This is a genomic window from Caballeronia sp. LjRoot31 (genome assembly GCF_964253885.1).
In the GTDB taxonomy this organism is placed as follows: domain Bacteria; phylum Pseudomonadota; class Gammaproteobacteria; order Burkholderiales; family Burkholderiaceae; genus Caballeronia.
The window spans coordinates 1,493,718-1,609,060 of the sequence record NZ_CAXURX020000003.1 but is presented as its reverse complement, the minus strand read 5'-3'; the positions used below and the strand labels follow the sequence as shown (position 1 = coordinate 1,609,060).

97 protein-coding genes and 3 pseudogenes (1 of these 100 only partly in view) are annotated in these 115,343 nt (G+C 60.1%); 51 read left to right on the top strand and 49 right to left on the bottom strand.

What is annotated here, in order from left to right; all coding sequences use genetic code 11:
* Window positions 1–29: 29 nt before the first annotated feature.
* The 3 genes from ACSQ8V_RS35885 to ACSQ8V_RS35875 all read left to right on the top strand — a co-directional run bounded on the left by ACSQ8V_RS35885 (window position 30) and on the right by ACSQ8V_RS35875 (window position 4,737).
* A complete protein-coding gene (locus tag ACSQ8V_RS35885; protein WP_436208985.1) occupies window positions 30–2,327 on the top strand; it encodes an alkaline phosphatase family protein in 2,298 nt (765 codons plus the stop codon).
* A 174-nt stretch (window positions 2,328–2,501) separates the two neighbouring features.
* Complete coding sequence (locus tag ACSQ8V_RS35880) at window positions 2,502–3,968, top strand: cytochrome-c peroxidase (RefSeq protein ID WP_436208984.1); 1,467 nt, start codon at window positions 2,502–2,504, stop codon at window positions 3,966–3,968.
* A gap of 97 nt (window positions 3,969–4,065) precedes the next feature.
* Window positions 4,066–4,737, top strand: coding sequence for a hypothetical protein (locus ACSQ8V_RS35875; protein ID WP_436208983.1), 672 nt, complete (start codon window positions 4,066–4,068; stop codon window positions 4,735–4,737).
* 39 nt (window positions 4,738–4,776) lie between these two features.
* On the opposite strand, the gene ACSQ8V_RS35870 is transcribed toward ACSQ8V_RS35875, so the two are convergent.
* The 6 genes from ACSQ8V_RS35870 to ACSQ8V_RS35845 form a co-directional block, all read right to left on the bottom strand.
* Window positions 4,777–5,673 (bottom strand): 2OG-Fe(II) oxygenase, encoded by an 897-nt coding sequence (locus ACSQ8V_RS35870; protein WP_436208982.1) that lies wholly within the window; start codon window positions 5,671–5,673, stop codon window positions 4,777–4,779.
* Window positions 5,674–5,874: 201 nt separating this feature from the next.
* The gene (locus ACSQ8V_RS35865) at window positions 5,875–8,271 is read right to left on the bottom strand and encodes a PAS domain S-box protein (RefSeq protein ID WP_436208981.1); all 2,397 of its coding nucleotides are present in this window, start codon (window positions 8,269–8,271) and stop codon (window positions 5,875–5,877) included.
* A gap of 455 nt (window positions 8,272–8,726) precedes the next feature.
* Entirely contained in the window at window positions 8,727–9,896 is a 1,170-nt protein-coding gene (locus tag ACSQ8V_RS35860) for a zinc-dependent alcohol dehydrogenase (RefSeq protein ID WP_436209257.1), read from the bottom strand.
* Between the two features lie 365 nt (window positions 9,897–10,261).
* Complete coding sequence (locus tag ACSQ8V_RS35855) at window positions 10,262–10,648, bottom strand: hypothetical protein (protein WP_436208980.1); 387 nt, start codon at window positions 10,646–10,648, stop codon at window positions 10,262–10,264.
* Between the two features lie 76 nt (window positions 10,649–10,724).
* Window positions 10,725–11,132, bottom strand: coding sequence for an Hsp20/alpha crystallin family protein (locus tag ACSQ8V_RS35850; protein ID WP_213767780.1), 408 nt, complete (start codon window positions 11,130–11,132; stop codon window positions 10,725–10,727).
* Between the two features lie 31 nt (window positions 11,133–11,163).
* On the bottom strand, window positions 11,164–11,598 hold the full coding sequence (locus ACSQ8V_RS35845) for an Hsp20/alpha crystallin family protein (protein ID WP_436208979.1): 435 nt from the start codon (window positions 11,596–11,598) through the stop codon (window positions 11,164–11,166).
* Between the two features lie 294 nt (window positions 11,599–11,892).
* Here ACSQ8V_RS35845 and ACSQ8V_RS35840 point away from each other — a divergent pair.
* Window positions 11,893–12,000, top strand: a pseudogene (locus ACSQ8V_RS35840) (DUF892 family protein); the annotation flags it as partial.
* 108 nt (window positions 12,001–12,108) lie between these two features.
* On the opposite strand, the gene ACSQ8V_RS35835 reads toward ACSQ8V_RS35840, so the two are convergent.
* Together ACSQ8V_RS35835 and ACSQ8V_RS35830 are read right to left on the bottom strand one after the other, a co-directional pair.
* Window positions 12,109–12,555 (bottom strand): DUF421 domain-containing protein, encoded by a 447-nt coding sequence (locus tag ACSQ8V_RS35835; protein ID WP_213767778.1) that lies wholly within the window; start codon window positions 12,553–12,555, stop codon window positions 12,109–12,111.
* A gap of 2 nt (window positions 12,556–12,557) precedes the next feature.
* Entirely contained in the window at window positions 12,558–13,067 is a 510-nt protein-coding gene (locus tag ACSQ8V_RS35830) for a hypothetical protein (RefSeq protein WP_436208978.1), read from the bottom strand.
* Window positions 13,068–13,616: 549 nt separating this feature from the next.
* Here ACSQ8V_RS35830 and ACSQ8V_RS35825 point away from each other — a divergent pair.
* The 11 genes from ACSQ8V_RS35825 to ACSQ8V_RS35775 all read left to right on the top strand — a co-directional run bounded on the left by ACSQ8V_RS35825 (window position 13,617) and on the right by ACSQ8V_RS35775 (window position 25,000).
* Window positions 13,617–14,072, top strand: a complete 456-nt coding sequence (locus ACSQ8V_RS35825; RefSeq protein WP_436208977.1) for a hypothetical protein — start codon at window positions 13,617–13,619, stop codon at window positions 14,070–14,072.
* Window positions 14,073–14,188: 116 nt separating this feature from the next.
* A complete protein-coding gene (locus tag ACSQ8V_RS35820) occupies window positions 14,189–14,890 on the top strand; it encodes a PIG-L deacetylase family protein (RefSeq protein WP_436208976.1) in 702 nt (233 codons plus the stop codon).
* Complete coding sequence (locus ACSQ8V_RS35815; RefSeq protein WP_436208975.1) at window positions 14,887–15,852, top strand: glycosyltransferase family 2 protein; 966 nt, start codon at window positions 14,887–14,889, stop codon at window positions 15,850–15,852. The genes ACSQ8V_RS35820 and ACSQ8V_RS35815 overlap by 4 nt, the downstream gene beginning before the upstream one ends.
* A 191-nt stretch (window positions 15,853–16,043) precedes the next feature.
* The gene (locus ACSQ8V_RS35810) at window positions 16,044–17,348 is read left to right on the top strand and encodes a glycosyltransferase family 4 protein (protein WP_436208974.1); all 1,305 of its coding nucleotides are present in this window, start codon (window positions 16,044–16,046) and stop codon (window positions 17,346–17,348) included.
* Window positions 17,349–17,377: 29 nt separating this feature from the next.
* The gene (locus tag ACSQ8V_RS35805) at window positions 17,378–17,956 is read left to right on the top strand and encodes a D-glycero-alpha-D-manno-heptose-1,7-bisphosphate 7-phosphatase (protein WP_436209256.1); all 579 of its coding nucleotides are present in this window, start codon (window positions 17,378–17,380) and stop codon (window positions 17,954–17,956) included.
* Complete coding sequence (waaF, locus tag ACSQ8V_RS35800) at window positions 17,953–19,122, top strand: lipopolysaccharide heptosyltransferase II (protein ID WP_436208973.1); 1,170 nt, start codon at window positions 17,953–17,955, stop codon at window positions 19,120–19,122. The genes ACSQ8V_RS35805 and waaF overlap by 4 nt, the downstream gene beginning before the upstream one ends.
* A 28-nt stretch (window positions 19,123–19,150) precedes the next feature.
* Window positions 19,151–20,896: a carbamoyltransferase family protein gene (locus ACSQ8V_RS35795; RefSeq protein ID WP_436208972.1), complete on the top strand. Its 1,746-nt coding sequence runs from the start codon at window positions 19,151–19,153 to the stop codon at window positions 20,894–20,896.
* The gene (locus ACSQ8V_RS35790) at window positions 20,893–21,960 is read left to right on the top strand and encodes a glycosyltransferase (RefSeq protein ID WP_436208971.1); all 1,068 of its coding nucleotides are present in this window, start codon (window positions 20,893–20,895) and stop codon (window positions 21,958–21,960) included. Before ACSQ8V_RS35795 ends, ACSQ8V_RS35790 begins: the two co-directional genes overlap by 4 nt.
* Window positions 21,957–23,039: a glycosyltransferase family 9 protein gene (locus tag ACSQ8V_RS35785; protein ID WP_436208970.1), complete on the top strand. Its 1,083-nt coding sequence runs from the start codon at window positions 21,957–21,959 to the stop codon at window positions 23,037–23,039. Before ACSQ8V_RS35790 ends, ACSQ8V_RS35785 begins: the two co-directional genes overlap by 4 nt.
* Complete coding sequence (locus ACSQ8V_RS35780; RefSeq protein WP_436208969.1) at window positions 23,029–23,988, top strand: glycosyltransferase; 960 nt, start codon at window positions 23,029–23,031, stop codon at window positions 23,986–23,988. Before ACSQ8V_RS35785 ends, ACSQ8V_RS35780 begins: the two co-directional genes overlap by 11 nt.
* Window positions 23,989–24,013: 25 nt before the next feature.
* A complete protein-coding gene (locus ACSQ8V_RS35775) occupies window positions 24,014–25,000 on the top strand; it encodes a UDP-glucuronic acid decarboxylase family protein (protein ID WP_436186367.1) in 987 nt (328 codons plus the stop codon).
* A 503-nt stretch (window positions 25,001–25,503) separates the two neighbouring features.
* Here ACSQ8V_RS35775 and ACSQ8V_RS35770 read toward each other — a convergent pair.
* Window positions 25,504–26,712, bottom strand: a complete 1,209-nt coding sequence (locus tag ACSQ8V_RS35770) for an alcohol dehydrogenase catalytic domain-containing protein (RefSeq protein ID WP_436208968.1) — start codon at window positions 26,710–26,712, stop codon at window positions 25,504–25,506.
* Between the two features lie 163 nt (window positions 26,713–26,875).
* Here ACSQ8V_RS35770 and ACSQ8V_RS35765 point away from each other — a divergent pair.
* Window positions 26,876–27,367, top strand: a pseudogene (locus tag ACSQ8V_RS35765) (IS6 family transposase); the annotation flags it as partial.
* Between the two features lie 90 nt (window positions 27,368–27,457).
* Window positions 27,458–27,886: a hypothetical protein gene (locus tag ACSQ8V_RS35760; protein ID WP_436208967.1), complete on the top strand. Its 429-nt coding sequence runs from the start codon at window positions 27,458–27,460 to the stop codon at window positions 27,884–27,886.
* Between the two features lie 233 nt (window positions 27,887–28,119).
* Here ACSQ8V_RS35760 and ACSQ8V_RS35755 read toward each other — a convergent pair whose 3' ends face one another.
* Together ACSQ8V_RS35755 and ACSQ8V_RS35750 are read right to left on the bottom strand one after the other, a co-directional pair.
* Entirely contained in the window at window positions 28,120–30,252 is a 2,133-nt protein-coding gene (locus tag ACSQ8V_RS35755; protein ID WP_436208966.1) for a LamG-like jellyroll fold domain-containing protein, read from the bottom strand.
* Between the two features lie 379 nt (window positions 30,253–30,631).
* The gene (locus ACSQ8V_RS35750) at window positions 30,632–32,833 is read right to left on the bottom strand and encodes a TonB-dependent receptor (protein ID WP_436208965.1); all 2,202 of its coding nucleotides are present in this window, start codon (window positions 32,831–32,833) and stop codon (window positions 30,632–30,634) included.
* Between the two features lie 136 nt (window positions 32,834–32,969).
* Here ACSQ8V_RS35750 and ACSQ8V_RS35745 point away from each other — a divergent pair, with 136 nt between their 5' ends.
* From ACSQ8V_RS35745 to cysC, 3 genes are all read left to right on the top strand, one after another.
* Window positions 32,970–33,317 carry a hypothetical protein gene (locus ACSQ8V_RS35745; protein ID WP_436208964.1) on the top strand — a complete coding sequence of 116 codons (348 nt, stop codon included), beginning with the start codon at window positions 32,970–32,972 and terminating at the stop codon, window positions 33,315–33,317.
* Between the two features lie 309 nt (window positions 33,318–33,626).
* Window positions 33,627–34,766: a hypothetical protein gene (locus ACSQ8V_RS35740; RefSeq protein WP_436208963.1), complete on the top strand. Its 1,140-nt coding sequence runs from the start codon at window positions 33,627–33,629 to the stop codon at window positions 34,764–34,766.
* 42 nt (window positions 34,767–34,808) lie between these two features.
* Window positions 34,809–35,411: an adenylyl-sulfate kinase gene (gene cysC / locus ACSQ8V_RS35735; RefSeq protein ID WP_436186361.1), complete on the top strand. Its 603-nt coding sequence runs from the start codon at window positions 34,809–34,811 to the stop codon at window positions 35,409–35,411.
* A 117-nt stretch (window positions 35,412–35,528) separates the two neighbouring features.
* Here cysC and ACSQ8V_RS35730 read toward each other — a convergent pair whose 3' ends face one another.
* From ACSQ8V_RS35730 to ACSQ8V_RS35720, 3 genes are all read right to left on the bottom strand, one after another.
* Window positions 35,529–37,706 (bottom strand): hypothetical protein, encoded by a 2,178-nt coding sequence (locus tag ACSQ8V_RS35730; RefSeq protein WP_436208962.1) that lies wholly within the window; start codon window positions 37,704–37,706, stop codon window positions 35,529–35,531.
* A 252-nt stretch (window positions 37,707–37,958) separates the two neighbouring features.
* The gene (locus ACSQ8V_RS35725; protein ID WP_436186488.1) at window positions 37,959–38,123 is read right to left on the bottom strand and encodes a DUF4087 domain-containing protein; all 165 of its coding nucleotides are present in this window, start codon (window positions 38,121–38,123) and stop codon (window positions 37,959–37,961) included.
* Window positions 38,124–38,399: 276 nt separating this feature from the next.
* Window positions 38,400–39,548: a porin gene (locus ACSQ8V_RS35720; protein WP_436186359.1), complete on the bottom strand. Its 1,149-nt coding sequence runs from the start codon at window positions 39,546–39,548 to the stop codon at window positions 38,400–38,402.
* Window positions 39,549–40,443: 895 nt separating this feature from the next.
* Between ACSQ8V_RS35720 and ACSQ8V_RS35715 the strand changes: the two are divergent.
* A pseudogene (locus ACSQ8V_RS35715) lies at window positions 40,444–40,539 on the top strand (transposase); the annotation flags it as partial.
* A gap of 68 nt (window positions 40,540–40,607) precedes the next feature.
* Here the strand turns inward: ACSQ8V_RS35715 and ACSQ8V_RS35710 are convergent.
* The gene (locus tag ACSQ8V_RS35710; RefSeq protein ID WP_436208961.1) at window positions 40,608–41,945 is read right to left on the bottom strand and encodes an MFS transporter; all 1,338 of its coding nucleotides are present in this window, start codon (window positions 41,943–41,945) and stop codon (window positions 40,608–40,610) included.
* Between the two features lie 367 nt (window positions 41,946–42,312).
* Here ACSQ8V_RS35710 and ACSQ8V_RS35705 point away from each other — a divergent pair, with 367 nt between their 5' ends.
* The 4 genes from ACSQ8V_RS35705 to ACSQ8V_RS35690 all read left to right on the top strand — a co-directional run bounded on the left by ACSQ8V_RS35705 (window position 42,313) and on the right by ACSQ8V_RS35690 (window position 46,396).
* Complete coding sequence (locus ACSQ8V_RS35705; protein WP_436208960.1) at window positions 42,313–43,869, top strand: AMP-binding protein; 1,557 nt, start codon at window positions 42,313–42,315, stop codon at window positions 43,867–43,869.
* Window positions 43,870–43,909: 40 nt separating this feature from the next.
* On the top strand, window positions 43,910–44,755 hold the full coding sequence (locus ACSQ8V_RS35700) for an enoyl-CoA hydratase/isomerase family protein (RefSeq protein WP_436208959.1): 846 nt from the start codon (window positions 43,910–43,912) through the stop codon (window positions 44,753–44,755).
* Between the two features lie 88 nt (window positions 44,756–44,843).
* Complete coding sequence (locus ACSQ8V_RS35695; RefSeq protein ID WP_436208958.1) at window positions 44,844–45,974, top strand: CaiB/BaiF CoA transferase family protein; 1,131 nt, start codon at window positions 44,844–44,846, stop codon at window positions 45,972–45,974.
* Window positions 45,975–46,123: 149 nt separating this feature from the next.
* Window positions 46,124–46,396 carry a DUF4148 domain-containing protein gene (locus ACSQ8V_RS35690; RefSeq protein ID WP_213762667.1) on the top strand — a complete coding sequence of 91 codons (273 nt, stop codon included), beginning with the start codon at window positions 46,124–46,126 and terminating at the stop codon, window positions 46,394–46,396.
* A gap of 62 nt (window positions 46,397–46,458) precedes the next feature.
* Here the strand turns inward: ACSQ8V_RS35690 and leuD are convergent, their stop codons facing one another.
* The 4 genes from leuD to ACSQ8V_RS35670 form a co-directional block, all read right to left on the bottom strand.
* Window positions 46,459–47,091 (bottom strand): 3-isopropylmalate dehydratase small subunit, encoded by a 633-nt coding sequence (gene leuD, locus ACSQ8V_RS35685; RefSeq protein ID WP_436209255.1) that lies wholly within the window; start codon window positions 47,089–47,091, stop codon window positions 46,459–46,461.
* Window positions 47,091–48,518 carry a 3-isopropylmalate dehydratase large subunit gene (gene leuC, locus ACSQ8V_RS35680; protein WP_436208957.1) on the bottom strand — a complete coding sequence of 476 codons (1,428 nt, stop codon included), beginning with the start codon at window positions 48,516–48,518 and terminating at the stop codon, window positions 47,091–47,093. The genes leuD and leuC overlap by 1 nt, the downstream gene beginning before the upstream one ends.
* Before the next feature lie 47 nt (window positions 48,519–48,565).
* The gene (locus tag ACSQ8V_RS35675) at window positions 48,566–49,954 is read right to left on the bottom strand and encodes an MFS transporter (RefSeq protein ID WP_436186486.1); all 1,389 of its coding nucleotides are present in this window, start codon (window positions 49,952–49,954) and stop codon (window positions 48,566–48,568) included.
* Window positions 49,955–50,172: 218 nt separating this feature from the next.
* Window positions 50,173–51,261, bottom strand: a complete 1,089-nt coding sequence (locus ACSQ8V_RS35670; RefSeq protein ID WP_213762670.1) for a porin — start codon at window positions 51,259–51,261, stop codon at window positions 50,173–50,175.
* Window positions 51,262–51,566: 305 nt separating this feature from the next.
* Between ACSQ8V_RS35670 and ACSQ8V_RS35665 the strand changes: the two genes are divergently transcribed.
* The 12 genes from ACSQ8V_RS35665 to ACSQ8V_RS35610 all read left to right on the top strand — a co-directional run bounded on the left by ACSQ8V_RS35665 (window position 51,567) and on the right by ACSQ8V_RS35610 (window position 63,938).
* Complete coding sequence (locus ACSQ8V_RS35665) at window positions 51,567–52,145, top strand: UbiX family flavin prenyltransferase (protein ID WP_436208956.1); 579 nt, start codon at window positions 51,567–51,569, stop codon at window positions 52,143–52,145.
* Between the two features lie 293 nt (window positions 52,146–52,438).
* A complete protein-coding gene (locus tag ACSQ8V_RS35660) occupies window positions 52,439–53,632 on the top strand; it encodes an FAD-dependent monooxygenase (RefSeq protein ID WP_213762672.1) in 1,194 nt (397 codons plus the stop codon).
* A gap of 31 nt (window positions 53,633–53,663) precedes the next feature.
* On the top strand, window positions 53,664–54,188 hold the full coding sequence (locus ACSQ8V_RS35655) for a VOC family protein (protein ID WP_213762673.1): 525 nt from the start codon (window positions 53,664–53,666) through the stop codon (window positions 54,186–54,188).
* Window positions 54,185–55,528, top strand: coding sequence for a fumarylacetoacetase (gene fahA / locus ACSQ8V_RS35650; protein ID WP_436208955.1), 1,344 nt, complete (start codon window positions 54,185–54,187; stop codon window positions 55,526–55,528). Before ACSQ8V_RS35655 ends, fahA begins: the two co-directional genes overlap by 4 nt.
* 8 nt (window positions 55,529–55,536) lie before the next feature.
* Window positions 55,537–56,301 (top strand): alpha/beta fold hydrolase, encoded by a 765-nt coding sequence (locus ACSQ8V_RS35645; RefSeq protein ID WP_436208954.1) that lies wholly within the window; start codon window positions 55,537–55,539, stop codon window positions 56,299–56,301.
* 50 nt (window positions 56,302–56,351) lie between these two features.
* Complete coding sequence (locus ACSQ8V_RS35640; RefSeq protein ID WP_436208953.1) at window positions 56,352–57,170, top strand: FAD binding domain-containing protein; 819 nt, start codon at window positions 56,352–56,354, stop codon at window positions 57,168–57,170.
* A 13-nt stretch (window positions 57,171–57,183) separates the two neighbouring features.
* Window positions 57,184–57,636 (top strand): CoxG family protein, encoded by a 453-nt coding sequence (locus tag ACSQ8V_RS35635; protein ID WP_213762677.1) that lies wholly within the window; start codon window positions 57,184–57,186, stop codon window positions 57,634–57,636.
* Window positions 57,637–57,705: 69 nt separating this feature from the next.
* Window positions 57,706–58,209: a (2Fe-2S)-binding protein gene (locus ACSQ8V_RS35630; protein WP_213762678.1), complete on the top strand. Its 504-nt coding sequence runs from the start codon at window positions 57,706–57,708 to the stop codon at window positions 58,207–58,209.
* Entirely contained in the window at window positions 58,206–60,557 is a 2,352-nt protein-coding gene (locus ACSQ8V_RS35625; protein ID WP_436208952.1) for a xanthine dehydrogenase family protein molybdopterin-binding subunit, read from the top strand. The genes ACSQ8V_RS35630 and ACSQ8V_RS35625 overlap by 4 nt, the downstream gene beginning before the upstream one ends.
* The gene (locus tag ACSQ8V_RS35620; protein WP_213762680.1) at window positions 60,547–61,272 is read left to right on the top strand and encodes an enoyl-CoA hydratase/isomerase family protein; all 726 of its coding nucleotides are present in this window, start codon (window positions 60,547–60,549) and stop codon (window positions 61,270–61,272) included. Before ACSQ8V_RS35625 ends, ACSQ8V_RS35620 begins: the two co-directional genes overlap by 11 nt.
* Before the next feature lie 65 nt (window positions 61,273–61,337).
* A complete protein-coding gene (locus ACSQ8V_RS35615; RefSeq protein WP_436208951.1) occupies window positions 61,338–62,903 on the top strand; it encodes a UbiD family decarboxylase in 1,566 nt (521 codons plus the stop codon).
* Between the two features lie 126 nt (window positions 62,904–63,029).
* Window positions 63,030–63,938, top strand: a complete 909-nt coding sequence (locus ACSQ8V_RS35610; RefSeq protein ID WP_213762682.1) for a LysR family transcriptional regulator — start codon at window positions 63,030–63,032, stop codon at window positions 63,936–63,938.
* 345 nt (window positions 63,939–64,283) lie between these two features.
* Here the strand turns inward: ACSQ8V_RS35610 and ACSQ8V_RS35605 are convergent, their stop codons facing one another.
* From ACSQ8V_RS35605 to ACSQ8V_RS35525, 17 genes are all read right to left on the bottom strand, one after another.
* Complete coding sequence (locus tag ACSQ8V_RS35605; protein ID WP_436208950.1) at window positions 64,284–65,459, bottom strand: porin; 1,176 nt, start codon at window positions 65,457–65,459, stop codon at window positions 64,284–64,286.
* A 335-nt stretch (window positions 65,460–65,794) separates the two neighbouring features.
* A complete protein-coding gene (locus ACSQ8V_RS35600; protein WP_436208949.1) occupies window positions 65,795–66,838 on the bottom strand; it encodes a LacI family DNA-binding transcriptional regulator in 1,044 nt (347 codons plus the stop codon).
* 205 nt (window positions 66,839–67,043) lie between these two features.
* The gene (locus ACSQ8V_RS35595; RefSeq protein ID WP_436208948.1) at window positions 67,044–67,994 is read right to left on the bottom strand and encodes an SMP-30/gluconolactonase/LRE family protein; all 951 of its coding nucleotides are present in this window, start codon (window positions 67,992–67,994) and stop codon (window positions 67,044–67,046) included.
* The gene (locus ACSQ8V_RS35590) at window positions 67,991–68,833 is read right to left on the bottom strand and encodes an NAD-dependent epimerase/dehydratase family protein (protein ID WP_436208947.1); all 843 of its coding nucleotides are present in this window, start codon (window positions 68,831–68,833) and stop codon (window positions 67,991–67,993) included. The genes ACSQ8V_RS35595 and ACSQ8V_RS35590 overlap by 4 nt, the downstream gene beginning before the upstream one ends.
* Window positions 68,834–68,899: 66 nt before the next feature.
* Window positions 68,900–70,207, bottom strand: a complete 1,308-nt coding sequence (locus ACSQ8V_RS35585) for an MFS transporter (protein WP_436208946.1) — start codon at window positions 70,205–70,207, stop codon at window positions 68,900–68,902.
* 292 nt (window positions 70,208–70,499) lie between these two features.
* A complete protein-coding gene (locus ACSQ8V_RS35580; protein ID WP_436208945.1) occupies window positions 70,500–71,624 on the bottom strand; it encodes a zinc-dependent alcohol dehydrogenase family protein in 1,125 nt (374 codons plus the stop codon).
* A gap of 154 nt (window positions 71,625–71,778) precedes the next feature.
* Complete coding sequence (locus ACSQ8V_RS35575; RefSeq protein WP_213762688.1) at window positions 71,779–73,449, bottom strand: MFS transporter; 1,671 nt, start codon at window positions 73,447–73,449, stop codon at window positions 71,779–71,781.
* Between the two features lie 95 nt (window positions 73,450–73,544).
* On the bottom strand, window positions 73,545–74,330 hold the full coding sequence (locus ACSQ8V_RS35570) for a 2-keto-4-pentenoate hydratase (RefSeq protein WP_436208944.1): 786 nt from the start codon (window positions 74,328–74,330) through the stop codon (window positions 73,545–73,547).
* A gap of 59 nt (window positions 74,331–74,389) precedes the next feature.
* Window positions 74,390–75,112 carry an ABC transporter ATP-binding protein gene (locus ACSQ8V_RS35565; RefSeq protein ID WP_436208943.1) on the bottom strand — a complete coding sequence of 241 codons (723 nt, stop codon included), beginning with the start codon at window positions 75,110–75,112 and terminating at the stop codon, window positions 74,390–74,392.
* A gap of 13 nt (window positions 75,113–75,125) precedes the next feature.
* Entirely contained in the window at window positions 75,126–77,111 is a 1,986-nt protein-coding gene (locus ACSQ8V_RS35560; RefSeq protein ID WP_436208942.1) for a branched-chain amino acid ABC transporter ATP-binding protein/permease, read from the bottom strand.
* Window positions 77,112–77,113: 2 nt separating this feature from the next.
* Window positions 77,114–77,986: a branched-chain amino acid ABC transporter permease gene (locus tag ACSQ8V_RS35555; RefSeq protein ID WP_436208941.1), complete on the bottom strand. Its 873-nt coding sequence runs from the start codon at window positions 77,984–77,986 to the stop codon at window positions 77,114–77,116.
* A 119-nt stretch (window positions 77,987–78,105) separates the two neighbouring features.
* Window positions 78,106–79,287, bottom strand: a complete 1,182-nt coding sequence (locus ACSQ8V_RS35550) for an ABC transporter substrate-binding protein (protein WP_436209254.1) — start codon at window positions 79,285–79,287, stop codon at window positions 78,106–78,108.
* Window positions 79,288–79,590: 303 nt separating this feature from the next.
* Window positions 79,591–80,340, bottom strand: coding sequence for an SDR family NAD(P)-dependent oxidoreductase (locus tag ACSQ8V_RS35545; protein WP_213762694.1), 750 nt, complete (start codon window positions 80,338–80,340; stop codon window positions 79,591–79,593).
* 34 nt (window positions 80,341–80,374) lie between these two features.
* Complete coding sequence (locus ACSQ8V_RS35540; RefSeq protein WP_213762695.1) at window positions 80,375–81,361, bottom strand: quinone oxidoreductase family protein; 987 nt, start codon at window positions 81,359–81,361, stop codon at window positions 80,375–80,377.
* Window positions 81,362–81,402: 41 nt separating this feature from the next.
* Window positions 81,403–82,194 (bottom strand): SDR family NAD(P)-dependent oxidoreductase, encoded by a 792-nt coding sequence (locus ACSQ8V_RS35535; protein ID WP_255631208.1) that lies wholly within the window; start codon window positions 82,192–82,194, stop codon window positions 81,403–81,405.
* 34 nt (window positions 82,195–82,228) lie between these two features.
* Window positions 82,229–83,737, bottom strand: coding sequence for an aldehyde dehydrogenase (locus ACSQ8V_RS35530; RefSeq protein ID WP_436208940.1), 1,509 nt, complete (start codon window positions 83,735–83,737; stop codon window positions 82,229–82,231).
* A gap of 29 nt (window positions 83,738–83,766) precedes the next feature.
* Window positions 83,767–85,008, bottom strand: a complete 1,242-nt coding sequence (locus ACSQ8V_RS35525) for a CaiB/BaiF CoA transferase family protein (protein WP_213762696.1) — start codon at window positions 85,006–85,008, stop codon at window positions 83,767–83,769.
* 326 nt (window positions 85,009–85,334) lie between these two features.
* On the opposite strand from ACSQ8V_RS35525, the gene ACSQ8V_RS35520 reads away from it, so the two are divergent.
* Together ACSQ8V_RS35520 and ACSQ8V_RS35515 are read left to right on the top strand one after the other, a co-directional pair.
* Window positions 85,335–86,312: a LysR family transcriptional regulator gene (locus tag ACSQ8V_RS35520; RefSeq protein WP_436208939.1), complete on the top strand. Its 978-nt coding sequence runs from the start codon at window positions 85,335–85,337 to the stop codon at window positions 86,310–86,312.
* Window positions 86,313–86,455: 143 nt separating this feature from the next.
* Complete coding sequence (locus tag ACSQ8V_RS35515; protein WP_436208938.1) at window positions 86,456–87,616, top strand: MaoC family dehydratase; 1,161 nt, start codon at window positions 86,456–86,458, stop codon at window positions 87,614–87,616.
* 41 nt (window positions 87,617–87,657) lie between these two features.
* On the opposite strand, the gene ACSQ8V_RS35510 is transcribed toward ACSQ8V_RS35515, so the two are convergent.
* From ACSQ8V_RS35510 to ACSQ8V_RS35450, 13 genes are all read right to left on the bottom strand, one after another.
* Window positions 87,658–88,446, bottom strand: coding sequence for a 3-hydroxybutyrate dehydrogenase (locus ACSQ8V_RS35510; protein WP_436208937.1), 789 nt, complete (start codon window positions 88,444–88,446; stop codon window positions 87,658–87,660).
* Between the two features lie 47 nt (window positions 88,447–88,493).
* Window positions 88,494–88,859 (bottom strand): NIPSNAP family protein, encoded by a 366-nt coding sequence (locus ACSQ8V_RS35505; protein WP_436208936.1) that lies wholly within the window; start codon window positions 88,857–88,859, stop codon window positions 88,494–88,496.
* A gap of 90 nt (window positions 88,860–88,949) precedes the next feature.
* Complete coding sequence (locus ACSQ8V_RS35500; protein ID WP_436208935.1) at window positions 88,950–90,602, bottom strand: GMC family oxidoreductase; 1,653 nt, start codon at window positions 90,600–90,602, stop codon at window positions 88,950–88,952.
* 140 nt (window positions 90,603–90,742) lie between these two features.
* Window positions 90,743–91,507, bottom strand: a complete 765-nt coding sequence (locus ACSQ8V_RS35495; protein ID WP_436208934.1) for an SDR family NAD(P)-dependent oxidoreductase — start codon at window positions 91,505–91,507, stop codon at window positions 90,743–90,745.
* Between the two features lie 30 nt (window positions 91,508–91,537).
* Window positions 91,538–92,335, bottom strand: coding sequence for an HpcH/HpaI aldolase/citrate lyase family protein (locus tag ACSQ8V_RS35490; protein ID WP_436208933.1), 798 nt, complete (start codon window positions 92,333–92,335; stop codon window positions 91,538–91,540).
* A gap of 54 nt (window positions 92,336–92,389) precedes the next feature.
* Window positions 92,390–93,646 (bottom strand): CoA transferase, encoded by a 1,257-nt coding sequence (locus tag ACSQ8V_RS35485; RefSeq protein WP_213762704.1) that lies wholly within the window; start codon window positions 93,644–93,646, stop codon window positions 92,390–92,392.
* Window positions 93,643–94,506, bottom strand: a complete 864-nt coding sequence (locus tag ACSQ8V_RS35480; RefSeq protein ID WP_436208932.1) for an FAS1-like dehydratase domain-containing protein — start codon at window positions 94,504–94,506, stop codon at window positions 93,643–93,645. Before ACSQ8V_RS35480 ends, ACSQ8V_RS35485 begins: the two co-directional genes overlap by 4 nt.
* A gap of 221 nt (window positions 94,507–94,727) precedes the next feature.
* Window positions 94,728–95,783: a methyl-accepting chemotaxis protein gene (locus tag ACSQ8V_RS35475; protein ID WP_436208931.1), complete on the bottom strand. Its 1,056-nt coding sequence runs from the start codon at window positions 95,781–95,783 to the stop codon at window positions 94,728–94,730.
* A gap of 652 nt (window positions 95,784–96,435) precedes the next feature.
* The gene (locus tag ACSQ8V_RS35470; RefSeq protein WP_436208930.1) at window positions 96,436–97,425 is read right to left on the bottom strand and encodes a zinc-dependent alcohol dehydrogenase family protein; all 990 of its coding nucleotides are present in this window, start codon (window positions 97,423–97,425) and stop codon (window positions 96,436–96,438) included.
* 17 nt (window positions 97,426–97,442) lie between these two features.
* The gene (locus ACSQ8V_RS35465; protein WP_213762708.1) at window positions 97,443–98,195 is read right to left on the bottom strand and encodes an SDR family NAD(P)-dependent oxidoreductase; all 753 of its coding nucleotides are present in this window, start codon (window positions 98,193–98,195) and stop codon (window positions 97,443–97,445) included.
* A 167-nt stretch (window positions 98,196–98,362) separates the two neighbouring features.
* Window positions 98,363–99,265 carry a LysR substrate-binding domain-containing protein gene (locus ACSQ8V_RS35460; RefSeq protein WP_436208929.1) on the bottom strand — a complete coding sequence of 301 codons (903 nt, stop codon included), beginning with the start codon at window positions 99,263–99,265 and terminating at the stop codon, window positions 98,363–98,365.
* Between the two features lie 66 nt (window positions 99,266–99,331).
* Window positions 99,332–101,710, bottom strand: a complete 2,379-nt coding sequence (locus tag ACSQ8V_RS35455) for an ATP-binding protein (RefSeq protein ID WP_436208928.1) — start codon at window positions 101,708–101,710, stop codon at window positions 99,332–99,334.
* Window positions 101,711–101,830: 120 nt separating this feature from the next.
* On the bottom strand, window positions 101,831–102,535 hold the full coding sequence (locus tag ACSQ8V_RS35450) for a response regulator transcription factor (RefSeq protein ID WP_213762711.1): 705 nt from the start codon (window positions 102,533–102,535) through the stop codon (window positions 101,831–101,833).
* Between the two features lie 660 nt (window positions 102,536–103,195).
* Between ACSQ8V_RS35450 and ACSQ8V_RS35445 the strand changes: the two genes are divergently transcribed.
* The 12 genes from ACSQ8V_RS35445 to ACSQ8V_RS35390 form a co-directional block, all read left to right on the top strand.
* Entirely contained in the window at window positions 103,196–104,053 is an 858-nt protein-coding gene (locus ACSQ8V_RS35445; protein WP_436208927.1) for a flagellin, read from the top strand.
* 183 nt (window positions 104,054–104,236) lie between these two features.
* On the top strand, window positions 104,237–105,097 hold the full coding sequence (locus ACSQ8V_RS35440) for a FliM/FliN family flagellar motor C-terminal domain-containing protein (protein ID WP_436208926.1): 861 nt from the start codon (window positions 104,237–104,239) through the stop codon (window positions 105,095–105,097).
* A 1-nt stretch (window position 105,098) separates the two neighbouring features.
* Entirely contained in the window at window positions 105,099–105,455 is a 357-nt protein-coding gene (fliN, locus tag ACSQ8V_RS35435) for a flagellar motor switch protein FliN (protein WP_436186331.1), read from the top strand.
* A complete protein-coding gene (gene fliP / locus ACSQ8V_RS35430; RefSeq protein ID WP_213762714.1) occupies window positions 105,452–106,207 on the top strand; it encodes a flagellar type III secretion system pore protein FliP in 756 nt (251 codons plus the stop codon). Before fliN ends, fliP begins: the two co-directional genes overlap by 4 nt.
* A complete protein-coding gene (locus tag ACSQ8V_RS35425; protein WP_436186330.1) occupies window positions 106,207–106,479 on the top strand; it encodes a flagellar biosynthetic protein FliQ in 273 nt (90 codons plus the stop codon). The genes fliP and ACSQ8V_RS35425 overlap by 1 nt, the downstream gene beginning before the upstream one ends.
* Before the next feature lies 1 nt (window position 106,480).
* A complete protein-coding gene (fliR, locus tag ACSQ8V_RS35420; RefSeq protein ID WP_436208925.1) occupies window positions 106,481–107,272 on the top strand; it encodes a flagellar biosynthetic protein FliR in 792 nt (263 codons plus the stop codon).
* Window positions 107,269–108,408, top strand: coding sequence for a flagellar type III secretion system protein FlhB (flhB, locus tag ACSQ8V_RS35415; protein ID WP_436208924.1), 1,140 nt, complete (start codon window positions 107,269–107,271; stop codon window positions 108,406–108,408). Before fliR ends, flhB begins: the two co-directional genes overlap by 4 nt.
* Window positions 108,405–110,498, top strand: a complete 2,094-nt coding sequence (locus tag ACSQ8V_RS35410; protein WP_436208923.1) for a flagellar biosynthesis protein FlhA — start codon at window positions 108,405–108,407, stop codon at window positions 110,496–110,498. Before flhB ends, ACSQ8V_RS35410 begins: the two co-directional genes overlap by 4 nt.
* A 914-nt stretch (window positions 110,499–111,412) precedes the next feature.
* The gene (locus tag ACSQ8V_RS35405) at window positions 111,413–112,483 is read left to right on the top strand and encodes a ComEC/Rec2 family competence protein (protein ID WP_436208922.1); all 1,071 of its coding nucleotides are present in this window, start codon (window positions 111,413–111,415) and stop codon (window positions 112,481–112,483) included.
* The gene (locus tag ACSQ8V_RS35400; RefSeq protein ID WP_436208921.1) at window positions 112,480–113,808 is read left to right on the top strand and encodes an ABC-three component system protein; all 1,329 of its coding nucleotides are present in this window, start codon (window positions 112,480–112,482) and stop codon (window positions 113,806–113,808) included. Before ACSQ8V_RS35405 ends, ACSQ8V_RS35400 begins: the two co-directional genes overlap by 4 nt.
* Window positions 113,789–114,346 carry an ABC-three component system middle component 1 gene (locus tag ACSQ8V_RS35395; RefSeq protein WP_436208920.1) on the top strand — a complete coding sequence of 186 codons (558 nt, stop codon included), beginning with the start codon at window positions 113,789–113,791 and terminating at the stop codon, window positions 114,344–114,346. The genes ACSQ8V_RS35400 and ACSQ8V_RS35395 overlap by 20 nt, the downstream gene beginning before the upstream one ends.
* On the top strand, window positions 114,343–115,343 hold the 5' end (the start) of the coding sequence (locus ACSQ8V_RS35390) for an AAA family ATPase (protein ID WP_436208919.1). It continues 2,176 nt past the right edge of the window; 1,001 of the gene's 3,177 nt are visible here — the first part of the coding sequence; the start codon lies at window positions 114,343–114,345; its stop codon lies off the right edge, out of view. The genes ACSQ8V_RS35395 and ACSQ8V_RS35390 overlap by 4 nt, the downstream gene beginning before the upstream one ends.

Here is a 115,343-nt window from a genome sequence, read left to right as displayed (position 1 = left end):
TACACCCATCCAACCGGGGACCCCCACATATGTCGGTCATTTCAACAAGTCGCACTGGTTTTCTTCTAACCTCAATCGCGGCAGCCTGCGTGCTGACCGCCTGCGGAGGCAACGACAACAATTCGCCGGCATCGGTCAGCAATAGCGGTGTGGTAGCCGCGGCCGGCTTCATGCCTGGCAGCACGACCGGCAATCCAACCCTCAAGGCAGGCTACTATGCCGGCGCCACCGTGTGCGTCGACGTGAACGGCAACGGCAAGTGCGATACATCGGAAGTCAGCACGACAACCGACAGCACCGGCCACTTCACGCTGCAGTCCACCGCCAGCGGCCCGTTGATCGCCGACGTGAGCACCAAGGCCACCAACACGGCAACCGGTGCAGCCGCCCCAAGCCATCTGATCCTGCGCGCCTCGGCTGCGCAGATCGCCGACCAGGGTGCGACGAACGTCGTGATCAGCCCGATGTCGAGCGAAGTCCAGCGTCTCGTCGAAGCGAACGGCACAGTCTACGCGACCGAGAAGAGCAACCTGGTCAACCGCCTGAGCGCACCGGTCCTGGGTGCAGCGTCGGTGTCGGTGCCGGCTGCGGACGTACTCAGCGATGTGAACAAGCTTACGGGTCCTGAGCAGCAGGCTGTGCTGTTCGAAGACAACCAGCTCGCGAACCGCTACACCTACGCCACGACCAAGCTCGACCGCGGCGACCTGTACCCCGATAACCTCGCCGTGCCCGGCGGCGACCCGTCGCTGGTCGGTGTCGCGGGCGTAAGCGCCGCAACGATCGTGAAGCCGACGCAGACGCAGGCGCCCATCACGTTCGCGCAAGCCCAGCAGGCCGCGTTCAACGTCGAAGGCATCCCGCGCTACGACAACGTCTTCATCATCATGCTCGAGAACCACAGCGTGGCCCCGGTTACGGGCACCCCGGGGATTCTCGGTGCGACGCAGGCTCCGAACATCAACGCGTTCCTGAGCGCCAACAACCAGTTCACGACCTATTACTCGACGGGTAACCCGAGCGAGCCGAACTACACGGCACTCGGCGGCGGGGACGACTGGGGCATCGTGGACGACAACTGGTGGGGCTGTGCCGCCTCGGCCGCGCCGACGGACGTGGCGTTCACCGGTGGCAAGGCCTCGGACGGCCAGCCGCTCGTCGCGACTACGGCGTTGCCGCCGCAAGACTCCAGTCACCTGTCGGGCTTTGGGAGTTCGTCCTGCAACGTCACCGCCAGCGCCAACCACAACATCACGGCGCCGTCGATTTTCAACCTGATTTCGCAAGCGGGCCTGACGTGGCGCTCGTATAGCGAATCGATGAACCCGGGCCAGGATCCGCGCGCCGACAGTATTGCCGATAACGCAATATCGGACACCTACACGGGTCCGGGTTCCGCCGGTGGGCCTTTCAAGGTTCCGGGTGCGCTGTACAAGACCAAGCACCATCCTGGCATGGCCTATCAGCAGACGCGCAGCCTGCCTGAGTTCTTCGCCGACAACCGCACCATCTTCGGCACGCAATACTCCGCCGCCGACTGGTCGAAAGCGACGGCGTACCCTGTCCCGGCCGGCTACAACACCGACCAGTTCAGCACCGACCTCGCGAGCGGTGACGTGGGCAACCTGAACTTCATCATGCCCGACCAGTGCGACGACATGCACGGCACTGGCTCCGATCCTTCGTGCCTCAGCGGCAGCGAGAATATCGTCCAGCGTGGCGATGACTACGTACGTCAGGTGGTCGCGAAGATCCAGGCATCGCCGATCTGGTCCAACAAGCAACGCAAGGTGGCCATCGTCGTGATGTTCGACGAAGGCGAAGGCAGCTCCACCTCGTGCTGTGGCTGGAACCCGGTGACGTCGAACGTCGGTCAGCAACCCCTCACGTTCGCGAACGGCAAGTTCACGCAGACGACAACGACGGATTACAGCGCGGGCAACCACGGTCACGGCAACTCGATCTTCGGTGTGGCGACGAACCAGGCCAACCCGAAGGTGATCGACAGCGACGAGTACAGCCACTTCGCGCTGGTGCGTACGCTGCAGGACATGTTCCAGGTCGCTGACCCGGCCCAGCCGCAGACGTACCTCGCTCGCGCGAAGTACACCGAGTCGTTCATCGCGAGCAACATCGTGAACCTCCCGGAACTCGCGGCCAGCGCGGATACGCACTTCGACTCCGTGCGTCCGATGAACCATGCCTACATCACGCCGGCAGGCTACACGCAGAAGCTGAACCCGGTCGATGTGACGGGTACGTCGCTGGCATCGCGCGCTCCGGGCCCGGACCCAACCCAGACCAACGTCTGGGCACTCGCCCAGTAAGCACGCGGCTCGCGGGAGGCGGCTCACTGCCTCCCGCTGCGGCAAGTGTGATCTCCCTGCCGGGCCGCGTTTTTTGTGGCCTGGCAGTTTCCGTTCTATCCGTCCCATCGCCAAGCGGCCTTCGGCCCTGTCAGGACCGCCCGGCGATTGGAGTCAGGGTTCCAAAGACTCGATATGCGAAAACTCTCCCTCGGCGCGATCTGCGCGCTCTCACTAATTTTGGCCGCCTGTGGCGGCGGTGGCAGCGGCGACTCGACCCAGACGTCGTCGGGCAGCCCATCGGGCGTCGTCGCGCCCCCGGCGCCGGTCACGCTTAGCGTCGCTGCACAAGTCGGCCAGCAGTTGTTCTTCGACCAGAATCTGTCAGGCGGCAAGAACATGGCCTGCGCCACCTGCCACAACCCTCAGTTCGCGTACGGGCCGCCCAACAGCCTGTCCGTGCAGCTCGGCTCCGATCCGTCGCAGGCGGGCCAGCGCGCCGTGCCTTCATTGCGCTATAAATCCATGACGCCGCCCTACAACGACATCGCCGAGAACCCGGACGGCATCACCCAGAACGCGCCTGGCGGCGGTTTCATGCTGGATGGTCGCGCCGCGACGCTTGCCACCCAACCGGCCCTGCCGCTGCTCAATCCGATCGAAATGAACAACCCGTCGCCAGCCTCCGTGGTGCAGGCCGTACAGAAAGCGTCCTACGCGGCGCTGTTCCAGCAGGCATTCGGCTCAGGCGTGTTCTCTGACGCCAACGCCACGTTCAACGATATCGGTCTCGCCCTCCAGGCCTATCAGCAGGAAGACCCGAGCTTCGCGCCCTACGCGAGCAAGTTCGACCTGTATGTCTCCAACAAGATCGGTGGCACGTTGACAGCGGCGGAAATGCGCGGCCTCCAACTCTTCAATGACACGGGTACTGGCGCCGGATGCGTAGCCTGCCACTATGCCGGAGCGAACTTCAACGGCTCGGTCGCGCTCATGACCGACTTCACCTATCAGGCGATCGGCGCGCCGCGCAACGACACGCAGATCCCGGGCAACCCCGACCCGATCCCGAGCAACGCCGCTGCGTCGTACGTCGACATGGGTCTGTGCGGCCCGCTCAACAACCTCCATCCGCCGGGCACAGCCAGCAGCGGCGCGGGCCCGGATTCGATCACCGGTGTCAATGTCCCCGATCCATATTGCGGCCGCTTCAAAGTGCCGACGCTGCGCAATGTCGCGACGCGCTCCGTGTTCTTTCACAACGGCGTGTTCCACTCGCTCGTGCAGGTGCTGAATTTCTATAACACACGCGACACGAACCCGGAGTACTGGTACCCAAGCACGGGCGGCAACCCCGGCCAGCCTGTGCAGAACCCGTCCTACGCGCTGTTCCCGACATCCGCCTCGGGTGCGACGGCCCAGTCGTTCAACGATCTGCCAGTGGCGTACCAGGGCAATATCGACGAGGAATTGCCGATGGGCCAGGGCCAGACTGCGGCTGGCGGCACGACAGCGGCCGACGGTGCGCAGGCGCGCGTGGTCCACTCGGCGCCACAGTTGACGCAGCAAAACATCGCGGACCTGGTCTGCTTCCTGAACACGCTGACCGACGGCTATCAAGTGCCCGCCACGCCGCCCGCCAGCGGCAACTGCGTGAACTGACAAAGCCAAGGTCCAGGCGGGCGGCCTGCCCTTTCGGGGGCCGTGCGTCGAAAAAATTCACTCGTACTTTAGCAATCCAACCTGAGCAACAAACACCATGACGCGACGTTCCACCGCCGGCCGCATTGCTTGTGGCGCATTCGCCCTGAGCGCCCTGACCCTGATCGCCGGCTGCCATGACAAAAGCCAAGACGTCAGCCGGGAGAATTTCACGGCCACCATCAACACCTTTCTCGCCCAGCGTGGCCACCTGTGCCTCGCTAAATACGACTGGCCGATCTACGTGACAACGGACGATATGGCCGCCGGTACCCGCGACGCGTTACAGATGCCGGTACTCGAGAAACTCGGCCTGGTCGCAGGCAAGGACGTGGTGGTCGAACGCACCGATGAGAACAGCAAGAAGATCCGCGCGAACGCGCGCCAGTACCAGTTGACGGCCGACGGTCAGAAGTACTATCTGCATATTCCGGAAGTGGTGGCGACCGCCACCTCGCGCGTCACGCATCCGGCCGATTTCTGCGCGGCCACGCTTTCGCTCGACAAGGTAGTGGGCTGGGAGCGGCCGGCGCAGGTGAACGGCCAGACCGCCACCTCGGTCATCTACACCTACAAGATCGATCCTGCGCCATGGGCCAGGAGTGCCGACGCGCAACGCGTGTTCCCGATGGTCAAGCGCGTGATCGAAGGCGAAGGCACGATGCAGTTGCGCGAGGGCGTGTATTTGACGTCGAAGGGCTGGATCGCCGACGAGGTCTTCGTGCGCTGAAACCCAGCGGGCCGGAGGGGTGCTCAGCCGCCCCCCGGGTCACTCCACGCCGGACACGCGAGGCGCAAAGCGGCGCGTGCGGATCCATTTGGTGGCCACCCACTTCTCGCCCGTCCGCAAGGGCGTGCTTGCGTGCAGGGAGCTCGGGTCGGCGAGCCCGGAACGGTTGCCGTATTCGAAATAGAGTGCCTGGCCGCGCCGCGGCACCACCGACCATCCGATCTGGGGGAACACGGTTTCACCTCCGCCTTCCACATCGTTCAGATACATCAGCAGTGTGCCCACACGCTGTCCGCTGCGCGCGATCGACTCTCGATTCGCAGGGTTGCCCGGGACCAGATAGTCGACATGCGGCGTCGATTCGGCGCCCGCTTCGTAGTGCAGAAGTTGCAGGCCTTCGCCGTTCTCGGCCGGCAGGCCGGTGAGTTCGGCGATACGCGTTTCAAGGCGCGCGATCAGCGGGGTTTCGCCCAAGCGAAAAAACATGCCATGGCTACTGCGATGCCCTGCCACCACATTCCGCCCGGTCACGGGATCGACCACGGTCGAACGGTCTAGACGCGGCCGCGCGAGCGAGATCAACTGCTCGCATTCGTTCGCGCTGAGAAAATTGTCGAGCAGTACTGCGGCGGGCCGGTGCATACGCGAAATCACGCGCACCTTGCGCTCATCGAGCCGGATCAGCGGATCGTTCGGCACGCGCAAGGGCTCCGCTTCATAGGTGAGCGGCGCACCGCCGATTTCGAGCGTCTCGCCTGGCAACGCCGTGCCGTACAAAAAAGCGGAGGAGACCGCATCGACCATTGCCGACGCGAGTTCGACTGCGTTATTTCGATCGACGAGCTCGCGCACAATCGCCGGTGGCGCAACGCCGCGGGTGAGATTGTGGGTGATCCAATCGCGCACTTCGACGGGGAAGCTAACTGTTATGGACATCGGAATGGCAAGCGATAAGCTGGAAGGGTTGTGTTGTCGTGAGGCCTGAAATCACTGCCATGATAACGGTTCTCTACACCTCTACACCGTCAGTGAATAGAACAAAGTGACGGTGCCTCGTGCGGTTTTGATGTGATGGACGACTCCATCCCTTCGGGGTAGGCATAGGCCAAAGTGGAGACTCGCACGTCTGCGGCGCGATTAACGACTGGCAGAGCGCGAGGTGCCTCGAATCGCCCCAAGGGCGTCATTGAGTTCGTCTATCGCGTAGGGCTTGCGCAGCGTCTTGGACGGAAATTCAAACAACAGATCGTCGGGCAATTCATCCCCCGACGCAAATACAACGTGAAGATCGGGATCCGCAGCGACAGCCTGTCGTGCCAGCTCGAGTCCAGAAGTCCCGGGCAGATTCAAGTCAGTCAACAGCACATCGAACCGCTCAGAACGCAGGTGCTCCATCGCGCGGGCCGCATCCGCCGCCTTCACCGCTTCGTGACCCAGCATCTGCAGGATTTCACAGACCGCATCCAGGGAAGCCGCGTCGTCCTCGACCACAAGGACATGCAACGGCGTGGCTGGCAGCGAGCCCGCATTGGCTGGTGCGGTATCCGGGCTGTCAGCGGTTGCCGGGAGCGTCTCTCCCGGCGTGCCAAGAATGTAACGCAGCTTGTGTGCCAATTCTTCCTGGCTATAGGGCTTGCTGAGAAGTTCGACTCCCGGATCCAGTCTTCCTCCATGCACGATCGCATTCTGCGTGTACCCGGAGGTAAACAAAATCTTCAGGTGCGGTAGCAGCAAGGCTGCTTGCCGGGCCATTTCGGGGCTCCGCAGCGTGCCGGGCATGACGACATCGGTGAAGAGGACGTCAATGTGAACGCCGCTGCGGATCACGGTCAGCGCCTGCTCCGCATTGTCGGCCTTGAGAACGGAATAACCCAGTCCCACCAGCATGTCGATCACCGTCGACTGAACCTTCGCATCGTCCTCCACGACCAGTATGGTCTCTTTGCCGCCCATCAGCACCGTGTGCTCGTTCCTTGATTGTGGATCAACGGCAGCCTCCATCGACCTCGGCAGATAAATCCTGACCGTCGTGCCATGTCTCACTTCGCTGTAGATCCTGATGTGTCCGCCACTCTGCTTCACGAAGCCATAAGCCATGCTCAGGCCGAGACCCGTGCCTTGTCCCTCCGGCTTGGTCGTAAAGAACGGGTCGAAGGCGCGCTCGACGACATCCGGGGGCATGCCTGCGCCCGTGTCCGTCACTCCCAGCATCACGTACTGGCCCGGAGGAACATCCGTGAGGGGTCGCACATAACGATCGTCCAGCATCGCGTTGGCCAGTTCAATGGTGAGACGTCCACCCGCGGGCATTGCGTCGCGCGCATTGATCGCCAGGTTCAGCACCACATTCTCGAGCTGGTGGGTATCGACCAGCGTATTCCACAGGCCGGCAGCAACGACTGTCTCCACGTTGATCGTCTCGCCCAGCGCACGAGCCAGCATGCTGTCGATCCCGCGAACCATCGCGGCCAGGTTCACCACGACAGGGCGTAACGCCTGTCGCCGACCGAACGCCAGCAGTTGTGAGGCGAGCTTCGCGCCACGCTCGACAGCATCGATTGCGTGGGCAAGTCGCACGCCACTCCAGGCATCCCGGCGATGCCGGTTCTCCAGTAATTCGAGATTTCCCCTCAGCACCTGCAGTACGTTGTTGAAGTCGTGGGCAACGCCGCCCGTCAGCTTGCCAATTGCTTCCATTTTCTGTGCCTGGAACAGCGCCGCCCGCGTTTGTTCCAGCAGCTCATTGGCCTCGCGCCGCTCGGTGATGTCCTGCGTGATCTTTGCAAAGCCGACGAGCGCTCCGTCGTGTTCGCGGATTGCGTCAATGATCACGTGGGCCCAGAAGGTCGTCCCGTCGCGACGTACTCGCCAGCCTTCTGCCTCGAAGCGGCCATCGCGCGTGGCTGTCTCCAGACCACGCTGCGGTACCCCGGCAGCGGCGTCTTCTGGCGTATAGAATCTCGAGAAATGCGAACCGACGATCTCCTCCTCGCTATATCCCTTGATGCGCCGTGCGCCGTTATTCCAGTTCGTCACATAACCGTCGGGCGAGAGCATGAAAATGGCGTAGTCCGTCACTCCCTGAACCAGTAGCCGGAAACGCCGTTCACTTTCGACCACGGCCTCGTGTGCCTTGCGTTTCTCGCTGACGTCGCGCACCACCTGCACGGCACCCCGGAACTCGCCCTGCGCGTCACTCAGCGCGGTCGTCACCACGCTCGCCCAAAAGGTGCTGCCATCCATCCGCCGACGCCACCCCTCCGAATCATGGCGTCCCATTCGGCGGACATTGTCCATAAGCGCATCGGGAACTCCATTGTGGCGATCGTCATCGGTATAGAGAACGGAAAAATGCCGGCCGATGATTTCTTCGGGTCGATATCCCTCGATCCTGGCGCCGCCTGGATTCCAACTGGTGACTTTGCCTTCGGGCGTGATCAGGAAAATCGAGTAGTCCGCTGTCGAAGCAACCCATTGCCGAGTCCAGTCGTCGTTGGCTTCGAATTGCGTGTTTTGCGGTTCTTGCGTCGTCATCGGTGCCTTAGCCATCCGTGAGTTTCTGTTTTCGGGCCGTAAGCGCAGGCATGGCCACGACACAGGCTTGATCTGGTCAACCGCATCCCGATCGATTTTAGCAGCGGTCGGGAGAACCCGAAAACGATCATGCAGCCATTCCAAACCAGGATTGCGATTGGCCGAACTGGTCCGATGCCGAAGCTATCGCGGTCAATTCGTTGCCGCCCGCGACCCTTAGCAATGGACGCCATCCACTAGCGTCGAACAATCAGAGGGCCATGGTGTCGATCCGCTCCCGACGTCGTTGAGCATCGGTTGAGAAAGTGCGCCCACGCCGAAAATGGCAAAGACGGAGTTAAATATTGACTCATTTTTAATAACTCCGCTACGCTGGCCTGACAGCTTGTAGTCCCACCCCGTATAACGACACGACTTCCGGCCGACCGCGACCGTGAGCCACCGGTGCGCGTCCGCTATGGCTTGAGGACCACCTTGATACAGCCGTCCTCCTTGTCGCGGAATGTCTTGTACATGCCGGGTCCGTCTTCCAGCGGGACCGTGTGCGTAATCACAAACGAAGGATCGATCTGGCCTTCCTGAATTCGATGCAGTAAATCGTCTGTCCATCGGTTCACGTGCGTCTGGCCCATTTTCCATGTGAGCCCTTTGTTCATAGAGGCGCCAAACGGAATCTTGTCGATCAAGCCGCCATACACACCCGGCACGGACAGGATGCCCGCAGGACGGCAGACGTAAATCATTTCCCTCAAGACGTGCGGCCGGTCGCTCTCCAGCATGACGGCCTGTTTGACGCGGTCATACATGGCATCAAACGATCGAGTGGCATAAGACTCCATGCCCACCGCATCGATACATTTCTCCGGCCCCTTACCATTGGTCAACTCTTTCAACCTGTCAAGCACGCTTTCCTCATCGAAGTTAATCGTAATTGCACCGCCCTCCTTTGCCATCGCAAGCCGCTCCGGTACCCGGTCGATTACGACAACCTGCTTCGCCCCGAGTAGTACGGCACTGCGGATCGCCATCTGGCCAACAGGCCCCGCGCCCCAGATTGCGACCGTATCGTCGGGCTGGATATCGCAATTGACCGCCGCCTGCCAGCCAGTCGGAAAAATATCGCCCAAGAACAAGACCTGCTCGTCAGTCAGACCATCAGGTATTTTCACGTGGGTCGTGTCGGCCATTGGTACCCGGACGTATTCGGCCTGGCCTCCGGCGTATCCACCGGTCAAATGGGAATATCCGAAAAGCCCGGCAGTTGAGTGGCCGAAGACTTTGTCAGCCTTCTCCTTGTTACGATTGCTTCGCTCGCATACGGAGAAGTTGCCGCGCTTGCACTGGTCGCACTCACCGCAGAATATCGTGAAGGGAATGACGACCCGATCTCCGATCTGCAGTGCTTTGTTATCCATACCTACCTCGACCACTTCGCCCATGAATTCATGGCCCATGATGTCGCCACTTTCCATAGTCGGCATGAAGCCATCGAACAAATGCAGGTCCGACCCGCAAATCGCGCAGGTCGAAACCTTGATGATCGCGTCGCGCCCTTCCTCAATGATTGGATCCGCAACCGTGTCGCAACGGATATCGTGCTTGCCATGCCAACGAAGCGCTCTCATTTTCAGCTCCTGAATAACGATGTGCCGAGGCTCGTGAGGAAAGGCCTGAAGAATCGCTCGACACAGTCTATCCAGCAACCACTATTCCAACTCATGGTTACCGCGTGTTCATTGCCATGATCGGACGCCGCGATGATTGTCGATCACGGTGTACAGTCGTCCGGAAGTGCGGCGAGAAGTGGAGATTTCTTGGGGCGGCATGTTGCATTCCGAGCTTTGTGAAACGTTCCCTACCCTGCAAGGGGCACCCCGATCACTCAATAAATAAAGCCGGCGAAATTGTCTTGTTGAACCGAATTTTCAATACGTGTACGCGACGAATCGCATCGGCAGGCTGAGGTCAGCGAAGTACGGACCATTCGGGCTCACTGGATCGGCGGCACTGAGCCGAGCTTCTGCGAAAGCAGCCGCTCGTAGAGGCCAAAGTTCAGGTCAACTTCCCTCTGCTCGACGGCATTGACCGTCATCGTGACCTGTTCGGGCAGTAGCCCCAGCACGGTGGCCAAGGCAACTTCGAGCTGCGCCACGCAGCGCCGGTCATCGGGCATCGTAGTTCCCACGAAAATGTCATAGGCCTTGTCCTGGTCGCGATAGACTACTTCCACCAGTCTTGCGCGTGCACTCATGTTGTTCTCGATGGCAAGACGCGCGACGTCGGCCACCGTATGCAAGGTCTCGGTGGGAAAACCGCGAGTCGCACGCAGACGAACCCGGTGTTTGCCCAAGGTCTTCCAGTCAGTTTCAAATTCCACGGCAGGCTCCCGTTAGCTGGTCTGTCGATGTGGCGCCCACGATGGGAGTCAACCATTCGCGGGCGCCTCAAGGTATTTATCCAACGCTGACTTCAATGCGGCGCGGCCGTGCTTCCTCTCGGCGCGGAATGCTGAGTTTAAGCACGCCGTCGCTAAGATTGGCATCGATCTTCGCAATATCGAAGTCCGCGCTCAATGAAAATGCTCGGGCGAAACGTGGCTCGCGAATCTCCGCGTGATGCAAGCGCAGGCCGTCAGGTGTGTCGATCGACGCCTGGCCTTCAATGAAGAGATTGCCGTCCTGTACGTGGACGTTCAACCGGTCCCGCGATACTCCCGGCAGATCGGCCCATAACGTGATGCCATGCGCGTCCTCGTAAATATCGACGGCAGGAACGATCGCGGGACCCTTTTGCGCCTGTGTGTCACCGTTGCGCGCGACAGTGCCGGTATTGCGTTCGGCGAGCTGGGTCTGAGTATTCATGATGCTCTCCTCCAATGAGGTGACGGGTTGGTCATTGAATTGCGATAGTGCGCGGGCGCGACGTCTCACGCTTGCCAATACTGATCGTCAGGCAACCGTTCGCGTAGCGCGCCTTCACGTTGTCCGGGTCGGCATCGCGCGGTAACTCGATTGCGCGGCGGAAGGCGCCGGCAAAGCGTTCTTGCGCATAAGAACGTCCTTCCGGCTGGGACTCGACACGCGCACGCTCGCCGCTGATGGTCAGCAACCCCTTGTCCACGGTCAGTTCCAGTTTGGCCGGATCGATCCCGGGCGCAAACGCGACAATCTCTACGGAGTCGTCCGTGCTCCCGAGGTTAATTTGCGGAAAGCCGTTTAGCCGCGACGCGCGGATGCTTGATGGCAGGCCGGTGAACAACGACGACATCTGACGCTGAAAACGGTCGAGCTCATCAGACAGGCTGTTATTGAAAAGAAGGTCACTCATGGCTGCTATCTCCCAAATTGCGGCAGGAGACGAACCGGCATACGCGCTCCAGTTCGTCTGCCCAAGCCTCGGACAAACCAATCGAAACACGCAGCGCGAACACCGCGACTGCTTACGGAATCGAAAATAGAACATCGTTGGAAATTTTCAAGAGATCCGGCTCAAAATTTTTTATCTTTTTCCAGACCACAATCATCCGCTTGAGGCCGTACTAAACCGGCTACGTTGATTGCATTTTCGATGCGTGCCCGAGGCGCAGATATCATTCAACGCTCACTTACCAAGGATTTCCCCATGGCCACTAAGACAATGCAGGACCTGTTTATTCACGCTCTTTCAGATGTTTATAGCGCGGAGAAGCAACTGACGAAGGCGCTGCCCAAACTGGCTCGCGCCTCGACCCACGTGACTCCGCCGCGCTTTCATCTGTGGCTCCCGAATGCCAATTTTGCCGGGCTCGTGAGAGAACGCCCAAAGGGTCCTTGAGCAACGACCATTCCAACTTTATTATTATCGGGTGTCAGTCGCCATGATCGAAATGCCGCCATGATTTTCGACAATCGCGTATTTGACGTCGTCCAGATGCGAAATGCCCCGTTGACGCATTTCAGCGAGAACATCACCCTTATAGATACGCATCTCGCGCAAGCGCCTTTCGTCCCACTGCCCGTTTGCGTACACGATGGTAGGCGTCCCTTCCGCCACTCTGCCAAGACTCGGCCACCGCCTCTTGGCTACGGAAACGAAGACGTGAAGCATCGAAATCGTGCTGACCGACGCTAACGCCGCCGTAATCGACTGGTCGCCGGCAAGCACCGCCTGGCTAGATAGACCACCAAAGAGAAACATGATTACCATGTCGAGGGGTGTCATCGTTCGACTGACCCGGTGGGTCGTGATGCGCAACACGATCAGCAGGAAAAGGTAGGCGCCGGCAGCGCGAAGAACAATGTCCATGATCAGGGGAGGACGACCTGGACGAGGTTCACGGGTCGATTTCCAGCGGAAAGCGTCGTTTCAATAACACCGAATCGATAAGGCGACATTTTGAAATTGAGCGATGCGCCCTCCTCCGCGTTCGCCACGTTGAAAACGTAAGTTACGCCCCGGTCAGACACGCTCTCAGACAACGGCGTCGGGACGACATTTTCTATCGCTACCGAATGAATCATTCGCCGATCCAGGTGTACGGTAATCGTGCCCGATGCTCCCGCAGCCAATCCAAGCCGCATCCAGCTCGAGCCGTGGTTCCGAACGATGCGCTCGTACCGGATGCCAGTAATAGTCCCACTCTGGAAGTGCACGAATGCGTGGCTCATCGGACCTGAGCCAAGTAAGCCCGCCAGCCCGGCGAAACACAGGGTACAAAGAAGCAAAATAATCGCGCACTCACTAATACGCCAGCGACGGTCGAAAGCTTCGTTCACGTCGAGGTCGAGGTCAGTGCTTGTTCCGCTGCGTGCGTCCATTTTTGCTCCCACGGAAAGGACGTAGCAACCTGTGCAATCCGTGTGCCGGATTTGGCCTAATGTGTACAGCATCGGTGGAGCCGGACCGAAGCCGCCATCGCCGTTTTCTCCCCGCTGCGCTTTGGCTGATCACATTGCAGATTCCGCACCCGTCGATCCTTAAGCATATCGAACCGATATGTTGTCGACGGTCGAGTGTGCCGCGCCACCGTCTTCAACGGCATCCTTACCGTCTTTCGCACGTCAAGGGCACACCCGCGGGACGGAGACCCGGGAACGTGGTTGACAAGTCATTCGCCTTCGATGGAAGAGAACATCCTTTGCCCTTGTTGCGAAACGGACCTTGACGACGCGGTCGTGTCTCCGCAGATGCGCCGACAACCTGAGCTTCCATCGCTCGCTCCGGGATTTCCGCAGCCCAAAACCTCAATCGAATAATTTTTTGCGTCCATAACCCGGACCTAATTTTCGATGTCAACTTTTCCGGTTGCGAGCCGTTAAAGTCTGAAGAGCAGTACAAAACACCTTATTCGCTGGACGAAAAACACAATGGCAGTCCTCATACCGTTTGGTCATTCCCCAAATAACACCCTCGTCGCACCCTCACGTCTAGAACTGGAGTATCTGCAAAAGCGCTTGCTCACGAGCATGCGCGATAGTCTCTCGGCCACTATTACCCTCGCCCTCGCTGGGGTCCTCGCCATCATGTTGCTTCAGGCGTGGGCCTTGCCGGACACGACCATTCTCGGCTTGCAGGAAATCGTCGGCGTGACTGTGTTCGCCAGTTGTACGTGGTTTATGTACGAGCGGGGAGAAAAGAAGCTGCATCTGTACTCGTTCGAACCGGCTGATCACACGATGACTGGCGAGATCCGCGCCTTGTTGAATCGGCTGCCCGGCGGCGCCGCGTATCAGCAAGCCATTGAGATGGAGCAGCGCGCTTTTACAATCGGCGAACTCGAGCAAATCCGAGCGCGGGCACGGGAATTCTCGCAGACCGCATAAACAGGGCGGACAGGCTTGCGGCTCGCGCATCGACCTGGCTCGACCAAACGCATCTAAACGCGGACCCCAGGTCCGCGTTTTGCGTTTTCGGATGACATTCCTCTTGCCACCTCGCCATGTCCGATACCCTTGCTCGCCCACTGGTGATGTCACCGCATTTCGACGACGCCGTCTTCAGTTGCGGAGCGACGCTCGCCGCTCATCCGGGAGCAGTCGTTTACACCGTCTTCTCCGGCTGCCCCGCCGCAGATGTCATGACGAAGTGGGACCGCCAGTGCGGCTTCGATAACGCCGCTCACGCAATGCATGAACGCTCGCTGGAAAACCACCGCGCCCTGGATGTCCTGAGTGCGGTGCCCGATCGAGGGGATTTTCTCGATGCACAATATGTTCCGTTTGCACTGCCCGCGCATGCCCCGACTCAGGACGCGATCGCCCAGGCGCTCGATCGGTCGCTGCACCGCCACGGGGCTCGTACGCTCGTGATCCCCCTCGGCTTGTTCCACTCCGACCACGAACTCGTGCATCGCGCATGCACCGATGTCTGGCGAGCCAACCCGGAGCTGGTCTGCTTCGCTTATGAGGACGCTCTCTACCGGCGTCTGGCCGGCCAGTTGCAAATACGCATGGCGGAGCTCGTTTCGCGCGGCATCATCGCGACACCGGTCATCGAGAACTGGCGAGCCGATCCATCCCATCAGGCCGCGAAACGCGAAGCCGTCAAAGCGTACGCAAGCCAGCTCAAGGCGTTCGGACCTGATGGCTACGACGATGTCTTTTGTACCGAACGCTGTTGGAAGCTTGAGCTAGCGGCATGAGGAACGTGAAGAACGACGACGCCCCAGGGGACGGCCGGCCGGCCGCGGATGCACCTCCGAAGATATCGGTCGTCGTGCTGACGTACAACCGCTCGGCGCAAGTGCTCGAGACCCTCGCGCGACTGAGCGCGCTACCTGACCGAGCGCGTCTGATCGTTGTCGACAATGGCTCGACCGATGCCACTGCGGAACATATTGCCGAGCGCTTCCCCGGGGTCACCCTCATTACCGCACAGAAAAACCTTGGTGCAGCCGGACGCAACCTCGGCGTCGCAAGCGCGAGTACGGAGTACGTTGCATTCTGCGATGACGACACGTGGTGGCATCCGGGATCGCTATCGCGCGCGGTCCAATTGTTGGACCAGTCACCCCGTGTCGGCGTGCTGAGCGCCCGGGTGCTGGTCGGCGAAGCAGGCGACACCGACGCGACCTGCCGGCTGATGGCACGCAGCCCGCTTGACGCCGCCGGCTTGCCCGGCCCTTCACTGATCGGGTATATGGCCGGGGCCTGTGTGTTCAGAACGCCGCTCTATCGGCAGATAGGCGGATACGAATCGCGCTTTTTTATCGGCGGCGAAGAAACGCTGGCCTCACTCGATGTGCTCGCATGCGGCTTCGCCATTGTGTACGCCGAAGAATTGATCGTCCATCACCATCCCTCCCCGCTGCGGGACAGCGCGCTCCGGCGTCGACTGCTCGCCCGCAATGCCGCGTGGGTTGCATGGATGCGCTTGTCGTGGGGCGAAGGGTGGCGCGCCACATGGGCTGCAGTGCGCGTCATGCGCCGCGAAGGTTCTTTTGTTCGCGACGCGTTGGCGTTGTTCGCTGCACTGCCGTGGGCGTTGACCCGGCGTCGCGCGATTCCGCTTGAAGTTGAGCAGATGCGGGAGGCCGTACGTCGCTCGCAAGCGATCGACGACACGAGCGACGCCGGCCCTGACGCGTCTACGCACCCGATGTAATTCTTCACAAGCCCAATAGCCGCTGTCCGGCGTCCTTGAAGCGCACGCAAAAAAAATGCGTAGGTATGGCAACGAACCAACGCTTGTTTCGTTCGCTTCCCGATGGGCACAACGAATGCTGTGTGTGATGCACGCCGATGTTGATCATGGGCGCCGCCGCATACCAAGACTCGTCGACAAAGGACACCACTGTGAAGATCGCACTCATCAGCGAGCACGCGTCGCCGCTCGCCGCTACCGGCAGCGTCGACAGCGGCGGTCAAAATATCTATGTCGCGAACGTCGCACGTCAGCTTGCCCGAAAAGGTCACCACGTCGACGTCTTCACGCGTTGCGACAAGTCGTTGTTGCCGCTTGTCTCGCGCCTGAACGGGGTACGTGTCATCAATGTACCGGCTGGCCCGAAACGCCAGTTGCCGAAGGAGCAACTCCTTCCGTACATGGAGGACTTCGCGCGTTTCGTCGTCCAATTTTTCCGTCATGAACCATCACGCTACGACGTCGTGCACGCAAACTTCTTTATGTCCGGACTGGTCGGTCTGCGTGTGAAGGAATCGCTTGGCATTCCTCTCGTGACGACCTTTCATGCGCTTGGTCGCGTACGGCGCCTGCATCAGGGCGCAGATGATGGTTTCCCTGACGAGCGCTTCGACATCGAGGACAGGCTCGTGCGCGAGTCCGACTCGGTGATCGCCGAGTGCCCGCAGGATGAATCGGACCTGGTCTCGCTTTATCAAGCGGATAACGGTCGTATCGACGTTGTGCCCTGCGGCTTCGACCACGAGGAATTTCACCCTGTCGACAAGCATGCTGCCCGCGCCGAACTGGGCTGGCCGCTGGACCGTTTCATCGCGCTGCAACTGGGACGGATGGTGCCGCGCAAGGGTATCGACACGGTGGTACGTGCCATTGGCTTGTGTAACTGCGCGCTTGGCGAGGAAGCCCATCTCTATGTGGTGGGTGGCAACTCCGACGAAGCCAACGAGATCGCGACGCCCGAGATCGGCCGCTTGCGCGCCATTGCACGTGAATGCGGCGTAACGGATCGCGTCAATTTCCTCGGCCGTCGAGCACGTGCGAACCTGCGTCTTTACTACAACGCGGCGGACGTATTCGTCACGACGCCCTGGTACGAACCATTCGGCATTACCCCGTTGGAAGCGATGGCCTGCAGCACGCCGGTGATCGGCGCGAACGTTGGCGGCATTCGTTATTCGGTAGCGCATGGCGAGACCGGATTGCTCGTGCCGCCGAAAGACCCTCTCGCCGTCGCCCACGGCTTGGTCACGCTCAAGCGCGACCCGCAGCGTGCACAAAGCATGGGCGCAACAGGGCTCGCGCGCGCCAAGGAGATGTTCACGTGGGAAAGCGTGGCGGACACACTCAGTGAAGTCTATGCACGCGTGGCCGGGATCGACGTGGCCGCCGATGCAGCACGGCATGCATATAACAACGTGCACGACGCTTGGCTCGCAACCGGCGGGGCTTCCGTATGACGTTCCGGATACGCGCGCGCAGTAACACCATGCGGCGCCCCGCTATCTTCCTCGACAAGGACGGAACGCTGCTCGCCGATGTTCCACATAACGTCGATCCGCTCTTGATGCGGCTCGCGCCCGGTGCGTGTGACGCGCTGCGGATCTTCGCGGAGCTCGACCTGCCGCTCTATGTGATCAGCAATCAAAGCGGGGTGGCGATGGGAAAATTTTCAATCGATGCGCTGGATATTGTCAATAAGCGCCTGCACGAACTCGTCCGCGACTGTGGTGCGATGCTGTCCGGCATCTACTGGTGCACGCATCATCCCGACGGCAGCGTTGCCCCTCATAACCGGCTCTGTAATTGCCGCAAGCCGGCGCCGGGCATGCTGCTGCGCGCCGCTCGTGAACACGGGATCGCACTCGAAGAAAGCTGGTTCGCCGGCGACATTCTCGACGATGTCGAGGCAGGCAATCGCGCCGGTTGCCGCACGGTCCTCATCGATAACGGCAACGAGACCGTGTGGCGTCGCGGACTCTTTCGGCAACCGCACTGCGTGGTAGCCAACCTTCATGATGCAGCGCTGACGATTCGACACAGCATTCGACCGGAGCTCACGACATGACGCACACGCCGGTGGTCCGGATCGCCGTCGATTCGCATGCTCGTACGCCTGCAGCCACGTCGGTACGGCCGTGGGGCGCCGAGCTCAAACGCATCCTCTGCGTGCGCCTGGACAACCTCGGCGACGTGCTCATGACCACCCCCGCCCTGCACGCCTTGCGTAGCTCGGCGCCTGATCGCCACATCACGTTGCTGGCATCGCATTCCGGAGCACGCGCGGCAGCGCTTATCGATAGTGTCGATGCGGTGATCGAATACGACGCCCCGTGGGTGAAAAACAACCGTCCCGCCGATGCGGCTGTGGACCTGGCGATCGCCAAGCGCCTGAGCGAAGAAGCTTTCGACGCTGCCGTGATTTTTACCGTCTATAGCCAGAACCCGATGCCCGCCGCGATGCTGTGTCATCTAGCCAGTATTCCAAGACGCCTCGCGCACTGCCGCGAGAATCCCTATGCACTATTGACCGACTGGATTGCCGAGCCCGAACCGCAAACCGGCACACGGCATGAAGTCGAACGGCAACTGGCGCTGGTCAGGCACGTGGGCGCAGTGTCATCGAATCAGCGAATGCGTTTAAACGTGCTACCCCGCGATGCCGCGTCGTTGCACCTCAAGCTTGCGCAGCGCGGTATCTCGCTCGATGCCCCGTTCATTGTGATGCATCCCGGCGCCACGGCCGCGTCGCGGCGCTATCCTGCCGAGCGCTTCGCGCAGGTCGCCGCGCAGCTCTCGGAGCTGACCGGCTGGCCGGTACTGATCACCGGCGGTGCGGACGAAGCGGGCGTGTGTGCGCAGGCATGCGGGGCACACCAGTCGGCCATCAATCTCGCAGGCGCGCTCGAACTCGGCGAGCTGGCAGCGCTGATCGATCGCGCAAAGGTGCTGGTATCGAACAACAGCGGACCTGTGCATATAGCGTCGGCGCTCGGTACCGCGGTGGTCGACCTGTATGCGTTGACGAATCCGCAACATACGCCGTGGCAAACGCCGCATGTCGTCCTGCATCACGACGTGCCTTGCCGATGGTGTTATCGCAGCGTATGCCCCGAAGGACATCATGCCTGTCTTACCGGCGTCACGGTAGGACAGGTAATCGACGCAACCATGCGACTGCTGCGTGCCGATTCTGCATCGAGCGCCGTCGACGCAATGCTGACCACCTCATGAAACGCTTCGTCACCAGGGCTATCAACCCATGTACACATTAGGCATCAACGCGGTTTACCACGACAGCGCGGCTGCGCTGATCGAGGATGGCGTCGTCATTGCGGCGGCAGAGGAAGAGCGTTTCACGCATATCAAGCACGCGAAGCGGCCGGTGCCTTTCTCAACCTGGCAACTACCCTTCGATGCGATTGACTACTGTCTCAAAGAGGCCGGCATCGAGCTCGCTGATATTGATCACGTCGCGTATTCGTACGACCCAAAGCTGCTTTCCTCGATGCCCGCGCATGCGGGGGCCACGATCGAGCTGCCGCTCGAACCCGGGCTCAAGCCACTTGCCAATCCCTCCGAATCGCCCTGGGACCCCTTGTTTTTAAGCTATATCGTAAATGCGAGAGCACAACTGACAGACGGTGCGCCGCATCATCTGATGAAACGCTTTCGCAGCGGCGGCCGCACGATGCGCTTCGAGTGGCACTACGTGGACCATCATCTTTCGCATGAGGCCAGTGCGTTTCTCGCCGCGCCGTTCAGGGACACCGCGGTGCTGAGCATGGACGGCCGTGGCGAAGGCGTGACAACGAGTCTCGGACAATTCGTGGACGGGGAATACAAGCGGCTCAAGCAGGTCGAGTTGCCGCATTCCCTCGGGCTGCTGTACGAGAGCGTGACCGGCTACCTGGGTTTTCTTCACTCCTCTGACGAATACAAGGTGATGGCGCTGGCGTCGTACGGCAAGCCCGCCTATGTCGACGCCTTCCGGGAGATCGTGAGATACCGGCACGACGGCACTTATACGGTCGATGCTCCGCGCCTCGTTGAACGCTTCGGGCCAGCACGCGAACGCGGTGGGCCGCTCGAGCAGAAGCACTTCGATATTGCGCATTCATTGCAGGTCACACTGGAAGAAACGGTGCTGCAGCTTGCCGGCTGGCTGCATGCGCAAACCGGCCTGGAAAATCTGGCGATGGCAGGCGGCGTGGCATTGAACTGCGTGATGAACGCACGCGTGCGGGACCGTGGTCCGTTCGCCCAAGTATGGGTGCAACCGGCGTCCGGTGATGCCGGCACGGCACTCGGCGCAGCGCTATGGATCGATTATCGCAAGCGCGCCGAATCCGGCGACCGCTCGCGCCGGTGGCAGATGGACCACGCGTACCTCGGCCCCGGGTATGCGGATGACGAGATCGAGCAACTCTTGAAATGGACCAAAGCGCCTTACCGTCGCCTCCGGGATGTGGCCGGCGAAACAGCGGAGATCCTTGCGTCCAACCGGGTGATCGGCTGGTATCAAGGCCGCACGGAGTTCGGGCCGCGCGCGCTCGGCGCACGCTCGATCCTTGCCTCGCCTATCGATCCGCGCATGCAGGCAAGGCTCAACGAGATCAAGGATCGTGAGGATTTCAGGCCCGTCGCGCCGGTGGTAATGGAAGATTACGCGAACGAGTGGTTTGTGGATGGCGGCGTGGCGCCGTTCATGCTGTTCATCTTCGATGTGCGCCCGGCCAAGGAAAAGCATATCCCGGCAGTTCGTCATGTGGATGGGACCGCACGAGTGCAAACGGTGAATCGCCGTCAGCATGCGCTGTACTACGACCTTATCGATGCGTTCAGGCGACGCACCGGCGTGCCCATCCTGGTCAATACATCCTTCAACACCAGAGGCGAGCCCATGGTGAATTCGCCGCGCGACGCGCTCGAATCGTTCTGGACCTCGCCGCTCGATGCACTGGTGATCGGCTCGTTCCTGATCGAAAAAAATGGAGTGGGGGTATGAGCGTATTTATGAGCGCGCTTGCGGCAGATGCCTTCGACGAGTTCCATAGTAAAGCTGACGCGAACGCAATCGATTCGCCCATAGCCCGGACGCCCGACATCTCCGTGGTTGTTCCCACTTACCGCCGACCGGCGATGCTCGAACGCTGCCTCGCGTCGCTGCTGACGCAGGATTACGATCCGGCTCGCTTTGAAATTATTGTCTGCGACGACGGCCCCGACGATGCGACTCGCGCCAGCGTTGAGCGTATCGCGCGGGAACACGCGGCGAACGGGCCGTGCGTGCACTATGTACCGGTGACGGCAACGCAAGGCCCGGCGGGCGCGCGCAACGCCGGATGGCGGCTCTCGCGCGCGGCAAGCATTGCCTTCACCGACGACGATACCCAGCCGGACGCGCGCTGGTTATCGTCGGGCGTGAAAGCCCTGGCAACAGGCGTCGGCGCGGTATCCGGTCGTATCATCGTGCCGCTCGGGAGCCGTCCCACGGACTATGAGAACGATGCAGCCGGACTCGCGCGCGCGGAGTTTGCTACCGCCAACACGTTTGCGAATCGACGAGCGCTTGAGCGCATAGGCGGTTTTGACGCGCGCTTTACCTCGGCGTGGCGCGAGGATTCCGATTTGCAGTTCGCGCTCATGGAAGCAGGCATTCCGATCGCCCGCGCCGACGACGCGATCGTCTTGCATCCAGTCAGGCCAGCACGCTGGGGCGTGAGTTTATCGCAGCAAAAGAAGAGTCAGTTTGACGCGCTGCTTTATAAAAAATACCCACTGTTGTACAAGCGCCGTATTCGACGCGGGCCCCCATTGTTGTATTACGCCATCGTCATTGCCGTGGTCATTTTGTTTTGCGCCGCGGTATTGGGCCATGCGCGTATAGCGGGCTATGCAGCCGCGGCGTGGCTTGCGATGACCGCGTGGTTCTGCGTCAAACGGCTATCCGATACGTCCCGCGCACCCGCCCACGTGATCGAAATGGCATGTACATCGGTACTTATTCCGTTTCTTTCCATCTACTGGCGCCTCTATGGTGCGTTCAAGTTCAGGGTGTTTTTCTTATGAGCGAGAAGATCGCGATCTTCCGCGCGCTTCAACTCGGCGACATGTTATGTGCCGTGCCTGCGCTGCGCGCCTTACGACGAGCAAAGCCCGATGCGCACATAGCCTTGATCGGTCTTCCGTGGGCGCGAAGTTTCGTCGAGCGCTATGCGCATCTCGTCGATGAACTGATCATCTTTCCCGGCGCAGTCGGATTTCCCGAGCAAGCGGAGACAAACGAACATCTCGAAGGCTTCTGGAACGCCATGCGCGAACGTCGTTTCGATCTCGCGATTCAGATGCATGGAAGCGGCGGCATTGCGAACGATATTGTCGGGAAAATGGGAGCGCGCGCCAATGCCGGATTTATACAATCCGGTGAAGCGCTTAGGGACGGCATTTTCATTGGCTGGCCGGACACGCTGCCTGAGATCCTGCGCTATACCGCGTTGATGAACGCTATGGGCATCGAGACGCAAGACAGCAGCCTTGAGATTCCGCTGAGCAACACTGACCGTGCCGAATGCGAAGCGCTGATGAACACCTTCGCGCTGTGTTCCGATCGACTCATCCTCGTTCACCCCGGCGCGCAGTTGCCGTCACGCCGGTGGCCGGCTGATCGGTTCGCTCGAGTCACTTCCTTGCTTGCCGACGATGGCTGGCAGATCGCGATTACCGGTACCGTAGCCGAACGCATCTTCACGTCGAGCATCGCGCTCGCGACAAACGCACGAGCGGTCGATCTCGCCGGCAAGACATCGCTTGGCGGCCTGGCTGCGCTGGTATCGAAGGCACGGCTTGTTGTATGTAACGACACCGGCATGTCGCACGTCGCTGCTGCGATGAAAACACGGAGCGTGGTGATCGCGTTGGGCAGCGACACCAAAAGATGGGCGCCACTGGACAGCGAGCGGCACCGGATACTTGCTCACTATCCACCATGCCGACCATGTGCGTTCCGTGACTGCCCGTACGGGCATCCGTGCGCCCTATACATAAGCGTCAAACAGGTCATGGACGCCGCGTTCGAGCAACTCATGCACGTGTCAGACAGATGCGACGCAGCGGACAACGCTTACCGGGCGATGAGTCATGTCGAATAACCCCTCCCGACGCCTGCGCGTGCTGACCTGGCACGTCCATGGCAATTATTTGTATTACCTCACGCAAGCGCATCACGACTTCTATCTCGTGACGAAGTCCGGTCATCCACCGGGTTACGCAGGCACGGTTGGCGTCCTGCCCTGGGGTAATAACGTTCACGAACTACCGGTAGATAAGGTTGCATCTCAGGAATTCGACGTCATTCTGTTCCAACATAAAGCGCAATGGGACGACGACCGCCTCAATCTGCTTAGCGAAACACAACGCCGCCTGCCACGTGTGTATATAGAACATGACCCGCCGCAGGAAAACGCATTCGAACAACGCCACTGGGTTGACGACGCCAACACGCTGCTGGTTCATGTCACGCATTTCAACCAGCTGATGTGGGACTGCGGCACCACGCCGACGCGGGTGATCGAGCATGGCGTGATCGTTCCCGAAGGCGTGCGTTACACCGGCGAGAAGGCACGCGGGATTGTTGTCATCAACCATCTCAGGCAACGCGGACGGCGTCTGGGCGACGACGTCTATGCAAACGTGAAAGCACACGTTCCGCTGGATCTTGTCGGCATGGATGCGAAGTCCGCTGGGGGTATCGGCGAGATCGGCAATCTGGATCTTGCGGCGTTCAGCGCGAGTTATCGTTTCTTTTTCAACCCGATTCGCTGGACCAGCCTGGGGCTCGCCGTCGTAGAAGCCATGATGATCGGCATGCCGATTGTGGGACTCGCGACCACCGAACTCGCGACCGTCATCCGCAACGGCGAGAGCGGGTATATCGGCACAGACGTGAGCGCGCTGATCCACGCGATGCAGCGTCTGCTGCGCGATCCGGATGAAGCTCGGGCGCTCGGTAACGGTGCACGCAAGGTCGCCATGGACCGCTTTCACATCGACCGCTTCGTGCGCGACTGGAACGAAACGCTGTGTCAGGTGAGCAGTTGACTGCAATTAAACCTGGAGAGCCATCATGAAAGAGCATCATCGCAAGCGCATTCTTGTTACCGGCGGTGCCGGCTTTCTCGGGTCGCACCTGTGCGAGCGCCTGGTGGCGCAAGGGCACGACGTCTTATGCGTGGATAACTTCTACACGGGCACGAAAGACAACATCGCCCATTTGCTGGACTGCGCGAACTTCGAGCTCATGCGTCACGACGTGACTTTCCCTCTCTACGTTGAAGTGGATGAAATCTATAATCTGGCCTGCCCCGCTTCGCCGATTCACTATCAACATGATCCGGTTCAGACCACAAAAACGAGTGTGCATGGTGCGATCAACATGCTCGGTCTGGCCAAGCGCGTCAAGGCGCGAATATTTCAGGCCTCGACCAGCGAGGTCTATGGCGACGCCCTTGTTCACCCGCAAAAGGAGGACTACTGGGGTCATGTAAATCCACTGGGGCCGCGGGCATGCTACGACGAAGGCAAGCGCTGCGCGGAGACGTTGTTCGTGGATTACCGGCGACAACATGGCTTGTCAATCAAGATCGCGCGGATCTTCAATACCTACGGCCCGCGGATGCACCCATGCGATGGCCGGGTGATCTCCAACTTCATGATGCAGGCGCTTGAGGGCAAGCCGATCACGATCTATGGCGACGGTCTGCAAACACGGTCATTCTGTTACGTGGACGACATGATCGACGCGTTCATTAGCTTGATGAACAGTCCTGAAGGCATAACGGGTCCGATGAACCTCGGTAATCCGCATGAGTTGTCGATGCTGGATATCGCACGGCGAATTATCGAGCTGACGAGGTCGCGGTCGGAGATCGTCTTCGTGCCATTGCCGATGGACGACCCTTGTCATCGGCAACCGGACATCACGTTTGCAATCGACACACTAGGATGGAAACCGGAAACCGAACTCGACGAAGGCCTGAATCGCACAGCGCGTTATTTCCATCGTTTTACGCAAGAAGCGGCGGGGCGGCTGGGTCTAGCTGTGCCCGTGTGAGCGCCGCCGGCCACCGGGCAACGGGCGCACGACATAGCCTGGAGCGGCTCGCCGCGGTCCCGAGAAAGGGCCGCGGCAGGCGTTTGCCATAACACAGAGTTCGCTGACCAGGAACGAAGTCTGTCCAGGCACAGCGAAAGGGGGCGCCGTCCCGTCGCTTGTCGAGCATCGTGATGCATGCATTCGGTCGGCGATATTTAATCCGCCGCTACGCCCTTTGGTCATCTCCGCTTCGTACTTTCCAGAGGAAATGCTGCTGAGAGCCACTCCTTCCCGCGCGTCGTAATTTCAAGGTAGCGGTGATCATCAGTACATCTTCGAGCAAGAGGATACTTCCCGCTTAGTAAAAACGTCTCGACTGTGATCTCCACGACTCGATAACGACTTTGCGACATTTTTCGCAAGATGGGGACCGCTGAGAGCATCACTGTGGCGGAAAACGGTGTTCGCACGCGTGAATTTTCGAGGATCTGCATTTCAGTCTCCTTTCCCGTATGCGACGCTTAACCGTCCACCGCGAGCTTTACCTTGAGCCAGCCCGGCTGTCTGGCATCGAACGCTTTATACGCATCGAGCACGTTCATCATCGGCTCGCGGTTCGTCAGTACGGATAGCGGATCGAACGAGCCGTTGCGCACCTTTTCCACCAGTTGCGGAATGATCGAGCGATGGTTGCAATTACCCATTTTGATCACGAGATTCTTGTTCATGGCCGCACCCATCGGAAAAAAGCGATCGTTGGGTGGATATACTCCGATTACGCCCAGTGTGCCGGCCTTTGCAAGGGCCGCCACGGCCCAGTTGAGCACTTGGACAGGCGCGTTACCGGGAGCCCAGTTGGGGCCGTCCTCGTGCCGCTCCGACGTAATCTCGCGGCTCTCGGACTCCGCCTGTTCTTTCTCATCCGCCGAAGCGGCTGGGCCGCTGTCCGGATGTTGCGCATCGACACCGACTGCATCGATTACCCGATCTACGCCAATGCCGCCTGTCAGCGCCATGATCGCTTCGACGGGATCCTCGGCGTCGAAGTTGATAACCTCGGCGCCGAGAGACCGCGCGCTGTCGAGTCTGTCCTGAAGGCGGTCCACTGCGATCACACGCCCGGCACCCATCTGAAACGCGCTCGCAATGGCGAACTGTCCCACCGGACCGGCTCCGAATACGGCTACCGTGTCCCCGAGAGAAACCTCCGCGAGTTGCGCGCCGAAGAAGCCGGTCGGGTAGATATCGGACATCAGGATCGCGCGGTCGTCGTCAATACTGTCGGGCAACTTGATCAGGCTCGCATTGGCGAATGGTGTGCGCGCGTATTCCGCCTGCAAGCCGTTGATGGGGCCAGTCGATTTCGGACCCCCGAAAAACGCAGTGCCGGCGCTCGGGCCGTTCGGGTTCGCTACATCACATTGGGCGGTATAGCCGAAGCGGCAATACGAACAAAAGCCGCACGAAATGGTGGATGGAATGAGCACGCGATCACCTCGCCTGATATTGCGCACGCCCTTGCCCACCTCTTCCACTACGCCCACACCTTCGTGGCCCAGGATCGTACCCGGCACCATGCCGCCAAGCGTGCCACGAATCATATGCAAATCCGTGCCGCAGATTGCGCTCGACGTGAGTCGTACGATGGCATCGTTATCCTGCTGCAACGTGGGGTCGGAAACGGTATCGAGTGAGATATCGCCAATTCCTTTAAAGACGACTGCTTTCATCGCTGGCTCCCTGGTGGCATTCGTGTCAACGTGGTTATCGATAGCAACGCCGTAGCAACGGCTGCGCCTGAGCGTCGCTCTCCCAACACCCAGATGAAAAAGGTAGCGGGCGGGTCCACCACTTGCTGCGGTTGCAGTGAGCCCTCAATGACCCCCAATGTCCCGTAGGTACAAGCAGCCGGTAGGCAAGAGCTGGCGGATGGACGAAACGTATATCGAAGTCAAAGGCCAGTGGAAGTACCTCTATCGGGAGGTGGACAAGGCGGGCAAAACCATTGATTTCCTGTTCAGAGCCACGCGCGACAAGGTGGCAGCGCGGCGCTTCTTTGAAAAGTCGATCGCTCGGAACGGTGTACCCGAGACGATAATCCGCGACAAAAGCGGCTCTAATCTGGCTACGCTGCACGCGGTGAACGCCGAGCGGGAGACACCCATCACGATCCGTCAAGTCAAGTACCTGAATAACGTGGTCGAGCAAGACCATCGAGCCATCAAACGCATCACCCGACCGACGTTGGGCTTCAAGGATCTTCGTTGCGCCCGCATCATCCTGTCCGGTATCGAAGTAATGCATATGATCAGGAAGGGGCAGATAAAAACCGAGATTGGCACCCATCCTTCCGCCGCCGAGCAGTTTTATTCTATGATTATTTGAGCAGTCCTTTGTCATTTCGGGTCTGCTCATCAAGATGGCTTTATCGCGACAAAACCTCCGCCTTCGACGGATACAGTTGGGAGCACAGCTATGGTGACGGTTAAGTACGAAGATCTAATCCTGGCGTTCGAGTTCATTGGCGCTGCCGCGCCGACAGAGCACAGCGCGTATATATCCCTGGATACGGGCGCAATCTATTGGACATCCGAGGTTACCGACGGGCTTGACGACGATGTTCCCGATGATCTTGAAGTCTCGGACCGTTACGTCGCCATACCGCACAAGACCGATCTTGAGCTTGGACGTGATCTCGCGCTGCGCTTTGTCGCAGAGCAATTGCCTGACCGGTACACGCAGGTCTACGGATTTTTCCAGCGGCAAGGCGCGTACTCGCGGTTCAAGGATTTGCTCGAATCGTGCGGTGTACTCGAGCAGTGGTATGGATTTGAAGCTGACGCTGCCGAACGAGCGCTGCGCCGGTGGTGTGCCGAAACCGGTATCGAGCTTCAGGACACGTGACTAGCTTGGCCTTCAGGCGATAAATACCTTGAGCTGTTTTCGTTTGCGCGAAAGCACCAGCGTCATAGCCCTTATCCGCAATAACTGTTTAAATTCCGTTTCCTGAAACCGCCTCAAGTGCAACAAGTGAGCTTCGGATTGCCTCGTAATTCAGTGGCAGCGCAATGAAAGATGACGGGTTGGGACACGGTCCCGACCCGTCCCGCAATAACCACGTAACTACGACCGCGTTATCAAGCGCGAGCAGTCAGCCACTTCGCCGGCGGAAGCGGCTTCGGTGTAATGCGGATTTCGCCCATGGCGCCGAGGAAACCGCCGCTCAGGTTACCGTCGTTCCCCAAGCCCGCGCCCACGGCCCACGGCAAGTCGAACGTCGCAAGGCCGACCGCGTCCACCGCGTTGCGCAGTACCGGCGCGCCCTCAATATACATAGTCGTTTGTTTTGCGGCCGGATCATTGACGATCGCCACGTGCATCCACGCGTCCAGCAGGATTTCGCCGGACCAGTTCGTGCTCGCGAACATGGGCCCCGCGCCGTCGCCCTTCTCCGTCGTGGTGATTTCCCACTGCACTTCCTTCAGGTTCGAAATGGCGCACTGAACCGGCGGCGATACTTCCCAGCCACCTTCCCATGCCGGAAAATCTCCACGGCGCCCACCGCGCGTCATGATGTTCATCCACTGGTTCCTGGCTGCCGTCCACGACTTGTCGAGCTTGATGAACATCTCGACCGTATAGCCGTCCCTGAACGTTTCCTTGTTGATGGCTGCGGCAACGTCCGTCATGAAGTAGCTGAAACGAGCACCATCCGTGTTCAGGAACTGCACGCTGCCCGGAGCCGACGACAAGCGATGGCGATCGTCCGACCACTTCATGTCGGCAAGTTGACCCGCGCTGCCGTTCCCAATCAGCGCCCCGCGCTTGAGGGCATTGTTGCGGCCGGAGGCGTCGTTGATCACTGTGCCGTCGGCGACAGCGGAGCCCACCGTGCCACCGAAGAAGCGCCAGTGCGCCAGCGTTTCCGCGACCTTCGGATAATCTTCCGCGTTCTTTGCGGGAACTTCCGGCGCGACCGGAATGCCCTTGAAGCCGTCCATGATCAGCGAGGTCGCAATAGCCGTCAGCGACGTATTCGTGGCCTCTGCGGTCTTGAACTTCGGCGCGAAACCGGAGAAGCGCTTGGCGAAATCAACCTTGATCGTGAACTGATGGTTCGCTTCGGTCAGCATGGCCTGATCGAAGCTGTTTAGCGTTTCGGCGGGCTTCTGACGAACCCACGGCGAGAACGACAGCGCCTTGATTTCGTTGTTCGTGAAGTCGAATTCGTAATAACGCATCAAGCCGTTGCCGCCCTGATAAGCCATCTGATAATCGACCACCATTTCTTCAACCGGGTTGCCGAATTCGTTGATCTTCGTGAGGTGCGCAGAGCCGTGATGGTGACCGTTCACCGTCATGAAAATCTGGTCGTTGCTCTTGATCAGCTTCTCCCACAGCATCAGCCCGTAGTCGACTTCCTGCGGGCTCACGGCGTCGTTTGCTATCGCGATCAACTGGTGATTGACGAGAATCGCAGGCAGCGTCGGGTGCGACTGAAGCACGTCGCGCGCCCATGCAATGCCGTTGTCCGACACGCGCCATGACAAGCCCAGCACCAGGAAGCGCTGACCTTCAGCTTCGAAAATATGGTACTCATGGAAGCCGCTCGGATCGCGTCCGCCGAACGTTGCCTGCTGCTTGGCGCGCTTCGTGTCGAACCACTTCAGGTACGGCTCGTCCGCGAGGTCACGGGTGGCATCGGTGCCTGCTCCGTTGCCCGCGCTCTCTTCATAGCCGATGTCGTCACGCACGTCGTGATTGCCCGCTATCACCGAATACGGCAAGCGGTTTTTTTCGAGCACCTTCATTGCGGTATCCGCGATTGCCCATTGCTGCGGCTTGTCAACCTGATCGACGATATCGCCAACGTGGATCACAAACGGAATCTTCAGTGCCTTCGCGTTGTCCGCGAGCCATTGAGTCTGTGCCATGAACGGCTCGCTGCCGTAGAGCTTCTTGAACTGATTGCCGGTTTCCGCGGTGGCATAGCGCGAGTAGAACTGCGTGTCCGGAAGCACTGCGAGACCGAAGCTCGATACCGGTTTGGGCGCTACTGGCGGCGTCGGAGCGGGTGTATTCGCGACCGGCGTGACCGAAGCAGAATCGCTGCTGCCGCCGCATGCTGCGAGGATCGACGTTGCGCCAAGTGTAGGAAGGAGAACGCTCATCCTGACGAACGACCGGCGGCTTTGATTGGCTATGTCGCGAACGTCGGGAATGATGTTTTCAGCGGAAACAACTGACGTTGATGCGGGTTTCTTGCTCATCGACTCTACGGCTCCGAATGCTTTATATCAATGAATGGAGCCGCGACTTTAGGGTTTAATTATTACTAATATATTACATATACATAACTATTATTTAATTTTGTTAGGTAAACTGCGGACTGCGGTCGAGAGATCCAGGGACGGATGGGGACTATTTCAATTAATTCATTTATCCCTATATGATAGGTAATCCGAACTATTTTCTCTGCCGGTGCGAGATGCTCAAAAAACATGGCTTTGTCGCATTGGCGATGTCGCGGTAACATTCGGGTCGCCAAAATTCGTCGATTAACGATGAAGAAGATCGCGACACCCGAACGGCTCTTGCTTTGGGCATTGCGAATGCATCGCTTGATCTCCAATGCGGCTGAGCCTCATCCTAGAAATCGGAATGGAGGGTGACAAAGGCACTCAGCGGTTGACCGACATACGCGCCTGCAGCGTTAGCGGCAATGAAATATCTTCGGCCAGTGATGTTGTGCACATTGAGGTCCACACCCCAATGCCGTGCCTCAAAGCCGAAAGCGGCATTCGCAATCACGTAGGACGGAATCGAATTGACGTTGGTGATATCGCTGTAACTCTTTCCCAGATAGTTCAACCCTGCGCCCACATGGAACCCCGGGATACCGGCGATTGAAAAGTCATACGTAGTCCATATATTCGCCATATACGCCGGAACGCCCTGTGGATGATTGCCCACTGAAGTGATACCCTGGGGATTGTCGGTAATGACCGCGTGCTGGGCTGTCACGTTGGCCGACAGGTGCCAACGGTCGGTGATTGCGGCGTCCAGCGACGCCTCGGCGCCCTTCGTCTTCTGGCTGTCGAACACCACGGACTCCACGTCGTTGATGGTGGTGAGCGTTGCGACGTTGTCCCGTGAAACGTCGAAGAGCGCAGTGTTCAAAACCAGGCGATCGTCGAGGAACGCGAACTTGATGCCCGCCTCATACTGCAGCGCGGACTCGGGCGCGCCAATGCCGTTCTGCGTATTTTCGGAATTGAAGTCGGCGAGATGGCTTTTCGATACGCCGACGTAAGGAGACATCCACGGCAGCAGCTTATACAGGGCCCCGATATTCCAGCTCACCGGGGCGTCATCGCGGTTATCCGTGACGCCGGCGAGGAGCGGCTGCCCTCCAGTCCCGAAACGCCCAGGCACAGAGATGAGCGGCGTCAGCGACGTGTCCCACCAATCCTTGCGTACCCCCGCGCGGACCTTGAACTTGTCCGTGACATCGATCTGGTCGGTAGCATAAATGCTGTAGTAGTTCGCGGCGAGGTGATCGTCGTCGCAGGAATGCTTCGCGTCGCACAGGAATGTCAGGTTGCCGACGGAGGTTTCCGGCGGGACCGGCGCGAACGCGTCGGCGATGTTGGGTAGGTCGGCGGTCGAGCGCTTCGTATCGATCGTCTGGTGCTGGTACTCGAAGCCGGTCAGCAAGGTGTGAGCGACACTGCCGGTTCCGAAGCGCCAGACCGGCTCCAACTGGTAGTCGAAGGTGTTGTCCGAGTCATCCTGCTGGCGCAGTTGACGCCCTACCACTTCGCCATCGCTCACTTTCGTGCTCGTACTGTCGCCGTTTCCCAGCACGTCGAGCGAGCGATGCAGGTACGAAAAGCGGTTGTTGATGGTGAGGATGTCGTTAACCCGCCACTTGTCCGAGAGCGTGGGACGCACATAGCTTCCGTGAGCGAAGGCAAAGGGCGTGGAGTATTTCGAGTCGATCGACACATTGCTGATAGGCGTGCCGTTCAGATAGATCAATCCATAGGAGTCCGGTGTTTCGTGGATCTCGCGCAGGTCCAGCGCGAAATCGATTGTGTGATTGTCCAGTTGCCACTGCAGCGCAGGTCTCACCTCGTAGTCGTGACTACTCAGGTCGCGAAACCCGTCCGAATGGGAGAAGGTGGCATCAACCCGGTAGTTGAGACCCGCGATGCCGGTCGGGCCCGTGATGTAGTCATTGTTCGTGACGGTGCCGAACGACCCGGCTTGTACGCTTGCGCCGTAGTGCAGTTCCGGCGACGGCGTGTAGTGCACGATGTTGATCGTGCCTCCAGGCGGCCCGCTGCCGAAGAGTGCCGACCCCGGCCCCTCCAGGACTTCGATGCGCTGCACGCCGTTGAGCGAGTGCGAGATGCCACCCAGAAGATCGCCATCGGAAAAGCCATCGCTGTAGATCTGGGCGTTCAGGCCGCGGATCAGGAAGTGATCGTAATAGCCCTTCGTATCCTGGCCGCCTACATTGACGCCGCTCGCGTTGCTCACGCCTTCCCGCAGCATGGTCGCGCCCTGTTCGGAGAGCACTGCGCGCGGAATGACCTGGGCGTTGGACGGCAGGTCCTCCAGTTTCGTGCCGGTCTTGCTGGCGGCGCTGACCTGCTTAGGGTCATTGACGCTGGCGTCGCTGCTGAAAGGACTGTAGCTGGACAGCGCAGTGCCGTGAACTTGAATGGGCGGCAGGCTTGCCGGTTGAGGTCCGTCTTGAACCTGCTGGGCAACGGCACGGTCGATTTGTGCAGCGCCAGCCAGAAGAAGAAATCCGGTTCTCAAGTACCTCTGATGTATTTTCATAATGTTTACACTTCTCCTCTATTTTAATTACGGCCATCGATTGATCGTGGATCGTTCACTGCCCTGTTTATGGATATAACAATGGCAATCATTCGCATTAGCATTACGGAATGCATGGCTTAACGAATGTCGCGTCGTGTTTATTCCGGGCTATTGCGTAAACAAGGCAAAAATTTTCAGGAACGAGCGTCTGAACGAAAGTCCGACGCTCGACCGCGATCGATGGATGCTTCTATTGGAGGAAGAGGAGGAAGAACGTCGCCCGGTGTTTTTCAGCCGCCGGCATGCGGCGTCAGCCGAGCGCTTTGCCCGAGGATCTGAATTTGGGGGGCTTCGAATGCATCGGTTGGCTTATCGAGGTTCCTGCGATGTCGTCACGTGCGAGGACCGCCTGCCTTGGCGCGACGTTTCGCCCTTGCGCCGTTATGGTCGCTATCGCCGACGCATTCCTGCCGAGGGTTTAAAATATCGGTGCTACGAATAGCGCCGGATACCTTTGTTATTTCCCTTGGTACCTCGGTAAACCGGCACCCTCTCACGCAGCTACGCGGGTAACCGATCGTAACCGTTGGGGGTTTCGCGGCAACTCGGACCCCGACGGGCGGAACTACACTACCTGCGGCCCAATCGGCTGTTTCCCGATATCCTCGCTCGCATGTCGTCTATAACATCGGTCTTTAACAGCGGCCCGAATGGCAGCTTGCAGATTGCGCACACACGCGAACTGAGGCAATGCGCGACGCCGATGCTGCAGACATAAACCAACCTTCCCTCTGGACTTTAGAGAAAGCCGATGACGCAGCAATCTGGAAGTGCCCCACGCACCGCCGATGACAACCGACACATTTCCGTAGATCCCGCGGGTCAGGATGCCGTCCTGCAGGAGAAAGGACGGTCGCGCGGCATTTTCCTGCACACCGGCTGGAGAAGCGCGGGAACCTGGGTGTGGTCCCGCTTTCGGGCGTTACAGACCGTGACGGCGTTCTATGAGCCGCTTCATCCCATACTCGGCGATCTGAGAGCGGCCGATATCCCCGCCCTGGAGCCGACCTGGACCTCGGGTCACCCGACGCTCACGGCGCCCTACTTCACCGAATATCGGCCGTTCATCCAGGACAACTCGCATGGTGTGGCCGGGTATCGGAAGAGCTTTAGTACGGATCGCTTCGGGCCTGTGCCGGATGCTGGCTTTCCGGCATTGCAGGCGTACTTGCAAAACCTCTGTGACCAGACGACGAATCAGGGTAAAACACCGGTCTTCAAATTTTGCCGTTCGCTCGGCCGCTTGCCATGGTTCAAGAGCGCGTTCCCCGAGGTAATGCATGCGGTCGTCTTGCGAAATCCCGCATCGCAGTTCGCCTCCGGATGGTTGCTCCACCAACAATGGAGCAACCCATTCTTCGTTGCTGCTCCGTTCCGCGTGTTGGGCCTCAATCAGGCCGAGCCCATCGTCAAGCAGGTCATTGACGTGTGCGGCGTTCGCTTGCCGCCTGCTCCGGTTACCTCGATCGATGAATATGCTGCGGCCTGCGAGCAATATGTGCGTAATGTCGAGGGCGACAATGCCTATCGGGCATTTTTAGCGCTGTGGATTCTCTGCGCGTTGCGTTCGGTCGGCAATGCGGATCTGCTGGTCGATCTCGACAGGCTCGGGCAGTCTCCCGAATACGCCTCGGCATTGCGGACGCAAGTTCGAACGCAGGTCGATATAACGCCGGGCTTTAACGGTGCGAGAGATCTCGTCGCGGAGACGAGGCGCAATGCCGTGCGAATGAAGGGAATCGACGGACGCTTGATCCGGCCCATTCACGCTTCGGCATTGAACTTCGTGGCGTCGCAGAAGGGTTCCATGGGATCGGCGACCGACGTCACGGAGATCATTAAAGAGAAGCTCGCGCTTGCCCTCGATCTATCAGAACAGTGGCGCTACTGAATGCATGTCATGCATAACGGCATAAACCAGCGCGGAGGTTAAATGGACCTGTCAGCCGATAAGCCGCCTCACGTTCACCCCCATGCTTTTGCAGTCGGCGCGAAGGATCGCGCCGAGTTGCTTCAACAGACGCCCGGCATCGTTTGGTTCACAGGTTTGCCCGCGGCCGGAAAGTCCACCCTCGCTGGTGCTCTGGAAGTAGCGCTTCATAACGATGGCAAACACAGTTTTCTATTGGACGGCGACACCGTGCGCACCGGCCTATGTCGAGATCTCGGATTCTCCGACGAGCATCGGCATGAAAACATCAGGCGGCTGAGCGAAGTCAGTCGACTGATGGCTGACGCCGGCCTGCTGGTGCTGGTCTGTGCCGTCTCACCCTTTGCCGCCGACCGGCAACTGGCACGCGTCGTTGCCGGACCTCACCGGTTCGTGGAAGTGCACGTGCATGCGCCCATCGCGGTCGCGGAAAGCCGCGATCCTAAAGGGCTTTATAAGCTTGCAAGACAGGGGGCGATCAAGAATTTTACGGGTATCGATTCTCCCTACGAGGAACCGATGACCCCGGACGTTCGCATCGATACCACCCAATGTTCGGTAGCCGATGCGATGGCCTTGATTATTCATCGATTGAGCGGTAGTTGAGTACTGAGGTTGAGTACTGAGATGTCCCGGGAACGCCGGACCGCGCGTTGACATGTTGGATCGCTCCGGTAATGGCACGAGCCGCCCTGTTCCGAACTGGGCGGCTCGCCCGCTTTACTACATCTTCGCTACGTGCCCATAGCAGGCTTTAAGCGCGGAATACTCGTAGAAATGGGCCGTTCCCTTCGCCTTCGCGCTATCACACTCGCCCTTGAAGTCGGTTTCCTTTTCGTTGTAGAGCATCTTCACCAGCAGCTTGCCGCCTGCATCGGCATACACGTCCCACTGCATGTTGGCGGCCATCGGCGACACATACTCGCCGCGCCATGTGCTGTTCGTGTAGTTAAACGTCTCCGACTTCGGCAACGGTTGCGACACGCCTTTCAACCCCATGTGAACTGCCAGAGGCATCACGATTTCCGCGTGCGCGAAGCGCAGCTTGGCCGCGTGCGAACGATCGCCGGCAGCAATGGCGTCGACTTCGTTGAACAGGTCGTCAACGAGAATCTGCGCCATCCGGTGCGTGACATCGCCCTTCTCGGCCATGCCCGGTCCCTTGTCGTAGAAGTCCGATGCATCGTTAGCCGAGGCAAAGTATTTCGCTTGCGCCACCGGCATGTAGGCCGTGAAGTCCACGCCTGCTTCGCTCTTCATGGCAGGTGAAATCACGTACAACTCATAGAGCAGCGAGCCGACATCGCCGAGGGACTTTATCGTCGTGCCGCCGTCGCCATTGAGCACCGGCGAGAACTTCCCGTCGTCGCTCGTGAACGTGACCGTGCCGGTATTGGCAAAGCTATAGGTGCCGTTCGCAATCTTGTCGACGAAAGCGGGTGTGAACAGGCGCTCAAGCAACACGCGTCCGGCGCTGCTTGCTTCAGGTGTCAGCGTCAAGCCGCTTTGCTTGGCGATCAGATCGGTGTCCTTCTTGAAGTCCTGATAAGCCAGGCTGTCGATATACGTCGAATACAACGGATCGGCGGGCTTCGTGACCAGATCCACTTTCTTGTCGAGCTTATGGAAATACAGCAGGAAGCGGTTGGTGCCCGCGGGTTGACTCACCGCCGTGCCGTTGTCCGGATAAGGCGCGGGCGCGGTCGGATAGGTCACGAGGCTCGTCAGGGAGGGCTGCGAACGCTTGAGCGATTGGATGAAGAAATTGCCGCTGTCCACTGCGCGATCCACACCCGACGTTACCGTTACGATCTGGCGCGGCGTGACGTTCGCGGTGTCGCCCACTTGTTTCCAGTAAGCCGGCAAGCGTTGCAACATGCGCGTCGCGAGCTGCGTATGCTCAGTAATGCCAACTTGTGTCTCATTGCCATAACCCGGCGTCGAAATGCCGCTTACCCCGTAGCCCAGCAGCACGTTGGCCTTCATGATCTTCAGGACATCGGGGCCAAGCTTTGCACCAAGCGCCGTCAGAGCGCCTTCGTCCTGCGCTTTCTTCCACATGTTGTAGACGGCCAGATCGTACTTGAGGCTCGACAGGCCGCGCGAGCCGTGGCGAGCCACCATCTGCGTATACACGGGTGAATAGCCGCCAGGAGCCGCCTCGTAGGTGCTCACGTCCTGTTGCGCGCGATACGGCGCCTTCGTCTGATAGAAGCGATCCGTCAGCGCCGCGCCCGCAAGCACGGTGCGGATGTCGGCGTTCTCGCCCGAGGCAGCAATCGCGGTGCGAATGCGCTGCAAACCTTCTTCCGAAGCGTCCTTCAGCACGGCCTTCACAGCCACGTTCGTTTCTTCGTGGAAGTCGCCGAGCAGCTTTGACTTTTCGACGCCTACGGAAATAGCGACCTTCTGCACGGCATCGTCAAACGGTAGATTGCCGGCTTCCATCTCTTGCACTACGGAGGTCGAATGGAAGCTGACAACCGACGGCGCTTCTTTCGGCGCGCGCAACACGACCTTGCTGGCAACCGGCTTCGATACGCGTGTATCGGGATCGAACTCAGCGGCATCCAGGCCAATTTCCGCGATAACCGCCGCCCCGGTTCCAGTCAGGCTGAACTTGCCTTGATTGTTGGAGCGTGCAACGGGTTCGTTAGGATCGCAACGGCCGTTGGCATTGGTGTCGAGACACACCACGGCGTTGGTGAAATAGCTTCCGATAACAACGCCGGTCGTGGTCGCGGCACCCGGGTTGTTGGGAGCTGGCGTATTCGGCGTGGCGGGTTGTGCGGGGTCGGACGAATCGTTCGAGCCGCCGCAACCGGCGAGCAGCAACACCGCGCCGATGCAGGTGAGCGCCAGTGCAGGCGTTTGAAAAGACTGGCGGCGTTTCTGTGACATCTGAATTCCAAGCTTGGCAAATGGGATTCACATTGTTTTGTAATTTAGTGACAGCATAATGAAAGAAATGGATTAAGACCACGGTCCCCACTCTTCTGCCAATGAAGGGGCATCGCGGAATACGGAGAACTTCGTAGGTTGAGAGCGGACCGAACTGGCCGTGACGGCGGCGGTGATAACGCCAAAGAATTGGACACCGTCAACCAGGGAGTCTGGCCATGTTGCGCAGCATGAGTACGCAATCTGATGGGGTTATTTCAGGCTCTTGTCGCGCTGGCAAGTCACCACGGGCAGCGGTTTTCCGCCCAGTACCTTAGTGATGCGTCTGGACTGCTTCTCGGCCACACCATTGATGCAGCAGCACGTGTCACCACGATTCGGGAGGTCTCGTTCGGGGACGCCTCGAACGTATCGGATCGCACAGCAGGTCGATCAATGCATGGCAGGTCGTGGACCTGTAGATGCTCTTGCTTTTCCCGTGTAGTCACGCAGGGCCGATCGTCTGGCGACGACCGGCCCTGTATGAAAGCGTGACGCACAACGAAATCCAGGCCACCCACAGCAGGTATGTGCCTGGACAACCCTCTACGCGACGTTCACGTAGCCCCAACGAACAGCATGAGCCGCCAGGCGGCGCCTTCTACAACAGTACGGCTTTTTTAAAGCTCGAGCCGCCGCCTGGAAGCACTGCTCTTAGAAGCGGTGTTGAATGCCGATCGTTGCCGAGAGCTGATTCGGAGTCGATGACATGCCGACACCGTTGATCGGTGCGCCGATACCCGCTACGCCGCCCAGATCGATTGCGTGGACATATTCGCCTTGCAGGTAGACGTCCGTACGCTTGGACAAATAGTAGTACGTCCCCAGGCCGAGCGAATTGAACGACGGCTTCTGACCATCGATGACCGCGTCCGTCCACGTATCTTCACCAGCCAGAACCAACGCCGGGGTCAGGTTGTAACGGGCGTTCAACTCATAGTTGTTGAAGCGTGCATAGTTGCCGATCTGGGTGTTGGCGCTGCCGCCGGTCTGTTGCGAGGTGATCGAGGACGCATCTTGCAGCTTCGTTTGCGTGAACACGAAGCCGACCGTCGCGGGACCAAACGCGTAATTCAGGCCAGCGCCGAACGTGCGTTGCAGCCCTGCTATGAAGGCCGAATCGCCGCCCAAAGCACCATTCGTCGGGTTGGACAGCACGTTGCCCGTCAAGCTGTTGTTGATCTGCATGTAACCGGCGGCAACGTTCAACGGGCCATAGTTATACGATGCGCCAAAGCTGTACGCGCGATTGTTCGAGAAGCCGCCAGCGTCGTTCGAAAAGCCGTACAAGCCGCTGAACTTGAAGCCGGCGTAGTTCATGCTCTGGTACTTGATCGAGTTGTCGATACGGAACGAGTTGTCGAGGTTATCGTTGTCGAACGGGTGGGCGAACTGCGTACCACCGTATTGCGTGCCGGTCAGAGCCAACGGGCCGAGATAGTCAACCACGGAGTCATACTGACGGCCCAACGTGACCGTGCCGTATTGGTTACTCGACAAACCGACGTACGCCTGGCGGCCGAACATGCGGCTGTTTTGACCCAGCGTGCCATTCGCGATGTTGAAGCCGTCTTCCAACGTGAAGATTGCCTTCAGGCCACCGCCGAGGTCTTCAGAACCACGCAAGCCCCACCGGCTGCCGTTGATGGAGCCGCTCGATTCCTTGAAATTGTGCGCGCCGCCCTGGTTATTCGTGTATGTCAGCCCCGCGTCGAGCAAGCCATATAGCGTTACGCTGCTTTGGGCGTGAGCGGCGGTTGCGAATATGCCTGTCAGGGCCGCGACCATGAGGGTCTTTTTCATTTCAGTAACTCCGAGCAATTCGGGCCTCTCGGCCCAAGCTTTAAGGATCCTTTCAGTTCGCCGTGCCGCGAGAGGCACTTGCGAATGATTCAGGTATCAACAACCAGATACACGTGTGAGAAGCGAGCACAGTGTAAAAGATGCTGTTGTCCCATTAAGTTTCAGAACGGCGCAATAATCAATTTCTATATTATAAATAGTCGACTAAATGCGTCAAACCCTTTGCCAGAAAGGCTGCTTTGCCGGAAATCGAACTTTCGAGTGAGAGTCAATCTTTATATGTTGTACATCTGCGACAATAACCGTTGCGTTAAAAACACTACAAAATAATTACAAAATCAATTCTTGATGAAACAGAAATAACTGATTGTTGAAAATGGCGACTGCGAATCGATATTGGGAGGCTAAAATCAATTCGCTGCTTTCCGAGAGCAGGCATGTACTCTTGATAGCGCGACTTTTTAGTCGCGCTTTTTTTTGTTCTTTTTATCAGCAGATATCGGCCAGCCATTAATGGCTCGAAACTGACGCAAATGTCAGTAAGCTATATTTAATTATTTATTAAGCAGATTGTCTATCAAATTAATGGCTGCATTCGTATTGGGCTCGGACGACTGTGCAAAATGGTCACCGCCGCCAAATCGCATAGATTTGTTCCTGATTTAACCGGCAATACCAATGAGAGCCGGGCGCCACGGCATTCGCGGGTTTGGGGAGGCCTGCCGGTCAGCATCACCCGGCATAGCATCATTGGGGCTGCCACCATCATCGGTGCGCCCGGCAAGGTCTCGAAAGCGAAGGATTTTACTCACTGGCGTGTGCGCAGACGCCGTGGTGAAGTCAATGACGCCAATGCACGAAGAACCGCACGAAGAACCACGACAAGCCGAAGCTACGTGCCCGGGTCGAGCACGTCTTTGCGGTGCTCAAGCGGCCATGGCGTTTCAGCAAGGTGCGCTATTGCGGCCTCGCGAAAAACGCCACGCGCGCTTCCATACCGCCGAGTCGATCAGGACACCCGCCGGGCCTTAAGGCGTCGGCCGCGCTGGTTCCGCGTCATCATATGGAAGGATGTATGGCTGCGGCGGCCAAGTCCTTGCTGACCCGGTGCGACCAGCCAAGTATCACTGAAAATCCCGCGATGAACACGAACACGATCGACACGTTGATGAACAGCTTGTCGATGGGCAGATGCATCGCGAGCAGCACGCCACCGAGCATTGAGCCCGCGACGGAGCCCAGCTTGCCAATGCCTATCGCCGTTCCTACCCCGGCCGAACGCAGCGAAGTCGGATAGATGATGCCCGAGAGCGCATACAGACCGAATTGAGTGCCGATCACACACACGCCGCTCATGAACACGGCAGCCATCAACAACGGTTGCGGCATGGAGTGCCCGAGCGATGCAGCGATCGGGCAACCTAGCGCGGCCAGCGCCACGATAGCCGCCATGCCGTGACGGTCGACAAAACGGCTGAGGACGAGCGCGCCAATGGTCCCGCCCACCGGAAACATCATCGCGACGATAGCCGCCTGCTGAGGTGCAATTCCCGCAATACCGAAAATCAGCGGCAGCCAGTTCTGCAGAAAATGCAACGCCAGCGAGTTAAGGATGAAAACCACCCACAGCAGCGGCGTCACATAACGCAGCGGTCCGCCGAACAGAGCGCGCGGTCCGGCACGCGCCACAGGTTCATCGTCCAGGACGAAGGTTGTGACCTTCGACACATCGAGATTCGGGTCCATGCGGCGCACGAGCCGCTTGATCAGCGCCGGGTCTCGCTGGTTGAGCACCAGAAACCGAATCGACTCGGGCAGCGCGAAGATCGACGCCAGCGCGACCAGTACCGCGGCCGCGCCGCCGAACAAAAAAATGACGCTCCACCCGAAATGAGGCAACAGCCACGATGAGACGGCGCCCCCTCCTCCCGCTCCGACTGAAAATCCCGAGAACATCAATGTCACCCAGGTGGCACGACGCTGCTTCGGTGCGTATTCGGCCACCAGCGCGACCGTGTTCGGCACGACGCCACCCATCCCGATACCGGCGAGAAACCGCAATACGATAAGCTGATCGATCGATTGAGCCCACGCACATGCCATGGTTAGTATCCCAAAGCATAGGGAACCGTAGATAATGGCCCGCTTGCGGCCCGACCGGTCGCCAACGAATCCCAACAACAACGAGCCGATCAGCACGCCGAACAGTCCCGCGCCGAACACCTGCGCGAAGCTGCTTGCCTTGACATGCCACGCCTGGGCAATAGCGGGTGCTGCAAACGCAATCGCGATCTGGTCGTATCCGTCCAGCAGTACGATCAGAAAGCACCACGCCAGTAGCGCAATCACAAAACGCCCGACTTTCTGTTCCTGTACGAGTTGGGAAACGTTCAACATGAACTCACCGCCCAAAGCGGACGCGCGTGGATTAACGGCATTTCGTCTCCTGAATATTTTACTGAATATTTTATTTAGTCACGCCTGCCCCGGCGGGGCGCGGGCCGCCAGCAAGAATGCGTTTCGAGTGTAGCCGATGCAATCCGCACACTGAATCACCATTTTTTTATCAAACCATCGAACAAGCTGATAAGTGGGTACGTCAGGCGGCCAGGACCGGCCCCGTCCTGGCCGCCCAATGCAGTACAACTATTCGGTGATCGCTATGGACTAACGCGAATAATTTGATTCTCGTTATATACGACCGGATATAACATGACGATCTGCCTTGCCGAATTACCTGCCAATACTGAGAAGGAGACGTAAGATGATTAATCTGCGAGTCGGGGATCTTGTTGTTCGCAACGCGAAGATCTCACCCGACGCGGTAGCGCTCATTGAAGATGACCGGGCGCTTACCTGGAGCGAGTTCGATCGAAGCACCAACCGCATGGCCAACGGGCTGGCGGCCATCAAACTTGCCAAGAACGACCGGATCGCGACGGTTATCCGCAACGGCGCGGCAGCGGTTCAGATGATATTTTCCATCGCCAAGGCGGGCATGCTGGCTGTGCCTATCAACTACGGATTGACGACGGGTGAGATCGAGGTCCTGCTCGACGATTCAAAGCCGAACGCCATTATTGTGGACGCGGAATTCGTCGACAGGTTACGGGATATTCTGACGCGCCCCGGCGTTACCGTCATTGTCCGCGGCGAGGCGGCCGTGCCGCCGGAATGGCTGAGTTACCAGAGTATTGAGGAACGCGGCGACGAGAATACGGTCACCGTCAACATCGATCCCGATGAAATTCGCACGATCCGCTATACCAGCGGCACGACCGCCGCGCCCAAAGGATGTCTCGGCACGCATCGCCAGATCCTCTCCAGCATAGACAATTTTTTCTCGCAAATTCCCGTCTCGAGCACAGGCCCGTTCCTGCAGATGCTGCCGCTCTTTTCGGGCGCCGGCATCTGGATGGCAATCGCTGCGGCTTATCACGGCGTCGCCAACGTGCTGACGCGCGATTTCGACCCGCGGGATGCGCTCCAAAAGATCGAGACGCACGGTGTAACCCATACCTGCGGCGTGCCGACCATGATGAGCCGGCTCGGCGATGAACTCAGAAAAGGCACCTACAACATCGACTCGTTGCAACTGTTCGGTTATACCGGCTCGAAAATGCCGCCGGGCACTATCCGGCGCGCGCTCGACCTCTTCCCTTGCGGCTTTTACCAGGGCTTCGGCGGTGGCGAGATGGGAGGTCTCGTGTCCTACCTGATGCCGGAACATCATCGTGAGGCACTGCTGCTGGAGAACCCGGCGCGGTTGCTGGCGTCGGTCGGCCGCCCCGCGAAGTATGCGGAAATCTGTATTCGAAACCTGCAGGACGGCACGCCGCTGCCGCCCAATGAACCCGGCGAGATCACGGTGCGCTCACCCAGCAATTTTTCCGGTTATCTGAACCGCCCGGAAGACACCGCGAAAACGCTGCGAGGCGAATGGGTCTACACCGGTGACATTGGTTATCTCGACGACGACGGCTTTCTCTTCGCAGTAGACCGCGCCAAGGACATGGTCGTGACGGGCGGCATGAACGTTTCGTCAGCGGAAGTCGAAGCGGTGTTGTCGGAGCATCCGTGCGTCAAGGCCGTCGCCGTGATCGGCTTGCCCAGTGACGAATGGGGCGAAACCGTGACTGCCGTAGTCGTTCTGCACGAAGGACAGGATATATCGGAGAGCGAATTAATCGGATTCGCTCGCAAGCAGCTTGCCGGCTACAAGTCCCCGAAAGCCGTCCATTTCGTCACCACCTTTCCGATGAACAGCGTCGGCAAGATTCTCAAGCGCGAACTGCGCGATCAGTTTGCAGCGGTCCGATAAACGAAGCAGTTTTTCTTAAACTACCCTGAAGGAGACACACATGGATTGGACATTGAACCGGGCCGCAGGGCCGCGCGGATATCTGGTGGAAAACGATGAATTCAAGACCATCGAAGTGACAATGCCGGTGGAAGGCGTCGCGAAACTCGCGCTGAACCGCCCGGATAAACTCAACGCCTTCAACTCCGCGATGATCGGAGAAATCCGCGCCGCGATGTGGCGGCTGAACTACGACGAGAGCGTGCGCGTCATCGTGATTACCGGCTCGGGCCGCGGCTTCAGCGCTGGCCGCGACGTCAAGGAACTGCAAGGCGAACGTGGCATGCCGCTGCCGCACTATCGCGCTTATGTGCGCGCCAACCACGACATGCTCGACGATCTCGAAGCGATCGAGAAGCCGGTCATCGCGGCCATCAATGGTGTCTGCGCGGGCGGTGGGATTGAACTTGCGGCATCGTGCGATTTCCGGTTCGCATCCAATCGCGCGACTTTCCTGCTGCCGGAAATTTTTATCGGCGTGATTCCGGCGTCTGGCGCGTGCTCGCGGATGATCCAGATGATCGGAATTGAAAACGTCAAGGACCTGGTGATGACCGGCCGCACCGTCGACGCGGATGAAATTCGCAGCATGGGTTTCGTGCGCTCCGTGGTCGAGCACGAAGAGCTCGAAGCAAAGACATTCGAATTCGCGCGGCTGCTGATGCGCGGCGCGCCGCTCGCGGTGGGCATCGCCAAGCATGTGACCAATACCTGCCAGAACGTCGATACCGAAACAGGGCGGCTGTTCGAGCGCCTCGCGCAGTCGTCGCTGGTCGGATCGAGTGACTCCACCGAAGGCATCCGTTCTTTCCTCGACAAGCGTCCGCCCAAGTTTACGGGCCGCTGAGCCTCGCTTGCAGTCGGTGCACCCTCGGTCCGCACACAACCACGCGGACCGAGGATGAGCTTTTCCATATTTCACGACAGGGTTCGGTTTGAAACTATCAGGCATCCGCGTACTGGACTTTTCCCGGTTTATGGCCGGCCCGTTGATTTCCGCGATCATGGCGGACCACGGCGCGGAGGTGACGAAGATCGAAGCGCCGGAGGGCGACCCCACGCGCGGCGGCCGCCGCAGCCGCACGACCCAAAACGCCGGTGACTCTTTTTCAGTGTTGAACCGCGGCAAGCGCAGCGTCGTGCTCGACCTGAAGCAAGCGCACGGGCGGGAGCTGGCAAAGCAATTGATTCGTGACGCGGACGTCTTGATCGAATCATTCAGCCCCGGCGTAGCCGAGCGGCTTGGCATCGGCCAAGCCATCGCGCGACAGATCAATCCGCGGCTTGTGTATTGCTCGGTCACCGCATTTGGTCAGGACGGTCCATTGCGCGACATGGCGGGCCACGATCCCGCCGTGCAGGCGCTGGCGGGTATCCTGCCCCGCGATGACAACCATAAGCCGGTCATCCCGCCAGTCTCCGTGGCGTCCTGGTGCAGCGCCCACAGTGCACTCGCCGGCATCCTGATGGCATTGCTTTCAGCACGGGCAACGGGTCTCGGTGACTATCTGGACGTGTCGATGCACGATGTCGCTCTAAGCGCGCGTCCAGGCGCCCTATTCGGTGCACTCGTGGCAGAACGCCATGAGTCCACGCCCGGACTTGGCCATGCGATGCTCGAGCCCTATGAGACCGCTGACGGTGAATGGCTCTGTCTTGGCGCCGGCGAGCCGCGTTTTGCCAAGGCCTTGCTTGGTGCGCTCGAGCACCCCGAGCTGATGAGCGTGGCGCTGGGCGTGCCGGGAACGGCACAAGATCCGCTGCGAAAGGTGTTGGCAGAAACGTTCAGACGCAAACCTCTGGCAGCGTGGATGGAATGGCTGGAAGCACGATCCATTGGCGTTGCGCCTGTTGTCGATTACGCCCAGGCCCTGCGGCATCCGCATGTGCATGAACGGGGCATGCTGCTCGCCGACGACAACGGCGATCTGCACCTTAATACGCCCATCCGCTTCTTGCGCGAACCCGGCCAACCCGACCTTCGGATTCCGGCGCTAGGAGAACACACGGGAGCCATACTGGCCGAATCCGGAGCAAGGCTCACGGATCAAGGCGATGGCATCTAAAGCCAGCCAAGCGTCGTCGCACGGCGCTGGTCAAAATGTAATTTCCTGCAATTATTTAATTTTAAAAAAAGGCAATTGGTAGTTATACTAATAGAATGCTGCATCGCAAACGATGTTGCTACTACTACCACCGCTCGCAGGAACATAAAATGACCAAGTTATTTTTTTCATCAGTAGCACTTGCCATCGCATTAGTATTCCCCGCTTTCGCCATCGCTCAAGACAACGGCACGCCCACGCGCGCTGACGTGAAGGCCGAGTTTATCCAGTTCAAGCAGGCAGGATTCGATCCAGCCGCGAACGACCAGCTCGATTACCCGGAAAGCCTGCAGAGGGCTCAACAGAAACTGGCCACGCAAAGCCAAACCGAGTCCGCGGCTTACGGCGCGTCAACGAGCGGCACATCAAAATCCGGCGACTAGAACATGGAGCGCGTGTCGGCGCACCACCTGAGCAACGTTATGTCCAGAGCCGCTTTAAAGCGTCACAACCAGGGCCTCTCGTTTAGTCGCCGGTCCTCGAACGCCTTGATTTCCGACGCCAGCAACAAAGTGGCGTCCACGTCGTCGACGCCTTCCAGAAGCCGCGTCTTGACCGAGGCCGCAATATCGAAATGCAGGTTGGTACCAATTGGCGTGGTCACCGTCTGAGCCGGCAGGTCGACCTTCAGTGCGTAACCCGGAACCGCGTCGACTTGTGCCAGTAACATTTCTATATCCTTAGCATTCAACACAACGGGCAGCATCTTGTTCTTGCAGCAGTTGTTATAGAAAATATCGGCAAAACTTTCGGCTATCAGCACGCGAAAGCCGTATTGAAACAACGCCCACGGCGCATGCTCGCGTGAACTGCCACAACCAAAGTTGCGTCGTGTCAGCAGGACCGACGCGCCGGCGTAACGCGGTTGATTCATGACAAAACCAGCCGTTATGACACGCTCGCTCGCTGGTTTGCCGTAATAGCCGACATCCTCATGACGCCATTCGTCGAAGAGATACGGACCGAATCCCAACCGTGCGATGGACTTCATGTATTGCTTGGGCATGATCGCGTCAGTGTCGACGTTATCGCGATCCAACGGCACGACCACGCCGGTGTGGCGAGAAAAAGGTTCGATCATTGCAGCGTCTCATTCATGGCAAGCGTACGGATATCGGTGAAATGCCCGCGTAGCGCGGCGGCGGCTGCCATCGCGGAGCTGACGAGGTGCGAGCGCCCGCCCGCGCCTTGGCGACCTTCGAAGTTACGGTTGGACGTCGACGCAACCCGTTCGCCCGGCTCAAGCCGGTCGGCGTTCATCGCGAGACACATCGAACAACCGGGGTCGCGCCACTCGAAGCCGGCCGCCATGAAGACGGCGTGCAATCCCTCGGCTTCCGCCTGACGCTTGACCGCGCCTGAACCCGGGACCGCGAGCGCCAGTCTGATGGTGGAAGCAACACGACCACCCATCGCGCGCAACACGCTCGCCGCAGCCCTCAGGTCCTCTATCCGTCCATTCGTGCATGAGCCGATAAACACCTTGTCAAGCGCGATGCTTTCTATAGGAGTGCCTGCCGTCAGCCCCATGTAGTCGAGCGCTCGCATACAGGACGCGCGTCGGCCCGGCTCGTCGACAAGAGCAGGATCGGGGACCGCGCCGGTGATATCCGCAACCATGTCCGGCGACGTGCCCCAGGTAACCTGGGGCGACAGCGCAGACACATTCATCGTGACTTCGGCATCGAATCGAGCATCCGGGTCCGATTGCAACCCCGTCCATTCGAACGCCGCGCGATCCCAGTCACTACCTCGCGGCGCGTAGAGACGTTCCCGGCAGTACTGCAGGGTGGTTGCATCAACGGCGATCAGCCCGGCCACGGCGCCGGCTTCTATCGACATATTGCAGAGTGTCATGCGCCCTTCCATCGACAGATCTCGCACCACCGCGCCGGCATACTCGATCGCATGGCCCGTCGCACCGGCCGTGCCGATACGGCCGATCACCGCCAGCGCGAGATCTTTCGCGCTGCAGCCTGCCGGTAAACGGCCATCAATTGTCACGCGCAGATTCTTGCTGCGCCGGACCAGCAGCGCTTGCGTACTGAGGACGTGCTCGATCTCCGAGGTCCCTATTCCGAAGGCGAGTGCACCGAGCGCTCCATGAGTGCTGGTATGCGAATCGCCACATACGATCGTCATACCGGGCAAGGTGATGCCTAATTCGGGACCGACGACATGGACGATGCCCTGCTGTTCGTCATCCATACCGAGATGCACGATCTCACTCGCCGCGCAGTTCGCGCGCAACGCATCGACCTGGATCCGCGAGATTTCGTCGGTGATACCTTCCTTGCGGCCGATTGTCGGCACGTTGTGATCGGCGACCGCGAAGTTCGCGCGCGGCCGCCACACCATGCGCCGTTCAAGGCGCAACGACTCGAACGCCTGCGGGCTCGTCACCTCGTTGATCAGATGCCGGTCGATATACAGCAGGCACATGCCGTCCGCTTGAGTACGGATCGTGTGGGCCTCGAAGATCTTGTCATAGAGAGTACGGCCCATCAACTTCCCTTCTCGGTCAATTAACAAAAGCCGTTACCGGCAGACGCTCACGACGGCTTGACTGAGTGCTCGACCGGCTCGGACGACACGACGCCCGCTGCGTGATCGGCGCCGAAACGGGCGCGATACAGGATCGCCAGCACGGCCGAAAAACCCGCGACGATGACGAATGGAACCGTCGCCGCATAGAACAGGTCCGATATAGGCAAATGCATGGAGAGCAGCATTCCGCCGATGACCGGCCCCGACACCGAGCCGATCTTCCCGATCGAAATCGCGCTGCCGACACCCGCCGAACGAAACGACGTGGGATAGATCATCCCGGCCACCGCATAGAGCCCGTACTGCGCGCCGACCACGCAAAAGCCCGTGAAAAACACGGCGATAGTGAGCCACGTCTCGGACATCCCCGTGCCCAGCAACGCGACAATCGGGCAGCCGATGGCGGGCAGCGCGATCACCGCCAACACGCCATGACGATCGACATAGCGGCAGAGAATCAGGCCGCCGAGCACGCCGCCAACCGAAAACATCGCGGTAATCAAGCTGGCATGCTGGGCACCGACACCGACGCCTTCCATCAGGATCGGCAGCCAGTTCTGGAGAAAATAGAGCGCCATCGAATTGGCAATGAATACAATCCACAGCAACGGCGTGATGGCGCGCAAGCCGTCGGAGAAAATCAGCTTCAATACGAAACGCTTTTTGGTTTGCGTCACTTCATCGGCGACGAAACGCGCGTCGGCCGGGATGGTCAGCTCCGGTCGCAGACGGACAACCAGCCGCGCCACGATCTCCGGGCTGCGCCTCTTGACCACCAGCAGTTTTGCGGACTCCGGCAGCACGAACATCAACAACGTGCCGACAAGCAGAGAGCCGACGCCACCGACCACGAACATGACCGGCCAGCCGAAGCGCCCGATCAACGCCGACGACACCAGCCCCCCCGATCCAGCGCCGATCGAGAACCCCGAGAACATCAGCGTGACCCACGTCGCGCGCAGCCGCTTGGGCGCATATTCCGCCACCAGCGCCACCGAGTTCGGGATGACGCCGCCCATCCCGAGTCCCGCGAGAAAACGCAGCAGCATTAACTGGTCAAGCGAAGTGCTCCATACAGACGCCACCGTCAGCACCCCGAAAAACAGGGTGCCGGTCACGATGGCCTTCTTGCGTCCGAGACGATCGCCGAGGTACCCAAACAAGAACGAGCCGATGAGCGTACCGAACAGGCCGGCGCCGAACACGGGCCCGAATCCGCCGCGGCTGACATGCCATTCCTTGATGAGCGCGGGCGCCGCGAATGAAACGGCGGTCTGGTCGTAGCCGTCCATCAGCATGACAAGAAAGCACCAGAACAAAAGACCGACGGCAAAACGGCCAATCTTCTGTTCTTCCACCAAATCCGCGATATTGAAAGTTCGATCTGCTTGCATGTCTTCCATGGACCTCGTTGTCAGATGCGCCTCGGCTGCCCCGGCATTCGCTCGTTTTTCTTCTCCGGGGCTCGACCATCGGGCCGAGGTGAATATAAAGCGCCTTGCGTTACGACAGAATCAAAAATTTGTGATCATGCAATCGAAAACAGTGAACAAAGCCGCGAACGAAACCGCCTATCCCGTCGAGCCGGACGCCACATCCGTCCTGGGCACTCTCAGAACAAGTGATTGATACCGATGCGCGCCACGGTCTGGCTGCCAGTGCTGGAGGGCTGGTAGCCAAACTGTTCCGCTTGAGCGTTCGGTCCCGAGGCACGCTGCAACCCGGCACCCGCATATACCTGCGTACTCTTCGACAGGTAGTACGTGAGGAAGAGGTTGTACTGGTTGAACGTCAGGTCCTCAAAGAGCGAGCGGTTATAAGACAGGCCCAGCACGTAAATCCGTTCGCCGGTCAGGTCGATGTTCACGCCCGCCTGATAGTTGCGCTCCGAGGCACTTCCCTTCGCATTCTGTAGCTTGACGTCGGTGAACGTCAGATGCGGCGTGAACGGGCCGATCACGTACGAGCCCGCCACAGCGATCGTGCTATAGCGTGCCGCGTTGAACAGGGTTCCCTGCTGCAGTTGCTGCCCCAGCAGCGACGTGAGGCCGAAGGTACCGAACACGTCCGCGGTACGGTTGTGCGACATGGTGTAGGCCGCGCCGAACTTCAGGCTCCCTTGCGCGTATTTTGCACCGATGCTGTACTGCCGCCCCGAGCTGAAGTTGCCCGCCTGGCCGCCGAAGCTGTTCATCGCACCGGCCTGGAAGCCATAGAAGTTCGGGGTATCGTATTTCACCGAGTTGACCAGCGCGTGCGTGTTCGCGAGGCCATCCAGATTCCCCACGGTGTAGAACGATGAAATGCCGGGAACCGAGTTGTTGATCGCACCAATGTACTCATAGATGTAGTCGGGAATGTTGCCTGCACTCACCGTCCCAAAGCTGTTGTTCGTGAGGCCCACCAGCGCGATCCGGTTGAAGAAACTGGTGGGGTTGATCTGCGCGCCCGTGTTGGTCAGGAAGCCGGACTCCAAGCGCGCAATCACCGAATTGCCGCCGCCCAGATCTTCGACGACACGAAACCCGAAACGATCCGGCGTGCGCTTGCCCGCCGACTCCTGGAACAGGTGGGTGCCGCGAGAGTTCGATACATAGTCCACCCCAACGTCGACGCTCCCATAGAGCGTCGCCGAAGACTGCGCCCATACGGGCGCGCTAAACACGGCGACGCTGCAGCCGATCAAGAATCGCTTTTTCAAAGACGTCTCCAATTATTATTTACGTTATTCCGCTCTGATGTCGGATGAACCTGAGCGCACAAGACCTTTGCAATTTCGGGCAAGGCGGTTTTGTACGCAGCTCGGAGTGTAGCGAAGACAGATCCGCATTTGAATCACGAATTATCGATGGATTCATCGAAGAATCCGATTACTTGACAAGGGTTTTTACCGATTAACCGTTTTAAAGAGATTAAGCATGTTTTGCTTTAGCTCCAGCGTGCTACTATCCGCCGCAAATGTGAATGCGGATCGAAAAAGCATTGACAGTGGAATCGGAGAACGTAATGCAATCCAAAACAATCCCTCCGCGGCGCATGGTCGTCGGTATCAGCGGTGCGTCAGGCGTCGTGTACGGCGTGCGTTTGCTCCAGTTGCTAAGACAACTGGAAATCGAATCGCATCTCGTCATGAGCCGGTCGGCGCAGGTCACGCTCGCCCACGAGTCGGACTACAGCGTGGCCGACGTGCGCGCAATGGCCAGCGTCTCATACACGAACGCCGACATTGGCGCCGCGATTTCGAGCGGATCATATCCGGTGATGGGCATGATCGTCGCTCCGTGTTCGGTCAAGACGCTCTCCGAAATCGCGACGGGCATTACGGGCGCCCTTCTCCCGCGAGCCGCCGACGTCATGCTCAAGGAGCGCAGGCGGCTCGTGCTGATGGTACGTGAGACGCCCTTGCACCTCGGCCACATCCGCAGCATGGCCTCGGTCACGGAAGCCGGCGCGATTGTTTATCCGCCCGTGCCGGCTTTCTATGCGAACCCGGAATCGATCGAGGATATGGTCGACCACACGCTCGGCCGCGTGCTCGATCTGTTCGGCCTTGAGGCAAACACCGTGCGTCGCTGGGGCGTTTAAACGCCGCGCCCGGACTTCCAGACTGCTAAATCCCGAATTACATTTTGTTTTCGTTCCGGCAATCCGGGTTTATCCGCGGACGCCATCGCCATGCCGAATTCAATCACGCCTATTCCGCGATTATCAAATTTCGGTGATAACTCATTCGGTTTAATTTGCTTCATCCCGACGGACGGTTGTTTTAAAGTAACTGAATCAGGCATCGAGTGAGTGAACGATTAATCAGAATTATCGATTGATTCATAAATAATCTCGATTACACCGACTTTCACGATAAACAAATCGGTAGACGAATGAAAATAATTATTGCTGGAGCGGGTATTGGCGGATTGACGGCTGCACTCGCGTTGTTAAAGAAGGGTTTTGACGTCACGATTCTCGAACAGGCGCAGGCACTCAAGGAAATAGGCGCAGGCGTTCAATTGAGTCCGAACGCAACGCGGGTTTTGTATCAGCTCGGCATAGGCGAAACGCTCGAACACGATGCATGCGAACCCCTTGGCAAGCGGGTGAGGCTGTGGAACACCGGACAGACTTGGCGGCTGTTCGACCTTGGCACCCAGTCGCGGGAAATCTACGGCTACCCCTACTTCACGCTGCATCGCGCAGATCTGCACCGGGCGCTCGCCGAGGGCGTCGCCGCGTTGAGCCCGGACACCATCAAGCTGGGCGAGAAAGTGGCATCGGTGCATCAGGAGGCAGGCTCAGGCAAGGTGGCCGTGCATACCGTGAGCGGTGCGATCTACGAAGCGGACCTCCTGATCGGTGCCGACGGCGTTCACTCCACCGTGCGGCGCGCACTATTCGGCCCGGACGAGCCCGTGTTCTCCGGCGTCATGGCATGGCGCGGCGTGATTGACGCAAGCCGCTTGCCGGACCATCTGCGCGTGCCCTACGGCGCGAACTGGGTTGGCCCGGGTGCCCACGTCATCCACTATCCGTTGCGCGGCAGCACGCTGATCAACTTCGTCGGTGCAGTGGAAAAGTCCGGCTGGGAAGTCGAATCGTGGTCCGAACAAGGCACGCTCGAAGAATGTCACGGCGACTTCGCCGGATGGCATGAGGACGTTCACACGCTGATTTCCGCTATCGATATTCCCTACAAGTGGGCGCTCATGGTCCGCGAGCCGATGAACAACTGGACCTCCGGCAACATGACGCTGCTCGGCGACGCGTGCCATCCGACGCTGCCGTTCCTCGCGCAAGGCGCGGGCATGGCCATAGAAGATGGCTACCTGCTTGCAAGATGCCTCGAACGCTACGGCGCAGATCTTGCACGCGCGCTTGCGCGTTATGCGGAGTTGCGGCTGGAGCGAACAGCACGTGTCGTGCGCGGATCGGCCGCCAATGCCACTCGCTTTCATAATCCTCAACTCGCCGACGCTGAGGGTGCCGCCGCGTATGTCGATCGCGAATGGACCGAGGAACGCGTGAAGGAACGGTACAACTGGCTGTTCGAATACAACGTGGACACGGTCGAAATCTAACCCGCTTTCCCGGTCATCAAGGAGACAAACAATGTCCAAGCTTCCGCCCGTTCTGGGCCTGCATCATTTCGCGTGGCGTTGCCGTAACGCTGAAGAGACGCGCAAGTTTTACGAAGACCTGCTCGGTCTGCCGCTGGTCCACGTCATTCGTCTGGACCACGTGCCGAGCACCGGCGAATACTGCCCGTACGTGCATCTCTTCTTTGAAATGGCGGACGGTTCGAACATCGCGTTCTTCGATCTCGGTGACAACACCGCCGCGCTGCCGTCGTCGAATACGCCGCCCTGGGTCAACCACATCGCGTTGCGGCTCGGCGCGCTCGACGAACTCGAGTTCATGAAGAAGCGGCTCCTGGACGCCGGTGTAGAGGTGCTTGGTGCGACGGATCATCATTTCGTACAGTCCATCTATTTCTTCGATCCCAACGGCATCCGCCTCGAACTGACCGTACCGACTGCGCCCGCGGAGCAACTGGCGGGCTTTAGAGCCGACGCCCGTCTCACGCTCGACGCATGGACCGAGGAAACCGCAAACCTGCAGAAGCGGCCGGCATGAATTCATTAAATCCGACACATGACCCCGAGCGCCGTAGCTGGATCGAATCAGCCAACGCGCCCGGCAGCCACTTCCCGATTCAGAATCTGCCCTTCGGCGCATTCATCCGCGATGGCCGCGCGCGTGCGGGCGTGGCGATCGGCGAGCAGATTGTCGACCTGCACGCGCTGGCAGAAGCACGGCTCGTGGACGGCGATGCGCTGATTGCCTGCACGGCGGCATCAGCATCGGGGAACGGCACGCTTAACGATCTGATGGCGCTCGAGCCACGCTACCTGTCGGCGCTGCGCCACGCGCTGTCTGGCCTGCTGAGCCGCGATACGCCGCTGCCTGGCCGTCTGCGCGAGCTTGAAACCCTCATCCTGCCACGCATGTCCGATGTCGAGATGCGGCTCGCATGCGATATCGGCGATTACACCGACTTTCTGACGTCGCTGCATCACACCGAGCGGCATGGACGCTTCAAGGGTCTGGCTGATCCGCTGCCGGCTGCGTTCAAGTCGCTGCCTATCGCCTATCATGGCCGGGCTTCGTCGATTCGCGTGAGCGGCGGCAATGTGCGGCGCCCGTACGGCCAATATCGCGACGCAGAAGGTCAAGTGCGCTTCGGTCCCGCGCCGGCGCTCGACTTCGAACTGGAACTGGCAGCGCTCATCGGGCGCGGCAACGATCCCGAACAACCGATCAATATCGATCACGCGCTCGACCACGTGTTCGGCTACTGCCTGCTCAACGACTGGTCCGCGAAAAGCATTCAATGGTTCGAGCAGGTATTGGGGCCCTTCCTTGGCAAGAGCTTTCATTCCAGCGTGTCACCGTGGATCGTGACTGAGGAGGCGCTTGCCCCGTTTCGTATTGCGGCACCGGCGCGCGCGGCCGGCGACCCTGCCGCGCTGCCGCATCTCGACAGCGAAGCAGACCGCCGTGCGGGCGGTATCGATATTGAACTGGAAGCGTATCTGAGCACTGCGCGCATGCGCTCAGCGGGTACAGCGCCGGCACGCATCACGCTCACGCATCTGGGCAACCTCTACTGGACGTTCGCGCAAATGATCGCGCACCACACCAGCAACGGCTGCAACCTGCGCACCGGCGACCTGCTCGGCAGCGGCACCATTTCAGGCGCGGAAGATGTCTCGCGGGCCTGCTTCACGGAGCTGACGAACGCCGGCAAGGACCCATTGCAACTGCCTGGCGGCGAGACTCGCATTGCGCTCGAAGACGGCGATGAAATCACGCTGACCGCGCGTGCCAGCCATCCGGGCGCCGTATCGATCGGATTCGGCGAATGCCGCGGCCGCATTGTCGCGGCGCACGCCCTGCATACAGGCGAAAAATGACTGCACAAATGACTGCACTCAACGGATTTTTGAAAGTAGGCGATGGGCCGCGCAAAGTACTCGCGATGAACGGCTGGTTCGGCAGTTCCGCCGACTGGGCGCCGATACTGCCGGCGCTCGACCTGGACGCGTTCACCTACGTTTTCTTCGACTATCGCGGCTATGGCCGTTCAATCGAGCGCGACGGCGACTACACGTTCGCTGAAGCGGCCGCCGATGTAGTCGCACTGGCCGATCACCTGGACTGGCAGCGTTTCAGCCTGCTGGGCCATTCGATGGGCGGCATGGCGATGCAAAAAGTGCTGCTCGCAGCACCTGAACGGATTGAGCGGATGGTGGGCATCGCGGCGGTGCCAGCATGTGGATCACGAATGGATGCTGCGCGGCTGGCTGGGTTCGAACGCGCGGTCGATGACATCACCGTGCGCGCGGGCATTATCGACTTTTCTACGGCCAGGCGTTTGTCGCCGGCGTGGAGCACCCGCCTCGCACAGGAATCGGCTCGCCTGTCGCGACCCGAAGCCTTCGCGGGTTATCTGCCGCAATGGGCGGCAAGCGACATGTCGGCGGACGTGGCGGGCAACGCCGTACCGGTGAAAGTGTTCATAGGAGAGCATGATCCGACTTTGACTCCTGAGCTGATGCGCAGCACGTGGCTTGCGTGGTATCCCAACGCCGAGATGGAAATCCTGCCGAATGCGGCACACTATCCTATGCACGAAGTACCGGTCGCCCTTGCAACGGCGCTGGAAATTTATTTGAAGCGGGCGTAAGACCGGACAGCGCGTCAATAGTCCGGCGCCGCAATCCGCAGGAGACAAGCATGTACGAGACTATCTATATCCGGCCGGAATCCCTGACCGAGGCCATTGCGCTTCTAGGCGAGCACGAGGAAGCGCGGCCGTTGTCCGGAGGCATGACCCTGATTCCCACGCTGAAGCAGCGCCTTGCCGCGCCGACGCATCTGCTGGATCTCGTGCGGCTGCCGGAACTGCGCGGCGTGCAGACAGCGAACGGTGTGCTGCGCATCGGCGCAAGCACCACTCACGCGAACGTCGCTGCATCGCCTGAGGTACGCCAGGCGATACCGGCGCTGGCGCAACTGGCGGGAATCATCGCCGATCCGCAAGTGCGCAATCGCGGCACGCTGGGCGGTTCCGTCGCGAATAACGACCCGGCGGCCGATTATCCGAGCGCCGTGCTCGCGCTTAACGCGATCGTCGTGACATCGGCAAGGCGGATCGCCGCCGATGATTTCTTTATCGATACCTTCGATACCGCGCTCAACGCAGGTGAGCTGATCACCGCAATCGAGTTCCCTGTTCCCGAGCGTGCAGCGTATGCGAAGTACCGGCATCCGGCGTCGGGTTATGCGGTGGTCGGCGTGTTTATCGCGCGGTTCCCCACAGGCATTCGCGTTGCGGTGACGGGCGCGGGGGCGTCGGTATTTCGCTGGTCCGACGCGGAAAACGCGCTGGAAACGGACTGCTCCGATGCGGCCATCGCCGCGCTTGAAGTCGATCCGTCGAATCTTCCCGACGATGCGAACGGCTCTGCCGCCTATCGGGCGCACCTTATAAAAACCTACACACGCCGCGCGCTTCACGCACTTTTGCAACCGCGCGGCGTCCAGTCAAACTAATCAGGAGACGAACATGGAATTTACCGGATCGCAGACTATTGCGGCGCCGCGCGAACTGGTGTGGAAAGGCTTGAACGACCCTGCCGTCTTACAGGCGTGCGTGCCCGGATGCGAGGCCTTCACGCCGGTCAGCGACGACGAATATGCGGCGGTCGTGGTGGCATCGGTCGGTCCCGTCAAGGCGCGCTTCAAGGGCACGCTGGTGTTGTCGGAACGGGTCGAACTCGAGGGCTACAAGATCGTCGGCGGCGGCGAAGGCGGGATCGCCGGCTTCGGCAAGATGACTGCCACGGTCACGCTCGCGGATGCAGCCGAAGGCACCCTGCTCACCTATGTTGCTGACGCGCAAGTTGGCGGCAAGCTGGCCCAGATCGGCTCGCGGCTCGTGACGTCGGTCGCCAACAAACTCGCCGCCGAGTTCTTCAAGCGGTTCAACGCCAACATAAGTGAAGCCGTCGTCAAGTAACGCTTTGCGGTGCGTAAGCCGGTGCATGTGGTCGGCTCACTGCGTTCGTTCAAGGAACACAAACAAATCATGATCGAAGTTCAATTGCAGGTGAACGGCGCCGACGTTCGCTACAAGGTGCCGGACCATACCTTGCTCGTCGAGTTTCTACGCCAGAATTGCCGGCTGACTGGCACCCACGTTGGCTGCGACACGAGCCAGTGCGGCGCGTGCACGGTCAATCTCGATGGCGTCGCGGTGAAGTCCTGCACCATCCTCGCGGCTCAGGCGAGCGGCGGCAGCGTGGTCACGGTCGAGGGGCTCGCCGCGCCGGAGGGCAAGACGCTTCATCCTGTGCAAGACGCGTTCGTACAGTGCCACGGGTTGCAGTGCGGGTTCTGCACACCCGGCATGATCATGGCGGTGGACTTCTACCTTCGAAAGCCGCCTTCGCTCAGTGAAGCCAATATTTGCCACGCGCTGGAAGGCAATATCTGCCGCTGTACGGGCTATGTGAACATCATCGAATCGGTGCGGCACGCCGCGCGGGAGATGTACCCGGAACTCGAAGCAGCGGGGAGCGGCAAGTCATGATCGGCAAACCTATTCCACGCGTGGAAGACCGGCGCTTCGTAACAGGCCAGGGCAATTACACCGACGATATCAACGTCGACGGCCAGGCACACGCCGCGTTTCTGCGCTCGCCGCATGCCCATGCACATTTGCGCTCGATCGACATCACGGCGGCCGCCGAGGCGCCCGGCGTTCTCGCCGTGCTGCTCGGCCAGGATTATCTGGACGCGGGCTTTAGAGGCGTGGATCACATCCCCAATCCGGCCGATGCCGTGATCTCGTCCCAGTCCGCCTTCCTCACGTCCAGCACGGGCGCGATCTTCAACCAGCGCCACATCCCGCTGCCGATCGACAAGGTGCGCTATGTCGGCGAGGCAATCGCCATGGTCATCGCCGAGACGCCGCTTCAGGCACGCAACGCAACCGAGTTGATCGACGTGGATTACGACGTGATCGACGCAGTCGTGCATGGCGCCGATGCAATGCAACCGCAGGCGCCGCAGCTTTGGGACGGAGCGCCGGGAAACCTGTGCTTCCAGACCCAGATCGGCGACCGTGAAGTCGCGCAAAAAATTATCGCCGATGCTTTTCTCGTCGTGCGGCGCGAGTTTCATAACAGCCGCCTCGTGAATTGCCAGATGGAGCCGCGCAGTGCTATCGGCTGCTACGACGCAACTGCCGAAACGTACACGCTGATCTCGGGTAGCCAGGGCGCGGTGCGCCAGAAGCTGTGCATTGCGGCCGCGCTCAACGTGCCGCCCGCCAGCTTGCGCGTAGTGTGTCCGGACACCGGCGGCGGCTTCGGGCCGCGCTCGTTTGTCTACGTCGAGCAGATTGCGGTGGTCTGGGCGGCGCGTCACGTCGGACGTCCCGTCAAATGGACGAGCGATCGCAGCGAAGCGTTTCTGTCCGACTATCAGGGACGCGACCAGATCATTCGTTCCGCGATCGCCTTCTCGAAGGAAGGACGCATTCTCGCCATCGACAACGAATGGATCGGCAATGTCGGCGCACACACCGTCTCCTATGTGCCGATGTCCAACGGCACGCGCATCATGACAACTGTCTACGACGTGCCCGTGGCCGCTGTACATGTCAGCGCCGTCCTGACCAATACGGTGCCCACGGCGCCGTATCGCGGCGCCGGCCGGCCTGAAGCCACGCATGTGATCGAGCGCATGCTCGATCTGGCGGCGCTTGAGTTGGGCATAGAACGCGCCGAACTGCGCCGGCGCAATCTTGTCACGCACGACAAGCTGCCGTATCGGAGTCCGATGGGCCTCACCTACGACAGCGGCGATTTCGTGCGCAACATGGAACGCGCGCTCGAACTCGCCGACTGGAACGGTTTCCCCGCGCGACGGGACGCGTCCAGCGCGAATGGGCGCTTACGGGGAATCGGCATGGCGAATTACATCGAGTCGCCGGTGGGCGCGCCGCGTGAACGCATCGAGATGACGGTCTTGCCGGAAGGCATGGTGGATCTCGTGTCAGGCACGCAATCCACCGGGCAAGGTCACGAAACCACCTTCGCGCAAGTGGTCGCGCAATATCTCGGCGTACCCATGTCGGCCGTGCGATTGCGCACCGGCGACACGGCGTTCGTGAGCATCGGCGGCGGCAGTCATTCGGACCGGACCATGCGGCTGGGCGGCATGTTGCTCGTCGATACCTCCTCGCAGATTGTCGCCCACGGCAAGCGGATCGCGGCTGCGCTCTTCAATACGACGCCGGAATGCATCGACTTCGCCGAGGGCAGGTTCAGCCACCCCGCTTCGGGCCAACAAGCGAGTCTGTTCGCGCTCGCGGGCCATGTGGCGTCCGACGGCATGCCCGGCGATCCGTCGATCAAGAGGCTCTACGCCGAAGCCGAATTCAACGGACGTGTCCCCGCGCACCCCACGGGCGCGGCGATCTGCGAACTGGAGGTGGACCCGGATACCGGCATTGTCGCGTTGCTCAACTACACGTCGGTCGACGATGTCGGCCAGCCGATCAATCCGCTGATCGTCGAAGGCCAGGTGCATGGCGGACTTGCGCAAGGCATTGGCCAGGCGTTGTCTGAAGGCTGCTATCTCGATCGCGACAGCGGGCAGGTGCTGACCGGTTCATACATGGACTACGGCATGCCGCGCGCCGGCAGCGTCCCGCCGCTGCGCGTCGAGCTAACCGAAGACCCGACGAGCGGTAATCCACTACGGGTCAAAGGTGGCGGCGAGAGCGGCATCACGCCCGCCACGGCGACCATCTTCAACGCGCTCGCCGATGCCCTTAGACCCTTCGGCAACGACGAACTCGCCATGCCCGCCACGCCTGTCGTGGTGTGGGAATTCATTCATCGCAAGCAAGGAAGCGCTCATGTCATCTGAACTCGTTTCAATCCAGCGCCATGGCGACGTGCTCGACGTCGTGCTCGATCGTCCGGACAACGGCAACCGGCTCAACGCCACCATGAGCACGGCAATCATAGACGCTATCAGCCATCTCGACGACGCCGTGAAGCTCGTGCGCATCCGCAGCAGTGGCGCTGATTTCTGCACGGGCAGGGAGTCGCCCATGCCCGCTGCCGACTCCAGGCCCTCCGCCGAAACGCTGCGGCGGATCGTGGCCGCGCCGCCGCTCGAACTCTACGATGCACTCAAGGCCGTGCGCGTGCCGGTGCTGGCCATCGTGCGCGGCCGGGCGATTGGTGTAGGCTGCGCGCTGGCCGGCGTGTGCGATCTCACGCTGAGCGCCGACGACGCGATCTACCAGATTCCCGAAATGGAACGCGACATTCCGCCTACGCTGGTCATGTCCGCCTTGATTGGCCGCGTGCCGTTGAAAACGGTCGCGCACATGGTGCTTAGCCGTGCCTCGCTGAGCGCAACGCAAGCGCTGCAGGCGGGGTTGATCAGCCACGTGGTGGCGTCGGGTGAACTGGATGCCGAAGCCGACGCGCTCACTGCGACGCTTTTGACATGCAGCGCCGTGACGCTGCGCGCCGTGAAGCAGTTCCTGCATCTGGCGCCGGAAATGCCGGCCGCGAGCGCCAGCGGTTTTGCAGCGCATCTGGCCGCCACGGCTTTATCGGCACGTTTCTGAATGGCGGGTCACGTACTCGACATTGAACCAGAGTTGAACCCGAGTTGAACTAAAGGACTACGACATTGAAACCCCGCGCTGAGATTCCACACACCGCAACCGGCGCGAGCGCGCCCGATCTGGAACGGTTCGGGCTGCGCCGCTTTCTCGAATCGCTCGATGGCGACGAACTCGAGCGTCACGACAATCCGGTGGAACTAGCCGACATAGCAGCGCTGATGGAAGGCAACGCGCGCGCGGTCTGGATCAGCCGGCCATCGGGCGACAGCATCTCGCTCGCCGGTAATGTGACCGCGAGCCGGTCGCGCCTCGCCAAGGCCTTCGACACCACGCCGGACAAGTTGCTCGACGTCGTGCGCGAGCGTTTGCGCTCCAAGGGGCAACTCGTGGAAGTGAGCCGCGAGGAGGCGCCGGTTCAACAAGTCGTGCTTACCGGCGATGAATGTGATTTCACCAAGCTGCCCATTCACCTTCAACATGATCTCGATGGCGCGCCGTATGTGTCGGCATCGATTGATTTCGTAGTTGATCCGGAGTCCGGATGGACTAACGTCGGCGTGCGGCGCCTGATGCTGCGCGGTCGCCGCACCGCGGGGATCGATCTGGTCGCGCCGTCGGACCTGCGCGCCATTGCCATCGCGCACGCCAAACGCGGCGAACGCTTGCCGATCGCATTTGCCGTCGGCACGCATCCGATCGATCACGTTGGCGCCACCATGCGAATCCCCGCAGATGAACTGGAACTCGTTGCCGCGCTGCGGGGCGCGCCGATGGGCGTCGTCAAATGCGTGACCAGCGACCTGCGCGTGCCCGCCGATGCCGAGTTCATCCTCGAAGGCTATCTCGACGAACGCGGCCATTCAGACCCCGAAGGTCCCTACGGCGAATTTCTCGGCTACTACGGCGGCATCAAGACGAATCCGGTGTTTCACCTCACCGCCATCACGCATCGTCGCAACGCGATATTTCAGACCTGCACCATCGGTGGCCGCAGCATGGCACGCACCGATACCGCCCAGCTCGCGGCGTTGCGAACCGAAGTCACCGTCTGGCGTGCACTCGAAACCGCCGTGCGCGAAGTCAAGGCGGTCTATGCCGGACCCGCGACCGGCGGCATGTTCAACGTGCGCGTCGCCATGCAGCAGCGTGTGCCGGGCGAAGCACGCAACGCGATCGCCGCCGTGTTCGCGTCGCTCGCCAACGTGAAGCATGTGTTCGTCGTAGACCCGGATATCGATATCTTCTCCGACGAACAAATGGACTGGGCACTCGCTACCCGCTTCCAGGCGGACCGTGACCTGGTGTTGCAAAGCGGCCTGCGGGCCATGCCGCTCGATCCTTCGCTCAACGGCGCCACGCAGACCGCGAAAGCCGGCTTCGATCTCACCTTGCCGTTGCTCAAGCCCGGCACGCAACGTTCGCTCGAACATCGCGTGCCAACGCCGCCGGCCTATACGGGCGCACGTTTTGAATCGCTGGAAGCGGCCCTCGACGACGGGCCGAAACGCTTCGTCGATTTGATGGCGGCAACCGGCACACGGGATGGCCGTGAAATCGTGCGCTGGCTGGAAGATGTCGCAACGAAGCGTCCGCTCAACCGCGATGAAGAAGGGCGTTACGGGTTTGCGTGAAGGCGATGCGCCAGATCCAGGGCTGGGGCGCATTGGCTGCGCCTCGCCTGAGCGGTTCGTGTGCGGGCGGGACGAGTAGAATTCACACACGCTCGGATCGTCCGATACACGAAGGAAACGTCTCAGATGAATTTGTCCCTCAAGCAGCTCAAGGTTTTTCTCGGCGTTGCAAACGCATCCAGCTTCACCAAGACCGCGCAGAGCATGCACCTGAGCCAGGCCGCGCTCAGTGCCATCATCCGCGAACTCGAAACGCAATTGCAATGCCGCTTGCTCGAGCGGACCACGCGCACGGTGGCGCTGACCGATGCGGGCCGGATGTTTTTTCCAACCGCGGTCAAGATCGTGGAGACCCTGGAAAAGTCGGTCATCGAGTTGAACGAACTTGGCCGCCAGAAGCAGGCTTCTCTGCTGCTCGGATGCACGCCGATGATCGCCGCGAGCTTGATGCCGCCTGTTCTTGCCCGCTTCGCACAAGCGCATCCGCAATCGCAGATAGAACTTGTCGACCGGCCACCGTCAGAGTTGCACCGGATGGTGGAGGAAGGCGACCTGGATGCCGCGTTTGGCATCTTCTTCTCCCAGCTCTCGGGAATCGACCGCGTTCCGCTGTTTCCCGTGCAGTTGGTGGCCGTTTCAGCGCTGGACAACTCCAGGGTGGGACATGCCACGGAAGGTAACTGGCGTGCGCTGGACGGTGTGCCGCTGATTACGTTGCCGAAGGACAACCCTTTGCAAAGACTGATCGAGGCGACGCTTGCCAAGGAAGAAGTGACCTCGGGAAAACGCATTGTGGTCGCTCATATGCAGACGGCGATCGCCATGGCCCATGCAGGGCTCGGCGTCGCCGTCATGCCCTCGTTCTGCGAACACATCTGCCAGCATTATCGGGTGCGTGTTGATCAGATGCGTCCCGCGGTCGAGTTCTCGTTCTATCGCATCACGCGCGCCGGCCGGGGTGAGCTCACCGTGCTCGATCAATTCAGCGAAATGTTCGCCCAAGCCGCGCAACGCCGCCCGGTCGGCCCCGCTTGAGAGGTCGCCCGGTTGTCCGTTTGCGTCATTCCCAGCTTTGATCGACTAGTCACCAGATGGCTTCTATCCGCAATTTTTCGCGCGGAAGTTGTCATCTGGCAAAACATCATACGTTTGTCGCACCAACGATTACGCATCGTTATCGGTCACTCCAATGGACGACCCGTCATGCCGTCGAGCAACGTGGCGCAACAATTCCAGCGCGACGGCACTGACAGGGGTATCGGATAAGTTCATAAGGAATGCGATGAATAAGTCGCGATGCGCACCCGTCGTTGCTGCCCATAAGACATTGAGTGCCGGTGCCGACGAGGAACGCGATCGCATCCTCGTCGGCCTCACCGGCTAAAACAGGACGGCAATCCCCACCATGCCGACAAACTGTGAATTCGTCGACGACGGTGTGGCGTTCTGCGAATCGCCGACAGACGGCGTAGCGTCGACAATATTGCCCGCGCCATTCGCACCGAGCGTCTGGCCGTTCGCGCGCTGATACGCCTGCAGCGCGTACAGCGAAGTGCGCTTCGACAAGTGATAAGCCTCCTTGAGCGAATACTGCTGATAGCGCGCCGCGCTGGTGATGCCGTTCGCCTTCGACGCCATTGTGTACGAGTACGCGCCCGCCACATCGATGGCCGGCGTGAAGCGATACGCCGCAACCGCCGCATAGGTGTTGAAGACGGCGGTGTCGCGGAAAATCGACTGGCTGGATGCCACGTATTCCACATTCGTGTACGTCACGCCCATCATCAGGTCGCCGATCGTGTAGCTGGCCGCGGCAGCGACGTGCTGGACCGCCTTCGCCGACACATAGCCTGCATTCAGCGAAGACGTGCCGAAACTGCCGGTCGATGCAGGGTCGAAGCCCGTGGTCTGTTGCGCGTTGTCCATGCGCAGGTAGCCGGCGGCAAGGCCGATCGGGCCGGCTGCATATTTGATGCCGGCGCTGATTGTCTGGCCCCGGCCGGTGCTGCCCGCAATCCCGCCGAGGGCGTACATGCCGCTCGCCTGCACGCCGTACCAGGTCGGCGTCGTATAGACCAGCGCATTGTTGATGCGAATCGTCGTGTCGAGACCGTCGATATCGCCCGGATGCGCGCCGGTTGCCCCGGTCAGCCAGTTGCTCGACGCAAGCGGCCCGACGAACAGGTAGTACGGCGTGTACTGGCGGCCCATCGTGAACGTCCCGTAATGCTGGTTTTGCAGCCCGACGAACGCCTCACGGTTGAAGATCTGCGTAGACGACGACAGCGCGCCTGAATTCGGATCGAAACCGTTCTGCAAGTCGAAGATCACGCTGGTGCCGCCACCAAGGTCCTCCACGCCGCGCAGACCCCACTTCGACGCATACAGATTGCCCTGGCGCAGATACACGTTCGAATGGCCCTTCTGGTTATTGGAGTAGACGAACGCGTCGTCCAACGCGCCATACAAGGTCATGCTGCTTTGCGCATGGACCGCGCCTGCACCGAGCGCCGCGCCAGCGACCAGAAATGCCTTCATGTTTGCGTGCTTTTTCATTACGAGTCTCCTTCATCCTGTTTTTGTAAATGCCAACGCGTGGACCACGAGATACGCGTGGTCCACGCAATCACGATCTGTTCATCGATCGAATCTTTGTGTACGCGGCGAGCCGTCCATATCACGCTGCGCCGCGCTGATAACTTCCCGGGCTGCCCGAGGATTCCTGTTACCCCAGAAAATCAGCGTCGAATGATAGCGATAACATTTTTGGGATCAAATAACACTCTCTGATTACGCTCCTCGTCGACGTCGAATGATAGCGCAAACATTTCTGCGAAGAATTAAGGGTAGACCCTCTACCTCATCCGAACCGCGTGTTGTGCACGACCGCCTCAGGCTGTCTCGCGTCCGACCAGCGTGAAACCGATATCGATCTTCGGCCGCGCCGGCGAGCCGTCGAGCCGGTCGATCAGACAACGCGCCGCCGTCATGCCGATACGGCCACCGTCCATTTGAACCGTGGTCAGCGCCGGCACCAGGTCGGCCGAGAACTCCAGATCGCCGAAACCGCAGACGGCGAGCCGCGACGGCACGTCCAGCCCGCGAGTTCTCGCCTCGCTCAGCACCCCGAGCGCAAGGAGATCGGAGCCACAGAACACCGCGTCCACGTCCGGGCGCTCCGCGAGAATCGTGGCGAGCGAACTGCGCCCCTCCGCCACCGAGCTGGGCGACTTGACGAGGACCTGCGCGACGTTGTCGATACCTTGACGCGCCATGGTCTGAATGAAGCCCTCGCGACGGGCCGTCGCGCGCTCGTCATTGGCCGAGATGATCGCAGGGTGAAGCTTGCCGCGCGCCAGAAAACGCTCCGCCACGGCGACACCCACGTCGTAGTGCGAGAAGCCGACCAGCATGTCGATTGGCATGTCGGTCATGCCCCACGTTTCGACCGTGGGAATATCGACGTCCAGCAGCCGTGCCCGCAGCGCCGAACCGCGCGCCACGCCGATCAGCAGCAATCCTTCCGGGCGCCGGCTCAGCAATGCATCGAGCACCTGGCACTCGTCAACGTCGCTGTATCCGCTCAGGCCCAACAACACCTGGTAGCCCGCGCGCGACATCGCGGTACTGAACATTTGAATCGAGGTGGCGAACAGCGAATGCGTCACGGTCGGCACAATGGCCGCGATAAGCCGCGATCTGGACGACGACAGGCTGCCGGCCAGCCGGTTCGGCACATAGCCGAGTTGCTGGACCGCAAGCTGGATTCGTTTGAGCGTTTCGGACGCGACAACCTCAGGATTGTTCAGCGCGCGCGATACCGTCATCGGCGATACGCGCGCCAGCGTCGCGACTTCGGTTAAACGAATATCCCGTGGCCCGCCACGCGAGCGCTTGCCGGCAAGCGGCACCATTTTCTCTTTTGGGTTGGGCATTGATAGTCTGATTCACCGGCTGCACAGCGGTTACGCAGGAATGGCCAGAAGGACAACACATCCTTCTCGGGCCACTCTTCCGATTTGTGCGCGAACCAGAGTCTACCTCACGCCACGCGCCCTCCGGCATCGCACGCGAGACGCCGTACAAGCGACGTCGAAGCTTCGCATAGCGGTGCGGCGCGTTGCCCGGCCGCACGTCGTTTCATAGCTCGCCAGCATAGTCGGGTTCCGGACAACCACTAATGCCAGGACGCACCGCAAACAACTGGCCGTCGTGCTCCGTGGCGCCCTGCGCCGGACGGATCGAGGTCACGAACAGCGTATCCAGATTGCGTCCGCCGAATGCGCACATCGACGGCTTCGACGCCGGCACAGCAATCTGCCGGTCGAGCCTGCCTTGCGGCGTGAAGCGCAACAGCAGCCCGGCGTCGTTCGCGCAAATCCAGTAGCAACCCTGCGCGTCCACCGCGGCGCCATCTGGGCGGCCGGTGTAATGGTGCAAGTCGGCGAATACCCGCCGGTTGCGGGGCTCGCCCGTCTCGACGTCGTAATCGAATGCCCAGATCACGCGGCGCGACGAATGCGAATCGGACAGGTACATCGTCCTGCCGTCGGGCGACCATGCAAGGCCATTCTGTACGATCAGTTCATTGACGACCGGCGCCGACAGTACGCCTCGTTCATCGAATCGATACAACGCGCCAGCGGGATTCGCCGCCGCCGTGTCCTGCACCATCGTGCCGGACCAGAAGCGCCCCTGGCGATCACAGCGTCCGTCGTTAAAGCGCATGCCCGCCAACGGGAAAAGCGGTGCAGCAAGCTTACGATGTGTGACCGGCAGCGGTTCACCGTCGGGCGCGTTTTCTCCGGCCTCGTCGCCTATAGTACTTTCAGTCAGCGCCACCGCGAAGAGTCCGGTTTCGCAGCCGGCCAGCACGGTGCCGCGCCTGTCGAACGCGATACAGGCGACTTGCTCCGGCAACCGCCATTCCGACCGCTCACCCGCCTCAACACGCCAACGCAGGATCTTCCGCGCAGGAATGTCGACCCAATAAAGCGCCTGTTCCGCGCTCCGCCATACCGGACTTTCGCCGACCAGCGCGGACCCGGCGCCCTCGATCCGCTCCGCACGCACGACCGCTGCCGCGCTCATCGTTGCGGCTCCATCGGACGGGCGAGCGCGAACGGGCCGCCCTGGAAACGCTGGGCCGCGTCATCGAGGTTCGAGTCCGGTGCAGTGATCGGGAAGAGATGCTCGAACTGCGCCGAACTGTCTTGTGGACGAAAACCGAGAAAGGCCACCTTCGTGTTATCCACCCATTTTCTGGGGTTGTCGGACACGCCATAGACAATCGCGTGCCCGACCCTGTTCGTGAACAGCGAGCAACGCACCAGTTCGATAAAGTCGCGATAGCTCAGATACGTGACGAGCATGCGCGGATTCTTCGGCTGCTCGAACGACGAGCCGATCCGCAGGCACACCGTCTCAAGACCGAAGCGATCGAAGTAATAACGCGACAGCGATTCGCCAAAGCACTTCGTCACGCCATACAGGCTGTCGGGGCGCAACGGCGCGTCGATATCGACCACCGAGGTCACCGCATGAAACCCCACCGCATGATTCGAGCTGGCGTACACGATACGCTTCACGCCCTGCTTCTGCGCCACCGAGTACAGGTTGTACAGGCCGCGAATATTGGCTTCGAGCAGATCGTTGAACGGCGCGTCCACGGAAATGCCGCCGAGATGAATCACCGCATCGACACCTTCGAGCAGGGTATGAACCGCGTGCTCATCGGCGAGATCGACGACCGACGCCTCCTCATGCACCGCTACCTCGCCAAGCGACGCGATGTCGCTGACGCGCACGATGTCGGCCCACGCGGCGAGCGCACCACGCAATTGCCGGCCAAGATTGCCGGCGGCGCCGGTGAGCAACAGGCGATGGAAAGGTTTGCCGGTCGAGCCCTGTTCGGGCGGGGTGTCTGCCATGTCGTGATTCCCTGGTTACGTTACGGGTTCGCGATTATTCGCGAACGCCTGCCGAGAGGCCAGCTTTCATGCAGCGCTCGCGTGTTGCTCGCTCAGTTTCACGGGCGTCATGCGTGGCATCAGCAGATGAATGATGCCGAGCGCGACCAGATACGCCGATGCACCGACAGCGAAGAGCGCCCAATACTGCCCGGTGCGCTGCAACGTCTCGCCAATCACGCCCGAGTAGAAGAACGAGCCGATCATGCCCGCCACGCCGCCAATGCCAATCACGGTGCCCACCAGCCGGCGTGGAAACACGTCGCCCACCAGGGTGACAAGATTCGCGGACCACCCCTGATGCGCCGCTGCGGCAAGACCGACAGCAAACACCGCGTACCACAGGCTTTGAAAGTGCGAGAGCGTGGCGATCGGCAAGACGCACACCGCGCAGATGCCCATCGTGACCTTGCGCGCGACATTGGGCTTATTGGATCGGCTCATCAGGCGCGACGATAACCATCCGCCCGCAACACTGCCACCGGATGCCATCGCGTAAATGACGATCAACGGCAGTCCAAGATGACCGATGTCGATATGCCGTGATTCATTGAGCCATTTGGGCAGCCAGAACAAATAGAACCACCACACGGGATCGGTCAGCAACTTACCGAGAATGAACGCCCATGTTTCGCGGTATTTCAGCACCGAAAGCCAGCTTACGGACTGCACACTGTCTTCGTCCCGATCCGAGTTGATGTATTCCAGCTCGCCGCTCGATACCGACGGATGCTCCGCGGGAGGACGGTACACCAGCAGCCACACCGCCAGCCAGACGAAACCCGCCGCCCCCGCCCCGACAAACGTCGCGCGCCAGCCCCACATCACGGCGGCGATCGGCACGAACGCCGGTGCAACGATCCCACCGATGGTGGCGCCCATGTTCCACAGGCCGGTGGCCAGCGCGCGCTCCTTTTTCGGAAACCAGATAGCCGTGGTACGGATGGCGACCGGGAAGTTGGCCGCCTCGCCGAAGCCGAGCAAACCGCGCACGGCCGCGAAGCCCGGGACGGTCGTTGCCAGCGCGTGCAGCATGGCGGCCAGGCTCCACATCGCCATCGCGCTGCCGTAGACCTTCTTGGTGCTGAGCCGGTCCGCGATCCGGCCGAACGTGGCGAGGCCCACCGCATAGGCGACCGTGAATACCATCACGGTCTGCGCGTACTGGATCTGGTTCCAGCCAATGTCTTTTTGCAGCAAAGGCGCGAGCAGCCCCAGCATCTGACGATCCATGTAATTGATCGTCGTCGCAAAAAACATGAGCGCGCAAATGGTCCATCTGTATCGTCCGATGGCCGATTTTTCGGCAACCGCAACGGCTCCTATCGTCTTCATCAATGTCTCCACGAGTTTTTATTTACGAATGTTATCGCTATCATTTTGGGTCAAAAATAACGGGGATTCGGTGCTGGGTACGGTATTGAGATGTTATCGCAATCATTTTCTTGTCGCCATCTCGTTTACCCTTTGGAGAAGCACGTTTGCTGAGTCCGGCGCTCGCCGCAGTATTGAAGCGCCCAATCGCGCTGCTAGCGCAGGTGCAAATCACTCGCTCGCCGGCTCATGCAATGCATGTCGGCATTGATCCGGCGAAGCTGATTGGGGATACGCACTTCGGCACGACGAACTACATCGTCACAATCTGGCGTATTGCCGTTCCTTCCCTGAGGCGGTCCATGCCGAGGTTGATATCGTCCAGCGGCAGCCGGTGGGTGACCAGGCGGTCCACAGGAAGCCGGCCGCGGCGGTACAGCTCGATGTATCTGGGCAAGTCACGTAGCGGTACGCCGCTACCCATGTAGGACCCTCGAATGGTTTTCTCTTCGGCCACGAGCGAGGTCGCGGGAATCGGAAAGATGGCCCGCGGCGATGGCAGCCCGGCTGTGACGAGTTGTCCGCCCCTCCGGGTGATGCGGTAACCGAGCTCCAGCGCGCTCGCGGCGCCCGCCATCTCCAGCACGATTTCAACCCCTCCGTTCGTGAGATCGCGGATCGCTTCGACGACACCCTCGCTGTTCGCGTTAAAGGTATCGGTAGCACCGAGCGCACGAGCGCTCACGAGTTTGCTGTCGACTGTGTCGATCGCTATGACCCGTTGTGCTCCGGCCGCTAACGCACCCAGAAGCGAGGCCAGACCCACCCCGCCCATGCCGATCACCGCCACGGTAGAGCCCAGCTGAACCCGCGCCGAATTAACGGCGGCCCCCACACCGGTCAAGACTGCACAACCGAACAAAGCCGCGTCTTCAAGCTCGATGTCAGGCGTCACCTTGATGAGCGAACGTCGGGACACCGTGGCGTATTCGGCAAAGCTGGATATGCCGGAGTGGTGGTTGATGGGTTCGCCATTCCTGGAAAGCCTTCTCGCCGCGCCTAACAATGTGCCCGCTGTACCGGCGAGCGCACCCGGCTCGCACAGGGCTGGCCGTCCTTCGGCACATGGCAGGCAGTGACCGCAACTCGCAACAAAAACGGATACGACGTGATCACCCTTCGCGAGATCATGCACCTGCGGTCCGACTTCCTCAACAATGCCCGCGGATTCGTGGCCGATCACCATCGGGAGAGGCCGTGGACGTACCCCGTCTACCACGGAAAGATCCGAGTGACATATACCTGCAGCGACGATCCTCACCAGTACTTCGCCCGGCCCTGGCGGAGCCAGATCGACTTGCTGGACCCGCAACGGTTTGGTTTCGGCGTACGGAGTACGCAGGCCGGACTGTTCAAGGACAGCAGCGCGGATTTTCATAAGATGGGTCCATTTGACTAGGATATTTCCAGGCCCGCCAGCCCGCGTTCGATGACCAGCCTCTCTCAGCGCGGACGGGCCTGGATCCGATTCCAGGTCTGCGCCCTTTGCGGCAACAGCGCCCTGCGTCGAAATCATCTTTGCACGAAGGCGCCTACGATCCAGGGGCCTTCGTGCTGAAGATATCGACGCCGCGCGACTCGCGGTAGGCAAACGCCGTTACCACCAGCGCCAGTCCCACCCAGAACATGGGATACCACAGGCCCGCATAGATATTTCCCTGGGCGGCGGCAATGGCGAACGACAACGCGGGCAGCAGCCCGCCGATCCACCCGCTCGCCACGTGAAATGGAATGGACATCGAGGTATATCGCAACTCGGTCGGGAACATCTCGACCAGAATGGCGGCAATTGGCGCGTAAGTCAGGCTCATGACGAAGATCAGGAGCAGCATCAGCAGCAAAACCGCGCCAAAATGGAACTGCTGCGGCGCGGCTTTCTGCGGATAGCCCGCCTTGATCAATGCCGCTGACAGCGCGTGGCTGAAGTCGGTCGCCTTCGCCTTCAGGCCGGCGGCGTCAAGACCGGTGGCATCAAATCCCCGGATCACGTCGTTGCCGATCGTGACCGTGGTCAACTCACTGGCGCCTCCTCCGACAACCGAATAATTGACCGACGCGGCGCTCAATGTCTTCTTCGCGATATCGCAGGCATTGCTGAAACTTCGCACCCCCGCCGGGTCGAACATGAATGCGCACGCGTGCGGATCGGCATGGACTACGGCCGGGTTCGCTATCTGCGCCTGCTCCAGTGCGGGATTCGCATAATGCGTGATGGCGCGGAACACGGGGAAGATCGTGAGCGCCGCGAGCAGATAGCCGATCAGCAGGACAGGCTTGCGACCAAAGCGGTCGGACAGCGCGCCGCAGCCGTAAAGCATTGGAATGGCAGCCAGCATGGCGATTGCAACCAGCAGATTCGACACGTTGGCGTCGACCTTGAGCACGCGCGTGAGAAAGAACAGCGGATAGATCACCACGACGTACCAGACCACCGTCATGCCGCCGCAGATTCCGAACAGCGCCACCATGACCTTGGCCAGGTTCTTGCCGCGCAGCGAGTCCCGCACGGGCCTTCTGGACAGCACGCCCGCGGCACGGGCACGCTCGAACGCGGGCGACTCGTCCATTTTTCTGCGCAGCGCGAGCGACACGATCAGCAGAAGAATCGATATCGAGAACGGAATGCGCCAGCCCCAGACCGCGAAGTCGGGTCCGGTGAGAATGCGCGTGGCGATGGTGACGATCAGCGCCCCGAGCAAGCCGGTTGAAGCCGTCGCCTGGATCAGGGACGTATTGCGGCCACGGCGGTTCTGCGGCGAATGTTCGGCCACGTAAGTCGCCGCGCCGCCGAATTCGCCGCCGACGGCGAACCCCTGCAGGATGCGCGAAAGCACGAGGATGATCGGCGCGGCCACGCCAATGGAAGCGTAGCCGGGCGTAAGCGCGACCGCGCAGGTGGCCAGTCCCATCAGCATGACCGTGGTCATGAACGTCTTCTTGCGTCCGATCATGTCGCCGAGACGCCCGAAGATCACAGCGCCCAGCGGCCGCACGACAAAGCCGACCGAGAACGTCATCAACGCAAAGATGAAGGCGGTACCCGGTTCAATCCCGGTAAAGAAATTCGCCGCGATGACATCTGCAAGCGAACCGTACAGCACGAAGTCGTACCACTCGAACACCGTGCCGGCAACCGCGCCGGCAATCGCCCGTTTATCCTTGCCCGACAGCCGCGCGCGGCTTTCCGTAAGCGTGAGGTCCATGTCGCCTGTCTCCTGTGAATTCGCCCTGTCTCGTGGCGGCTTGGCGTGGCCTTGCCGGCCGAACCATCCGCGGCGTTGATCATGACGCTGTGCATCTATGAAAACGACACCTCGACTGAGCCGAACGTGCCGAAGTCAACGTTCATCGTGTCGCCGGGCGCGACTGCCATGGGGGCTACGCACGCGCCCGTGGTGATGAGCTGCCCGGGTTGCAGGCCTTCGCCGATGCTGTTCAGTTCGTTGGCGAGCCACGCCATCGCGATGCGCGGGTCGCCCAGCACGTTCGCGCCGCTTCCCTCGCCCGCAAGCGAGCCGTTGCGATACGCCACGACCTTGTGCGGCACGAGATCGGTAGCGCGCCAGCCATCTGCAACCGCGGGACTGACGACAAGCCACAGCGCGCACGCGGCATCGGCGATCAACTGCTGCGCGCCGACTCGCGCAAAGTCCTCGTAACGCGAGTCGGGTACTTCGATGGCGAGGTGAAGCGTATCGACCGCGTCCATCACTTCGTCGATCTCGTACGGCCGGCCGCGCGGCGGCAACGCGGACTTCATGCGAAAGGCAAATTCCGCTTCAGCGACGTTCATCACATTCGATTTCATCGGCACCGTCAGTTCGCCGGCAATCACATGTTCGGATAAAAGCCGCGCCGCGATGGGCCCCTCCACGCCAATGTGCTCCTGCCCCGCCTTGCTCGTCGCGGCGATCTTCCACCCGGCCACGAGGCGCCCGGACAGGCGCGCGACCTCTCCCTGAACCGCGTACGCTTCGGCCCGGGTGGCGGGCCTGACTGCGTCGGGTAACGCGGCGAGCCGCGTGCGGTTGCGGGCATGCTTCAAAAGCGTGCTGGCGGCTTCCTGCAACTGATGCTGGTTCACGTCCCTCTCCTTGATCGCATTCGCATGCGTGGTTTGATCCCTGGATACTGATCCCTGCTTCAATGCATGCCGCCCAGATACGCGGCCTGCACCGCCTTGTTGTCACGCAAGGTGACAGCCGGCCCTTCTATGGCAACCTTGCCGTTCTCGAGCACATAACCGTAATCGCTCACCTGTAGCGCCGCGGCCGCAAACTGCTCTACGACCAGCATCGTCACGCCGTCCTGCTTGAGACGCTCAATGGTCCTGAACACTTCGTCCACGAGCAAGGGCGCGAGCCCCATCGACGGCTCGTCGAGCAGCACCACTTCAGGATCGAGCATGATGGCGCGCGCCATTGCAAGCATTTGCTGTTCACCACCGGACAGGGTGCCCGCCTGCTGCGCCGCCCGTTTTCTCAAGATGGGGAACAGATCCATCGCGCGCTCCAGATCGCGTTTGATGTCGCCCTTCCTGCGCTTGCCCACGAACCGCGCGAACGCGCCCAGTTCGAGGTTGTCCCTGACCGACAAGGTGGGGAAGACACGGCGGCCTTCGGGACAGTGCGCGAGCCCGAGCCGGGCGACCTTGAAAGATTCGAAATGCGTGACGTCCTGCCCGTTGAGCACGACGCTGCCCGCACGCGCGCGCAACATGCCCGAGATCACGCGCATGGTCGTTGTCTTGCCCGCGCCATTCGAACCGATCAGGCTGACCACGCGCCCCTTGCCTACTTCGAGTGAAATCCCGTGCAGCACTTCTGTGGTGCCGTATCCCGCATGGATGGAATCGATCCTGAGCATGATTGCGTGTCTCCTAAGCAGCAGTCGGGCTGGCGATGGCCGCGCCGGGCGGCGTCGCCGGTGCGCCGAGATACGCTTCGATCACGCGGCGGTCGCCGGATATATCGGCGGGCGCGCCCTCCGCAATCTTCTGGCCGAAATCAAGTACGGAAACGCGGTCGCAAATGGCCATTACCAGGTCCATGTGATGTTCGATCAGGATCACGGTAATGCCTCGTCCGCGAATCTTTTCAATCATCTGCCGCAGTTCCGGCAAGTCGGCAGGGCGCAGGCCGGCGGCGGGTTCGTCGAGGAGCAGCAACGACGGCGACGTACCGAGCGCCCGGGCTATCTCGAGCAGGCGCTGCTTGCCGTATGGAAGATTGCGCGCCTGCTCGGCCGCCAGGTCCTGCATGCCGACAAAGCCGAGCAACGCTACCGCGCGAGCACGCGCCGCCTGTTCCTCGCGGCGAAAACGCGGCGTGCCGACTATCACGTCGAGCAGATTGGAATGAAATGTCTGGTGCAGTCCGACCAGCACGTTCTCGAGCGCGCTCATCTCGCCGAACAACTGGACGTTCTGGAAGGTGCGCGCAATGCCTCTACGCGCGATTCTCGAAGGCGTCAGCCCGTTCGAGCGTTCGCCGTTGAAGTCGATATTGCCGCCGGTCGCCGCGTACACGCCGGTGAGCACGTTCATCATCGTGCTCTTGCCTGAGCCGTTCGGCCCGATCAGCCCATGCACCGTGCCTCGCATCACCTTGAGAGAGATGTCGTTCAGCGCGCGCAGGCCACCGAACTGCATCACAATGCCCGACAGGTCGAGCAGGCAATCCGCGGGAGACCCCGAGCGCGGCGCCGCGCTTCCCCACAGCTCTTCCTGCGGCACCTCGCGCGCCACGCCGCTATCCGCCGCTGCCCGCAGTGGCCTGGCCACAACCCGGCTGTGTGTCAGTACCCTGAAGTAGCCCGCTATACCCTCCGGCAGGTAATACACCACGCCCAGAATCATCAGCCCGAAGATCGTCAGGCGCTGGCTGACGATATCGCTGACGGTGAAGGCGAAGCAGACGAAAGCGGCGACCGCGACTACCGGCGCGAGCAGCGCGCGCGTGGTGGCCCGTTTGCTGCGATAGGCGTGAAGTGCGAGCACGGCGACCACGACGGCAATCACCACTGTCAAGCCGCGAAACAGACCGATATCCGACAGCAGGTTAGGCAGGATCACAATGGTCGACGCACCGATCACCGTGCCCACCCGCGAGCGTTTTCCGCCAAGCGTAACGGCGAGCAGGAACAGCGTGGACAGCTCCATGGAGAAGGTGTTCGGCGCGATGTATTCCTCGGACAATCCGTACAGTGAACCGGCCAGTCCGGCAAACGCCGCGCTGATCACGAACGCGATCACTTTGTAGCGGTAGACCGAGACACCCATGCAGTCAGCCGCGACCGGACTGCCGCGCAGCGCGAGAAACGCGCGGCCATAGTGCGAGGACATGATCCGCGACACCACCAGCATCGCGAGTACGGCAACGGCCAGCACTACGTAGTAGAAGTCCGTGGCGCTCACCAGATGGCCGAAGACGACCGGCTTGCTGATCGCGAGACCTTGCGCGCCATTGGTCAGGAAGTCCATTTCATTGAGCAGGATCTGGACGATCGTGCCGAACGCCAGCGTCACCATCGCCAGATAGGGACCGGTCAACCGCAGTGCCGGTACAGCGAGGACGACGCCGGAGAGCGCGGTAATCGCAATGGCGCAGGGAATCGCGATCCAGAAGGACAGGCCCGCCGTGGTGAGCAGGATGCCGGTGGCGTACGCGCCGATACCAAAAAGGCCCGCATGCCCGAGCGATACTTCGCCCGTATAGCCCACCACAATATCGAGTCCGAAAACCACCACGCAGTAAATGCCGATGATCACGAGCAAGTGCGTGTAATACGGGTTCTGGCTAATCAACGGGAATGCCGCGAGACCAATGAGCACAAGCCATGCTGCAAGCTTCTTCGATTGCCCCATGTTTACACCTTCTTGATTGAAGTTCTGCCGAAGAGGCCGGCGGGCTTGATCGCCAGAACCGCGAGCAGCAACAGCAGGCCGGGCACGTCCTTATAGCCGCTCGACACGTAGTAGCCTGTGAACGTTTCGGCGACGCCGAGAATCACGCCGCCGGCAATGATTCCCATGCCCGACGTCAGGCCGCCGATGATGGCGACCGCAAACGCCTTGAGTCCGAGCGTGGCCCCCATGTCCGCGCCGGCAACCGTCAGCGGGGCGATCAGGATGCCGGCAAAGGCTGCGCTCATGCACGACAGCGCATACGAGAACGTCACGACCAGGCGCGTATTGATACCCATCAGGCCCGCTGCATCGGCGTCGCTCGCGGTGGCCACCACCGCGCGGCCATAAATGGTCTTGCGGTTGAACACTTCTACCGCGGCCATCAGGGCGAGCGCGCCGGCGATCACCAGGAGTTCCATCGGCAGGATGCTCGCGCCCCAGATTGTGATGCGGGTATCCGGCAGCGGCGATGGAAACTTCAGGTCGTCGGTGCCCCAGATGTTCTCGGCCAGGTTTGTCATGATGATGCCCAGCGCGATGGTCGCCATGATCCAGCCTTCGCTTTTTGCCGCGATAGCCGCGCGTACGCTGACACGCTCGGTGATCACGCCGACAATCGCACCCATCACGAGCACGATCGGGATCATCAGCCAGTAGTTGCCGACATGCTGCAGGATCGTGAGACCCATCAACGCGCCGATGGCAAGCGCCTGCCCCTGGGCGAAATTCATGGTGCCGGACGTAGCGAACGTGAGCTGGTAACCAAACGCGGTGACCGCGTAGATCATTCCGACGGCACATCCGCTGACAATGATTTGCAGGATGACGTTCATGCCTCGTTACCTCGAAAGCTGCGACTGGAAATGACTGGCGCGGCGGTGTCCGGAGATTCGCCGCGCCAGCAGGACGCATTGCCTGCAACCTGAGTCCTGAAGAGAAGCACCTCTGCGGATCAGCGCGCGGCCTGTGCCTGGCTGTCGTCTATCTTCACGACCACGCCGTTCTTGATCTGCGCCATGACCGCCACGGACGCATCCCGGATTGCGTCATGATCGGTCTTCGAAAACGGATGGTCATAGGTCATGATCAGGCCGTCCATCTTCTCGTGCAGATCCTCGAGCGCGTCGCGCACTTTCGGACCGTCGGTCGTACCCGCCTGCTTCATGGCGGCCGCCATCAGATACGTCACGTCATAGCCCTGGGCCGCCCACACCGCGCCCGGAATGTAGTCCGTGTGATAGGCCTTCTTGTATTTCTCGACGAACTCCTTGCGGCGCGGCGACGTATTCGCCACGAAAGTCTGCGGGAAGCGCGTACCGTCCGCGTTCGCCCCGGCGAGCTGGATATAGTTAGGCATGGACAAGGTCCAGCTACCGATAATCGGCGCCTTCCATCCGAGCTTCGCCATCTCGTTCGCGATCTGCGCCAGTTCAGGTCCCTCGCCGTAGGTCAGGATGGCTTGCGCACCCGCCGATTTCGCGCGCAGCACTTGCGAGGTCATGTCGACGTCACCCTGATTCCACTTCTCGACATCGACCGGTGTGACGCCAAGCTTTGCGAGCGCTGCCGTCATGTCCTGCCGTCCAAGCTGACCGTAGTTCGACGAATCCGCGAAAATGGCGACCTGCTTGTAGTGGTCCTTCACCACGGCCTCGTTGGCGATCATTGCGGACTGGATCCGGTCTACCAGCGAAACCCGGAAAATGTAGCTCTTCGGATAGGCCGGGGTCGTGAAGACCTTGGTCACCGACGTGCCGCTCGGGCCGGGCGTCAGCAACGGAATCTGCGCGTCCTGGTAGACCTTCTGGCTCGCGAGGATCACCCCGGTCGAAATGATGCCGACGCCCGCCGCTATGTGCTCCTTGTAGACCAGTTCCTGCGCGACCTGCAAGCCGCGCGCATTATTGGCTTCGTCGTCCCGCTCGACCATCTGGAGCGGCCGCCCCAGCACGCCGCCCGCCGCGTTGATTTCATCGACCGCGAGCTTGATGCCGTTTCGCATTGAAAGGCCCATGGGCGCCGAGCCGCCGGTAAACGGCCCGGATACGCCGATCTTGATCGGGTCGGCCGCGTGCGCCGCGACGGTCAGGCTCGCTGCGAGAGCAGCGGTAAGCAAACGCAATTTTGTGTTGATCAGCATGATTTTGTCTCCTGTAACTGCATGGGTTCCAGCGGATGCGTGAGCCATCTTCTCGCCGCATTGCGCCTGATATTGGCGCCGCGGCTGATTCGAGAGCCTCTGTCTATCCCGGTTGGCGCGCTCTTTACCCCGGCCATGACGACAGGGATGCCGGCGCTTCGCCACGTCCTGTTCGATAGTCCGGCGAGACCCGGGTTTCCACGGCTTGCCAAACAAATCGTTATCCTTATTATTAAATCAACTGCCTCTATTTCAAGCTGCGTGTATCTCTTCTGAATCTCTTCTGAAATGCGAGCGTCAGTGAATGTGAAAGCCACCGTTGACGTCCAGTACGACACCCGTCACATAACCTGATAGATCGGAAGCAAGGAACAGGCAGACGTTTGCGACATCCTGCGCGGTACCGAGTCTTCCGAGCGGTGTGCTGGCGGCAACGGCTTGTTTGCCTTCCTCGGTGATCTTTCCCAGCAGCAGTTCCGTGTCGATCAACCCCGGGGCTATTGCATTGGCACGAATGCCGTCGGGGGCGAGTTCACGCGCCATTGATTTGGCGAGCGTTTGCACCGCGCCCTTCGCCGCCGCGTAGTGCGGGCCCCCCAGCACGCCGCCGCCTCGCTGCGCGGCAAGCGACCCCATGCACACGATCGCGCCGCTCTTACGCGTGCGGAAATGCGGCACGATCGCGCGCGACATATTGAAGGTGCCCCGCGCACTTACGTCCATCACGAGGTTGTAGTCGTCCATGGTGCTGTCCATGAGCCGGTTCGCCTGGCTGACGCCGGCGTTGTTCACGAGGATGTCGACTGTCCCGAACGTTTCGAGGATGTCCTTCACCACTTGCTCGCAACGCGCCGCGTCGCGCACATCGCATGCAAAGCCCCGATGCTGCTTGCCAACAGCCGTGGCCGCCGCACTGGCGGCATCCTCGTTCAGGTCGATCATGGCCACGCGCGCGCCTTGCTCGGAGAACAGCTTCGCCGTGGCAAAGCCGATTCCTTTCATGGAAGCGCAGCCCGTCACAATGGCCACCTTGTCTTTTAATAGCATTGCCTGTCTCCGGTAATGAAGAACTGCCTGGGTCCTACACCGTCAGCACGACGGAGCCGACCGTCCTGCCCGCCACAATGTCCGTATGCGCCTTGGCCGCGTCCTTCAACGGATACGCATTGCCGACCTTCACGCGCAGCGTGCCGTCCTGGATCAATCCGAACAACGCGGTGGCGCCCTCGCGAAAATCGGCGGCGTCCGCGGTGTACTGGGTCACGGTCGGTCGCGTGATGAAGAGCGAACCCTTGCTGCGCAGATGCATCAGCGAGACCGGTCCCGGATCGCCGGATGGCCAGCCAAACGACGCGATCAGGCCGAAACGGCTGGCACAATCGAGCGAACCCTCGAAGGTTTCCCGGCCGATGCTTTCATAAACGACCGCAACGCCCTTGCCGCCGGTCACCTCGCGCACCTTGTCGACGAAACTTTCCTGCGGGATCACCACCGCGTGAGGACAACCGAATTCACGCAGCACATCGGCCTTTTCCTGCGAGTTGACCGTACCGATCACCGTCGCGCCGAGATGGGTCAGCCACTGCGTCAGCATCAGGCCAACACCTCCGGCTGCCGCGTGCACGAGCACCGCATCTCCTCGTTTGATGGTGCGCAGCCGCGTCGACAAGTACCACGCCGTCAGGCCGCGAAACAATGCGCCGGCGGCAAGATCAGGCGCGAGCGTTTGATCCGGCAGGCGGAAAATACGTTCGCCCGGCACCACGCGTTCTTCGCCATAACTGCCCGCCGTGAAATACATGTAAGCGACCCGATCGCCTTGTTTCACATGCTTCACGTTCAAGCCCGTCTCCTCCACAATGCCGACGGCTGCAAAACCCAGGCCGGTCGGCAAGGTGGCAGGCATCTCGCCCGCACGGATCTGGGTATCGATGTAATCCACGCCGATCGCTTCATGGCGCACGCGCACTTCATCGGCTCCCACTGCCTGCGCCGGTTCCTGAACCCAGCGCATGACATCGGGCGCACCGGTTTGCTCGACGACGAATCGTCCGTATGTTCTGCTCATTCATGCACTCCAGACGGTATGACTACGGTTTAACGGGTTGCTTATTGAGCGGTCCAGCCGCCATCCACCAGCAGCGACGCGCCCGTGACCATCGCTGCGGCGGGCGATGCGAGATAGACTGCCGCCGCCGCGATATCGCGTACGTCCGCCATGTGCCCCAGCGGAATTTTCGACACCAGGAACTCACGTTTCTCCGGCGTATCCACGATGCTGCGCACCAACGCCGTATCGACAAAGGTCGGCCCGATGCTGTTGACGCGAATGCGCTGCGGTGCAAGCTCGATCGCCATGGCTTTGGTCAAGCCTTCCACCGCGTGCTTCGTCATGCAGTAGGCCGTGCGGTTGGGCGAGCCTATATGTCCCATCTGCGAAGAGATATTGATGACAGCGCCACCCCGAACGCTTCGCCCTTCATCGCGCAACATGCGCCGCACCGCGGCCTGAGCGACAACGAAGTACGCCTTCACATTCAGGTCGAGGACCACGTCGAGGTGGTCGTCGGTGACATCGACAAACGGCTCCGGAATGTTGGTACCTGCGTTATTCACGAGGATGTCCAGGGCAGGCAGTGCATCGATCACCGCGCGGATCGCGGCGGAGTCGGTGACGTCGCAGACGTGTACATGGGCGCGGCCGCCGCGGCTCGCGATCTGCGCGGCGACTTCTTCGAGTTGGCCGCGCGTGCGCGCCACCAGTACGACTTCGGCACCGGCATCGGCGAGCGCCTGCGCAATTGCCGCGCCAATGCCGCGCCCCGCACCGGTCACGAGCGCGACACGCTGGTCGATCCTGAACTGCTGCATGGTCGGGTTTTCGGCTGGTCGAGTTGTCATGAAAATCTCTGCTGAGTAGAAGAATGATCAGGCTTTATCGGATCACGAAGGGATCGGGTGTTTCCTTGGCAGTGCTGATCCATACGCTCTTCGTCTGCAGGTATTCGCGGATTGCGTCCATGCCGTTTTCACGGCCGATGCCAGAACGCTTGTAGCCGCCGAATGGCGACATGTAGCTGACCGCGCGGTACATGTTCACCCACACCATGCCGACCTTCAGCCGCTTGGGAAATTCGAGTGCACGGCGCAGGTCCGAGGTCCAGACACCAGCGGCAAGTCCGTAAAGACTGTCGTTGGCGATTGCCGCGGCCTCGTCGTCATCCTTGAAACGAATGCAGCTGAGTACCGGCCCGAATACCTCTTCCTGCGCGATGCGCATGTCGTTGCGCACCTCCGAGAAAATGGTCGGTTCAACGAAGAGTCCCGCACCGCATTCCGGGCGCGTGGACGCATTGCCGCCCAGCCGGCATTGAGCGCCCTCGCTGCGGGCAATATCGATGTATTCCAGGATCTTCTTGTATTGCGGCGGAGTGGTGACCGGCCCCACCTGTGTCGCACGATCCGACGGATCGCCCATGCGCGCGCTGCTGGCAAATGCAACAAGCCGCTCGACGAATTCGTCGTAGATGCTGTCGTGCACCAGCAAGCGCGAACCCGCCACACAGGTCTGGCCCGTGGCCGCGAATATGCCCGAGATGGCGCCCTTCACGGCGTCGTCGAGATTCGCATCTGCGAAGACAATGTTCGCCGACTTGCCGCCCAGTTCCAGCGTGACATGCTTGAAGTCCCGGGCCGCCGCTTCGTAGATCTTCTGGCCGCCGAACTCGCTGCCGGTGAAAGCGATCTTCGCCACTTTCCTATGCTCGACGAGCGGCGCCCCGACTTCCGCGCCGTAGCCTGTCACCACGTTGAGCACGCCCGGGGGAAAGCCGGCTTCTTCAAAGAGCTTCGCCATTTCAAGCGCCGACGCCGACGTGTACTCGGACGGCTTCAGAACGAAGGTATTGCCTGCCGCGAGGCCCGGTGCAAGTTTGTTGACCGCCAGCAGCAGCGGAGAATTCCAGGCCGTGATCGCCACGCACACGCCAAGCGGTTCGTGCGACGTGTAGTTGAATGTGTCGGACTTGTCGATCGGCAGAACAGCACCTTCTATCTTGTCGGCCAGGCCGCCGAAGTAGCGGAAGTATTCGGGCAGATAGCCGGTTTGCGCCCGCATCTCCGTGATCAGTTTGCCGTTGTCGCGTACTTCGATCCGCGCCAGCTTGTCGGCGTCTCGCGCAATGAGATCCGCCAGCCGATGCAGCAGCAAGCCGCGCGCACTCGCTTTCATGGCCGGCCACGCCCCTGAATTGAATGCCTCGTCGGCCGCTTCCACCGCCCGCTGCGCGTCAACCTTGCCGCCGCGTGGCAGCGTGGCCCAGGCTTGCATCGTGTAGGGATCGACCGTGTCGAAGGTCTCGCCGCTTGCTGCATCCACCCACTCTCCACCGATATACATCCGGTAACGCTCGAGTCCCGCCACTGCTGTTGTTGTCATGGTCATGCTCGCTACTCCTGACTGGAAGGCCATTGTCAGATCACGCCCAGATCGGTCAGCACCTGCAAATCTTCATCGGTCAGATTGAGGTACTTTGCATAGATCTCGGCGTTGTCTGCGCCCAGTGCACGACCGGCGTGCCTGAACGTGGCCGGGGTTTCGGACATCCGCGGTACGGCGGCGGGCACGGTCAGCGGACCCACGCGCGGATCGTCTACCTTCAGCAGATTGCCGCGCGCCGCATACTGCGGATCCTCGAATATCTCGCGAATCGAGTAAATCTGCGCGCACGGCACGCCGCCTCCACGTGTCCTGTCGATCACTTCTTGCAACGTGCATCCCGCCATCCACTCGGCGACAAGCGCATTGACCCGGTCGCGATTCGCCACGCGGATAACGCTTGTCCTGAGCTCTTCGTACAGTTCAGGACGGCCCATGACGACGGTCAACCGCTCGAACATCTTGTCGTTGGTACAGGCAAGGGCAACCCATTCTCCCGTGCCCGTCTGATAGTGGCTATGCGGTACGACGTTGACCGTGTCCGCCCCCATGCGACCGCGCACGGAACCGTATTTGGCGAACGCAGGCGCGATCTCGTCGAGCAGGCGGAACACCGATTCATACAGACCGATATCGATGAATTGCCCCCTGCCGCTCTGGTCGCGGGCACGCAACGCGGTCAGCACGCCGATGGCGCCCCACATGCCCGAGATATAGTCGGCCATTGAGGTCGAACCGGGGACGACTGGCGGTCCGTCGGACTCTCCGGCGAGATAGGAAAGTCCCGCGAATGCGTGAGCAATGCGCGCAAAACCCGGCTCTTCCCGTTTCGGGCCCGTCTGTCCATACGCACTGATGCGCAGCATGATCAGGCCGGGATTGATTTCGCGTAGTGCCTCGAAGCCGAGTCCCCAGCGTTCCAGTGTTCCAGGACGAAAATTCTCAAGCACGATATCCGACTGCGCGACGAGCTTGCGGAATACATCGGCACCTTCGGGCTTACGAAGATCGAGTGTGATGGTCTTCTTGTTCCTCGACTCGCTCAACCATACGAGGCTGTCGCCGCATTCGGTGATGGTGCCGAACTGACGCAGCGCGTCCCCCGTCTTCGGCTGTTCGATCTTGATGACCTCAGCACCGAAATCCGCAAGAATGGTGCCGCAAAAAGGAGCCGCAACGAAGGTCGCTATGTCCAGGACCTTGAGGTCGCGAAGCGCTGCCGGCGCGCTGGTGCGATCGTCCACGGGATGCGCTGCTGCTGACTTGTCCAATGCCATCGTTTGTCCTTGTCCTTTAACGGTTCGAAGACTTGCCACTCCAATGGACACAGACTTTACGACCGGGATTTGGGCCCGACAAACGCATTTATCTTCATTATTATGCGTTCCAACCGCATAATGAAATGGCTTTCCCAAGGAGCTCGAATGCGTTTCAAACCCAGACTGCAAGCGGCTTCCCGAGAGATTAAGAAGCGTGCCTGATGTAACATTCGGCTTTCAGTGATCCAAAGCAAACGGGTGGCGCAAGCCGTTGGCGTGCGAGGAATAAGGGTAAATCTGTAGTGTGCGCAGAGGCCCACACTTTCTGGGCAATCGCGCTTATTATGCGGTTTTCCCGACCCTCCCTCCGGTGTCGAATGAAGCCCTCCATCAAGCCGCTCAAGAACATCAACCTGAAACTGCTGCAGACTTTTATCCTGGTCGGCGAGCATGGCAGCTTTCGTATCGCAGCGGAAAAATCCTTCAAGTCACAGTCCGCAATCAGCTCTCAGATCCGACAACTGGAACTTCAGCTCGGTGTCGACCTGTTTCACCGGACGACGCGCAGCGTGCGTCTGACCGACGAAGGCGAGGAATTGCTGCAGTGCGCACAACGGGCGCTGCTGGAAGTCGATTCGGGCTTGCGCAAGATTCAGGAACTCGCCGACATCCGGCGCGGACGTGTATCGCTTTCGTGTTCACCTACCATCGCCGAAACGCGCCTTGCCCTGGTGCTCGCCGAGTTCGAGCGGGAGTATCCGGGGGTCGATATCTTTGTGCGCGAGCTGACCTCGGAAGCGCTCTTTGACAGCGTCCGCAAGCGGGAGGTCGACTTCGGCATCGGCCCCGTTGTAAATGTTCCTGAATTTCATTTCGAGCCCGTGCTGACCGACGCGTTCTATGCGCTCGTACCTAAACGCTTCATCACGACGAGCCGCAAAACCATCGACCTCGCCACGCTCACCAACATGCCGCTGCTGGTGCTCAACCGTGCCACGGCCTTACGCTCGATGCTCGAAGAGATCATGTCCGAGCGCCATCTTTCGTTCACCACCCGTTATCAGTTCACGCAGGCGCAGACCCTGATTTCGATGGCCAATGCGGGCCTCGGCGCCGCGATCCTGCCGGAGATCGCACTGCCTGCCGAACTTGATCCCACCACCTATGTGCTGCGCATCGTCAACCCGCCGCTAGCGCGGCAGATCGCTGTCATCACCACGCGCGGCCGAAGCTTGTCGCCCGCTTCAGAGCGGCTCGTTCAACTGCTCAAGCAACTGATTGGCGGCCCGGTCACGGCAAAGCCGGCTTATGCACTGGATTGAATCTGATGGGGATTAAGCGGATAAACCGCATAATCAACGCAATAACCTCGTTTGTCCGCAGGCTGCTCTCAGCTTAAAGTCACCCGACACGATTCGGCTCGCATCCGGCGGGTACGCGACTTTCATAAGCGAGGAACGGCACCATGGCAGGCAAGGAACGCCGCGGCAATTTCTTCGAAGACTTCCATCTTGACCAAGTCATCCGGCATGGCACGCCGCGCACCATCACCGAGGGTGACGCGTCCATATACATCGCGCTCACAGGCAGCCGCGCCATCACGCACTCATCGGCAACGGCCGCGCAAAAGCTCGGTTTCACCAGCCGTCCTATCGACGACCTGCTCGTGTTCAACATCGCTTTCGGCAAAACCGTTCCCGACATTTCGATGAACGCAATCGCGAACCTGGGTTATGCGGAAACACGTTTTTTGTGCCCGGTGTATGCCGGCAATACGCTCCACTGCGAGAGCGTGGTGATCGGTTTGAAAGAGAATGCGAGCGGCAAGAGCGGGGTGGTGTATGTCCGCTCCACTGCATACCGCGAGGACGATCATCCGGTCATAAGCTGGGTGCGATGGGTGATGGTGCATAAGCGGGTGCACAAGGGGTTGCACCCGGAAACTCGCTCAACCACCGACGGCACGTCGCGTAAGCCGACCCGCGAGACATCTGCAAAAGAGCGTCACGTACCGACGCTGTCGGCATTTGTTCCCACTGACAAGCTGCTGCCGCATGCGCGCCTGCGCTCAAGCGAGGCGCTGCAGGAACTCGGCGAGACGACCGGGTCTCTCGACTTCTGGGAGGACTACGCGGTAGGCGAACGTATCAATCATCCGTTGGGTGCGACCGTCGAGGAGGCGGAGCACATGCTTGCCACGCGACTGTATCAGAACAATGCACGCCCTCACTTCGACGCCCTGGCCATGACGGACACACGCATGGGTCGCCGGCTGGTCTATGGCGGCCACGTCATCTCCGTTTGCCGCGCGCTCGCTTACGACGGGCTCGAAAACGTACTGTCCATTCTCGCGATCAACGCCGGCACCCACGTCGCGGCGACCGTCGCCGGCGATACGTTGTACGCCTATTCTGAAGTCATCGACAAATGGAAGCTGCCCGGACGCACCGACGTTGCTGCGCTTCGCCTGCGCCTGATCGGTCTGAAGAACACAACGCCTTCGAGCGTCGAGCGAGCGCTTCTGGAAGTCGACGGCGTGCCGGTTTATCACCCCAGCGTGGTCCTGGATCTGGACTACACCGTGCTGCTGCCACGCGGGCAAGCTGCGCGCGCACGCCATCTTTGAGACATCGCCCCGGTCAACGGCCTGGGACGATGTGCCTGGCTTTACTGCACCGTCCATCCACCATCCACCGGCATGGCTGCGCCTCGAATCTGCCCCGCTGCTTCGGAGCACAGGAACACGACCAACGCGCCAATTTGCGCAGCCGTCTGGAATTGGCCTGTGGGAATCTTCTCCGCGATCATGAGCTCCTGCGCCCGTTCCTTCGATATCCCGTCGCGCTCGGCCCAGTCGTCGATTTGTTTCTGCACCAGCGGCGTCAGGATCATGCCGGGACAGATTGCATTACACGTGATGCCGGTTCGCGCGGTCTCGAGCGCCACCACTTTTGTCAGCCCGATCACGCCATGTTTTGCCGCTGCATACGCAGACTTCGTCACTGACGCCACCAGCGCATGCGCCGATGCAATATTCACTATGCGGCCCCAGTTGCGCGCTTTCATCTGCGGCAGTACGGCCTTGATCGAATGAAAATTCGACGATAGATTGGTCGCGAGAATGGCGTCCCACTTCTCGTCGGGAAAGTCGTCGACAGGCGCCGTGAACTGGATGCCCGCATTGTTCACCAGGATATCCACCTGTCCCAGTTCACGCGTGCATTGCGCAATCAGTTCGCGGACCTCCGCGGGCTTGGCCATATTGGCCGCGCTATAAGCGACACGGCAACCAAACTCCGCGGCGAGGGCTACGCGTTGAGACTCGACGTCGCGGGCGTCGCCAAAGCCGTTGAGCATGACATCGGCACCGGCTTGAGCCAGGCATCGCGCGATGCCCAGACCAATTCCACTGGTCGAGCCCGTCACGATTGCAACCTTGTTTTTCAGCGTATTCATAAGGAGTATGGAGTAAAAACGTGAGCGGGCAGTCGCGCTTGCGCCATTCAGGCAGCCTGCGTGTTGATCCTCTTCTTGCCTGCGTCGATGATCGTCTGCAACCTGCCCTCGAAGAACGGTGCGGGACGCAGCATGCGTGATTCCTGATGCAGGATCAAAGGCATCAGTTTCTTCAGATAGTCCCGCCAGTCAGGGTCGGCGACCATCTGGGCGCGCAGCGCCACCCGCTGGTTGATGTCGTCGAATGCCCACAAGTGCACGATCAGGTTCAACGTGCCGATATCCGATGAGTAATACCCCACCATGGCGGGAAGATGGCGCGCCTGGATTGCCATGCCCTCTTCCTCGTAAAGCTTCAGGAAATCAGGCGTTTTCCCCGGGATGATCGTATAGATTCTTTCCTCGACAAACATGATTTACATCTCCTATAGGTAGTACTAAGCATATTTAAATCGATCGAATAAATACTTTGATGGTGTGGCTTTCAGAACGCCCGGCTAAGCTCAGGCATGCTCGGACACGTTAACGCGAATCTCGGACGGACCGCGCCGCCCGTCTTCCAGAATCATTTGCGACGCCTTTTCCGCAATCATGATGGTGGGCGCGTTGGTGTTGCCGGACGTGATGCTGGGCATGATCGAGGCGTCGACCACGCGGAGGTTGTCAATGCCATGCACGCGCAAGCGGTCGTCCACCACGGCCATGGGGTCGCTTCCCATCTTGCAGCTTCCGACCGGGTGGTACATGGGCTGCGCATTGGCACGCAGATACGCCATCAGCTGCTCATCCGAACTGACGCCGGGACCTGGCACCGTCTCCCTCACGACATGACTGGAAAACGGCTCGGCTGCAAATACCTTGCGCATCCACCGCACGCCGGCCATCAGGACCCGGCAATCGGTCTGCGCCGTCAGGTAGTTGAACAATATTTGCGGCGGCGCCATCGGGTCCGGCGAATCGAGCCAGAGACGCCCGCGCGATTCCGGCCTGCTCTGACTGCACGACGCCGTGACCGCAGGTATGTTCTCGGCCGAAATCGTGCCGTCCTTGCGCACGAGAATGCTGAAAGGGCGAAACTGCATCTGCAGGTCAGGACGGCCCTGGCGAGCGTCCGAGCGAAGATACGCGCCGACCTGCGCTGCAGCGCTTGTCAATAAGCCTTGACGCGTCGCCATGTAGTGCAGCACGTGGGGCAGGAGCCGCAGGTTCGACGAGATTTTCCGGTTGATTGAAAACTCAGGCGACACCTGCGCGAGGTAATGCACATAGGTGTGGTCATGAAGGTTTTCACCCACACCGGGCAGGTCGTGCACAACGTTGATACCCAGCGAACGCAAGTGCTCGGCCGGTCCGATGCCGGAGAGCATGAGAAGCTGAGGCGAGTTGATCGCTCCGCCCGACAAAATGACTTCGCGTGCGCTCGCTTCCCTGACGGCGCCATCGGCCATGAAGCGGACCCCGGTCGCGCGGCGTCCCTCGGTAAGCACACACTGCACGCGTGCGTTCACGCAGATCTCAAGATTAGGGCGCTTCTTGACCGGATTGAGGAACGCGGTGGCTGCGGATTCACGCACGCCCGAGCGAAGGTTCAATTGCAGATAACCGATACCTTCGTGCGTCGCGCCACTGAAGTCGCGATTCAGCTCAATGCCGATCCGTTGCCCGGATTCCACGAACGCCCGCGACGCCGCATGCGGCGATTTCAGGTTTTCCACGCTCAGCTCGCCGGTGCTGCCGTGAAAAGCACTGCTGCCGCCTTCGTAACTTTCGCTTTTCTTGTAGAGCGGCAGCACGTCGGACCAGCCCCAGCCGCGATTGCCCAGATCGCGCCAGTGGTCGTAGTCGTCCGGGTGGCCACGCATGTAGACAAGGCCGTTGATGGAGCTTGAACCGCCGAGTGTTTTGCCGCGTGGGCAAGCAAGCACGCGATTATTAAGGCCCGGTTCCTTGCAGGTGGAATATCGCCAGTTCACCTTCGGGTCGGAGATCAGTCGCGTCATGCCGGCGGGAATCCGTATCCATAATTTGTCGTCGGCGGGACCTGCCTCCAGCAGCAGCACGCGGGTAGCGGGATCGGCGGATAACCGGTTCGCCAGCACACATCCCGCAGACCCCGCACCGACAACGATGTAATCGTATTGTGTAGTCGTAGCCATCTCGCCTGCCGCGCCCCTTCTTTATCGATCAAACAGAATGTTCACCCGAATGTCCGTACTTTACGCACGGACACGTGCGCCTACTATCGCATTAGTCTTGACGATTCTTCGGCTTAGCCGATCAATCGTGCAGCATGGATTCATTGCGCGGTCCAGCCTCCATCGGTCAAAAGACACGTGCCGGTGATCATCGCGGCGGCCGGCGACGCCAGATAAATTGCTGCGCTCGCCACGTCTTCCACGCAGCCCAGACGCCCGAGCGGTATGCGCGAGACAAGCGCCGCATGCTTCTCGCGCGTGCCCACGATACGGCGTATCAAAGGGGTATCGATAAAGGTCGGTGCAATGCTGTTGACGCGGATGTTGCAGTGCGCAAGCTCGACGGCCATGGCTTTCGTCAAGCCTTCGACCGCATGCTTGGTCATACAGTAAGCGCTGCGCTCGGGCGCGCCGACATGCCCCATCTGCGACGAGATATTGATGACGCTGCGTCCTGCGGAGCGGGTCGAGTCGCTCTCCAGCATCTTTCTGACCGCCGCCTGGGCAACGACGAAATACGAGCGTACGTTCAGCGTGAGCATGGTCTCGAGGTTGTCCGCGGAGGCATCGACGAAGGGCCCCGGAAAATTGGTACCAGCGTTGTTGACCGCGATATCGAGCGCCGGCAGGCCGCCGATCAATGCGCGCATCGCCTGGCTGCTGGTGACGTCGCATGGCGCCACGACCATGCGCCCCGATCCAGCCTTGCGTGCCTGTTCAGCGACGTATTCGAGCTTCGAGCGTGTCCGCGCCACGAGTATCACGTCCGCGCCCGCACCCGCGAACGCCACTGCAATCGCGGCGCCTATCCCCTCGCCCGCGCCCGTCACGAGCGCCACTTTGCCGTCCAGCCGAAATTGCTGCATGTAGTCCTCGCAGTGGTCCAGACGTTTTTTTTATGCGGCGCGTGCACGGCTGAGAATCCTCGCGGCCCGTTCGATAACCGGTGCATCGACCATCTTGCCGTCGAGTGAAAATGCGCCCGCGCCGCTCTCTGCTCGATCCACGATGCGCGACGCCCACTCCACCTCGGCGTCCGAGGGAGAAAACCAGCTGTTCACATCGGCCACTTGCGCGGGATGAATGCAGAGCTTGCCGCCAAAGCCGACGCGCCTCGCGTGTTCGCAGGCGCGCTGCAAGGTATCGGGCTCGTGAATGGAGAGTGCCGGACCGTCAACGGGCGTGCCGATATTCGCAAGCCTCGAGGCAAGCACGAGCTGAGATCGATAGAACAATAGTTCCTCACCATCGCCTTGCAAGTTCAGGTCGAGACAAAAATCGACCGTCCCGAAGAGCAGCCGCGCTGTCTGAGGGTGGCCGGCTATGCTCTTTGCATTCGCAATACCCGCAGCGGTTTCGATGATCGGCAAGAGCGGTTTGGGTGCATGCAAGGCGCTTTGTACGGCATCGAGTTCCTGCCTGCCCTCGGCTTTCGGCAATACGATACCGGTCACGCCCGTCGACGCGCATAACGCCATGTCCTGCGTGAACCATGCGGTGTCCACGGTGTTCACTCGTAATAGCGCCTGGCCGCCCGCATCGAAGAACAGACGGGCAGCGTCGCGAGCATCGTCCTTCGCCTCGGCGGACACGGCATCTTCCAGATCGATGATGACCGCATCCGCGCCGGACGCAACCGCCTTGGCGAAACGCGCTGGATGAGTCGCGGGAACGAAGAGATAGGAGCGGGTCAACGCGGCGTCCATGGTCTGGCGGCTCGAAAATAGAATGAAGACATCAGAACGCAATCAACGGCGAACCGTCGGGTCCGCCTGCGGACCGGCGACAATGCCGGCATCGTGAAGCTTGCCAACGGCGGCGCCATCCAGGCCGAGCACGCTGCTCAGCACCTCGTCGGTATGCTGCCCAAGCAGAGCCGCGGGCCGCAGTTCACCACGCGTCAACCCTTCGGCGCGCACCGGCGTGCCGGTGGCCCAATGATCACCCACGCCCTCCGTGCGAATGCGCTGATATAACGGGTTGTTTGCGCCAACGCGCCCGTCCTCCCGCAACAGTTCCCGCACGTTGCGATAGGGCCCCCAGCAGACGCGCTGCGCATCGAAACGCTGCGCGATCTCCTCATAGGAACGCGCGGCGAACCACGGCTCCATGAGTGCCGCGATAGCTTCGCGCGCTTCGTATCGATGCGACTCGTCGGTCAGGTCATGGCCCAGCCGCGCGGAAAGTTCTGCGATCGCCTCGCCGAGTTCGCATGCGCCCACAAGGGCTTTCCACTGTCCCGCCGAGATCCCGGCAACCATCACGCGCTTGCCGTCGCGCGTTACGAAGTCCCGCCCGAAGGCACCGTAGATGAAGTTACCGATAGGCTCGCGCTCGCGCTCCAGCACTTCGGCTTCGGTCATGATGCCGAGATGAGAAAGCATCGAGAATGCAACGTCAGAGAGGGCGAGCTTGAGCTCCGCACCGGTGCCCGTCGCGCGGCGCGCCATCACGGCACACGTCACCGCCAACGCCGCCTGATACGCGCAGCACGCATCCCAGGCGGGGAACGCGCTGTTCACCGGCGTCTCGTGCGTGCTGGACACCGGAGCTTCACCCAGACCCTGCACGAACGGATAGCCCGTTGCGCAGTTCACCGTATAGTCCACCGCCGTTGAACCGTCGAAGTTACCTTGTATGGTACAACTGATCAAATCTTCGCGAAGCGCCGCGAGATTTGCATGACTGAGCCATGGGACACCCACGTTGGTCAGCAGGATTCCGCCCCCGTCGCCGGGCGCCGTGACCAGTTGCTGAACGAGTTCGCGGCCGCGAGGTTGGTGGATATCGATTGCAATGGACCTCTTTTCCTTGTTGAGACCGGTCCAGTAGAGGCTGCGTCCCGAGGGCGCCAACGGCATGCGCGCATAGTCGATACCGCCACCGATCATGTCGATCCTGATCACGTCCGCGCCGAACTGCGACAGCGTCAGCCCTGCAAGCGGCGCTGCAATAAATGCAGAACTTTCGATTACCCGGACTTTGTCGAGAAAGGGATAGCTCATGATCGGAAGTCTGCCGTCCCGACCGTCGCGGTCGCTTCCATTGTGACGAACCCCTCAGCGTCCCGGGTCCAGAGATGCGCGCCCGTGCCGTCAGTCGCGGGCTTTCCGCACAGCATGACAGGAGCGCCATCCATGAGTGGCCGGATGCCCCGAAACTCAAAGCTGGATAGGGGCTGTCGAAGATGGTGTTGCGCGAAACCGGCGAGCAAGGTCGCAACCAGTGGGCCTTGCACGACCAGACCCGCATAACCTTCCTGGCGGATCGCGTAGTCGCGATCGTAATGAATACGATGGCCGTTGAACGTCAGCGCGCTATAGCGGAACAGTAAGCGGGGGTCGGGAGTGAAACTGCGGGTCCAGTCGTGGTTGGCCGGCGCCTTCTTCGGTTGAGAGGCCGCGGGCGATCCCCCCTCTGAGCCGCGGTACACAATATCCTGCTGCTCTTCGATCAGCAGCACGTTTTCGCGTGTATGCCGGTGCTTTACCGTGACGAATACGAGCGGCCCGGACGTGCCGGCCGCTTCGCGAATAGCGCTCACGGTCGAGGTCCGCGTCAGCGTGTCTCCGATCACCGGCGAGTCCCGGAAGATCAGTTTTCCGCCCGCCCACATGCGGCGCGGCAACTTGACCGGCGGCAAGAACCCTCCCTTGCGCGGATGGCCGTCGTCGCCTAGAGCATCCTGCGCCGCGGGCGACCAGAAGTACATCCAGTGCCACAGCGGCGGCAAGATCCTGTCGCGCAGTGTGCCGGGAATGTCGGCTGAAAGCGTGGCCGCCGCCGCATTGAAACGAACTGGGTCCAGCGTATCGGTCAGTACTTCGGTGTTCCCGATCCAGCCGTTCAATGAATCGTCGGTCATGTCTGCTTGCCTTGTTCGCATCCGCTATGCGAACAAGATTAAGGGGGGGACATGGGCCTGACAAACAAAATTATCTTGCGGATTATGCTGTTTTTCAACAATGCCGGATGCTGCCGCGTTCCTGACCGCGTTTCTAACCTTTTCTAACCTTGACTAACCGGCCCAGCAATCTGACAACGCGCACTCAACCGCTCAACTCGCTCAATTCCCTCGACTCCCGATTACGATGCGTGGCTTGGCTGTTGCTCAATCACCCCGAACCATCCCATGCCGCGATAGGTTTCATAGCCCGGTGTCAGCGCGTATCCGACCAGCGAGCCGCGAGTCGTACGGAAGGTTCCCGTGTCTGCGGCACCCGTCGGCAGGTCGAAACGGACACCCTCGCGACCCGCTTTGGCGGAGTCGGCAATCACCCGGCCACTGCCGTCGACGATCATGCAACGGGTTCGCGCCCGTTCTTCGCCGATCAACCTGACGCCATTCACCACAGCCGACGCCTGCTTGGCCCAGTCGAAAAATACGGCCAGCACGCCGACGACCTTTCCATCACTCGCACCGCCCTGCCGAACCGCCGTCGCATAGGTGGCAACCTGCGCGCCGTTCAACTCAGTGACCGTGTCGATATTAGCCGCCGCGTAATCATCGCCCGAGCGCGTGCGAAGCGCCGCGGTGAACCACTCGTGCTGGGCTGCGTTCGTTGTGCCGGCGACTGGAAATTGCGAAGATCGCCCGTTCGCAATGACACGGCCCTGGAGGTCCAGCGCCCAGATGTCGAGGTAGACGGTATAGCTGTCGAGGATGACCGACAGTCGCTTGGATGCATGTTCGGCGGCGGCCGCGGAGTCGGCCGTCATGCAATCGACAATCGCTGCATCGGTTGCCCACCAGCGCACATCGCACGACCGCTCGTAGAGGTTCCGGTCAATCACGTCGATCATATTCAGTGCAAGGTCAGTGAGCCGCTGGCCTTGCTGTCGCTCCAGCTCGGTCACCATGCGCTCGCTGAGCGTGGTCAATTCCTTGCCGAGTTCGCCGGTGAGTTGTCCGATCCGGGCGGACACGTTCTTCACCTGATTCGCCACAACGGCAAAACCCCGGCCCGCTTCTCCGGCGCGGGCTGCTTCGATCAGCGCATTGATCGCGAGATAAGTCGCCTCCCGGTTAATCAGGTCGATATCCGCGATTTTATCGCTGGATATCCTGCGCACTTCGCTGGTCAACTCAGCGATGACCGCGCCTTCCGACGGTTGAGGGCGTTTTTCCGGCACTATGGACATGTCTATGGATCCCCGTTGAATTACGCTGCGGCCGCCAGGTGGCTCCCCCTTGGCGCGAACAAGTCATCAGGGTTAACGGTATGTCCCCCTGCAAACTTGAGGGCCAAACGTGGATTGAGTTGGGCCTGTCCGGTTGTGTCTGCGCGCTTTAGCTCGACTAAGCATAAAGCGAGACGAGTAATTCTTCTTGATCGCCAAAATCATCAGCGATTTCGTGCACGTCACGGCGACGTAGAAAGACCGTCCGAGGGGAACGTCCCGTCCAGCATGCTGGAACTGCCTGGGTATCGTGAGGTGATCGTGAGGTGATCGTGAGGTGAAAAAGACGCCGGAGCGAACTCCGGCGTAAAAGGTTCGGTGCCCGGGGGGAAACCGAACCTGAGAGACTAAAAAAATATAGGGACTCGATTTAGACGTAAGGGTGTCCTCAATATCTGGACTTTCCCGTAGGCCTGGCGTCCTGGCGAGCGTGTCGAATGGCACTGATCAACCCATGTCCATCGTTCAACGGTACTTGCCGAACGCCTCGCACTCGACCTGTGCATTGACCCGGAGGCTCCCTCCAAATTTCCGGGCCAACTGGAAATGAGGTGGCAGGCCGTGCCGGTCCTGATACGGATCAGCGGCGCCGTGATCCTGGTCCGCAGACTGGCTACAGCGTCACGACGATCTTCCCGACCTGGCTGCCCGACTCCATGTAACGATGCGCCTCGGCGATCTCTTCAAATGCAAAGATGCGGTCGATGTTGGGTCTCAATGCGCCAACAGACAAGCCACGAGTGATGAACTCTTTTGCCCGTTCCAGCTTCTGCGGATCACCGGTAATTTCGAACAATTCGTAACCGCGCAACGTTAAGTGCTTGCCCAGCAGGTCCATCACCGGAACTGAAATGTCCCGCGTGTCGAGGGCGCCATACTGGAAAAATATACCTTGCCTGGAGAGAGCCCTGAGAAGGTTCGCCACATCCGGCCCGCCCACTGGATCAAAGGCGATACGCGCACCTTTCCCGTGGCTGATTTCCATCACCTGTCCCTGCAGGTCCTGATCGTTGCCTGCAAGCACATGCGCCGCTCCTGCGTCCAACAACGCCTGACGTTTCTGGCTGCTGCGGGTCAGCGCAACCGGCGTAGCGCCGACCATGTTGGCGATCTGAATTGCGGCTTGTCCAACGCTGCTGGACGCCGCCCCGATAAGTACAGTATCCCCTGCCTGCAGGTCGCCCATTTCGATCAGCGCGCCGTAGGCTGTGGTGAACATCATCCAGGTTGCGGCCGCTTCCTCAAAGGACAGGCCGGCGGGATTCTTCACCACCGCGTGCATAGGCGCATTCACCAACTCGCCATACAGGCCATATTCTGCGAAAGAGAAGGCCGGAATCACACTCACCGCGTCCCCAACCGCAACGTTGGTAACGCCCTCGCCTACCGATTCGACCACGCCGGCCGCTTCGTATCCCAAAGCCGCTGGGAAACGAGGCTCGATGACATACTGACCGGTTCGGTACATGACCTCGGCGCGATTGATACCAATGGCCTTGACGCGGATCTGGACCTCGTGTGCCTTCGGTGCCGATACCTCGACATCGTCAATCTGAAGCACTTCAGGACCGCCGACACGATGAAAACGGATCGCTCTGGACATAGTGGTTCGTCTCCCGTTCAGAATGAGTAGCGGCGCATACCGCCGTCTACGAGCAACACCGTGCCGGTAATGTACCGGGCGCGGGGCGAGACGAGAAACGTCACCGCATTGGCGACGTCCTGGGGTTCGCCAAAGTCTCCCAGTGCAATCTCGCGCTCGGCGAACTTGCGGCGCTCATCTCCGGGATAAAGCCGGCGGATCTGCGCAGTATCGATCAAGCCCGGTTGCACACAGTTGACCGTGACGCCGTACTGCCCCAGTTGCTCGGAAAGCCCCTTGGCCCATACGACCAGCCCTGCCTTGGCCACCATCGCGGCGTTGACCACCTCGGGTTCGAGATTGCCCGAGAGGTTAAGGATAGAGCCGCTACGACGCTCGATGAATTGCGGCAGCAACTTCTGCGTCAACTGCCGATGACGATCGAAATTCAGCGTCATGCCTTCGACCCATTGTTCCTCGGGCGCATCGATGTCCATGGGTCTGCTGCCGCCCGCGTTGTTGACCAGGATATCGACATGACCCAACCGGGACATCGCCGCGGCGGCAATACGCTCCGGCGCATCGGCAGCCATAAAGTCCTGAAGCAGGACTTCGGGCTTGACGCCCCCGGCCTCGACAATTTCATGACTCAAGCTCGCGAGCAACGCTTCATTGCGAGCCGTGACCAATATTTTCACGCCTTCGGCGGCAAGTGTTTTGGCAATTGCCCGGCCGAGACCCTGGCTTGCGCCTGTTACGAGCGCGGTCTTACCGCTAAGTTGCAGATCCATCGTGGCACTCCTTCATCGAATCGAGACGGGATGACCGGCTCAGGCGATCCACTCATGCAGGAGTCACCCGAGGCTGGCATCTGACGATGAGGTACTGTAGACCGTGGATTGCTTACGATATACGGCTATAGCCGTTACTGATTGTTATTGAAATGATAACAATCAATTCAGGCAGGATATTGACGCCCTATTAGTTCGGATAACCAATCGATAAACACCCGGACCTTGGTTGGCAGATGCGTTCTGCTCGGATACATGATCGAGACCGGCTTCGGAACGGTGGCAACATTCTGCAGGACCTCGATCAATTGACCTGAACTGATATAGGGCTGAAGGGACGGTCGAAGCCCCTGCAGCAAACCGAAACCTGCCAGACCGCACGACAGGAACGCTTCGGAGTCGTCGGTCTGGATACCGCTGTCGAGTTTCAACGTGACGCTTTCCCCGCCAGGACAGAACGCCCATTCCATCACCCTGCGATTACGTCCGCTGAAAAAATTCACCGCCTTGTGCCTGCGAAGATCGTCGAGCGTGTGCGGCACGCCGTGGCGGGAAAGATAGGCCGGCGAGCCGCACGTGACCATTGGGATCGCGCCTATTTTGCGTGCCACGATACTGGAATCCTTGTGCTCACCGAGCCGTACGGCACAGTCGACACCGCCGCTGATCAGATCGACCGGGTGGTCGCTCGCGCCGAGCACGAGATCGATTTGGGGGTACTTCTGCTGAAATGCCGGCAAGGCGGGGATGATGATCGCCTTGGCCAGGGTCACGGCTACGTCAAAGCGCAGACGTCCCTTCGGTAGAACCCTCTGCTGGGAGAAGCTCGCAAAAGTATCATTGACGCTTGCCAGAACCTCAAGGCAACGCTTGTAGAACTCCTCTCCCTCGGCCGTCGTGCTGACTTTGCGAGTGCTGCGATTAAGCAACCTGATTCCTAGTTCCTGTTCGAGTTGCTGGACCGCCTTCGAAACGGCGGGACGATGCAATTGCAACGCTTGCGCCGCGCTCGTAAAGCTGCCCCCTTCAACGATGTGCACATAAACCTGCATCGTTTGCAGACGATCCATATCGGCCCCCGATTGACTATGACGAGCGATCTTCGCACACTCGGCCCCGGGGAGGCCGCGCCGGACTCATAGGCATGGAACCGCCTGGCTTGCAACGATTCCTGCGTCAGGTTCCACCCCGAACACTCCAGCGGTGAATGCCGGCAGCACGATACGAAACTCCGTGCCCATCCCTGATTCGCTCGTCACGCTCAAAGATCCGCCATGTCGCTGGATAACGGCCTTGACGAATGCCAGGCCGAGTCCCAGGCCGTCTGCGACATCGCGATGGGTCTCCACCTGAAAAAACGGCTCGAATATTCGCGTCATGGCTTCGCCCGAGATGCCGATTCCCTCGTCGATCACATACAGTTCGAACGAGGCTGGCCCTGCCCTGGATATCCCGATCCGAATCGACGTATGTGACGGCGAATACTTGACAGCGTTGTCCAGCACGTTGACCACCGCCCGGATCAACATGTCGCTGCTGGCCATCACGAGCGTGTCGGCAATCTGCCCAATCGGTCCGATCAACTGGACTGACTTGCGCTCCGCCGTCGACCAGACCTGATCCATCGCTTCAACGGCCACGTCGTAGAGTGTAATAGGCGAGAACGCGTCCCGGTCAAGCTGCTCAGCACGCGACAGCTGCATGAAATCTTTCGCCACCCGCAGCGAATAATCGGCTTGCCGGCGTAGATCGGCCAGGAATTGCTGATCGCTTTGCGGCACGCTTTCCTGGCTTTCCGCCGCGCGTTCTTCGATGAGCGCCAGCATGGTTGTCAGCGGACTACGCAGATCGTGCGCGACGTGCCTTAACATCAACCGGTCATGCATCACGCCGTCCTTGACGTCTGAAATGTCGACGAGGCAAATCAAACGGAGCACGCGCTCTTCCGCAGCGGCCGGACTGAATGACATGTACGGTACGCATAGCAGTATGTGTTCACGGCCATCCAGATCGACCTCGTGACTGGTCGATTCCGTCGCCACGGAATACTCGCTGACCAATCGCTCGATTCTCAGCATCGGCGACGCAACCGGATTGGGCGAGTCGGCTCCGGCGGACGAATCCCACCCAGCCATCAACGCGGCCGCTTTCGCATTGCAGACCGTCACGCGGTCATTCACCGCGAGAAAAACGGGACACGGCAGGCGGTTGATCAGGTTCACGTACATCTTCTGCCACGACCGGATCTCGCGCATGGCGGTTTTGACATCGTTGAGCGAATCGCCGGTCTCCAGACCCGAGATCCAGTCCGACGCAGCGGGCTCCGTCGCGCCGATCGCTGTCGAGATCGCGCGTAATTTGCGGATCTCGCGCCGCAACACGTCGACCATCCTGGCAAGCCGATCCCACGCGTGGAACGCATAAATCAGGACGCAAACGATTGGCAAAAGGCCGATACTTAAGCAATAGTGGAACAGAGCGAGCAGCCCGATCGGGATGGCGAACAGCAGCGCGCCCCAGGCAACCGCCGCGGCATGCATTCGCCGGCCCTGAGTGAAGCTGCAGATCAGCACCATGACCAATGCCATGGCGACGTAAAACGGTACCGCTACAATCCCCGGCACTTCCCGGGCCAGGTTCCCGCTGACAAGGGATTCAGCAATCAACGCGTCGAGTTGCGCGCGCGACACGGTCTGCGCGTCAAGTGATGACGTCTGGAAGACGCCTTGGCCGCGCCAGACAGAATGACCGACGAACACAATCTTGCCGGCAAGGCTCGACGAGGGAATCCGGCCCCGCACGACATCGGCATAGGAATATTGCGGAATGTCCGCCACGCCCCGCAGCATCAGCAACACGGCGTTCGTCATGTGTTGGCTGACCGACTGGGCATAAGGTCGCAGATAACTTTCGAGCATGCCGGACGGCAAGACCTCGCCCCCTACACGGACCGCTTCCAAAGCGATGTGCCGTTCCAGGGTCGAACCGTTGGCGTGATTCGGAATGAAGCCGCTCACGACGCCGTAATGGCCCATCGTCACTTCGCCGTGACCAACCGCTGCCGCGTTCTTCTTCAGTTCCGCCTGCAATGGCGTTTTAAGATCGATGCCTACCCCATCCGTTCCCGCCGACCCCAGCAATACGACCCTGCCGTGTTTCGCCATCGCGTCTGTCAGGTCGATGGTGTCCGTGCGCGGCGTGATCATCAGATCCAGCGCGACGCTACCCGCATCGTGCAATCGGGTGATCAGTGGTGCGTAGGAATCAGCCAGGCCCGCGGCGCCGATCTCTCGCATCGAGGGTTCGTCAATGTTGACGACCACGACCTTGTTCGAAGCCGGATGAGCGAACAAGCGCGTCACGGTATCGAACAAAACCCGGTCAAGCGCGCCGGACATCGTGGCGCCGCCGGGATACCAGCTCAGGGCGGCGAGCACCAGCATCACTGCGGTGAAGACAATTTTGCGGATCCGCCGCTTGGACGAACCGCTGGTGGAAAATCGCGTGAGGGCCATAACGGTACCGCGTAATTGGTGGCTGATTGGTGAGCGACGTTCGTGCGAAACGAGATGGGAGATGCTTTTTCCCGCGATGCCAACGACACGCCGGCGGCCGGCGTGTCATTGGCTAAAGGATCAGATTGTTCGCACGCGCTCCAGCCTGTAACCGAAACTGTAGACGGTCGAGATCACAAGGCCGTTCCTCGAACACAACCCGAGTACATTGCGCAGTTTGCTGATATAGGTGGCCAGTGACGCATCGTATTTCCTGTCAATGGCTCCCCAGATTTGCTTGATGAGTGCGTCTTTTGTGACGATGCGCCCCAGATTGTGGAAGAGCTGCAGCGCAAGATCGAATTCCCGCACTGACAGGGCTATGTCGCGGGTCCCGCTGGCCTCGTCAATCTGCACGCTACGCGCGTCGACATCGAACGTGTAGTTCCCCACCCTCATCTGTTTGAGCCGATCAGCGTCGGGGTAGTATTTGCGTGCCTGAGCGTTGACGCGTGCCACCAGCTCGCGTTCCCGGGCCGGCTTGACGAGATAGTCGTCCGCCCCGCAGTTCAGGCCATGAACAATATCCTCCTCGCCGTCATGCTGGGTCAGCACAATAACCGGCAAGGTGTTCGACAGCGTTTTTCTCGTCCACCGCAGAACGCCGATGCCTGACGTGCCGGGTACATCCCAGTCGAGCACGAGCATGTCCAGGGGTTCGGACCGGATCAAGTCGATAAAGCTGTCGCCGTCGTGCCGGATAACACTGTCGTGGCCGGCTGCCTTGAGCCAGGTCGCCACGGTCTGGGCCTGTCCGACCGAGTCTTCGAGTATGCCAATGCGCATGACTCTCCCAATGTAGTCGCGTGATGCGTTAAATAAATCGGAAAACGAAAAATAGGGACGAACTGTGCGGAGCACAGTGTCCTGGCAGAAATTCCGCAACCACGCTGAATGCGGGGATTCGTGTTTAAAGAAGTAGCGATAACGACGCAGCCGGATACGGGGACGTATCCGGCGAGCGAAGTCGCATCCGCACGGCTGACCACGTGCGCAGCACAACGTTGGACTCTGCCCGCACGCCTGCGAGCCTTTTCTGCTTATTTTTCTGTTTGTTCATGAATCACACCCCGGTTCGCCCGAACCGCAATGCTTGCCGGTGAGCGAATCTTTGATATTTGGTCTGTTACTCGTCGCCGCATCAATTCCGCGGCGCTCATTTTTCTGTCGTCCTCTCAGGACGCATAGTGACTGCGCATGTCGCACGCCATGCTCTCGGAATCATCGCGGCGACCGGCAGACTCTACACAAGCAAAATGAAATATACATTACATAATAATTACATGCTTGAATTGGCGGCAACTATTCGTGGCAACAAACTGGGTCTGTCGTCACACGCATTTAATGTTTTCCTCCCGAGGGTCGTTCTGTGAAGGCGTCGTCATCTTTACTTTCGCATCAGGCGGCAATCCTTTTCCCGACAGACCTTCAAGGAGTCACCCGCTCATGTTGAGCCTTCACACGAACTCGGCTTCCCTGTCCATCCAGAACACTCTGGCGAATACGCGCTCGGCGCTGGACACCTCGATGACCCGCCTCGGCACGGGCTATCGCATCAACTCGGCAAAGGACGACGCTGCCGGCCTGCAGATCGCTACACGGCTCGCCGCGCAGACACGCGGCATGGCCGTCGCGATGCAGAACACGCAGAATGGCATGTCCATGCTGCAAACGGCCGATGGAGCGTTCAATGAAACCGGCAACATCCTGCTGCGAATGAAGGACCTTGCCACGCAGGCGGCCGATGCCTCGTCGACCGCCAAGGACAAGGACGCGATGCAGGCCGAATTCGACGCGCTCGGCGCCGAACTCGCGAACATCATGACGAACACGGCCTACGGCGGTGAAAAGCTGCTGGATGAAACTGGCAAGCTGAGCGGGGCAATGACGTTCCAGATCGGCGCAAGCGCCGGGGAAACGATGGAAGTGGACGTCGGCGAGCTGCTGACGGCGCTCGCCGAAAGCTTTGGGGAAGTCAGTGCGAACTATGGCGCCCCCGGCAACGCAGGCACGGAACTGGCCAACGGCGCAAACGCGATGATTGACACCATCAACGATGCGCTCGAGGCCGTCGGCGTGATGCGCTCGGCACTCGGCGCGTCGCAAAACCGCCTCGATCACATCAGTAACAACCTTGCGAATATGTCGAGCAATACGACCGACGCGCAAGGCCGCATCATGGACGTCGACTATGCGGCCGAAAGCGCCAACATGACCTCGAAGCAGATTCTCATGCAGGCAAGCACGTCGATGCTCAAGCAAAGCGGCAGCATGAGCCAGATGGTTCTGTCGCTCCTCCAATAACGTCTTTACGGCGTTACTGAACAGGGCCGATCCGCCCCGCGCGGATCGGCCCTGTTCTTGTGTCTTCTCGCGAATGCCTGTCGAGGCCACTCCCCCTTTTTTAGATTTTGTTAAGACTCTTCGCGCGCCCACGGCGCGACCCTGAGAATCACGGCTTCGTCGAGTTCATCGAGAAGCCCATCCGTGTCGAGATCAAATCAACTTTCCATCGGATCTTTCACATCCAGCCAACCGGTTGTGCTGGACCCGTGCACGCTCGGCAGGCCATTTCACCTGCTCGATGATTTCAATGGCCGCCTGGGCAGGCAAGTCGACCGTGTCCTGAGCAGCCGCTTCAACCGGCGGCGTGGCGCGGCATTCGCTGTCAGCGGCGTGAGCACTGCGTCTTGCGCTGCACCGTCCGGCGGAGCGGTCTGGCGCGGTATTGAATTGCCGACCGGAGGCGTCGCCGTCAAGATCGCGAGGCGCATGCTGCTCGCGATGCTCGATTGCCACTACGGCAACAAAGGCTCCACGCTATTCGACGATGCCACCCCGGAAACCGAAACCGAACATCGCTTCGGCGCGTTGATCAGCACGGCGCTGCTCGATGCGCTGATCACGTGCATCGAGCCGTCGCCCGACCTGACGCTGCTGACCAAGCCGGTAGCTCCGCCCGAGCGCGGCCGCCGTGTGATCCGCGTCGAGATACGGGAGCCGGCTCTCGGCCTCGCCGATGCGCTCGAATTCACGCTCGACGATGCCTGGCTAAGCCGGCTGTTCGCGAGCGTCGCACCGGCGCGCGCTTCTGCGTCGCCGGCTTCATCGTTTAACGCGATGCGTCATTCACCCCTCGCCGACCGCATCCCCATCACGGTAAGCGTGCGCATGCTGTCTCGCGACCTGCGGCTCGACGAACTGTTCAACCTGGCGCCAGGCGACATTCTTCCGGTGCGTGTTTCCGACACAGCGGAAGTGCTCGTCGAAGGATCGCGTCTGTACCGGGCTGTGATCGCCGAACAAGGCGGATCGCTTTGGCTCACCTCTTTCGAAGATGTCGAATGACATGAATCCTGACGACGATATCCATCTGGGCCCGAATGACACCTCTGACACCTCCGACGGCATGACGCCGGACTCCGGCCATCCGGCAGGTTCCGGGGCCCGCGTGCCCCGGGTGCAGCGCATGCTGGACAAGATTCCGGTGCGCCTTACCCTGGAAGTGGGTTCCGCCACACTGCCGCTATCCGAGCTGATCGGACTCGAACATGGATCAGTGCTTGAGCTCGACCGGCTGGCAGGCGAACCCCTCGTGATCAAGGTCAACGGCACGGCCATCGGCACGGCGGAAGTGGTTGTGTCGGGCGAGAACTACGGTTTGAAGATCGTCGCGCTGGACGACCTCAAGACCCTCGCGCAATGACGCTTCGCACCCGCCGCGGCTACTTTCCGAGCCTGCTGGTTCTAGGCGCGGGTCTCGCGCTGTCGCTGCCGGCGTATGCCGATTCGCTTACGCTATCGAGCGGCACGGGCGGCGAGGCGCCGTTCACGGTCAAGACCCAGATCCTCGTGCTGATGACGCTGCTCGGGCTGCTACCCGCGCTGCTGATGACCATGACGAGCTTCCTGCGCTATGTGATCGTGTTGTCGCTGCTGCGCCAGGCGCTCGGACTGCAACAAGGTCTGCCGAGCCGCATAGTTACCGGCGTCGCGCTGGTGCTCACGCTGCTTACCATGCGCCCGGTCGGCGAGGAAATCTGGACCAAGGCGTTCCTGCCCTACGACCAGGACAAGATCGGCATGCAGGAGGCGCTGCGCACGGCCGGCGCACCGCTGTCGCGGTTCATGCTCGCGCAAACCAGCAAAGCCACGTTGGCCCATATGGCGAAGCTCTCCGGCGCGCAGCCCGTCGAGAAGCCGGAAGATCACGCTTTCCTCGTGAAACTATCGGCGTTCGTTCTCAGCGAATTGAAGACGGCCTTCCAGATTGGCTGCATGCTGTTCATTCCGTTTCTCGTGATCGACATCATCGTCGCGTGCATTCTGATGGCAATGGGCATGATGATGTTGTCGCCGCTGGTTGTCTCGTTACCGTTGAAACTGCTCCTGTTCGTCCTCGTCGACGGCTGGTCGCTCACGGTCAACACGCTGATCACCAGCGTGCGGAGCTACTGATGCTGACGCCGGACCTGGCCGCGGATATTGCGAATGACGCGTTGCGTCTCGTGATGCTGATCGTGATCGTGCTGATCACGCCGGGGCTCATCACCGGTCTGCTTGTCAGCATGTTCCAGGCCGCTACGCAGATCAACGAGCAGACCATGAGTTTCCTGCCGCGTCTGCTTGTCACACTGGTCGCATTGGGCGCGGCTGGCCCGTGGATCGCCGACCGCTTGATGCATTATTGCGTCGATATTTTTCAGCGTGCGGCGCACATCGCCGGCTGATATGGAGCAGGTTTTCCGGGAGTTGCAGCCGCTCGTAGCCACGATCATGTGGCCGTTCTGCAGAATCGTGGCGGCCCTCCTCAGCGCTCCGGTACTCGGCGAGGTCATGGTCCCGATGCGAGCGCGGATCATGCTGGCGCTGCTGCTTGCCGTCGTGATCGTGCCCGGGTTGCCGGCAATGCCGGCGGTCGAACCACTTTCGTTGCAAGGCGGCATTGCCATGGCCGAGCAAATCCTGATCGGCGGAATGCTCGGTTTCGTGTTTCATCTCGTGCTGGCCGCGCTAATGATATTCGGCGCAACGGTTTCGTCGCAGATGGGCCTGTCGATGGCCCAGATCAACGACCCGTTGAATGGGCAGTCATCCGATGTCGTGTCGAGCCTGATGTACGTGGTGTTCATCCTGTTGTTCTTCGCAGTGGACGGGCATCTCGTCATCACGCAAATACTGGTCAAGAGCTTTCATATCTGGCCGGTGGGCAGTCTCGCCTTCGACACAGGCGCGCTCAAACGGCTCGCATTAGCGCTCGCGTGGATGTTCTCGGCGGCACTTGCGCTCTCGCTGCCGGTGGTATTCGCCACGATGGTCATGCAGATCGGCCTCGGTTTCCTGAACCGCGTGGCACCAACCCTCAACCTGTTCGCGCTCGGCTTTTCAGTCACAACGATGTTCGGCCTGCTCCTTCTCACGCTACTGATGCCTTCGCTGCCGGACCATTTCAACCAGATGATCAGCCACGTGCTCAATCTGCTGGACCAACTCGCGCTGCCGCCGCGCACGGAGCCGTCATGAGCGAAGCAGCCGCGGCTGACAAGACAGAGAAACCAAGCGCGAAGAAGCTGCGCGACGCCAGGCAAAAAGGTCAGATAGCCCGCTCGCGAGACATGTCGACCGCGATCGGCGTCTTCGTCAGCCTCAAGCTGTTGGTGATCGTGATTCCCGGTTGGCTGGAAGACTGCCGCAGGCTATTTGCGCTGTCGTTCGCGGACCTGAGCGGCGAGAACGCCACGGACAACGCCGCCTCCATGCTGTTTTTCAGCGTCCTGATGATGATTGGCAAGATGACGTTGCCGCTCGCCGCGGTACCGCTGTGCATTGTCGCGGGTTCGCTCTTTCCCGGCGGCTGGAGTTTCACGCCCGGTCATTTCGCGCCCAAGGCCAATCGGCTCAGTCCGTTGGGCAACCTCAAACGACTGGTATCGGCCAAGCACTACATTCAGGTTGCCACGACGATTCTCAAAGCGCTCGCGCTCGGCTTCGTGTTGTGGTGGACCTGCCGGGCGAACCTGATCAGTTTCGTGCGCCTGCAAGGTACACCGCTTGCCGACGCATTGCTCGGCGGCGCGGATCTGCTGCTGAATTCGGTGCTGGCCCTGTCCGGCGTTTTGATCGCGTTCTCGCTGATCGATGCACCCGTGCAGCAATGGATCTTCATGCGCGGTCAGCGCATGAGCAAGAAGGACCTCAAGGACGAATACAAGACCACCGAAGGCAAACCTGAGGTCAAGAACCGCATCCGTCAGTTACAACGGCAACTGGCCCAGGCAGGTATCCGCAAGACGGTACCCACGGCGGATGTCGTGATCGTCAACCCGAACCACTACGCAGTGGCGATCAAATACGACGATTCGAAAGCGCAGGCGCCGTACGTCGTTGCAAAGGGTATCGACGAGACGGCGCTGTTCATTCGTCAGGTGGCGAAAGAATGCCGCATCGAGGTGCTGGAAGCACCACCGCTTGCCCGCGCGATCTACAACACGAGCCAGGTCAATCAGCAGATTCCCGCCGCGTTATACCGCGCGGTCGCACAGGTGTTGACCTATGTATTGCAGATCAAGGCCTTTCGTAACGGCCAGCGCTCCGCCCGCCCCGGTCCGCCGGCCGGCTTCGATATTCCAGACCATCTCACCAGGACACACGAGTCATGAAAGCGTCGTTTCCTTTTCTGAAAAGCCTGCGCCGCGCCAGGTTCGCCGCTCCGCTCGCCCTGCTCATCCTGCTCGGGATGATCATCCTGCCCTTGCCGCCGTTCGTGCTGGACGTACTGTTCACGTTCAATATCGTACTGGCGATCGTGGTTATTCTGGTGAGCGTCTCCGTCAAGCGGCCGCTCGAGTTTTCCGCTTTCCCGACCATCATCCTCGCCGCGACGCTCATGCGGCTCACGCTGAATGTCGCGTCGACACGCGTCGTCCTGCTCAACGGCCATACCGGCACGCATGCGGCGGGCCAAGTGGTCGAGGCCTTCGGCAACGTTGTGATAGGCAGCAACTTCGTGGTGGGCCTCGTCGTCTTCGTGATCCTGATGATCATCAACTTCGTTGTGGTCACGAAGGGCGCCGAGCGGATTTCAGAGGTATCGGCGCGCTTCACGCTTGATGCGCTGCCCGGCAAGCAGATGGCTATCGATGCCGACCTGAACGCCGGGCTCATCACTCAGGAAAAGGCCCAACAGCGACGCGCCGAAGTCACCTCCGAAGCCGATTTCTACGGTGCGATGGACGGTGCTTCGAAGTTCGTTCGCGGCGATGCGATTGCGGGCATTCTGGTGCTGATCATCAACATGATCGGCGGCCTTGCGATCGGCACGTTGATGCATGATCTGAGCGTCGCGGACGCGTTCCGTCAATATGGTCTACTGACGATCGGCGACGGTCTCGTTGCACAGATCCCCGCACTACTGCTGTCGTCCGCCGCGGCAATCATCGTCACGCGTATCAGCGACGCCGGTGATTTCGAACAGCAGGTCGGCAGGCAGTTGCTGGCATCACCCTCGGTGCTGTACAGCGGCGCCGCGCTGATGGCCGCGCTGGCCGTGATCCCCGGCATGCCCACGTTAATCTTTCTCGTCTTTGCCGCTTTGCTGGCGTTTGTCGGGCGAAGGATGGCGCGCCGTATCACCGCGGCCGAAGCAGGCGAGGACGTCGGGCAGGTTCAGGCCGCCCTGCTTGCGACCGCGCCGGCGGCGCTCGACTGGAACAGCATACCGTACGTGGAAACGCTGTCGGTCTCGCTCGGCTACCGGCTTTTGGGCATGGTCGATGAAGGGCAAGGTGCGCTGCTCATCAAGCGGATTGGCGGGACCCGTCAAAGCCTGTCCGAGTCGCTGGGTTTCCTGATACCCCGCATTGGCGTGCGTGACGACCTCAGCCTGCCGCCGTCGCAGTACGCCATCATCCTGAGCGGCGCCACGGTGGCACAAGCGCAGGTGTATGACGACAAATTGATGGCGATTGCGTCGCCTGCCGTCTACAGCGAACTCGACGGCATTCCCGGCGCCGATCCCGCCTACGACATGCCTGTCACCTGGATTGCTCCCTCGCAGAAGGCACACGCACTGGGGCTCGGTTATCAGGTCGTCGACGCCCCCACGGTCATTGCGACACACCTGTCGAAGGTCGTGCGCGACCATCTGCCCGAGTTGTTCAGCTATGAAAACGTGACGGCGATGCTCGAGCGCCTGAGCGCTGTCGCGCCGGCGCTTGGGGACGCGCTTGGCAAAGCCTTGACGCACAGCCAGCTGCGTCGCGTGTTCCGTATTCTGCTGACCGAAAACGTTTCGCTTGGCGACATCGAGACCATCGCGACAACGCTGGTCGAAGCCTGCGAAACTACCAAGGATCCGATCCTCCTTGCTGCCGAGGTTCGTTGCGCGCTGCGCCGCCAGATCGTGGCTGCGCTGATGGGACACAAGTCGGAAATCAAGGGCTACAGCCTGGCGGGCGAGCTGGAGAACATGCTGCTCGGCGCGCTCAGCCGCGCCGAGCAGGCGGCTACCCGGGTGCCGCTCGATAACTTCCCGATCGATCCGAACGTCCTCGCGCAGTTTCAGGCCAACATGCCCGGCATACGCGATCAGATGAAGCAGATGGGCACGCCCCCGCTCCTGCTGGTGATCCCGCGCATCCGGCCGATTCTTGCGCGTTACGCGCGTATTTTCGCGCCGGGGCTGAACGTGCTCTCGTATAACGAGGTGCCTGAGGCGCGTGATGTGAGTATTGTTGGAAGCTTGGGGTAGAGGGGTGAGGGGTGAAAGTGACGCCGTCGCTAACTTGGTTCGGTCTGCCGTACATGTTGCCGCGCTGACGGGCGCAGCACAGGCTATTGTCGGGAAACGGAATTACTTGGACTAGTGTGCAGTTGGTTGGACACGAAGGTACGGGAATGATTGGACTTCGCGGGATCGGCAACGACAGTTGAAAAAAGCGGTGGCCGTTGGGTGGTCGTTCTGGGAAGGTGATTGGCACTTCACGATCCATAACTGCCGGTCGTCGCTGTGTGGTTGCAACGGCCGCTTGCAAGGTACAACGGCCCTTCCTTCTTGCGGCTCGTAAGGCAGGTCATCGGCCATTGCCGACGCTCGCTGATCATCCGCCGTGCGGCTGCTGCACGCCGCTTGGCTGTCGTTCGCGATGCGGCGCAGTCGAACGTCGGCTTCCGCGAACGGCGAACGAGTCTCGACGACCCGCAAGCGTCATTCTGCAGAATGCAGCACTGACGGCAACTCACAAGCGATAACGGTCGTTCGAGTGCTCAACTCGCCGGCCGCGATGATTGTGCTTAAAGCGTTTTTTGCGGTCAACGAGTGACTCCGAGGTGACCTTCGCAATGCCATAAATCGCCGAGAGGATACGCGATTCGCAGCCCTCTTCCAAAGCAGCTTTCCGGAACCGCTCCTCGCTCGCAAATATTCGATAAAGCGTTGGTCAGTTAACCGCAGGGACACAATAAAGTACTTCGATCAAGACGAACGGCACTTTGCTGCCAAAGCAGCGATAATCGCAGTCGATCTGCAACGCAATCACGACACGTGAGAGCGCAGCGGAATATAATCGAATGACGCCGGAACCGGAGAAAGTTCCGGTCTAGATAACAGGCGAAATCGTCTACCTCGATTCGCCGATGCATAGAGTTTGCGAGGGCCTTCGTTACATGTCTTTAGCCATAACCGTCTTGCCTGCAAGTCACGGCGATTCCATCGTCATTCACGCAGGTATTGATAAGCCGGACCCGTTCAGGATATTGATCGACGGAGGTCCGGCCGACTGCTATCACAGCACTCAAGGATTCAAGCAGACATTCGGGCCGTTGCACTCAACCCTGGCGGCGCTGTCAAGTCGAACTGACGCCCTTGATCTTGTCGTTCTTACTCACGTGGATTCAGATCACATCGGCGGACTGCTCAAAGCGTGTGAGGACGATTCCGCACTTCCCGCCTTTGGGAAAGATGTGTGGTTCAATTCCGGAAGGGTAATCGCCCAACAGCTGGGCAACGGAGTGGAGCCCGATGGATCGGCGCTGATCGTGCAAAGAGGTGCGAGCGACCGACTGACCAGCATCGCGCAAGGCGTCGCTCTCGACGACTTGCTTGACCAGGCGGGAGTGAGCCCACGTGAACTTAGGGCCGCTGGGCAAAAGATTGAATTCCGTCACGGAGAAATCCAGATTCTGTCCCCTGAGGAGGGCCAGCTTCGCACCCTGCTTGCGAAGTGGGAGAGAGAGAAGCCCGACAGCCTCACGTCCGCCCAATCGAACGATTACAAATCATCGCTCGAAGATCTGCTACAGAGAGACGAATTCGAAGAGGACAAGTCGGTTCACAATGCGAGCTCAATTGCCTTCCTTATCTCGTCTGGTGGCGCCAAGGCTCTTTTCCTCGGGGATGCCTTCCCTTCTACGATCTGCGCCAGCCTTCGAAAGCTCGGCTACTCCGAAGAAAATCCTCTGCACGTCGGAGCCTGCAAGGTCTCTCATCATGGAAGCAAAGGCAACACGAGCGCGGAGCTCCTCTCGCTTGTAAGATGCGATCGGTTCATTATCTCAACAGATGGCAGTCGCCACGGGTTGCCTAACAAGGTAACGCTCGCTCGAATTATGGACCTTGCTCCGCAAAGCAAGATCCTCTTCAACTATCCCAGACTAAAGACGCGCATCTTCAGCTGCGAAGAGCTAGACCATGCAGCCGAAAAACTGACTGGCATTGAAGGGGACATCATTCTGTGACTGCAGGGACTTCTGACCAAATCAAGAATCGTACAGTCGTCGTGGCTGAAGGAAGCGGCGTACTCGTTCCAGCGATGACGACCAACTATGCCTACGTGCTAACAGTTAGCCACAACATTCGGGTCAATCGCGCAGACCCTAGCGTATTGCGCAACGCCGAAGACATTGAGGTTCAAATGTTAGACGGGACGCCGCTTGCCGTTCTGGCAGTTTTCGGGTCAATCACTGAGGACGCTGCTTTGCTTCTGGTCTCCGGCGTGAACGTTGGACCCATTGCTTATGCCACCAAAAACGTGCAGTTCGACGATCGCGCGTGGTTCTATGGTTATCCTGGCAATCGTAGAGACGGTGTGGTACCCGAAATAAGGGCGTTCAGATGCACGATCTCAGATATTGATCGCTCAGGTTTCTGCATCGAGACCAGTTCGTTCGCAAACTATCGCGAGGTTGTGGGCGTATCAGGCGGTGGCGTCTACAAGCATATAGATGGGGAATGGTTACTTGTAGGCATCGAGTACAGCATGGAAGGTCGAGAAAACGAGAGTCATAATTGGCTCAAATGCGTGAATATGTCCGCATTCGAAGAGATCATTGCACGCAACACGTACAGGGACATTGCCCTCGCACATCTGTTCCCGCCGTTCCTTCTTGATTTCCAAAATCTGCTCGAGCAGACGTTTCCGCTTGACGCATTTGAATGTCAAGACACCAGGCAGGCGTTGCGAACTACGTTGCAACAACTCGGTCGTGCCAAGCTCACACCAGGTTGCCCAAGCCCACATTCACTCATGCAGAAGTTTGGAGATCGATTACTTGTTCATGGCAGCCCACGATTCAGGCTGACCGACAGGAAGCTATGGCTCTCATGGCTGGAGCTATTCATCGTATCTCTCTTGGTAGATGAAGTCGACGAATTCGATGACGCATATGTCGAAGGTCTGCGAAAGCGCAGACTGTTGCTTTACAGCGGCTCGACCGAAGAATGGACTCGATTCCTGGAGGACATTGCGCACTCCAATCTCGATGGTCTGGATGTCGATGGACTTGTCATGATCTGCAATAACCGAGATGGCCCGCCCTCCAAGACCAGATCCAAAATTCGCGTTGACCGGCTTGTGACCGATATAAGTCGTCCAGCCAACCCGCAGTTGGATATCGACGCGCCGAGAAAACCAGCAACGGCACGCACGGTAGTTCACCTTGACGGACTTCATGCAGACTGCATTACCAGACGTGAAGAAGACTATGTTTCCGAAGGGGAATTCAATCCGGCGACTGCGATCAATCAATTAACGGAGGCCTATCGTGCAGCTATCGCGCAATGACAGTAATATCCGTTTCTTGACGGACGCCTTTCCTTCAGTCGACTTTCGCCTTTACCAATCTAATGATCCTGATCGGTTCATCAGTTGCTTTATCGCGACATTTCCTGACCCGGACCCTGAGCCAGACGCTTGGCTAGAGATCACCAGCCTGATTGCTGTGGACTTTCAGGCATCGCTCACAAATGATTTCGCGACTTGGAACATTTATCTGGCACTCGTCTTTCCGCGGCCGATATCCCGGCACTTAAAGTACAAAATCGAGAGTAATCGTTTTGCGCTACGCAAGATGGTTCTGACTTCAAAAGAAGAAAGTTTAGAGAAAAGCGATTTAGTTCTGGAAACCATTGAGGATATGATTCTCGGGAATGATCTCAAGCTCCGTCCCGCCTCCTCCGAATCACTACCTTTTTCGGGTTCCAGCTTTGTCAGGGAAATCATATCGAGCACAGTAGCGATACCTGCTGATACCAAAGAAAAGTCGATCCTGACGAGAAGGCAACATATCGCGGAATTGCTTAGCAGAATCTCTCAACCATGAAAATCAAACAAGTCATCATCGAAGGCTTCCGTGCATATCAGAGCAAAACTGACGGAACATTTGACTTCACAACATCATTCGGAGACTGCGCCAATTTTGTTTCGATCTACGCGCCTAACGGCTTTGGTAAGACTTCTTTCTATGACGCGGTTGAATGGAATCTGACCAACAATGTCGGAAGATTCGTTCGCGATCAGACGCGAACACAGAACGACGCGATCTCGCGATCGCAAAATCAGGAAGACCGTAAGCAGCATATTCTTCGAAACCGCTTTATCGCCGACGGTGCGCCATCACAGGTCACCGTCGTCACCGACACATTTGAGAATGTCAAGAAGGTAACGCCGGCGAGGCGTGGAAGTCGGGACTACCTGTTCGAGAAAGACACCAAGGTGGGAGCGTTGAGCGACATCTTCCTTTCACAGGAGGCGATTGACGCATTTCTCAGAGAAGAGAAGCCAGAAGCACGCTACGCACGCTTCATGGACAGCTTCGGCGACGAAGACGAAATTTACCGTGGAAACTTGACCGCACTGAGACGGGAGCTGAAACTCAGTCTCACGAAATCGAAAGAGGAGGAGACTCAGTACCGGACGATCGCCGAGGCCCCCGTTAATCCATCGATTTTGGACGAGCTCAACAAGACGATTGGCACTTTGCACCAGGACTCGGAGGAGATAGCCGCACTGAGCGCGGATTTTGACGCCGAAGATATTCGTCTGTTGCGAAATCTGATTACGAAGCGAAGCCATGAACTGGACCTCGCAACCAGGGACGCGCAATCCGCAATATCGGAACTAACCGCGGGAAGCGGCAGACTCAATGAAGTATCTGCAGCAAAGGACGGTAAGCTCAAGGCGCAAAACGACATTGCCGCGCTTGGTAAAACCCGAGACCTCTTCGAGCAACGCGAGAGGCTGCTCACCTCGATCACTCGGCTCTCTAAGGTCGTTACCGACGTTACGGCGGAGATTTCCCGCCTGAACGTGATTTCCGA

What these genes read in the sequence shown, in the direction of transcription:
- ACSQ8V_RS35885 (WP_436208985.1), top strand. Translation starts at nt 30, where the DNA reads ATGTCGGTCATTTCAACAAGTCGCACTGGTTTTCTTCTAACCTCAATC.
- ACSQ8V_RS35880 (WP_436208984.1), top strand. Translation starts at nt 2,502, where the DNA reads ATGCGAAAACTCTCCCTCGGCGCGATCTGCGCGCTCTCACTAATTTTG.
- ACSQ8V_RS35875 (WP_436208983.1), top strand. Translation starts at nt 4,066, where the DNA reads ATGACGCGACGTTCCACCGCCGGCCGCATTGCTTGTGGCGCATTCGCC.
- ACSQ8V_RS35870 (WP_436208982.1), bottom strand. Translation starts at nt 5,673, where the DNA reads ATGTCCATAACAGTTAGCTTCCCCGTCGAAGTGCGCGATTGGATCACC.
- ACSQ8V_RS35865 (WP_436208981.1), bottom strand. Translation starts at nt 8,271, where the DNA reads ATGACGACGCAAGAACCGCAAAACACGCAATTCGAAGCCAACGACGAC.
- ACSQ8V_RS35860 (WP_436209257.1), bottom strand. Translation starts at nt 9,896, where the DNA reads ATGAGAGCGCTTCGTTGGCATGGCAAGCACGATATCCGTTGCGACACG.
- ACSQ8V_RS35850 (WP_213767780.1), bottom strand. Translation starts at nt 11,132, where the DNA reads ATGAATACTCAGACCCAGCTCGCCGAACGCAATACCGGCACTGTCGCG.
- ACSQ8V_RS35845 (WP_436208979.1), bottom strand. Translation starts at nt 11,598, where the DNA reads ATGAGTGACCTTCTTTTCAATAACAGCCTGTCTGATGAGCTCGACCGT.
- ACSQ8V_RS35835 (WP_213767778.1), bottom strand. Translation starts at nt 12,555, where the DNA reads ATGGACATTGTTCTTCGCGCTGCCGGCGCCTACCTTTTCCTGCTGATC.
- ACSQ8V_RS35830 (WP_436208978.1), bottom strand. Translation starts at nt 13,067, where the DNA reads ATGGACGCACGCAGCGGAACAAGCACTGACCTCGACCTCGACGTGAAC.
- ACSQ8V_RS35825 (WP_436208977.1), top strand. Translation starts at nt 13,617, where the DNA reads ATGGCAGTCCTCATACCGTTTGGTCATTCCCCAAATAACACCCTCGTC.
- ACSQ8V_RS35820 (WP_436208976.1), top strand. Translation starts at nt 14,189, where the DNA reads ATGTCCGATACCCTTGCTCGCCCACTGGTGATGTCACCGCATTTCGAC.
- ACSQ8V_RS35815 (WP_436208975.1), top strand. Translation starts at nt 14,887, where the DNA reads ATGAGGAACGTGAAGAACGACGACGCCCCAGGGGACGGCCGGCCGGCC.
- ACSQ8V_RS35805 (WP_436209256.1), top strand. Translation starts at nt 17,378, where the DNA reads ATGCGGCGCCCCGCTATCTTCCTCGACAAGGACGGAACGCTGCTCGCC.
- waaF (WP_436208973.1), top strand. Translation starts at nt 17,953, where the DNA reads ATGACGCACACGCCGGTGGTCCGGATCGCCGTCGATTCGCATGCTCGT.
- ACSQ8V_RS35795 (WP_436208972.1), top strand. Translation starts at nt 19,151, where the DNA reads ATGTACACATTAGGCATCAACGCGGTTTACCACGACAGCGCGGCTGCG.
- ACSQ8V_RS35790 (WP_436208971.1), top strand. Translation starts at nt 20,893, where the DNA reads ATGAGCGTATTTATGAGCGCGCTTGCGGCAGATGCCTTCGACGAGTTC.
- ACSQ8V_RS35785 (WP_436208970.1), top strand. Translation starts at nt 21,957, where the DNA reads ATGAGCGAGAAGATCGCGATCTTCCGCGCGCTTCAACTCGGCGACATG.
- ACSQ8V_RS35780 (WP_436208969.1), top strand. Translation starts at nt 23,029, where the DNA reads ATGTCGAATAACCCCTCCCGACGCCTGCGCGTGCTGACCTGGCACGTC.
- ACSQ8V_RS35775 (WP_436186367.1), top strand. Translation starts at nt 24,014, where the DNA reads ATGAAAGAGCATCATCGCAAGCGCATTCTTGTTACCGGCGGTGCCGGC.
- ACSQ8V_RS35770 (WP_436208968.1), bottom strand. Translation starts at nt 26,712, where the DNA reads ATGAAAGCAGTCGTCTTTAAAGGAATTGGCGATATCTCACTCGATACC.
- ACSQ8V_RS35760 (WP_436208967.1), top strand. Translation starts at nt 27,458, where the DNA reads ATGGTGACGGTTAAGTACGAAGATCTAATCCTGGCGTTCGAGTTCATT.
- ACSQ8V_RS35755 (WP_436208966.1), bottom strand. Translation starts at nt 30,252, where the DNA reads ATGAGCAAGAAACCCGCATCAACGTCAGTTGTTTCCGCTGAAAACATC.
- ACSQ8V_RS35750 (WP_436208965.1), bottom strand. Translation starts at nt 32,833, where the DNA reads ATGAAAATACATCAGAGGTACTTGAGAACCGGATTTCTTCTTCTGGCT.
- ACSQ8V_RS35740 (WP_436208963.1), top strand. Translation starts at nt 33,627, where the DNA reads ATGACGCAGCAATCTGGAAGTGCCCCACGCACCGCCGATGACAACCGA.
- cysC (WP_436186361.1), top strand. Translation starts at nt 34,809, where the DNA reads ATGGACCTGTCAGCCGATAAGCCGCCTCACGTTCACCCCCATGCTTTT.
- ACSQ8V_RS35730 (WP_436208962.1), bottom strand. Translation starts at nt 37,706, where the DNA reads ATGTCACAGAAACGCCGCCAGTCTTTTCAAACGCCTGCACTGGCGCTC.
- ACSQ8V_RS35720 (WP_436186359.1), bottom strand. Translation starts at nt 39,548, where the DNA reads ATGAAAAAGACCCTCATGGTCGCGGCCCTGACAGGCATATTCGCAACC.
- ACSQ8V_RS35710 (WP_436208961.1), bottom strand. Translation starts at nt 41,945, where the DNA reads ATGTTGAACGTTTCCCAACTCGTACAGGAACAGAAAGTCGGGCGTTTT.
- ACSQ8V_RS35705 (WP_436208960.1), top strand. Translation starts at nt 42,313, where the DNA reads ATGATTAATCTGCGAGTCGGGGATCTTGTTGTTCGCAACGCGAAGATC.
- ACSQ8V_RS35700 (WP_436208959.1), top strand. Translation starts at nt 43,910, where the DNA reads ATGGATTGGACATTGAACCGGGCCGCAGGGCCGCGCGGATATCTGGTG.
- ACSQ8V_RS35690 (WP_213762667.1), top strand. Translation starts at nt 46,124, where the DNA reads ATGACCAAGTTATTTTTTTCATCAGTAGCACTTGCCATCGCATTAGTA.
- leuC (WP_436208957.1), bottom strand. Translation starts at nt 48,518, where the DNA reads ATGGGCCGTACTCTCTATGACAAGATCTTCGAGGCCCACACGATCCGT.
- ACSQ8V_RS35675 (WP_436186486.1), bottom strand. Translation starts at nt 49,954, where the DNA reads ATGCAAGCAGATCGAACTTTCAATATCGCGGATTTGGTGGAAGAACAG.
- ACSQ8V_RS35665 (WP_436208956.1), top strand. Translation starts at nt 51,567, where the DNA reads ATGCAATCCAAAACAATCCCTCCGCGGCGCATGGTCGTCGGTATCAGC.
- ACSQ8V_RS35660 (WP_213762672.1), top strand. Translation starts at nt 52,439, where the DNA reads ATGAAAATAATTATTGCTGGAGCGGGTATTGGCGGATTGACGGCTGCA.
- ACSQ8V_RS35655 (WP_213762673.1), top strand. Translation starts at nt 53,664, where the DNA reads ATGTCCAAGCTTCCGCCCGTTCTGGGCCTGCATCATTTCGCGTGGCGT.
- fahA (WP_436208955.1), top strand. Translation starts at nt 54,185, where the DNA reads ATGAATTCATTAAATCCGACACATGACCCCGAGCGCCGTAGCTGGATC.
- ACSQ8V_RS35645 (WP_436208954.1), top strand. Translation starts at nt 55,537, where the DNA reads ATGACTGCACTCAACGGATTTTTGAAAGTAGGCGATGGGCCGCGCAAA.
- ACSQ8V_RS35640 (WP_436208953.1), top strand. Translation starts at nt 56,352, where the DNA reads ATGTACGAGACTATCTATATCCGGCCGGAATCCCTGACCGAGGCCATT.
- ACSQ8V_RS35635 (WP_213762677.1), top strand. Translation starts at nt 57,184, where the DNA reads ATGGAATTTACCGGATCGCAGACTATTGCGGCGCCGCGCGAACTGGTG.
- ACSQ8V_RS35630 (WP_213762678.1), top strand. Translation starts at nt 57,706, where the DNA reads ATGATCGAAGTTCAATTGCAGGTGAACGGCGCCGACGTTCGCTACAAG.
- ACSQ8V_RS35625 (WP_436208952.1), top strand. Translation starts at nt 58,206, where the DNA reads ATGATCGGCAAACCTATTCCACGCGTGGAAGACCGGCGCTTCGTAACA.
- ACSQ8V_RS35620 (WP_213762680.1), top strand. Translation starts at nt 60,547, where the DNA reads ATGTCATCTGAACTCGTTTCAATCCAGCGCCATGGCGACGTGCTCGAC.
- ACSQ8V_RS35610 (WP_213762682.1), top strand. Translation starts at nt 63,030, where the DNA reads ATGAATTTGTCCCTCAAGCAGCTCAAGGTTTTTCTCGGCGTTGCAAAC.
- ACSQ8V_RS35605 (WP_436208950.1), bottom strand. Translation starts at nt 65,459, where the DNA reads ATGAAAAAGCACGCAAACATGAAGGCATTTCTGGTCGCTGGCGCGGCG.
- ACSQ8V_RS35600 (WP_436208949.1), bottom strand. Translation starts at nt 66,838, where the DNA reads ATGCCCAACCCAAAAGAGAAAATGGTGCCGCTTGCCGGCAAGCGCTCG.
- ACSQ8V_RS35595 (WP_436208948.1), bottom strand. Translation starts at nt 67,994, where the DNA reads ATGAGCGCGGCAGCGGTCGTGCGTGCGGAGCGGATCGAGGGCGCCGGG.
- ACSQ8V_RS35590 (WP_436208947.1), bottom strand. Translation starts at nt 68,833, where the DNA reads ATGGCAGACACCCCGCCCGAACAGGGCTCGACCGGCAAACCTTTCCAT.
- ACSQ8V_RS35585 (WP_436208946.1), bottom strand. Translation starts at nt 70,207, where the DNA reads ATGAAGACGATAGGAGCCGTTGCGGTTGCCGAAAAATCGGCCATCGGA.
- ACSQ8V_RS35580 (WP_436208945.1), bottom strand. Translation starts at nt 71,624, where the DNA reads ATGAAAATCCGCGCTGCTGTCCTTGAACAGTCCGGCCTGCGTACTCCG.
- ACSQ8V_RS35575 (WP_213762688.1), bottom strand. Translation starts at nt 73,449, where the DNA reads ATGGACCTCACGCTTACGGAAAGCCGCGCGCGGCTGTCGGGCAAGGAT.
- ACSQ8V_RS35565 (WP_436208943.1), bottom strand. Translation starts at nt 75,112, where the DNA reads ATGCTCAGGATCGATTCCATCCATGCGGGATACGGCACCACAGAAGTG.
- ACSQ8V_RS35560 (WP_436208942.1), bottom strand. Translation starts at nt 77,111, where the DNA reads ATGGGGCAATCGAAGAAGCTTGCAGCATGGCTTGTGCTCATTGGTCTC.
- ACSQ8V_RS35555 (WP_436208941.1), bottom strand. Translation starts at nt 77,986, where the DNA reads ATGAACGTCATCCTGCAAATCATTGTCAGCGGATGTGCCGTCGGAATG.
- ACSQ8V_RS35545 (WP_213762694.1), bottom strand. Translation starts at nt 80,340, where the DNA reads ATGCTATTAAAAGACAAGGTGGCCATTGTGACGGGCTGCGCTTCCATG.
- ACSQ8V_RS35540 (WP_213762695.1), bottom strand. Translation starts at nt 81,361, where the DNA reads ATGAGCAGAACATACGGACGATTCGTCGTCGAGCAAACCGGTGCGCCC.
- ACSQ8V_RS35535 (WP_255631208.1), bottom strand. Translation starts at nt 82,194, where the DNA reads ATGACAACTCGACCAGCCGAAAACCCGACCATGCAGCAGTTCAGGATC.
- ACSQ8V_RS35530 (WP_436208940.1), bottom strand. Translation starts at nt 83,737, where the DNA reads ATGACCATGACAACAACAGCAGTGGCGGGACTCGAGCGTTACCGGATG.
- ACSQ8V_RS35525 (WP_213762696.1), bottom strand. Translation starts at nt 85,008, where the DNA reads ATGGCATTGGACAAGTCAGCAGCAGCGCATCCCGTGGACGATCGCACC.
- ACSQ8V_RS35520 (WP_436208939.1), top strand. Translation starts at nt 85,335, where the DNA reads ATGCGGTTTTCCCGACCCTCCCTCCGGTGTCGAATGAAGCCCTCCATC.
- ACSQ8V_RS35515 (WP_436208938.1), top strand. Translation starts at nt 86,456, where the DNA reads ATGGCAGGCAAGGAACGCCGCGGCAATTTCTTCGAAGACTTCCATCTT.
- ACSQ8V_RS35510 (WP_436208937.1), bottom strand. Translation starts at nt 88,446, where the DNA reads ATGAATACGCTGAAAAACAAGGTTGCAATCGTGACGGGCTCGACCAGT.
- ACSQ8V_RS35505 (WP_436208936.1), bottom strand. Translation starts at nt 88,859, where the DNA reads ATGTTTGTCGAGGAAAGAATCTATACGATCATCCCGGGGAAAACGCCT.
- ACSQ8V_RS35500 (WP_436208935.1), bottom strand. Translation starts at nt 90,602, where the DNA reads ATGGCTACGACTACACAATACGATTACATCGTTGTCGGTGCGGGGTCT.
- ACSQ8V_RS35495 (WP_436208934.1), bottom strand. Translation starts at nt 91,507, where the DNA reads ATGCAGCAATTTCGGCTGGACGGCAAAGTGGCGCTCGTGACGGGCGCG.
- ACSQ8V_RS35485 (WP_213762704.1), bottom strand. Translation starts at nt 93,646, where the DNA reads ATGAGCTATCCCTTTCTCGACAAAGTCCGGGTAATCGAAAGTTCTGCA.
- ACSQ8V_RS35480 (WP_436208932.1), bottom strand. Translation starts at nt 94,506, where the DNA reads ATGACCGACGATTCATTGAACGGCTGGATCGGGAACACCGAAGTACTG.
- ACSQ8V_RS35475 (WP_436208931.1), bottom strand. Translation starts at nt 95,783, where the DNA reads ATGTCCATAGTGCCGGAAAAACGCCCTCAACCGTCGGAAGGCGCGGTC.
- ACSQ8V_RS35470 (WP_436208930.1), bottom strand. Translation starts at nt 97,425, where the DNA reads ATGTCCAGAGCGATCCGTTTTCATCGTGTCGGCGGTCCTGAAGTGCTT.
- ACSQ8V_RS35465 (WP_213762708.1), bottom strand. Translation starts at nt 98,195, where the DNA reads ATGGATCTGCAACTTAGCGGTAAGACCGCGCTCGTAACAGGCGCAAGC.
- ACSQ8V_RS35460 (WP_436208929.1), bottom strand. Translation starts at nt 99,265, where the DNA reads ATGGATCGTCTGCAAACGATGCAGGTTTATGTGCACATCGTTGAAGGG.
- ACSQ8V_RS35455 (WP_436208928.1), bottom strand. Translation starts at nt 101,710, where the DNA reads ATGGCCCTCACGCGATTTTCCACCAGCGGTTCGTCCAAGCGGCGGATC.
- ACSQ8V_RS35450 (WP_213762711.1), bottom strand. Translation starts at nt 102,535, where the DNA reads ATGCGCATTGGCATACTCGAAGACTCGGTCGGACAGGCCCAGACCGTG.
- ACSQ8V_RS35445 (WP_436208927.1), top strand. Translation starts at nt 103,196, where the DNA reads ATGTTGAGCCTTCACACGAACTCGGCTTCCCTGTCCATCCAGAACACT.
- fliN (WP_436186331.1), top strand. Translation starts at nt 105,099, where the DNA reads ATGAATCCTGACGACGATATCCATCTGGGCCCGAATGACACCTCTGAC.
- fliP (WP_213762714.1), top strand. Translation starts at nt 105,452, where the DNA reads ATGACGCTTCGCACCCGCCGCGGCTACTTTCCGAGCCTGCTGGTTCTA.
- ACSQ8V_RS35425 (WP_436186330.1), top strand. Translation starts at nt 106,207, where the DNA reads ATGCTGACGCCGGACCTGGCCGCGGATATTGCGAATGACGCGTTGCGT.
- fliR (WP_436208925.1), top strand. Translation starts at nt 106,481, where the DNA reads ATGGAGCAGGTTTTCCGGGAGTTGCAGCCGCTCGTAGCCACGATCATG.
- flhB (WP_436208924.1), top strand. Translation starts at nt 107,269, where the DNA reads ATGAGCGAAGCAGCCGCGGCTGACAAGACAGAGAAACCAAGCGCGAAG.
- ACSQ8V_RS35410 (WP_436208923.1), top strand. Translation starts at nt 108,405, where the DNA reads ATGAAAGCGTCGTTTCCTTTTCTGAAAAGCCTGCGCCGCGCCAGGTTC.
- ACSQ8V_RS35405 (WP_436208922.1), top strand. Translation starts at nt 111,413, where the DNA reads ATGTCTTTAGCCATAACCGTCTTGCCTGCAAGTCACGGCGATTCCATC.